The 115,343-nt window shown below is 71.6% G+C and carries 103 protein-coding genes and 1 tRNA gene; 57 read left to right on the top strand and 47 right to left on the bottom strand.

The genetic code is table 11. The features are described from left to right. Positions 1 to 18 precede the first annotated feature (18 nt). The gene (locus IC607_RS01630) at positions 19 to 759 is read left to right on the top strand and encodes a VTT domain-containing protein (RefSeq protein WP_191785246.1); all 741 of its coding nucleotides are present in this window, start codon (positions 19 to 21) and stop codon (positions 757 to 759) included. After that, positions 756 to 1,529 (top strand): HAD-IIA family hydrolase, encoded by a 774-nt coding sequence (locus tag IC607_RS01635; protein ID WP_191785247.1) that lies wholly within the window; start codon positions 756 to 758, stop codon positions 1,527 to 1,529. Before IC607_RS01630 ends, IC607_RS01635 begins: the two co-directional genes overlap by 4 nt. A gap of 3 nt (positions 1,530 to 1,532) precedes the next feature. Here the strand turns inward: IC607_RS01635 and pyrE are convergent, their stop codons facing one another. After that, a complete protein-coding gene (gene pyrE, locus IC607_RS01640; protein WP_191785248.1) occupies positions 1,533 to 2,108 on the bottom strand; it encodes an orotate phosphoribosyltransferase in 576 nt (191 codons plus the stop codon). Between the two features lie 146 nt (positions 2,109 to 2,254). After that, positions 2,255 to 3,046, bottom strand: coding sequence for an SDR family oxidoreductase (locus IC607_RS01645; RefSeq protein ID WP_191785249.1), 792 nt, complete (start codon positions 3,044 to 3,046; stop codon positions 2,255 to 2,257). Positions 3,047 to 3,159: 113 nt separating this feature from the next. On the opposite strand from IC607_RS01645, the gene IC607_RS01650 reads away from it, so the two are divergent. From IC607_RS01650 to IC607_RS01675, 6 genes are all read left to right on the top strand, one after another. Further along, positions 3,160 to 3,831 carry a DUF6318 family protein gene (locus IC607_RS01650; RefSeq protein WP_191785250.1) on the top strand — a complete coding sequence of 224 codons (672 nt, stop codon included), beginning with the start codon at positions 3,160 to 3,162 and terminating at the stop codon, positions 3,829 to 3,831. 158 nt (positions 3,832 to 3,989) lie between these two features. Beyond that, positions 3,990 to 4,673: a hypothetical protein gene (locus tag IC607_RS01655; RefSeq protein ID WP_191785251.1), complete on the top strand. Its 684-nt coding sequence runs from the start codon at positions 3,990 to 3,992 to the stop codon at positions 4,671 to 4,673. Between the two features lie 33 nt (positions 4,674 to 4,706). Then, complete coding sequence (locus IC607_RS01660) at positions 4,707 to 4,934, top strand: ribbon-helix-helix domain-containing protein (protein WP_191785252.1); 228 nt, start codon at positions 4,707 to 4,709, stop codon at positions 4,932 to 4,934. Further along, a complete protein-coding gene (locus tag IC607_RS01665) occupies positions 4,934 to 5,236 on the top strand; it encodes a type II toxin-antitoxin system PemK/MazF family toxin (RefSeq protein ID WP_191785253.1) in 303 nt (100 codons plus the stop codon). The genes IC607_RS01660 and IC607_RS01665 overlap by 1 nt, the downstream gene beginning before the upstream one ends. 82 nt (positions 5,237 to 5,318) lie before the next feature. Beyond that, entirely contained in the window at positions 5,319 to 7,352 is a 2,034-nt protein-coding gene (gene recQ, locus IC607_RS01670) for a DNA helicase RecQ (protein WP_370525946.1), read from the top strand. Between the two features lie 2 nt (positions 7,353 to 7,354). Beyond that, entirely contained in the window at positions 7,355 to 10,555 is a 3,201-nt protein-coding gene (locus tag IC607_RS01675; protein ID WP_191785255.1) for a DEAD/DEAH box helicase, read from the top strand. 6 nt (positions 10,556 to 10,561) lie between these two features. Here IC607_RS01675 and IC607_RS01680 read toward each other — a convergent pair whose 3' ends face one another. Continuing rightward, complete coding sequence (locus IC607_RS01680) at positions 10,562 to 11,557, bottom strand: aldo/keto reductase (RefSeq protein ID WP_225224409.1); 996 nt, start codon at positions 11,555 to 11,557, stop codon at positions 10,562 to 10,564. A gap of 133 nt (positions 11,558 to 11,690) precedes the next feature. On the opposite strand from IC607_RS01680, the gene IC607_RS01685 reads away from it, so the two are divergent. Next, complete coding sequence (locus tag IC607_RS01685) at positions 11,691 to 12,155, top strand: tRNA (cytidine(34)-2'-O)-methyltransferase (protein WP_191785257.1); 465 nt, start codon at positions 11,691 to 11,693, stop codon at positions 12,153 to 12,155. Here IC607_RS01685 and IC607_RS01690 read toward each other — a convergent pair. From IC607_RS01690 to IC607_RS01700, 3 genes are all read right to left on the bottom strand, one after another. Continuing rightward, positions 12,152 to 13,603 carry a serine hydrolase gene (locus IC607_RS01690; protein WP_191785258.1) on the bottom strand — a complete coding sequence of 484 codons (1,452 nt, stop codon included), beginning with the start codon at positions 13,601 to 13,603 and terminating at the stop codon, positions 12,152 to 12,154. The genes IC607_RS01685 and IC607_RS01690 overlap by 4 nt on opposite strands. 46 nt (positions 13,604 to 13,649) lie before the next feature. Next, positions 13,650 to 15,059, bottom strand: a complete 1,410-nt coding sequence (locus tag IC607_RS01695) for a serine hydrolase (protein ID WP_191785259.1) — start codon at positions 15,057 to 15,059, stop codon at positions 13,650 to 13,652. Positions 15,060 to 15,129: 70 nt separating this feature from the next. Further along, positions 15,130 to 16,143 carry a LacI family DNA-binding transcriptional regulator gene (locus IC607_RS01700; protein WP_191785260.1) on the bottom strand — a complete coding sequence of 338 codons (1,014 nt, stop codon included), beginning with the start codon at positions 16,141 to 16,143 and terminating at the stop codon, positions 15,130 to 15,132. A 107-nt stretch (positions 16,144 to 16,250) separates the two neighbouring features. On the opposite strand from IC607_RS01700, the gene IC607_RS01705 reads away from it, so the two are divergent. Beyond that, on the top strand, positions 16,251 to 17,795 hold the full coding sequence (locus IC607_RS01705; protein WP_191785261.1) for an altronate dehydratase family protein: 1,545 nt from the start codon (positions 16,251 to 16,253) through the stop codon (positions 17,793 to 17,795). A gap of 157 nt (positions 17,796 to 17,952) precedes the next feature. Here the strand turns inward: IC607_RS01705 and uxaC are convergent, their stop codons facing one another. Next, positions 17,953 to 19,425, bottom strand: a complete 1,473-nt coding sequence (gene uxaC, locus IC607_RS01710) for a glucuronate isomerase (protein ID WP_191785262.1) — start codon at positions 19,423 to 19,425, stop codon at positions 17,953 to 17,955. 206 nt (positions 19,426 to 19,631) lie between these two features. On the opposite strand from uxaC, the gene IC607_RS01715 reads away from it, so the two are divergent. The 5 genes from IC607_RS01715 (at position 19,632) to IC607_RS01735 (ending at position 25,332) form a co-directional block, all read left to right on the top strand. Next, positions 19,632 to 20,657, top strand: a complete 1,026-nt coding sequence (locus IC607_RS01715; protein ID WP_191785263.1) for a LacI family DNA-binding transcriptional regulator — start codon at positions 19,632 to 19,634, stop codon at positions 20,655 to 20,657. Further along, the gene (locus IC607_RS01720) at positions 20,654 to 22,138 is read left to right on the top strand and encodes a mannitol dehydrogenase family protein (RefSeq protein WP_191785264.1); all 1,485 of its coding nucleotides are present in this window, start codon (positions 20,654 to 20,656) and stop codon (positions 22,136 to 22,138) included. The genes IC607_RS01715 and IC607_RS01720 overlap by 4 nt, the downstream gene beginning before the upstream one ends. A 127-nt stretch (positions 22,139 to 22,265) precedes the next feature. After that, positions 22,266 to 23,429: a Gfo/Idh/MocA family protein gene (locus tag IC607_RS01725; protein ID WP_370525947.1), complete on the top strand. Its 1,164-nt coding sequence runs from the start codon at positions 22,266 to 22,268 to the stop codon at positions 23,427 to 23,429. Further along, entirely contained in the window at positions 23,426 to 24,325 is a 900-nt protein-coding gene (locus IC607_RS01730; protein ID WP_191785265.1) for a sugar phosphate isomerase/epimerase family protein, read from the top strand. Before IC607_RS01725 ends, IC607_RS01730 begins: the two co-directional genes overlap by 4 nt. Positions 24,326 to 24,420: 95 nt before the next feature. Continuing rightward, positions 24,421 to 25,332 (top strand): AEC family transporter, encoded by a 912-nt coding sequence (locus tag IC607_RS01735; RefSeq protein WP_191785266.1) that lies wholly within the window; start codon positions 24,421 to 24,423, stop codon positions 25,330 to 25,332. Between the two features lie 4 nt (positions 25,333 to 25,336). Here the strand turns inward: IC607_RS01735 and IC607_RS01740 are convergent, their stop codons facing one another. Genes IC607_RS01740 through IC607_RS01750 form a run of 3 tightly spaced genes read right to left on the bottom strand, consistent with a single transcriptional unit; the run spans position 25,337 to position 28,925 of the window. Further along, on the bottom strand, positions 25,337 to 25,777 hold the full coding sequence (locus tag IC607_RS01740; RefSeq protein WP_191785267.1) for a hypothetical protein: 441 nt from the start codon (positions 25,775 to 25,777) through the stop codon (positions 25,337 to 25,339). A gap of 53 nt (positions 25,778 to 25,830) precedes the next feature. Continuing rightward, on the bottom strand, positions 25,831 to 26,979 hold the full coding sequence (locus IC607_RS01745; protein WP_191785268.1) for a Gfo/Idh/MocA family protein: 1,149 nt from the start codon (positions 26,977 to 26,979) through the stop codon (positions 25,831 to 25,833). Beyond that, positions 26,970 to 28,925: a DUF6807 family protein gene (locus tag IC607_RS01750; RefSeq protein ID WP_191785269.1), complete on the bottom strand. Its 1,956-nt coding sequence runs from the start codon at positions 28,923 to 28,925 to the stop codon at positions 26,970 to 26,972. The genes IC607_RS01745 and IC607_RS01750 overlap by 10 nt, the downstream gene beginning before the upstream one ends. Before the next feature lie 200 nt (positions 28,926 to 29,125). Between IC607_RS01750 and IC607_RS01755 the strand changes: the two genes are divergently transcribed. The 3 genes from IC607_RS01755 (at position 29,126) to IC607_RS01765 (ending at position 32,450) form a co-directional block, all read left to right on the top strand. After that, positions 29,126 to 30,103: a carbohydrate ABC transporter permease gene (locus tag IC607_RS01755; RefSeq protein WP_191785270.1), complete on the top strand. Its 978-nt coding sequence runs from the start codon at positions 29,126 to 29,128 to the stop codon at positions 30,101 to 30,103. A gap of 7 nt (positions 30,104 to 30,110) precedes the next feature. Next, on the top strand, positions 30,111 to 31,031 hold the full coding sequence (locus tag IC607_RS01760; protein ID WP_191785271.1) for a carbohydrate ABC transporter permease: 921 nt from the start codon (positions 30,111 to 30,113) through the stop codon (positions 31,029 to 31,031). Between the two features lie 99 nt (positions 31,032 to 31,130). Continuing rightward, on the top strand, positions 31,131 to 32,450 hold the full coding sequence (locus IC607_RS01765) for an ABC transporter substrate-binding protein (protein ID WP_191785272.1): 1,320 nt from the start codon (positions 31,131 to 31,133) through the stop codon (positions 32,448 to 32,450). Positions 32,451 to 32,524: 74 nt separating this feature from the next. On the opposite strand, the gene IC607_RS01770 is transcribed toward IC607_RS01765, so the two are convergent. The 7 genes from IC607_RS01770 to IC607_RS01800 form a co-directional block, all read right to left on the bottom strand. Then, positions 32,525 to 33,628 (bottom strand): sugar kinase, encoded by a 1,104-nt coding sequence (locus IC607_RS01770; RefSeq protein ID WP_191785273.1) that lies wholly within the window; start codon positions 33,626 to 33,628, stop codon positions 32,525 to 32,527. 1 nt (position 33,629) lies between these two features. Further along, positions 33,630 to 34,289, bottom strand: coding sequence for a bifunctional 4-hydroxy-2-oxoglutarate aldolase/2-dehydro-3-deoxy-phosphogluconate aldolase (locus IC607_RS01775; RefSeq protein ID WP_191785274.1), 660 nt, complete (start codon positions 34,287 to 34,289; stop codon positions 33,630 to 33,632). A 205-nt stretch (positions 34,290 to 34,494) separates the two neighbouring features. Then, entirely contained in the window at positions 34,495 to 35,268 is a 774-nt protein-coding gene (locus IC607_RS01780) for an IclR family transcriptional regulator (RefSeq protein ID WP_191785275.1), read from the bottom strand. Between the two features lie 199 nt (positions 35,269 to 35,467). Then, on the bottom strand, positions 35,468 to 37,546 hold the full coding sequence (locus IC607_RS01785; RefSeq protein WP_191785276.1) for an FAD-binding protein: 2,079 nt from the start codon (positions 37,544 to 37,546) through the stop codon (positions 35,468 to 35,470). Continuing rightward, entirely contained in the window at positions 37,546 to 38,373 is an 828-nt protein-coding gene (locus IC607_RS01790) for a 3-ketoacyl-ACP reductase (protein ID WP_370525948.1), read from the bottom strand. Before IC607_RS01790 ends, IC607_RS01785 begins: the two co-directional genes overlap by 1 nt. Continuing rightward, on the bottom strand, positions 38,370 to 39,806 hold the full coding sequence (locus IC607_RS01795; protein WP_370526013.1) for a Gfo/Idh/MocA family protein: 1,437 nt from the start codon (positions 39,804 to 39,806) through the stop codon (positions 38,370 to 38,372). Before IC607_RS01795 ends, IC607_RS01790 begins: the two co-directional genes overlap by 4 nt. A 132-nt stretch (positions 39,807 to 39,938) precedes the next feature. Then, positions 39,939 to 41,117 (bottom strand): LacI family DNA-binding transcriptional regulator, encoded by a 1,179-nt coding sequence (locus IC607_RS01800; RefSeq protein WP_225224286.1) that lies wholly within the window; start codon positions 41,115 to 41,117, stop codon positions 39,939 to 39,941. A 412-nt stretch (positions 41,118 to 41,529) separates the two neighbouring features. Between IC607_RS01800 and IC607_RS01805 the strand changes: the two genes are divergently transcribed. From IC607_RS01805 to IC607_RS01815, 3 genes are all read left to right on the top strand, one after another. Continuing rightward, positions 41,530 to 44,310, top strand: a complete 2,781-nt coding sequence (locus IC607_RS01805) for a discoidin domain-containing protein (RefSeq protein WP_370525949.1) — start codon at positions 41,530 to 41,532, stop codon at positions 44,308 to 44,310. Between the two features lie 294 nt (positions 44,311 to 44,604). Further along, entirely contained in the window at positions 44,605 to 45,993 is a 1,389-nt protein-coding gene (locus tag IC607_RS01810; protein ID WP_191785278.1) for a DUF1996 domain-containing protein, read from the top strand. 101 nt (positions 45,994 to 46,094) lie between these two features. Continuing rightward, positions 46,095 to 48,800 (top strand): discoidin domain-containing protein, encoded by a 2,706-nt coding sequence (locus tag IC607_RS01815; RefSeq protein ID WP_191785279.1) that lies wholly within the window; start codon positions 46,095 to 46,097, stop codon positions 48,798 to 48,800. Between the two features lie 59 nt (positions 48,801 to 48,859). On the opposite strand, the gene IC607_RS17750 is transcribed toward IC607_RS01815, so the two are convergent. Beyond that, on the bottom strand, positions 48,860 to 49,789 hold the full coding sequence (locus IC607_RS17750) for a GGDEF domain-containing protein (protein ID WP_191785280.1): 930 nt from the start codon (positions 49,787 to 49,789) through the stop codon (positions 48,860 to 48,862). A gap of 160 nt (positions 49,790 to 49,949) precedes the next feature. On the opposite strand from IC607_RS17750, the gene IC607_RS01825 reads away from it, so the two are divergent. From IC607_RS01825 to IC607_RS01850, 6 genes are all read left to right on the top strand, one after another. After that, entirely contained in the window at positions 49,950 to 50,513 is a 564-nt protein-coding gene (locus tag IC607_RS01825; RefSeq protein ID WP_191785281.1) for an RNA polymerase sigma factor, read from the top strand. Between the two features lies 1 nt (position 50,514). Next, complete coding sequence (locus IC607_RS01830; protein WP_191785282.1) at positions 50,515 to 51,336, top strand: zf-HC2 domain-containing protein; 822 nt, start codon at positions 50,515 to 50,517, stop codon at positions 51,334 to 51,336. Then, positions 51,333 to 52,220, top strand: a complete 888-nt coding sequence (locus IC607_RS01835) for an ATP-binding cassette domain-containing protein (protein WP_191785283.1) — start codon at positions 51,333 to 51,335, stop codon at positions 52,218 to 52,220. The genes IC607_RS01830 and IC607_RS01835 overlap by 4 nt, the downstream gene beginning before the upstream one ends. Beyond that, a complete protein-coding gene (locus tag IC607_RS01840) occupies positions 52,217 to 53,095 on the top strand; it encodes a hypothetical protein (protein ID WP_191785284.1) in 879 nt (292 codons plus the stop codon). The genes IC607_RS01835 and IC607_RS01840 overlap by 4 nt, the downstream gene beginning before the upstream one ends. Then, positions 53,092 to 53,712: a hypothetical protein gene (locus IC607_RS01845; protein WP_191785285.1), complete on the top strand. Its 621-nt coding sequence runs from the start codon at positions 53,092 to 53,094 to the stop codon at positions 53,710 to 53,712. The genes IC607_RS01840 and IC607_RS01845 overlap by 4 nt, the downstream gene beginning before the upstream one ends. A 116-nt stretch (positions 53,713 to 53,828) precedes the next feature. After that, positions 53,829 to 55,001, top strand: a complete 1,173-nt coding sequence (locus tag IC607_RS01850) for a hypothetical protein (protein WP_191785286.1) — start codon at positions 53,829 to 53,831, stop codon at positions 54,999 to 55,001. Between the two features lie 128 nt (positions 55,002 to 55,129). On the opposite strand, the gene IC607_RS01855 is transcribed toward IC607_RS01850, so the two are convergent. Then, the gene (locus tag IC607_RS01855; protein ID WP_191785287.1) at positions 55,130 to 56,131 is read right to left on the bottom strand and encodes a LacI family DNA-binding transcriptional regulator; all 1,002 of its coding nucleotides are present in this window, start codon (positions 56,129 to 56,131) and stop codon (positions 55,130 to 55,132) included. 213 nt (positions 56,132 to 56,344) lie between these two features. On the opposite strand from IC607_RS01855, the gene manD reads away from it, so the two are divergent. The 3 genes from manD (at position 56,345) to IC607_RS01870 (ending at position 58,654) form a co-directional block, all read left to right on the top strand. Then, the gene (gene manD / locus IC607_RS01860) at positions 56,345 to 57,628 is read left to right on the top strand and encodes a D-mannonate dehydratase ManD (RefSeq protein WP_370525950.1); all 1,284 of its coding nucleotides are present in this window, start codon (positions 56,345 to 56,347) and stop codon (positions 57,626 to 57,628) included. Continuing rightward, the gene (locus IC607_RS01865) at positions 57,618 to 58,133 is read left to right on the top strand and encodes a hypothetical protein (protein ID WP_191785289.1); all 516 of its coding nucleotides are present in this window, start codon (positions 57,618 to 57,620) and stop codon (positions 58,131 to 58,133) included. Before manD ends, IC607_RS01865 begins: the two co-directional genes overlap by 11 nt. A 272-nt stretch (positions 58,134 to 58,405) precedes the next feature. After that, complete coding sequence (locus IC607_RS01870; protein WP_191785290.1) at positions 58,406 to 58,654, top strand: hypothetical protein; 249 nt, start codon at positions 58,406 to 58,408, stop codon at positions 58,652 to 58,654. A 147-nt stretch (positions 58,655 to 58,801) separates the two neighbouring features. On the opposite strand, the gene IC607_RS01875 is transcribed toward IC607_RS01870, so the two are convergent. After that, positions 58,802 to 59,290, bottom strand: a complete 489-nt coding sequence (locus tag IC607_RS01875) for a MarR family winged helix-turn-helix transcriptional regulator (protein WP_191785291.1) — start codon at positions 59,288 to 59,290, stop codon at positions 58,802 to 58,804. 57 nt (positions 59,291 to 59,347) lie between these two features. On the opposite strand from IC607_RS01875, the gene IC607_RS01880 reads away from it, so the two are divergent. Beyond that, the gene (locus IC607_RS01880) at positions 59,348 to 59,557 is read left to right on the top strand and encodes a hypothetical protein (RefSeq protein WP_191785292.1); all 210 of its coding nucleotides are present in this window, start codon (positions 59,348 to 59,350) and stop codon (positions 59,555 to 59,557) included. Between the two features lie 13 nt (positions 59,558 to 59,570). Here IC607_RS01880 and IC607_RS01885 read toward each other — a convergent pair whose 3' ends face one another. The 4 genes from IC607_RS01885 to IC607_RS01900 form a co-directional block, all read right to left on the bottom strand. Then, complete coding sequence (locus IC607_RS01885) at positions 59,571 to 61,703, bottom strand: pectinesterase family protein (RefSeq protein WP_370525951.1); 2,133 nt, start codon at positions 61,701 to 61,703, stop codon at positions 59,571 to 59,573. Positions 61,704 to 61,712: 9 nt separating this feature from the next. After that, positions 61,713 to 62,405 carry a cellulose-binding domain-containing protein gene (locus IC607_RS17240; protein WP_225224287.1) on the bottom strand — a complete coding sequence of 231 codons (693 nt, stop codon included), beginning with the start codon at positions 62,403 to 62,405 and terminating at the stop codon, positions 61,713 to 61,715. A 271-nt stretch (positions 62,406 to 62,676) separates the two neighbouring features. Beyond that, complete coding sequence (locus tag IC607_RS01895; protein ID WP_191785293.1) at positions 62,677 to 63,696, bottom strand: PD40 domain-containing protein; 1,020 nt, start codon at positions 63,694 to 63,696, stop codon at positions 62,677 to 62,679. A gap of 276 nt (positions 63,697 to 63,972) precedes the next feature. Next, positions 63,973 to 66,558, bottom strand: a complete 2,586-nt coding sequence (locus tag IC607_RS01900; RefSeq protein ID WP_191785294.1) for an ATP-dependent Clp protease ATP-binding subunit — start codon at positions 66,556 to 66,558, stop codon at positions 63,973 to 63,975. 177 nt (positions 66,559 to 66,735) lie between these two features. Here IC607_RS01900 and IC607_RS01905 point away from each other — a divergent pair, with 177 nt between their 5' ends. Then, complete coding sequence (locus IC607_RS01905) at positions 66,736 to 67,386, top strand: hypothetical protein (protein WP_191785295.1); 651 nt, start codon at positions 66,736 to 66,738, stop codon at positions 67,384 to 67,386. Positions 67,387 to 67,399: 13 nt separating this feature from the next. Here IC607_RS01905 and IC607_RS01910 read toward each other — a convergent pair whose 3' ends face one another. After that, positions 67,400 to 68,041 carry a helix-turn-helix domain-containing protein gene (locus IC607_RS01910; protein WP_370525952.1) on the bottom strand — a complete coding sequence of 214 codons (642 nt, stop codon included), beginning with the start codon at positions 68,039 to 68,041 and terminating at the stop codon, positions 67,400 to 67,402. A 176-nt stretch (positions 68,042 to 68,217) separates the two neighbouring features. Between IC607_RS01910 and IC607_RS01915 the strand changes: the two genes are divergently transcribed. The 9 genes from IC607_RS01915 (at position 68,218) to IC607_RS01955 (ending at position 78,648) form a co-directional block, all read left to right on the top strand. Beyond that, on the top strand, positions 68,218 to 69,891 hold the full coding sequence (locus IC607_RS01915) for an NCS1 family nucleobase:cation symporter-1 (RefSeq protein WP_191785296.1): 1,674 nt from the start codon (positions 68,218 to 68,220) through the stop codon (positions 69,889 to 69,891). A gap of 4 nt (positions 69,892 to 69,895) precedes the next feature. Continuing rightward, positions 69,896 to 70,672: an aspartate/glutamate racemase family protein gene (locus tag IC607_RS01920; protein ID WP_191785297.1), complete on the top strand. Its 777-nt coding sequence runs from the start codon at positions 69,896 to 69,898 to the stop codon at positions 70,670 to 70,672. After that, positions 70,669 to 72,009, top strand: coding sequence for an allantoinase AllB (gene allB / locus IC607_RS01925; protein ID WP_191785298.1), 1,341 nt, complete (start codon positions 70,669 to 70,671; stop codon positions 72,007 to 72,009). The genes IC607_RS01920 and allB overlap by 4 nt, the downstream gene beginning before the upstream one ends. Then, positions 72,002 to 72,721: a YoaK family protein gene (locus IC607_RS01930; RefSeq protein ID WP_370525953.1), complete on the top strand. Its 720-nt coding sequence runs from the start codon at positions 72,002 to 72,004 to the stop codon at positions 72,719 to 72,721. The genes allB and IC607_RS01930 overlap by 8 nt, the downstream gene beginning before the upstream one ends. Beyond that, positions 72,718 to 73,818, top strand: a complete 1,101-nt coding sequence (locus tag IC607_RS01935) for an acetamidase/formamidase family protein (protein WP_191785299.1) — start codon at positions 72,718 to 72,720, stop codon at positions 73,816 to 73,818. Before IC607_RS01930 ends, IC607_RS01935 begins: the two co-directional genes overlap by 4 nt. Continuing rightward, a complete protein-coding gene (locus IC607_RS01940; protein ID WP_191785300.1) occupies positions 73,815 to 75,335 on the top strand; it encodes an amidase in 1,521 nt (506 codons plus the stop codon). Before IC607_RS01935 ends, IC607_RS01940 begins: the two co-directional genes overlap by 4 nt. Positions 75,336 to 75,358: 23 nt before the next feature. Further along, positions 75,359 to 76,582 (top strand): alanine--glyoxylate aminotransferase family protein, encoded by a 1,224-nt coding sequence (locus IC607_RS01945; protein WP_225224289.1) that lies wholly within the window; start codon positions 75,359 to 75,361, stop codon positions 76,580 to 76,582. Positions 76,583 to 76,584: 2 nt separating this feature from the next. Next, a complete protein-coding gene (locus IC607_RS01950) occupies positions 76,585 to 77,841 on the top strand; it encodes an allantoate amidohydrolase (protein WP_370525954.1) in 1,257 nt (418 codons plus the stop codon). Between the two features lie 120 nt (positions 77,842 to 77,961). Beyond that, complete coding sequence (locus IC607_RS01955) at positions 77,962 to 78,648, top strand: vancomycin high temperature exclusion protein (RefSeq protein WP_191785301.1); 687 nt, start codon at positions 77,962 to 77,964, stop codon at positions 78,646 to 78,648. Between the two features lie 3 nt (positions 78,649 to 78,651). Here IC607_RS01955 and IC607_RS01960 read toward each other — a convergent pair whose 3' ends face one another. After that, positions 78,652 to 79,275 (bottom strand): DedA family protein, encoded by a 624-nt coding sequence (locus IC607_RS01960; protein ID WP_191785302.1) that lies wholly within the window; start codon positions 79,273 to 79,275, stop codon positions 78,652 to 78,654. 61 nt (positions 79,276 to 79,336) lie between these two features. Here IC607_RS01960 and IC607_RS01965 point away from each other — a divergent pair, with 61 nt between their 5' ends. Further along, positions 79,337 to 80,146: an HAD family hydrolase gene (locus IC607_RS01965; protein ID WP_370525955.1), complete on the top strand. Its 810-nt coding sequence runs from the start codon at positions 79,337 to 79,339 to the stop codon at positions 80,144 to 80,146. A 6-nt stretch (positions 80,147 to 80,152) separates the two neighbouring features. Here the strand turns inward: IC607_RS01965 and IC607_RS01970 are convergent, their stop codons facing one another. Continuing rightward, a complete protein-coding gene (locus tag IC607_RS01970; protein ID WP_225224290.1) occupies positions 80,153 to 81,067 on the bottom strand; it encodes a LysR family transcriptional regulator in 915 nt (304 codons plus the stop codon). Between the two features lie 73 nt (positions 81,068 to 81,140). Here IC607_RS01970 and IC607_RS01975 point away from each other — a divergent pair, with 73 nt between their 5' ends. After that, positions 81,141 to 82,205 (top strand): aminotransferase class V-fold PLP-dependent enzyme, encoded by a 1,065-nt coding sequence (locus IC607_RS01975; RefSeq protein ID WP_191785303.1) that lies wholly within the window; start codon positions 81,141 to 81,143, stop codon positions 82,203 to 82,205. 102 nt (positions 82,206 to 82,307) lie between these two features. On the opposite strand, the gene IC607_RS01980 is transcribed toward IC607_RS01975, so the two are convergent. Both IC607_RS01980 and IC607_RS01985 read right to left on the bottom strand, forming a co-directional pair. Further along, on the bottom strand, positions 82,308 to 82,592 hold the full coding sequence (locus IC607_RS01980; protein ID WP_191785304.1) for a hypothetical protein: 285 nt from the start codon (positions 82,590 to 82,592) through the stop codon (positions 82,308 to 82,310). A 17-nt stretch (positions 82,593 to 82,609) separates the two neighbouring features. After that, a complete protein-coding gene (locus IC607_RS01985) occupies positions 82,610 to 84,322 on the bottom strand; it encodes a sodium:solute symporter family protein (RefSeq protein ID WP_370525956.1) in 1,713 nt (570 codons plus the stop codon). Between the two features lie 176 nt (positions 84,323 to 84,498). On the opposite strand from IC607_RS01985, the gene IC607_RS01990 reads away from it, so the two are divergent. After that, a complete protein-coding gene (locus IC607_RS01990; protein WP_191785306.1) occupies positions 84,499 to 85,053 on the top strand; it encodes an alpha/beta family hydrolase in 555 nt (184 codons plus the stop codon). A gap of 149 nt (positions 85,054 to 85,202) precedes the next feature. Next, a complete protein-coding gene (locus IC607_RS01995) occupies positions 85,203 to 87,332 on the top strand; it encodes an MMPL family transporter (protein ID WP_191785307.1) in 2,130 nt (709 codons plus the stop codon). A gap of 99 nt (positions 87,333 to 87,431) precedes the next feature. Here IC607_RS01995 and IC607_RS02000 read toward each other — a convergent pair whose 3' ends face one another. The 9 genes from IC607_RS02000 to IC607_RS02040 form a co-directional block, all read right to left on the bottom strand. Beyond that, the gene (locus tag IC607_RS02000; protein ID WP_191785308.1) at positions 87,432 to 87,983 is read right to left on the bottom strand and encodes an O-acetyl-ADP-ribose deacetylase; all 552 of its coding nucleotides are present in this window, start codon (positions 87,981 to 87,983) and stop codon (positions 87,432 to 87,434) included. A gap of 631 nt (positions 87,984 to 88,614) precedes the next feature. Then, positions 88,615 to 89,049 carry a D-aminoacyl-tRNA deacylase gene (gene dtd / locus IC607_RS02005; RefSeq protein WP_191785309.1) on the bottom strand — a complete coding sequence of 145 codons (435 nt, stop codon included), beginning with the start codon at positions 89,047 to 89,049 and terminating at the stop codon, positions 88,615 to 88,617. Then, positions 89,046 to 89,993, bottom strand: coding sequence for an asparaginase (locus IC607_RS02010; RefSeq protein WP_191785310.1), 948 nt, complete (start codon positions 89,991 to 89,993; stop codon positions 89,046 to 89,048). The genes dtd and IC607_RS02010 overlap by 4 nt, the downstream gene beginning before the upstream one ends. A 7-nt stretch (positions 89,994 to 90,000) precedes the next feature. Beyond that, positions 90,001 to 90,336: a DUF2516 family protein gene (locus IC607_RS02015; RefSeq protein ID WP_191785311.1), complete on the bottom strand. Its 336-nt coding sequence runs from the start codon at positions 90,334 to 90,336 to the stop codon at positions 90,001 to 90,003. 28 nt (positions 90,337 to 90,364) lie between these two features. Then, positions 90,365 to 90,784 (bottom strand): type II toxin-antitoxin system VapC family toxin, encoded by a 420-nt coding sequence (locus tag IC607_RS02020; RefSeq protein WP_191785312.1) that lies wholly within the window; start codon positions 90,782 to 90,784, stop codon positions 90,365 to 90,367. Position 90,785: 1 nt separating this feature from the next. Next, the gene (locus IC607_RS02025) at positions 90,786 to 91,043 is read right to left on the bottom strand and encodes a type II toxin-antitoxin system Phd/YefM family antitoxin (protein ID WP_191785313.1); all 258 of its coding nucleotides are present in this window, start codon (positions 91,041 to 91,043) and stop codon (positions 90,786 to 90,788) included. A 30-nt stretch (positions 91,044 to 91,073) separates the two neighbouring features. Next, positions 91,074 to 92,186, bottom strand: coding sequence for an FUSC family protein (locus IC607_RS02030; protein WP_191785314.1), 1,113 nt, complete (start codon positions 92,184 to 92,186; stop codon positions 91,074 to 91,076). Continuing rightward, positions 92,183 to 93,337 (bottom strand): folate-binding protein YgfZ, encoded by a 1,155-nt coding sequence (locus IC607_RS02035; protein ID WP_191785315.1) that lies wholly within the window; start codon positions 93,335 to 93,337, stop codon positions 92,183 to 92,185. Before IC607_RS02035 ends, IC607_RS02030 begins: the two co-directional genes overlap by 4 nt. Then, positions 93,334 to 93,906, bottom strand: coding sequence for an FABP family protein (locus IC607_RS02040; protein ID WP_191785316.1), 573 nt, complete (start codon positions 93,904 to 93,906; stop codon positions 93,334 to 93,336). The genes IC607_RS02035 and IC607_RS02040 overlap by 4 nt, the downstream gene beginning before the upstream one ends. Positions 93,907 to 94,098: 192 nt before the next feature. Here IC607_RS02040 and IC607_RS02045 point away from each other — a divergent pair, with 192 nt between their 5' ends. Both IC607_RS02045 and IC607_RS02050 read left to right on the top strand, forming a co-directional pair. Next, positions 94,099 to 94,458, top strand: a complete 360-nt coding sequence (locus IC607_RS02045; RefSeq protein WP_191785317.1) for a DsrE family protein — start codon at positions 94,099 to 94,101, stop codon at positions 94,456 to 94,458. 157 nt (positions 94,459 to 94,615) lie between these two features. Next, positions 94,616 to 96,154, top strand: a complete 1,539-nt coding sequence (locus IC607_RS02050; protein WP_191785318.1) for an HNH endonuclease signature motif containing protein — start codon at positions 94,616 to 94,618, stop codon at positions 96,152 to 96,154. 55 nt (positions 96,155 to 96,209) lie between these two features. On the opposite strand, the gene IC607_RS02055 is transcribed toward IC607_RS02050, so the two are convergent. The 3 genes from IC607_RS02055 to IC607_RS02065 are packed head-to-tail and all read right to left on the bottom strand — an operon-like array spanning position 96,210 to position 97,965. Further along, positions 96,210 to 96,647, bottom strand: coding sequence for a DUF4395 domain-containing protein (locus IC607_RS02055; protein WP_191785319.1), 438 nt, complete (start codon positions 96,645 to 96,647; stop codon positions 96,210 to 96,212). Beyond that, entirely contained in the window at positions 96,644 to 97,207 is a 564-nt protein-coding gene (locus IC607_RS02060; protein WP_191785320.1) for a thioredoxin family protein, read from the bottom strand. The genes IC607_RS02055 and IC607_RS02060 overlap by 4 nt, the downstream gene beginning before the upstream one ends. Before the next feature lie 23 nt (positions 97,208 to 97,230). Next, positions 97,231 to 97,965, bottom strand: a complete 735-nt coding sequence (locus IC607_RS02065; RefSeq protein ID WP_191785321.1) for a hypothetical protein — start codon at positions 97,963 to 97,965, stop codon at positions 97,231 to 97,233. A gap of 230 nt (positions 97,966 to 98,195) precedes the next feature. Between IC607_RS02065 and IC607_RS02070 the strand changes: the two genes are divergently transcribed. From IC607_RS02070 to IC607_RS02080, 3 genes are all read left to right on the top strand, one after another. Then, positions 98,196 to 98,918 (top strand): response regulator transcription factor, encoded by a 723-nt coding sequence (locus tag IC607_RS02070; RefSeq protein ID WP_191785322.1) that lies wholly within the window; start codon positions 98,196 to 98,198, stop codon positions 98,916 to 98,918. Between the two features lie 75 nt (positions 98,919 to 98,993). Continuing rightward, complete coding sequence (nhaA, locus tag IC607_RS02075; RefSeq protein ID WP_191785323.1) at positions 98,994 to 100,244, top strand: Na+/H+ antiporter NhaA; 1,251 nt, start codon at positions 98,994 to 98,996, stop codon at positions 100,242 to 100,244. Positions 100,245 to 100,284: 40 nt separating this feature from the next. Continuing rightward, positions 100,285 to 101,220, top strand: coding sequence for an alpha/beta fold hydrolase (locus IC607_RS02080; protein WP_191785324.1), 936 nt, complete (start codon positions 100,285 to 100,287; stop codon positions 101,218 to 101,220). Positions 101,221 to 101,224: 4 nt separating this feature from the next. Here IC607_RS02080 and nth read toward each other — a convergent pair whose 3' ends face one another. Continuing rightward, positions 101,225 to 101,956, bottom strand: coding sequence for an endonuclease III (gene nth, locus IC607_RS02085; protein WP_191785870.1), 732 nt, complete (start codon positions 101,954 to 101,956; stop codon positions 101,225 to 101,227). A gap of 98 nt (positions 101,957 to 102,054) precedes the next feature. Here nth and IC607_RS02090 point away from each other — a divergent pair, with 98 nt between their 5' ends. After that, a complete protein-coding gene (locus IC607_RS02090; protein WP_191785325.1) occupies positions 102,055 to 102,462 on the top strand; it encodes a hypothetical protein in 408 nt (135 codons plus the stop codon). 143 nt (positions 102,463 to 102,605) lie between these two features. Continuing rightward, on the top strand, positions 102,606 to 103,283 hold the full coding sequence (locus tag IC607_RS02095; protein WP_191785326.1) for a Crp/Fnr family transcriptional regulator: 678 nt from the start codon (positions 102,606 to 102,608) through the stop codon (positions 103,281 to 103,283). 8 nt (positions 103,284 to 103,291) lie between these two features. Here IC607_RS02095 and IC607_RS02100 read toward each other — a convergent pair whose 3' ends face one another. From IC607_RS02100 to IC607_RS02110, 3 genes are read right to left on the bottom strand one after another with little or no spacing between them, the layout of a single operon-like run. Continuing rightward, entirely contained in the window at positions 103,292 to 103,777 is a 486-nt protein-coding gene (locus tag IC607_RS02100) for a RidA family protein (RefSeq protein ID WP_191785327.1), read from the bottom strand. Next, complete coding sequence (locus tag IC607_RS02105) at positions 103,777 to 103,938, bottom strand: hypothetical protein (protein ID WP_191785328.1); 162 nt, start codon at positions 103,936 to 103,938, stop codon at positions 103,777 to 103,779. Before IC607_RS02105 ends, IC607_RS02100 begins: the two co-directional genes overlap by 1 nt. Positions 103,939 to 103,986: 48 nt before the next feature. Next, entirely contained in the window at positions 103,987 to 104,286 is a 300-nt protein-coding gene (locus tag IC607_RS02110; RefSeq protein ID WP_191785329.1) for a WhiB family transcriptional regulator, read from the bottom strand. A gap of 238 nt (positions 104,287 to 104,524) precedes the next feature. On the opposite strand from IC607_RS02110, the gene IC607_RS02115 reads away from it, so the two are divergent. From IC607_RS02115 to IC607_RS02135, 5 genes are all read left to right on the top strand, one after another. Beyond that, on the top strand, positions 104,525 to 106,996 hold the full coding sequence (locus IC607_RS02115; RefSeq protein WP_191785330.1) for a transglycosylase domain-containing protein: 2,472 nt from the start codon (positions 104,525 to 104,527) through the stop codon (positions 106,994 to 106,996). Continuing rightward, positions 106,993 to 107,946, top strand: coding sequence for a metallophosphoesterase (locus IC607_RS02120; RefSeq protein ID WP_191785331.1), 954 nt, complete (start codon positions 106,993 to 106,995; stop codon positions 107,944 to 107,946). Before IC607_RS02115 ends, IC607_RS02120 begins: the two co-directional genes overlap by 4 nt. Before the next feature lie 52 nt (positions 107,947 to 107,998). After that, positions 107,999 to 108,072, top strand: a tRNA-Pro gene (locus IC607_RS02125). Positions 108,073 to 108,676: 604 nt separating this feature from the next. Further along, complete coding sequence (locus IC607_RS17755) at positions 108,677 to 109,102, top strand: DUF2690 domain-containing protein (protein ID WP_225224433.1); 426 nt, start codon at positions 108,677 to 108,679, stop codon at positions 109,100 to 109,102. A 751-nt stretch (positions 109,103 to 109,853) separates the two neighbouring features. Further along, complete coding sequence (locus tag IC607_RS02135; RefSeq protein ID WP_191785333.1) at positions 109,854 to 113,684, top strand: GDSL-type esterase/lipase family protein; 3,831 nt, start codon at positions 109,854 to 109,856, stop codon at positions 113,682 to 113,684. Between the two features lie 230 nt (positions 113,685 to 113,914). Here IC607_RS02135 and IC607_RS02140 read toward each other — a convergent pair whose 3' ends face one another. Together IC607_RS02140 and IC607_RS02145 are read right to left on the bottom strand one after the other, a co-directional pair. Next, entirely contained in the window at positions 113,915 to 114,463 is a 549-nt protein-coding gene (locus IC607_RS02140; protein WP_191785334.1) for a GrpB family protein, read from the bottom strand. 27 nt (positions 114,464 to 114,490) lie between these two features. Beyond that, positions 114,491 to 114,826: a hypothetical protein gene (locus tag IC607_RS02145; RefSeq protein WP_191785335.1), complete on the bottom strand. Its 336-nt coding sequence runs from the start codon at positions 114,824 to 114,826 to the stop codon at positions 114,491 to 114,493. Positions 114,827 to 115,343: the final 517 nt, after the last annotated feature.

Genomic DNA, 115,343 nt, shown 5'->3' on the forward strand with positions numbered 1-115,343 from the left:
GGCCCGTAGGCTGACGCCATGCTCTCGACGACACTTGCCGCCGGGCCGGTCCACGCCCTGGGACCCGACTTCCTCAACGCCGATCACCTGATCAGCTCGTTCGGGACGTGGGCGCTCGTCGGCATCGCGGTCGTGGTGTTCATCGAGACCGGCCTGCTGTTCCCGTTCCTGCCCGGCGACTCGCTGCTGTTCACCGCGGGCGCCCTGGTGGCGCAGGGGACGCTGAACCTCAACATCTGGTGGCTGACGCTCATCATGTTCGTCGCCGCCTTCGCCGGCGACCAGTGCGCGTTCCTCATCGGCCGCAAGCTCGGTCCGAAGGTCTTCAACAAGCCCGACTCACGCTTCTTCAAGAAGAAGTACATCGACGACACGTACGCCTACTTCGACAAGTACGGCGGCCGGACCATCGTCATCGCCCGCTTCGTGCCGATCATCCGCACGTACGCGCCCGTCGCCGCCGGCGTGGGCGGGATGCGCTACCGGCACTTCGTCGGCTTCAACGCGATCGGCGCGCTGCTGTGGGGCGTCGGGGTGACGTGGCTCGGCTACGCGCTGGGCAACATCGGCTTCATCAAGGACAACATCGAGCTGCTGCTGGTCGCGGTGGTCGCGGTCTCCGTGATCCCGATCGGCGTCGAGCTGCTGCGGGCCCGTCGCAAGGCGAAGGCGGGCGAGTCGCTCGAGGAGCCGCGCGACGAGCGGTACGACGAGCCCGCCGAACGAGCCGAGGTCGAGAGGAAGGCGTTCGACGCATGACCCGCGAGATCCGCTCCTGGCTGTCCGACATGGACGGCGTCCTGGTCCACGAGGGCACCGCGCTGCCGGGCGCGGCCGACTTCGTGCGCGCGCTGCGGGAGGCCGAGCGCCCGTTCCTGGTGCTGACCAACAACTCGATCTTCACGCCGCGCGACCTGCGCGCGCGGCTCGCGGCGTCGGGCATCGACCTGCCCGAGGAGGCCATCTGGACCTCCGCGATGGCGACCGCCCAGTTCCTCACGGACCAGATGCCGGGCGGTTCCGCCTACGTCATCGGGGAGGCCGGGCTGACGACCGCCCTGTACGAGGCCGGCTACACGCTGACGGCCGCGCAGCCGGACTTCGTCGTCCTCGGCGAGACCCGCACCTACTCGTTCGAGGCGATCACGCAGGCCATCCGCCTGATCCAGGCGGGTGCGCGCTTCATCTGCACGAACCCCGACGTGACCGGGCCGTCCGCGGACGGCGACCTGCCCGCGACGGGCGCGGTCGCGGCGATGATCCGCGCCGCGACCGGGCGCGACCCCTACTTCGTCGGGAAGCCCAACCCGATGATGATCCGCTCCGCCCTCAACCGAATCGACGCGCACTCCGAGACGACCGCGATGGTCGGCGACCGGATGGACACCGACGTCGTCGCCGGGATCGAGGCCGGCCTGCGGACGTTCCTGGTGCTGTCCGGCTCGACCCGCGCGGTCGACATCGAACGCTTCCCGTTCCGCCCCAGCGAGGTGCTGGACTCGGTCGCGGACCTGGTGTCGCGGGTCTAGTCCTCAGTCGAGCCCGAGGTCGGCCAGGCTGAACAGGTAGTGGTACGGCACGCCGAGGGCCTCGATCTTGGCCTGGGCACCCGTGGCGCGGTCGACGATCACCGCGACACCCAGCACCTCGGCGCCGGCCTCGCGCGCAGCCTCGACGGCGGCGATCGGCGAACCACCCGTCGTCGACGTGTCCTCGAGCACCACGACCTTGCGCCCCGCGATGTCCGGGCCCTCGATGCGGCGCTGCATGCCGTGCGCCTTGGCCTCCTTGCGGACGACGAACGCGTCGAGGTCCTGCCCGCGGCTGGCAGCGGCGTGCAGCAGGGACGTGGCGACCGGGTCGGCGCCGAGGGTCAGGCCGCCGACCGCGTCGATCTCGGCGGTCCCCAGCCCGACCTCCTCGAGCCGGTCCAGCAGCAGGTGCCCGATCAGCGGCGCCGCGCGGTGGTGCAGCGTGACGCGGCGCAGGTCCACGTAGTAGTCGGCCTCACGGCCCGACGAGAGCGTGACCTTGCCGTGCACCACGGCGAGATCCTTGATGAGGGCGAGCAACTGCTCGCGGGGCGTCGGGGAGAGCGTCTCGGTCACGGGGTCAGGCTACCGGCGCCGACCGACACGCGAAGGCCTCGCCCACGGCGTCCCACGGACTCCACCCGTGAACCAGTCGATCGCACCTGCATCAGCAGGTTGCGAGGGAATGCATCATCACCGACCCGACTGATCCCCGGGCGGCGTCACTCAGCCGCGACGGGCCCGTCGGGCCGTTCCAGCGCCTTGCGATAGCGCCCGACGGCCCGCACCGCCGAGCGCGGCGCGAGGCGCGCCAGCGCCGAGACGGCCCGGTACCGCACGCTGGGCGTCGAGATGACGACGCCGCGGCGGACGTCGGCCAGCGCAGTCGCCACCACACTCTCCGCGTTCAGCCACGCGAACTCCGGGTATGCGCTGGTGTCGATGTCGCCGCGCTCGTGGAACTCGGTGTGCACGAAGCCCGGGCACAGCGCGGTCGCGGTCACGCCGGTGTCCTTGAGCTCGACCGCGAGCCCCTCCGTGAAGCTGCGCACCCACGCCTTGTGCGCGCAGTACGTGCCCGACGCGAGCAGCGCCGCGACCGACGCGACGTTGAGGATCGCACCACGCCCGCGCGCAACCATCGACTCCGCCGCCGCCTGCGACAGAACCATCACCGCCCGCACCATGACGTCGAGCGCGGCCTCCTCCGCGGCAAGGTCTCCCCCGACGAACCGCTGATTCAGCCCCAGCCCCGCGTTGTTCACCAGCAGGCCGACGGGGTCGTCGTCCTGCCGCAGGCGCTGCGCGACGCGCTCCACGTCCTCGCGCTTGCTCAGGTCGGCGACGAGCACCTCCGCATGAACCCCTGCCGCCGCCTCGAGCTGCCCGGCGAGGCGCATCAGCCGCTCCTCGTCACGCGCCACCAGCACCAGGTCGTGCTTGGCCGTGGCCAGCTGCCACGCGAACTCCAGTCCCAGGCCGGCGCTCGCGCCGGTGACGAGTGCTGTCCCCATGCCGGCCAGCCTATGCGCGCCGCCTGCCTGCAGCCGGGCCGCCGGTCGCGGGTTGTCCACAGATTCGTGAGATCCCCCTCCGCGGACCGCCCGTTTTGGGTAGGTTCACGGCCATGCGTAGGGGAACTCTGGCGGTACTCGCCACCGCAACAGCGGCGGCATGGGCGCTCTCCGGCTGCACCGACGACGCCGAGCCGAAGCCACTCCCGAGTCTCTCGGGCGTCGCGAGCGCTTCGCCTGTCCCGTCGGCCAGCTCGAGCAACGACGTGACCGAATCGCCGTCGCCAACGACCGCTGCGCCATCGAGCAACGCCTCCGAACCTGAACCGTCCGAGGGCCTGCAAGAGCTATCAAAGCCGACGCTCCCCAAGGACTTGAGCGACGAAGGAAAAGACGGAGCAATAGCTGCGGCGGAGTATTTTCTTAGCTTGTATCCTTACGCACTCTCGTCCACCTCGAAGAGCGAGTTTGCAAGCATGTCCGACCCTTCCTGCGAGTTTTGCTCGTCCGTAATCGCAGACGTTGAGGCCAGAAAGAAGGCCAAGACTCACGAAATCGGCGGCTCGATGACCTTCCGGAACTCCACGGTGGCCGCGTCATCGGAAGGCTCGTACCTGGTGCTCCTCACAGCGCGCCAGCAACCATCGCAGACTGTCACCGCGAGCGGAGCGGTTGTTAAGGACTTCCCGCGAACGACCGACAACGACGCAACGATCGTTGTCCACCGAGCGAGGAACAGGTGGTTCGTTCGAGAAGTCAGCGTCGACAACATTCGTGACGCATGAGAGTTGGCTACGCAGTGGTCGCCGCATTCTGTGCGACACTAGTCTGCTCACCCGCGAGTGCGGATGAATTTGGAGGAAGGGCCCAAGGAAATTCCGTCGAGACCTACGGGAAAGACGCCGAGAGCAATATGCAGAGGGCGCTCTCGGTCCCTCCAGAAATGCGCCTTGAGGATTACCGCCGCGCCCCTGGCTGCGAAATGGCACGCGGCAATGCCGATCAACGCCAATACGCCACGTCGCTCAACGGCGACTGCCCTGACGGGACAGAGGCGGTCACCCAGTGTGAAGACGGTCCTGCACTCGCGCCGCTCTGGCATCGTACGCGCGCGACGCCATCGTCGGAGTGGTCCGCCTGGGCCCTCGCCGCATGGTCGTCGTGCCCCGAGGATCTGTTCGCGCTCACCATCGACGACTTCAAGCGGCTACCGCTCGAGAAGCCAGCGCTGACCGTGCAACCCGACCGTGGCTGGGTGCTGGTGAACAAGGAGACGATCGTCTATACGGAGGACGTCACGCAGAAGCTGGACACCGAGGTGCTGGGCCAGAAGATCGAGGTGGAGGCCGAACCAGCGTCGTGGACGTGGTCGTGGGGCGACCGCTCGAAGAGCCTGACGACGAAGAAGGCCGGCAAGCCGTACCCGAACCAGCAGCTCTGGCACGTCTACGAGAAGCTCGGCACTGGCCAGGTCACGGTGGCAGCAACCTGGGAAGGGCGCTGGCGCCTGGCCGGCCACACCACTTGGCACGACGTCATCGGCACCGCCGAGACCACCGCCACCTCCGACCCGTTCGAGATCCGCGAGCTCCGCTCACGCCTCGTCGCGCCCGGCACCGACGGATAGCACAAACGAATCCCGACCCCATACCATCGTGGGATGAGCACGCAGATCACCGTCCGACTCCCCGACGACCTCGTGTCGATGGTCGACACGCTCGTCAGCAGCGGGCGTGCTCGCAGCCGTGCATCGGTCGTCGAGCGCGCACTCGAGAGGGAGCTTCGACGCGAGCTCGCGGCGCGCGACGTCGCGATCCTGCAGGGCCGCATGCCCGACGACGGCATGGACGCGCTGGCCGCCTGGGCTCAAAGCAGGTCGATCGACTGATGCGCCCGATTCACGTCGCCGCGCTCGACAAGTCGCGTCCCGTCGTCGTGCTGACGCGCGAGACCGTCCGACCGCACCTGAAGAACGTGACCGTCGCACCGGTGACGAGCACGATCCGCGGACTGTCGACCGAGGTCTTCGTCAGCCCCGCCAACGGGCTCGACCACGACGGCGTGATCAGCCTCGACAACATCACGACTATTCCGGTCGATGCTCTGGGGCGGCAGATCGGGTTCCTGCTGCCGGACCAGGAGTCGGCGCTGGCTCGCGGCATCGCCATCGCGTTCGACCTCGAAGGCTGAGCAGGGGACCGCGGCGCAGCCGCCTCTGGTTGTCCCCAGGCGCCGCAGCACGATGTCGGTGTCGGCTCGTAGGGTTGGGCGCGTGCAGCTGACAGACGGTCCCGACGAGGCGTTCGACTGGGGTCCCCCGGAGGAGCCCCCGTTCGACCCTGAGTACGACGCCGCGCCACCGGACGCGTGGGAGTCGTCGGCCGGTGGCGCGCGGCAGGCGGCGCCGACGAGCACGTTCGACCGCGCGCGCGAGACCGCCGCAGGCGCCGGCCTGCCCGCGCAGCGGCCCGCACCGAAGCCCTCGGTTGCCGACGACGGCGAGCACCCTGCCCCCGTCGACGTCCTCAAGAACGTCTGGGGCTACGACGCGTTCCGCGGCGACCAGGCTGAGATCGTCGACACGATCGTCAGCGGCGGCGACGCGCTCGTCCTCATGCCCACGGGCGGCGGCAAGTCGCTGTGCTACCAGGTTCCCGCGCTGGTCAGGAGCGGTACCGGCGTGGTCATCTCACCCCTCATCGCGCTGATGCAGGACCAGGTCGACGCGCTGTCGGCACTCGGCGTCCGGGCCGGGTTCCTCAACTCGACGCAGGACTATGCCCAGCGGCGCGCGGTCGAGGACGCGTACGCGGCCGGCGAGCTGGACCTGCTGTACCTGGCGCCCGAGCGCCTCAGGAGCCGCGAGACCGCTGACTTCCTCGACAGCGGCACGATCGCGCTCTTCGCGATCGACGAGGCCCACTGCGTGAGCCAGTGGGGCCACGACTTCCGCCCCGACTATCTGCAGCTGAGCATGCTGCACGAGCGCTGGCCGGACGTGCCGCGCATCGCGCTGACGGCGACAGCCACCGACGCAACGCATCAGGAGATCGCCCAGCGCCTTCAGCTGCAAGACGCCAAGCACTTCGTCGCCAGCTTCGACCGCCCCAACATCCAGTACCGCATCGCCCCCAAGGACAACCCGCGGCAGCAGCTCCTGACGCTGATCCGGGAAGAGCACGACGGCGACGCCGGGATCGTGTACTGCCTGAGCCGCAACTCGGTGGAGCAGACGGCGGACTTCCTCGTCGGGCAGGGCATCACCGCCCTGCCGTACCACGCGGGGCTGGACCGTCAGGTCCGCGCGCGGAACCAGGCACGGTTCCTCCGGGAGGACGGTGTCGTCATGGTCGCGACGATCGCGTTCGGGATGGGCATCGACAAGCCCGACGTCCGCTTCGTCGCGCACCTGGACCTGCCGAAGTCGGTCGAGGGCTACTACCAGGAGACCGGCCGCGCGGGCCGCGACGGGCTTCCGTCCACCGCGTGGCTCGCCTACGGCCTGCCCGACGTCGTCCAGCAGCGCCGCATGATCGACACGTCCGAGGGCGACGCCGCCCACAAGCGGCGGCTCACGCAGCACCTCGACGCGATGCTGGCACTGTGCGAGACGGTCACGTGCCGCCGCCAGCAGCTGCTCAACTACTTCGGCCAGGCCAGCGAGCCGTGCGGCAACTGCGACACCTGCCTGACGCCGCCGGACGCGTGGGACGGGACGACCGCGGCGCAGAAGCTGCTCTCGACCGTGGTCCGGCTCGAGCAGCGCGGCCAGCGCTACGGAGCCGGCCATCTGGTCGACATCCTGCGCGGGAAGGTGACCCCGCGGGTCAGCCAGCTGGGCCACCAGGACCTGTCGACGTTCGGCATCGGCGAGGACCTCTCGGACGCCGAGTGGAGGGGTGTGGTCCGCCAGCTGCTCGCTGCGGAGCTGCTGGGCGTCGACTCCGACGGGTACGGCACGCTGCGGCTCACGCCCGAGTCGTCGGCCGTGCTGCGTGGCGAACGCCAGGTGATGCTGCGCCGGGAGCAGGCACGGCCGGCGAGGGAGCGCAACACCCGCACGGCGAAGCCCCAGGCCGACCTCGACGACAACGCCGCCGACCTGTTCGAGAAGCTGCGCGCGTGGCGCGCGACGGCCGCCAAGGAGCAGGGCGTCCCCGCGTACGTCGTGTTCCACGACGCCACGCTGCGCGACATCGCCGTGAACCGCCCAGGTTCGCTCGACGAGCTGGGCAGCATCAGCGGGATCGGCGCCACCAAGCTGGACCGCTACGGCCCGGGCGTCCTCGCGGCCCTGGCGGGCTGAGCATGCACGACGCGCAGATCCGCCAGGTCGTCGGCGGCGGCGCGTACGCGCGAGGGCTGGAGTACGCGCGACGAGGCATGGTCATCTCTTCGACCTGGAGCGCTGACGGGCGGATGCTCACGGGCATCGTGCGTGGGTCGGGCCGTAGTCCGTACCGCGTGTTCGTCGAGCTCGCGGCCAGCGGGAACGTCATCGACACCTCTTGCACGTGCCCCGTCGGCGACTACTGCAAGCACGTCGCCGCGCTGCTGCTGTCCGACGCCGAGCACGGCGTAACCAGCCAGCCGGCGTGGGAGCTGCAGCTCGCGGGTGCCCTCGGCTCGCCGTTGGCGATCAAGCCCGCGCCTGACCTGGGCATGGAGCTCGAGGTCCTGCTCGACGACTACGCCGAGAAGCCCGTCCGCCTCCGTGCCCGGCCCGTGTACCGCGCGGCCAGCGGCAAGTGGGCCCGCAAGGTCTCCTGGGAGATGCTGACCCGCGGCTACGCCGAGCACTACGACGCGCGCCAGGTCGCGGCGCTGGCGGCGGTGCATCGGCTCACGGGCTCGACGAGCGGCTACTACTCGCCGTCGTCGGCGTGGATCTGGCTCGACACGGCCGGGTCGGGCCTGTGGACCGCCCTCACCGACGCGCGCCGGGCCGGTGTCGCCGTCCTCGCCGCGGGCACGGACACCGACGTCACGCTGCACGACGAGCAGGCTCACGCCTCCCTCGACCTGCACGCGGGGTCAGACGGCGCGATCGAGGGGCGCCCGCTCGTCGTGCTCGACGGCCGCGCACTGACCGAGTACACGCTGCTCGGCGAACCCGACGCGACCGGCATCTTCTGGTGGGACGGCGACGGGCCGCGCGCGTCTCCCCTGCACCTGGCCCGGTTCGACACCGCGCTCTCCAGCGGCGCCGCGGCGCTCGTCGGCCCCGGCCACCCCCTGCTCGTCCCGGCCGACGACGCCCCGCGCTTCCTGCACCGCTACTACCCGCGCCTGACGGCGCTGCTGGAGGTCACGTCCCGCGACGGCAGCGTCGACGCCCCCGCGCTGCCCACCCCGACGCTGGTCCTGACGCTCGATCCGGGGCCGGAACACGCGGTGACGTCGCGCTGGACCTGGGAGTACCGGTCCGACGACGGGCGCGTCGTGGAGCAGCGAGGTGTGCGTGACCTGCGCCTCGACCCGCAGGCGTACCGCGCTCCGGCAGACGAGGCGCGCATCCAGTCGGCCGCCGCCCAGGTCGCCGGCCTGCTCGTCGACAATGCCGGCAACCTGCTGGACCGGACGGTGGGCGGCTGGCAGACCGTCGACCTGGTCGCCGACGTCCTGCCCGCGCTGCGCGAGCTGCCCGACGTCGAGGTCCGCGTCGACGGTGAGCTGCCCGACTACCGCGAGGCGGAGCACGAACCGCAGGTCACGGTCACGCCCGGCCCGTCGACGGACCGCACCGACTGGTTCGACCTGGCGGTCACGGTCGAGGTCGACGGCCGCGACGTCATGATCGCGACGCTCGTCGCAGCCCTCGCCGCAGGGCAGACGCGACTGCTGCTGCCCGACGGGCTGTGGGTGCGGATCGACACCCCGGCGCTCGAGGCGCTGCGGGCGCTGATCGAGGAGTCGCGCGGCCTCGCGGACCGGCGCGGCATCGGCGTCGGGCGGCTGCAGGTCAACGCGTGGGACGAGCTCGAGGCGTTGGGCGTCGTCGTGACGCAGGCCGACGAGTGGCGACGCGCCGTCTCGGAGGTGCGCCTGCTCGAGGAGCCGCCCCAGAACGGCGACGTGCCCGCCGCGGTCGGTGCCGAGCTGCGGCCCTACCAGCGCGCGGGCTACGCGTGGCTCGCCCACCTGCACGGCTCGGGACTGGGCGGGATCCTGGCCGACGACATGGGCCTGGGCAAGACGCTGCAGGTCCTGACCCTGGCCGCGCGGGTCCACGCACTCGACACGCGCACGGCCCGCGAGCAGCCGCCGTTGCTCGTCGTCGCGCCGACGTCCGTCGTCGGCGCCTGGGCGGGCGAGGCCGCCAAGTTCGTGCCCGGCCTGCGCGTCGTGACCATCGACCGCACGGCCGCCAAGCGCGGGACGGCGCTCGCGGACCTGGCCGCCGACGCTGACGTGGTCGTCACGTCCTACGCCCTGTTCCGGATCGAGCACGACGACTACACCGCACTGCCGTGGTCCGTCCTGGTGCTCGACGAGGCGCAGACCGTCAAGAACCACACGTCACGCACCTACGCCTGCGCCCGCACGCTCGACGTGCCGATGAAGCTGGCGATCACCGGAACGCCGCTCGAGAACACGGTCATGGAGCTGTGGGCGATCCTCGGGATCGTCGCGCCCGGCCTGCTCCCGCCGCTGCAGAAGTTCACCGAGCAGTACCGCTACCCGATCGAGCGCAACCACGACGCATCACGGCTCGCACAGCTGCGCCGTCGCATCCGCCCGCTGGTCCTGCGTCGCACCAAGGAGTCCGTGGCCGACGACCTGCCGCCGCGGATCGAGCAGGTCGTCGACATCGACCTGGCTCCCGCCCACCGCGTCGTCTACGACCGCCACCTGCAGCGCGAGCGTCAGAAGGTGCTGGGTCTGCTGGCCGAGATGGAGGGCAACCGGTTCGAGATCTTCCGGTCGCTGACGCTGCTGCGCCGCCTGGCGCTCGACCCGTCGCTCGTCGACCCCGACCACGCCCGCGTGCCCGCATCCAAGCTCGACGTGCTGGAGACGATGCTCGACGAGATCGTCACGGACGGTCACCGCGTGCTCGTGTTCTCCCAGTTCACGGGCGTCCTGGACCGGGTGCGGACCCGGCTCGACGGCCGCTCGGTCGCCTACTCCTACCTGGACGGCACGACGACACGCCGGGCTGCCGTCATCGACGACTTCCGCACCGGCACCAACCCGGTGTTCCTCATCAGCCTCAAGGCCGGCGGCGTCGGCCTGACCCTCACCGAGGCCGACTACGTCATCGTCCTCGACCCCTGGTGGAACCCGGCCGTCGAGGCGCAGGCCGTCGACCGCGCCCACCGCATCGGTCAGAAGAAGAACGTCATGGTCTACCGCCTGGTCGCCACGGGCACCATCGAGGAGAAGGTCATGGCCCTCAAGGCCAGCAAGTCCCGGCTCTTCGACGCGATCATGGGCGGAGGCGAGCTGTCCAACGCCCGCCTGACGGCCGACGACATCCGAGCCCTCCTGGGCGCCGAACCCGCCTGACCCCGGTCACCCCTGGTGGTGCGTGCCGTCCACGGCGTAGGGCTCGATGGCGGCGATCTCGTCGTCGGTCAGCGCGGGGGCGGACAGGGCGGCGACGTTCGTCTCGAGCTGCTTCACGGACGACGCCCCGATCAGCGCCGACGTCACGCGCGAGTCGCGCAGCACCCACGACAACGCGAGCTGCGCGAGCGACTGGCCGCGGGCCTCGGCGATGGTGTTCAGCGCCCGGGCCCGCGACAGGTACGTCTCGGAGATCGACGACGCAGACAGGAACCGCCCCTCGGCGGCGCGGGACCCCTCCGGCACCGACCCGGACAGGTACCGGTCGGAGAGGAGCCCCTGCTGCAGCGGCGAGAACACGATGGTCCCGACGCCCAGGTCGCCGACGGCGGACAGGAGCGACTCCGACTCCCCCTCGGCGACGTTCTCGACGTGCCGGTTGAACATCGAGTACGACGGCTGGTGGATGAGCAGCGGCGTCCCGAGGTCAGCCAGGATCGCCGCGGCCGCCCGGGTCTGGGACGCCGAGTAGTTGGAGATGCCCACGTACAGCGCCCGACCGCTGGTCACGGCGGTGTGCAGAGCGCCCATCGTCTCCTCGAGCGGCGTCTCGGGGTCCATGCGGTGGTGGTAGAAGACGTCGACGTAGTCGAGCCCGAGCCGCGCCAGCGACGCGTCGAGCGACGAGAGCAGGTACTTGCGCGACCCGCCGTCACCGTAGGGGCCGTCCCACATGCCGTAGCCGGCCTTCGTCGAGATGATCAGCTCGTCGCGGTAGGGCCGCAGCTCGGAGGCCAGCAGCGCACCGAAGTTCGACTCTGCTGAGCCGGCCGGCGGGCCGTAGTTGTTGGCCAGGTCGAAGTGGGTCACGCCCAGGTCGAACGCGCGACGGACCACGGCGCGCTGGGTGTCGAGCCCGTTGGCGCCGCCGAAGTTGTGCCACAGCCCGAGCGAGACCCCGGGCAGCCGGAGCCCGGATCGGCCGACGCGGCGGTAGTCCATCGTGGCGTAACGGTCGTCGGCAGCGAGGTAGGGCACGGGTCCTCCGGGAAGCTCAAGTGGGTACGTCCCACCGTAACCGCCCGCACCGACACCACCGTCCCGCCAGGTCGCCGGAGCCAGGGATGATGGACCCGTGCTGCACATCGTCTTCTTCGAGCCCCGCATCCCCGGCAACACGGGCAGCGCGATCCGTCTGTCCGCAGGGACGGGCGCCGCGCTGCACCTGGTCGAACCGCTGGGCTTCGACCTGTCCGAGGCAAAGCTCAAGCGCGCGGGCCTGGACTACCACGACCTCGCACACGTCGAGGTCCACCCGGACTGGGCCGCGCTCAAGACCCGCCTCGACGGCCGGCGCGTGTTCGCGTTCACCACGCAGGGCACGCGCGCGTACACGGACGTGGCGTACGCCGACGAGGACGTGCTGCTGTTCGGCCCCGAGCCGACCGGCCTGCCCCCGGAGGTCCTCGCCGACCCGTGGCTCACCGACCAGCTCCGCATCCCCATGGTCCCGGGCCGCCGCTCGATGAACCTCACCAACGCCGCGGCGGTCGCGGCCTACGAGGCGTGGCGTCAGCTGGGGTTCCCGGGTTCCGTCTAGGGCTCGAGGCGTCCGACGAGCGCGATCTCCCGATCGCCGAACCTCACGTTGACGTCCCCGTCGATGGTCACCGAAGCCCCCTCGACACGCACGCGCACCGTGAACCCGTGCGGCTCGCCGAGCACTCTCACAGTCAGGTCGTAACCGCCCACGGTCCACGCACCGGCCGCCACGACCTCCCGGTCGAACGGCTTGCCGACGCGCACCACTCCCGCCCGCCACGTGGATCGGCCCACGGCGATGTGCACGGTCGCATCGTCCAGCTCGACGACGAGGTCGTCAGCGTCCGCCCCGGCCGTCAGCACCACTACCCGCACGCCCCAGCGGTTCGGCTCGACCTCGACCCGCCGGCCGTCGATCGTCGCGCAGGTCGCTTCGGCGCCCGACGAAGCCTCCACGCGGCTCGACGCATCCGGCGCACGCACCGGCTTCGGCAGCGGCACCGCGAGGCGGGCGATCCGGGCGAGCAGAGCCCCGTGCGCCGCGTCGTCGGGCGGCAGCGACTCCCCCACCGCGGGCGCGAGGTGCTCCCACAGAGCGGGCAGCTCCCCGTTCACGACCATCGCGCCGGTCGTCGCGACGACGAGGTCGAGGTCCGGCACGACGATGCAGTACTGCCCGAACGCGCCGTACGCGCGGTAGTCGCCGTGGCTGCCGCGCCAGAACTGGTACCCGTACCCGGTCGACCAGGCGCTCTCCTCGCGCACCCCGATCGGCACGTGCCGCGCGGTCGCCTCCGCGGCCCAGCCGACGGGCAGCACCTGCCGCCCCGCCCAGACACCGTCCTGCAGGTAGAGCTGCCCGAAGATCGCGAGGTCCTCGGTGGTCATCGACATCCCGGACCCGCCGTCGTCGATGCCCTGCACCGACTGCTCGGACGTCGCACCCTCGATGCCCAGCGGTTCCAGCAGGCGAGGACGCAGGTAGTCCAGGACACGCAGGCCGCTGACGCGCTGCACCACCGACGACAGCAGGTAGGTGGCCGCGGTGTTGTACGCGAAGTGGGTACCGGGCTCGTGCTCGACGGGCTCGGCGAGGATCGCGCGCGCCCAGTCGGGCTGCCGGTAGGCGCGTTCGCTCGCCCCCTCGGGGTGGCCGGTCGTCATGGTCAGCAGGTGCCGCAGCCGCATCCGCCGCAGGTTCGCGGAGGGGTCGACCGGAGCCTCGTCCCGGAGGTGGTCCAGCACGAGGTCGTCGAGATCCAGCAGGCCCTCGGCGCGCGCGAAGCCGACGGCCGTCGCCGTCACGCTCTTGCTCACCGAGTAGACCAGGTGCGGCCGGTCCGACGAGTACGGCGCCGCCCATCCCTCTGCGATCACGTGCCCGTGCCGCACCACCATGAACGAGTGCAGCTCCCCGTCGATCGCGTCGAGCATCGCGGCGACGGCGGCCGACGACACGCCTTGCGCCTCGGGCGCCGACCGCGGCAGACGACGGGCACCAGGCATGCCGGCCATCATGGCATGCGCTTTCCGCGCCGCCCGAGCAACGGGATTACAGCGAGCCGACGAGTCGGATGTGCCGCTCGGCGAAGGCCGCGTTGATCTCCCCCTCGACGGTCACCGCCGCACCGTCCACGTCGATGCGCAGGGTCACGCCGTGGGGCTGGGCCGGCAGCTGGACCCGGAGCTCGTACGACGTGGGCGTCAGCCACGCCCCGGCGGCGAGCAGCTCCACGTCGACCGCCTCGCCCAGCCGCATGACGCCCGACCGCCACCCGCCGTGCCCCACGTCGAAGCGGGCCTGACCGCCGTCCCACCGGAGCTCGATCGTGTCGGCGTCGTCGCCCGAGGCCCACGACGCGGACCGCACGGTCCACGGGTTAGCCTCGAACTCCACGGTCCGACCGGCGAGCACGTCGGACGCGGCACCAGCGACGGGGATCGGCAGCGCCCACGAGTCCAGCCGGGCCAGAAGCGCGGCATGCGCGGCGTCGTCGGGCGCTCGCACCTCCCCCACTCCCGGTAGCAGGTGCTCCCACACGAGCGCGAGCTCGCGGTGCATGTCCATGATCGCGCTGGTCGTCACGACGACCAGGTCCAGCCCCGGCACGACCACGCAGTACTGCCCGAACGCGCCGTCGCCGCGGTACGACCCGTGCCGCCCACGCCAGAACTGGTACCCGTACCCCTGCGCCCAGTCGCTGTCAGGATCGTCGCCGTTGGGCACCTGTCGCGCGGTCGCCTCGGCGGCCCAACCGACCGGCAGCACCTGGGTGCCGGACCACACCCCGTCCTGCAGGTAGAGCTGACCGAACACCGCGATGTCCTCGGTCGTCACCGACATCCCGAACCCGCCGGTGTCGATGCCCTGCGGCGACCGTTCGAAGGTCGCACCCTCGATCCCCAGCGGCTCGAGCAGGCGGGGGCGCAGGTAGTCGAGCACGCGCTGCCCGGTGACCCGCTGCACGATCGCAGACAGCACGTACGTCGCTGCGGTGTTGTAGACGAAGTGGGTGCCGGGCTCGTGCTCAACGGGCAGCGCGAGGAACGCCCGGGCCCAGTCGTCCCGCGAGAACGAGCGGTCGCTCGCGTCCTCGTCGTGCCCCGTGGTCATGGTGAGCAGGTGCCGCAGCCGCATGCGGCGCAGGTTCGCATCGGGTGACGCGGGCGCGAGGTCGGACAGATGCTCCAGCACCAGGTCGTCGACGTCCAGCAGGCCCTCGGCCTGCGCGAAGCCGACCGCTGTGGACGTGAAGCTCTTGCTCAGCGAGTACAACAGGTGGACGCGGTCCGACGAGTACGGCGCGGCCCACCCCTCCGCGATCACCTGACCGTGCCGCACGACCATGAGCGAGTGCAGCTCGCCCAGCTCCGTGATCGCGTCGAGCACGGCGAGCACGGCGGACGACGAGACGCCCTGCTGCTCGGGGGTGGATCGGGGCAGACGACGGGCTCCGGGCATGTCCGTCATCGTGGCACGGACCGCCGACACGACCACACGAAACCCATCGCGGGAATCGACGGGTCGGACCTCAGACGCCCGGCGTCGACTCCCGCAGCACGACCTCGGTCTCGATCCGCACGCCCGACCCGTCCCCGGCCGAGCCCAGCGCCAGCTCGGTCGCCGCGACCCCCAACTGCTCGAGCGGGATGCAGACCGTGGTCAGCCCGGGCACCACGTCACGCAGCGTGGTGATGTCGTCGAACCCCGCGAGCGCGACGTCGTCGGGCACCGACAACCCGGCGGCGCGCACGGCCGCGAGCGCCCCCAGCGCCATGACGTCGTTGACCGCGAACACGAGCTGCGGCCGCGGACCGGAGGCGAACACGGACGCCATCGCCTGCTCGCCACCCTCGTGCGTGAACTCGCCGTGCACCACGCGCACCTCGGGAACGCCCAGCGACCGCAGCCCGTCGACGAACCCGTCGCGCCGCTCGCGCGCCGTGAGGTGGTCCTCCGGACCGCCGAGCACGACGACGTCGCGGTAGCCCCGCTCGTGCAGCGCGACGGCCAGCGCCCTCGCGCCGGAGGCGTTGCCCACCTCGACGGTCGCGACGTCGGCGAGCGGTTGCCCGATGACGGCCACGCCTCCGCCCGCCTCCCGGTACTCCGTGACCGCGGCGGCCAGGGCGGCGTTCGCCTCGGGGTCGTCGTGCCGGCCGCCGGCGATGACGATGGCGCGCGCCCGCTGGCTCTGCAGCAGCTCGACGATCGTCACCTCGCGGGCGGTGTCGTGCTCCGTGCTGGCGAGGATCACCTGCAGGCCGGCGCCCTGTGCGGTGCGCGTGACACCGCGGGCGATCGACGAGAAGTACGGGTCGGCGATGTCGTGGACCAGCAGGCCGATGGAGTTGGTACGCCCCCTGGCCATCGCCTGCGCGTTGATGTCGGGGCGGTAGCGCAGGCGCTCGGCGGCCTCGACCACGCGGTCGCGCAGGTCCGGACGGACCACGCGGTTGGCGCTGCCGTTGATGGCGCGCGAGGCGGTTGCGAGCGAGACCCCCGCCTCGCGGGCCACGTCGCTGAGCGTCACCGGTCCGGTCATGCTCCGAAGGCTAGGGCAGGCGATGCGCTTCGACGGGCATCCTGGCGGGAAAGCCATCACCGCATCGCCGGGAAAGCGGTATCCTGACCGCGGAAAGGAACGACGACGTGACGAGCTCCCCCGATCGCCTCACCGACTGCGTGCTGGTGCTGCGGCCCGACGACCACGTGGGCGTGGCCACGACGGACCTGCAGTCGGGCACCACGCTCGCGCTCGACGACGGCGGCGCGCTCGTCGTCCGCCAGAGCGTCCCGCGCGGCCACAAGCTGGCAGTCCGCCCCGCGGCCTGCGGCGACCAGGTCCGCAAGTACGGCCAGAGCATTGGCCGGGCGACCCTCGACATCGCCGTCGGCGACCACGTCCACACCCACAACCTGGGCATGGACGACGCCGAACGCGCGTACGAGTTCGGGACCGCCCGCGTGACGCTGCCGCCGCCCGCTCAGGAACGCACCTTCCAGGGCTACCGCCGCAGCGACGGCCGGTGGGGCACCCGCAACTACGTGGGCATCGTGACGTCGGTGAACTGCTCGGCGTCGACCGCAAGGCTCATCGCCGACCAGTTCCGCGGCGCGGTGCTCGACGAGTTCCCCCACGTCGACGGCGTCGTCGCCCTCACCCACGACACCGGGTGCGGGCTCGTCCCGACGAGCGAGGGTGCGCAGATCACTCGTCGGACGCTGCGCGGCTACGCCGACCACCCCAACATGGCCGCGCTGCTGGTGCTGGGGCTGGGCTGCGAGATGCTGCCCGCGCAGAGCCTGCTCGACGGCCTGGAGCTGCCCGCCGACAAGCCGGTGCGCACCCTCGTCATCCAGGAGAACGGCGGCATCCGCGCCACGGTCCGGGCCGGCGTCGAGGCGATCCGGGACATGCTCCCGTCGATCGATGCGCTGCGTCGCGAGACGGCGCCCGCCTCGGCCCTCGTGCTGGGGCTCAACTGCGGCGGCTCCGACGGCTACTCGGGCATCACCGCCAACCCCGCGCTGGGCCACGCCTCCGACCTGCTCGTCGCCCAGGGCGGCACGAGCATCCTCGCCGAGACGCCCGAGGTGTTCGGCGCCGAGCACCTGCTGCTTCGTCGGGCCGTGTCCCGTGAGGTGGGCGAACGGCTGCTCACGCGCATCGACTGGTGGAAGCAGTACACCGCCGCCGGCGGCGGCACGCTGGACAACAACCCGTCGCCCGGCAACAAGGCGGGCGGCCTGACGACGATCCTCGAGAAGTCGCTGGGCGCCGTGGCCAAGGGCGGCACCGCGGAGCTGACCGCGGTGCACGAGTACGCCGAGCCGGTCACCGAACGCGGCTTCACCTTCATGGACACGCCCGGCTACGACCCGGTGTCCGTCACCGGCATCGTCGCGGGCGGCTCGACCGTCGTCGTCTTCACCACCGGCCGCGGCTCCGTGCTGGGCTGCAAGCCGACGCCGTCGATCAAGGTCGCCACCAACACCGCGACCTACCTGCGCATGCGCGAGGACATGGACCTCAACGCGGGCCGCATCGTCGACGGCACCGCGACCGTCGAGTCCGTCGGCGAGGAGCTGTTCGAGAAGATCCTCAGCGTCGCCTCGGGCGAGCAGACGGTCAGCGAGGAGCTGGACCTGGGCGCCGACGAGTTCGTCCCCTGGCAGCTGGGCGCAGTCACCTGACGCCCACCCGCGCTCACCCCGGGGCACCACCGGCGCCCCACGCGCGCGAGACAGACCTTTGCGGGTGAGAAAGACCTCTCCAGGGGTCTGTCTCACCCGCAAAGGTCTGTCTCGGCGGGGGCAGCAGGGCCGGGCCGGGGACTGCGGGGCCGCGGTGTCAGGGGCGGGCGTACGACTGCTGCGGGAGGCGGTACGCCAGGTCGACGGCCGTCTCCAGGGCCTCGTCGAGGTCCAGGCGGTGCTCGGCGACGAGCCGCGCGAGGTACCCCGCGTCGATGCGCCTCGCCAGGTCGTGGCGCGCGGGGATGGAGCAGTACGCGCGCGTGTCGTCGACGAAGCCGGTGGTGTTGGCGAAGCCGGCCGTGTCGGTGACGGCCTCACGGAACCGGCGCATGCCGTCCGGGGTGTCGAGGAACCACCAGGGAGCGCCGAGCCGGACGGCCGGGTAGACGCCCGCGATGGGCGCGAGCTCGCGGCTGAACGTGTCCTCGTCGACCGTGAACAGCACCATTCGCAGGCCGGGGTGGTGACCGAACGCCTCGAGCAGCGGGCGCAGGCCGTGCACGTAGTCGGTGGGCACGGGGATGTCGTACCCGACGTCGGGCCCGCGGACCGCGTGGACCGAGGCGTCGTGGTCACGCAGCACGCCCGGGTGCAGCTGCATGACGAGCCCGTCCTCGCTGGCCATGCGCGCGGTCTCGAACAGCATGTGGGCGCTGAAGGCCGCGGCGTCGGCCGGCGTGGCCTGGCCGCGCAGGGCGGCGACGACGATGCGGTCCGCCTCGGCGTCGGAGAGCGGGGTCGTGTCGGCGGACAGGTGGCCGTGGTCGCTCGCGCGGGCGCCGGCGGCGACGAAGGCCGCCCGACGAGCCTCGACGGCGGTGACCAGGTCGCGGTACCCGCCGACGGACACTCCGGCACGCGCCTCCAGCCGAGCGATGTCGTCGAGCCACGTCGGCCGGTCCACGTGGAAGACGGCGTCGGGCCGGAACGTCGGCACCACACGCTCGCCCCAACCGTCGGCGGCGAGGCGGGCGTGGTCGGCCAGGCTCGCGTCGGCGGCGTCCGTCGTCGACAGGACCTCGATGCCGAACCGCTCGAAGAGCGCGCGCGGTCGGAAGGCATCCTCCGCGAGCCGCGCCGACAGCTCGTCGAACAGACGGTCGGCACTGTCCGCGCTCGGTCGCTCGGTCAGGCCGAAGACCTCGACGAGCACGTGCTCCATCCAGTACCGGGTGGGCGTGCCGCGGAACAGCGACCAGTGGGCTGCGAACGTCCGCCAGATCGCGCGCGGGTCGGTCTCGACCGGACCGCCGTCGCGACGCGGCACGCCCAGCGCGTCGTGGGGGACGCCCTGCGAGACGAGCATGCGGACCAGGTAGTGGTCGGGGACGACGAGCAGCGAGGCCGGGTCGGCGAACGGCTCGTCGTCGGCCAGCAGCGCGGCGTCGACGTGCCCGTGCATCGCGACGATCGGCAGGTCACGCGTCTCGGCGTAGATGTCCCGTGCCAGCGGGCGCAGCACGGGGTCGGCCGGGAGGGCGCGATCGGGGTGCAACGTCCAGGGCTCCGCGGAACTGCCGGGGGTCGATCGTCGGGGTGCCTGCCCGGATACCGCCTGGTCGAACATGACCCTCCTGTCGCGCACACCCTCGTGCCTCGTCGTGCCCCGTCCGAGGTTCGGACCGATGAATCACAGTGCAAACGCATTCATTACCGATGGCGGCATGTCTGCGCAGGAAAGTACGGTACCTGGCAACCGCTTGCCTTGGCTAGCCTGCGCATGATGAAATCGCGTTCACGGCGTTCGCAACAACAGCCGACGAGGAGGTCGAGATGGTCGCCACGCTGCGCGACGTCGCCCGCGCCGCCGGGGTCTCCCCCGCCACCGCGTCCCGCGCGCTGTCCGCGCCGGAGCTCGTCGCCCCCGCTCGTCGAGCGCTCGTCGAGAAGGCCGCGCAGGACCTCGGCTACCGGCCCAACCTCGCCGCCCGCGGCCTGACCACGGGCCGCACCGGCAACCTGTGCCTGGTGGTGCCAGACCTCGGCAACCCGTTCTTCGCGGGGGTCGCCAAGGGCGTGCAGCGCCGGGCGCGCGAGCTCGGCCACGCGGTGTTCGTCGCGGACTCCGACGAGGACGCGCGCCTCGAGGCCGACCTCGTCGAGCGGCTGAGCGCGCAGGCCGACGGCACGCTCGTCTGCTCTCCGCGCATGTCCGACGAGCGCCTCGCGGAGCTCACGGCGGACCGGCACGTCGTGCTGGTGAACCGCCGCCTGCCCGGCCGCCCGTCGGTCGTCGTCGACAACACCGACGGCATGCGCCAGGCCGTCCGTCACCTGCACGCGCTGGGCCACCGCCGCATCGGTTACGCCGGCGGACCGGAGGGCTCGTGGTCGGACGCCCGACGGCGCGACGGCCTGAAGGTCGCCGCGCACGGGCTGCACCGCCTCGAGGTCGTCGACCTGGGGCACTTCGCCCCGACCGTCGTCGGCGGCACCGCCGCGGGCGACCTCGTGGCCGCAGCCTCCATCACCGCCGTCATCGCGCACAACGACCTGGTCGCCCTCGGCATCACCGAGCGGCTGCGCGTGCGCGGCCGCAGCGTCCCGGCAGACGTGTCCGTGATCGGGTACGACGACACCGTCGGGACGCTCGGCCACCCCGCGCTCACGACGGTGGCGATCCGGCTCGCACGCCTGGGCAGCGTGGCCGTGGACCTGCTGCTCGACGGCCGCGCGTCGACGGGTCGTGCCGCCGCGACGGGCGCCGACGAGGACGACATCTCCCTGCCCGTCGAGCTGGTGGTCCGCGGGACCACGGGCCCGGCGCCCACCCCACCGACCGACGGAGTCTCCCGATGAACCGGCTCAGCCTGGCGACCCTGCCCGCAGCCCGCGCGGGCGTCGCGGGACCCCGCGTGGTGCCCTCCTCCATCGGTGTCGTGCACCTGGGGCTGGGGGCGTTCCACCGCGCGCACCAGGCCGTGCTGACGGAGGACGCAGCGGCCGCGGCCGACGACGACCGGTGGGGCATCCTCGGCGTCACGCAGCGCTCGGCGCGCGTCGTCGACCAGCTCGCTCCGCAGGACGGCCTGTACGGCGTGCTGACCAAGGGCGCGGAGGCAACCTCCTTGCGCGTGATCGGCGCGCTGCGCGGCGTCGCGTTCCCGGGCACCTCGTCACCGGCGGTCCTGGCGCGCCTGGCAGCGCCGACGACGCACGTCGTGACGCTCACCGTGACCGAGAAGGGCTACCGGCGCACGGCCGACGGGGGGCCCGACCTGAGCGACCCCGACCTGGCCGCCGACCTGCTGGCGCTCCGCGACGAGCTCGGCGGAACGACCCCGTCGGCCCCGGCACGCTCCCCCATCGGCCTGCTCGTGCGGGGGCTCGCGCTGCGTCAGCGCAACGACGCCGGGCCGGTCACCGTGGTCTGCTGCGACAACCTGAGCGACAACGGCCGGGTGCTGTCCGAGCTCGTCGGCCGCGTCGTCGAGGTGGGTGGCTCCGCGTCGCTGCGCACGTGGGTGGAGCAGAACGTACGGTTCCCCTCGACGATGGTGGACCGGATCGTGCCCGCGACGACGGCTGCGCACCGGGCCGAGGCGGCCGAGCTGCTGGGGCTCGAGGATGCCGGCCTCGTCGTCGGCGAACCCTTCACGCAGTGGGTGATCGAGGACGACTTCGCCGGCCCGCGCCCCGCCTGGCACCTGGCCGGCGCGACGATGACGCACGACGTCGCCCCCTACGAGCGCGCCAAGCTGCGCGTGCTCAACGCGAGCCACTCGACGCTCGCGTACCTGGGCGCGCTGCGCGGGTACGCGACGATCGCGGAGGCCGTGTCCGACCCGGACCTGGCGGCAGTCTCCCGCGCGCTGGTCGACGACGACGTGCTGCCGACCCTGACGCCGCCGGACGGCACCGACCTGGGCGCGTACCGCGACGAGGTGCTGCACCGGTTCGCCAACCCGGCCACCGGCCACACGACCGTGCAGGTGGCGATGGACGGGTCGGTCAAGCTCCCGCAGCGCCTGCTGGGCACGGTCCGCGACCGGATCGCCGCGGGCGCGGTGCCGGATGCGGCCGCCACGGCCATCGCCGCCTGGGCCGCGTACGTGCACGCGACGACGCACGGCGCGCTGCTGGTCGACGGCCGCGAGGTGCGCCTCGACGACCCGATGGCCGCCCGCCTGGCGGAAGCCGCCGACGGGACGCTCGACGGCGTCGCCGGGCGGTTGCTGTCGCTGCGCGAGATCTTCGGCGACGACCTGAGCCAGGACGACGCGTTCCGCACCGCGGTCACCCAGGCGTTCCGCGAGCTCGTCACCCCGGTCCACGCGTAGGACGAGCCGAGTTCACCGCGACCGTTGACGACGGGCCGCATCGCCACGCTAGACTGGAAAGCGTATTCCCGGTGCCGACACCGACGCCGCGCCCCGGGCCGCCCGCACGCCACCCCGGAGGCTGTCCATGACCACCCGCACGCTGCGCATCGCGATGAACGGCATCACCGGCCGCATGGGCTACCGCCAGCACCTGGTCCGGTCGATCCTGCCCATCCGCGACCAGGGCGGGATCCTGCTCCCGGACGGGACACGCCTGCAGGTGGAGCCCATCCTGATCGGGCGCAACGCGGACAAGGTCGCGGACGTCGCGGCGCGGCACGGCGTCGAGCACTGGTCGACGGACCTCGACGGCGCGATCGACGACCCGAGCGTGGACGTCGTGTTCGACGCGTCCATGACGAGCCTGCGCGCGCAGACGCTGACCAAGGCGATGAAGGCCGGCAAGCACGTCTACACGGAGAAGCCGACGGCCGAGACGCTGGACGAGGCGATCGACCTGGCCAGGCTCGGGGCATCGTCGGGCATCACGGCCGGGGTGGTCCACGACAAGCTCTACCTCCCCGGCCTGGTCAAGCTGCGGCGCCTGGTCGACGAGGGCTTCTTCGGGCGGATCCTGTCGCTGCGCGGCGAGTTCGGCTACTGGGTGTTCGAGGGTGAGCACCAGGAGGCGCAGCGGCCGTCGTGGAACTACCGCAAGGAGGACGGCGGCGGCATGACGACCGACATGTTCTGCCACTGGAACTACGTGCTGGAGGGCATCCTGGGGGCCGTCAGGACGGTCACCGCGACCACCGTCACGCACATCCCGACCCGCTGGGACGAGCAGGGTCGCGAGTACGCCGCCACGGCCGACGACGCCGCCTACGGGATCTTCGACGTCGAGACCCCGTCCGGCGACCCGGTGGTCGCGCAGATCAACTCGTCCTGGGCCGTGCGGGTCTACCGCGACGAGCTGGTCGAGTTCCAGATCGACGGCACGCACGGCTCGGCCGTCGCCGGCCTGCGCAGGTGCGTCGCGCAGCAGCGCGCCCACACGCCCAAGCCCGTCTGGAACCCGGACCTGCCCGTGACCGAGCCGTTCCGCGACCAGTGGCTCGAGGTCCCCGCCAACGCCGAGCTCGACAACGGGTTCAAGCTGCAGTGGGAGGAGTTCCTGACCGACGTCCACGCCGGGCGCCCGCATCGCTTCGACCTGCTCTCGGCCGCCCGCGGCGTGCAGCTCGCGGAGCTGGGGCTGCGCTCGTCGGCCGAGGGGCGCCGGCTCGACGTGCCGGTGATCGAGCTGTGACGCTCGAACGGCTGTCGCTCAACACCGCGACGACGAAGGCGTGGGACCTGCGCGAGGCCGTCGAGGGCGCGGCCCGCGCGGGACTGCCCGCGGTCGGGCTGTGGCGCGACCGCGTCCAGGAGGTGGGTGCGGACAAAGCCGCGCGCATCGTCGCGGACGCCGGGCTGCGCGTCTCGTCGCTGTGCCGCGGGGGCTTCCTCACGGCGGCCGACGACGTCGCCGCGCGAGCCGCGCTCGACGACAACCGGCGCGCCGTCGTCGAGGCGGCGACCGTCGGGACCAGTGAGCTCGTGATGGTCGTCGGCGGGCTGCCCGCGTGCCCGGCGCCCGGCCTCGCGGCCGCACCCGCGGCGACCCTGCCGGATCCGGCGCGTGACCTCGTCGCCGCCCGCCAGCGCGTCGTCGACCGCATCGGTGAGCTCGTGCCCTTCGCCGCCGAGCACGGTGTGCGGCTCGTGCTCGAGGCGCTGCACCCGATGTTCGCCGCCGACCGGGCGGTCCTCTCGACGCTCGGTCAGGCGCTCGACATCGCCGAGGCGTTCGACGCGGCCACCGTCGGCGTCGTCGTGGACACCTACCACGTGTGGTGGGACCCGGACCTGCAGCGACAGATCGCGCGCGCGGGGGCCGGGGGCCGCATCGCCGGCTACCAGGTCTGCGACTGGATCCTGCCGCTGGCCGCCGACGCGCTGCTGTCCCGCGGGCACGTCGGCGACGGGTACATCGACTTCCCGACGATCACGCGGTGGGTCGCCGACGCCGGGTACACCGGCGACGTCGAGGTGGAGATCTTCAACCAGGCCGTCTGGGACACCCCGGGCGACGAGACCGTCGCGACGCTCGCCGACCGGTACGCGAGCCACGTCCTGCCGCACCTGGGCGATCGCGCATCATGACCGCATGACGACGCGTCGGCCGACCGCATGACGGCGGCGCCCGAATGACCGCGGTGCCCGCATGACGGCGGTGCTCGCATGACGGCGGTGCTCGCATGACCGCCGTGCTCGAGGCGATCGGCACGATGGCGGTCATCGTGCTGGCCGGGTGGTTCCTGGGTGCGCGCGGCACGCTCGGCGAGCACGCGGCGTCGGCGCTCGCGCGCGTCGTCTTCGTCGTCGCGACCCCTGCGCTGCTGCTGACGACCGTCGCGCACGCGGACCTGCACCAGCTCGTGTCGCGGTCCGCGGCGACGAGCTGGCTCAGCACGGCCGTCGTCGCGGGCGTCGCCGCACTGTTCTTCGCTCGCCGCCACCCGGCGGGAGAGGCGACGATCGCGACCCTCGCCGCGTCCTACGTCAACGCGGGCAACATCGGCCTGCCGCTGGCCGTCTACCTGCTGGGTGATGCGGTCGCCGTCGTGCCGCCGCTGCTCTTCCAGCTGCTGGTCCTGGCGCCCGTCGCGTTCACGATCCTCGAGTCGGCGGAGTCGCGGACCACGGCGCTGGGCCCCGTGCTGGGGCGCACGCTGCGCAACCCGATCATCGTCGCGACGCTGACCGGGTTGCTGCTCGCGGCGCTCCCGTGGTCGCTGCCCGACGTGGCCTTCGAGCCGCTGCGCGTCGTCGGTGCCGCCGCGGCACCGCTCGCGCTGCTGACGTTCGGGCTCTCCCTGGCCGGACCCCGCACGCCGCGGGGCGTGGTCCCGCGCGCCGACCTCGCGGTCGTCGTCGTCCTGCGCAACCTCGTGCACCCGGCGCTGGCCTGGGGCATCGGCACGCTGCTGGGCCTGCCGCCGCACGCGCTGCTGGCCGTCACGACGATGGCCGCGCTACCCACCGCGCAGAACGTGCTGGTCTACGCGATCCGCTACCGCACGTCCCCGGAGCTGGCCCGCGACGCCGGCGTCGTGACGACGATCGTCTGCGTCCCGGTCCTGCTGGTGGTCGCCGCGCTGCTGTCGTGAGGTCCTAGCGGACCACGTCGATCGTCGCCGGTTCGGCGTGGTCGACGACGATCGTCGCCGGACCCGGGAGCGCGTCGGCGGGGACGGTGACCACCGTCGTCAGCTCGCCGCTCGCGTCGGCGTCGCCCGTGGCCAGCGTCGCGGTCCGGTTCTCCTGCTGCCAGGTGACCGCGAGCCCGGTGCGCGGGGTCCAGGTGACGGGGCTGCGGCCGGTGTCGGGGCACTCGTCGTCGCCGCTGACGTCGAACTGGTCGTGGCTGACGACCGTGAGCGTGTCGCCGGGGTGCGCCGTCGTCGCCGAGACCTCCGTGGCGGGCACCGCGCACGCCGCCGAGCCGCTCACCCCGCTGTCACTGCTCGCCCCGCTGTCACTGCTCTCCCCGCTGTCGCACCCCGCCAACGAGACGACCACGAGCACGCACGCCAGGAGCAGTCGTGTGCCCATCACCGCACCTCCCACCGCCAGGCGACCAGTAGAGCAGGTCGCGCGATCGGGTGTCAGGCCCAGGGCGCGCCCAGCTGGGTGAACGTGCGCTGCTCGCGCCCGGCCCGCTCGCACCAGGCCTCGACGTCGGCGACCACCGGCCAGGCCTCGTCACCCGTCCCGCGCCGGTCGAGCCACTCGTCGGCGATCGGCGCCGGGTCGGGAGCGGTGCGCACGGCGTCCAGCACGCGCATGAAGCCGCCGGTCGAGGCGACGTCGGCGCACAGGGCGTCGGCGCGCCCGGCACGCACGTCGAGCAGGTTGGTCAGCAGGTCGCCGCGCGTCGAGCCGATGCGCCGACGACCGCGACGGCCGTCCACCTCGATGTCGTCGGTCTCGTAGAAGAGGGTCGCCGTGCCGTGCGAGCCGTACAGCACCACGCGCGCGGGCGACCGCCCCGGCGCGCACACCGTCAGGCCGGCGCCGACGCGCAGGCCGGTGTCCGTCGTGACGACCACGCTGGACGTGTCGTCGGCCTCGATCGGGTGTGCGCGGTGCAGGTCGACGACGACGTCCGCGACCTGCTCGGCACGTGACGCGTCCGCCAGCAGCAGGGCCGTGGCCACCGCGTGCGCGAGCGGGTTGGTGACGACGCCGTCGACCACCGCCACGCCGTCGAGCGTGCGCCGGCCCGCCCACCGTGCGCGACCGTAGTACGCGGCCGTGCGCACCCAGGTGCCGACCGCGCCGATGCCCTCGAGCGTCCCGATCTCCCCGTCCGCGACGATCCGGTCCAGCACGCGCAGCGCATGCGACGCGTAGGTCTGGAAGCCCACCTGGCACAGCCGCGCGGTCTGCGCGACGACGTCCAGCAGCTCGGCGTGCTCGGCCATCGACGTGACCGTCGGCTTCTCGAGCAGCACGTCGGACCCCGCCCGCATCGCGGCGGACGCGAGCGCCAGGTGCGTGTGGATCGGGGTCGCCAGCACGACGACGTCGGGTGCGCGGTCGGCCAGGAGCTGGTCGAGGTCGGCGTACCAGCGCACGCCGTCCGGGACGTCCGGGTGGCCGTCCACGGGCCGCGGGTCGACGACGGCCGCGATCCGGACGCTGCCGTCGAGCTGCTGCTCGGCCAGGCGACGCAGGTGGCTGGCGCCGTGGCCGTGCACGCCGACGACGGCCACCGACGGGGCCAAGTTCGCGGTCGTGGCCCTCACGCCCATGCCTGCCCCGCCAGCTCCGCGCACTCGTCCTCGGTCAGCGCACGGTCGACGACGACGGCCGCGACCCCGACGCTCAGCGCGTCCCCCGCCGCGATGCCGAGCGGCGCGTCCCACGCGAGCGCGGGCCCGGCGCCGACGTACTCACGCACGCGGACGAACCACGGCCGCACGTCGGTCGGCTGCACCAGGAGCAGGGTCGTCGTCGCCTGCTCGCGGCGCTGCACCAGTGCGAGCCACGGCGACGAGCTGCCGTGCACGGCGTCCTCGCCCACGAGCCCCTCACCCAGCACGGTCGTCGCGTCCGCCGACGGCAGCCGCCAGAAGATCCCGCCGTAGCCGGCGCCGGGGCGGCCGTTGGTGGCCGGGCTCTCGATCCGCACCGCGCCGTGCCGCGCGTCGAGCACGGACGTCCAGCGCATGGCCCAGCCGCTCGCGTCGTCGAGCGGGGACGCGGCGATGCGACGCTCCTCGCGCAGCTGCGGGCGGCCGTGCTCGTCGCGCCAGACCAGCCGGTCGACCAGCGTCGTGCCGTCGTCTCCGAACCGCACGCCCAGGCTGTCCTGGCGGCCGTGGTTGGGCAGCAGCGTCGGGCCCTCGTCGCGCAGGAACGTGCGACCGCCCCAGTGCGACGTCCCGTTCACCGACGCCACGGCCATCGAGACGCCGTAGTGGTGCCGGTGGTCCACGGGGCTCGTCTGGGTGAGCGCGACCCCGCACGCGCTGCGCACCGGGTGCAGGAACGGCCGCGGCGAGTGCACCGACGCGAGCGACGTGCCCGTGTCGTAGTGCGCGAGCGGGATCCGGACGTCGTCGTCGGGCCCGACGCGGACGACGCCCGTGAGGGTCGCGGCGTCCCCTTCCGCCCAGGTCGTCGTCAGCACGGACGTGGTGCTGTCGCTGCGGAGTCTCACGTGGTCGGCCTCCAGTCGGGCGCCCGGCGGGACCGGTCCGGTGCTCGCCCGCACGGCGAGGACCGGGCGGATGGCCGCCGGAGAGGGGTCGGGATGGTCACCGGCGACGAGCGCCGCCAGGTGCTGCCAGGCCAGCCGGCCCAGCTCGCGCTGGGGGACGGCTGCGGTGGTCATGGACGGGACCGCGAAGCGGGCGAACTCGATGTCGTCGAACCCGGTCACGGAGATCTCGGCCGGGACGGCGACGCCCAGCTCGTTGAGGCGCGCCAGCAGGCCGAACGCGACGAGGTCGTTGTAGGCGACGACGGCGGTGGCGCGCGACGCGAGGACGTCCTCGGCGGCCGCATAGCCGGACTCGACCGACGGTCCTGCCGCGCGCTCGCTCAGCCGGACGCCGTCCAGGCGCGCGGCGGCGGCGCGCAGCGCGCCCAGGCGGGTCAGGTGGGAGGCCGACGACGGCGGGCCGGCCAGGTAGAGCAGGTGGCGGTGGCCGAGCCCGACGAGGTGCTCGACGATGTCCTCGACGCCGGCGGCGTAGTCGATCGTGAGGGTCGACGTGATGCCGTCCTGCTCGCGGTTGACGACGACGACGGGTCCCACCTGCTGCAGGAGCGTGCGCAGGGTGGCCTCGGGCATCCGCGGGGACACCAGCACCAGCGCGTCGCACCGCGTGCGGGCGTCGAGCGCCACCTGCTGCTCGTCGACCTCGGACTCGCTGGTGTCCGCGACCAGCACGCGGTACCCCGCCTCCCCCGCCGCGCCGGCCACGCCGCGGAGCACCTGCTGGAACATGGGGTTCGCGAGGTCGGGAACCACCACGGCCACCGTGTTGGTGCGGCCCAGCGACAGGCTGCGGGCGACGTTGCTGGGGCGGTACTGGAGTCGCTCGGCCACCTCACGGACGCGTTGCGCGAGGTCGGGGTCGACCGTCACGCGACCGTTCATCACGCGCGACACGGTCGCGCGGGACACGCCGGCGGCGTTGGCCACCTCGGCGATCGTGGGCGCGGTGCGGGCCCACACGTTCTGCGTCATTGCAGCCTCCTGCGGTACGTCGTCGGGTCCTTCGCGGACGAGGGAACCCGAGACGGATCGCGTCTCGAACGGCGGACGTCACGGTCCGGATACGGCCGAACATACACGATGGGAAACCGGTTCCCAAGAGCCTGACCCGGTGCTACGGTACCGGCGAGGGAACCGGTTTCCCACGAACGAGCACAACGAGGTGATCGCAGATGTCAGTGGTGTCAGAGCTGCGCCGGACCGCCCGGTCCGGCCGTGGCGGACCGCCCGGCAAGGGCACGAGCACGCCGGACGGGGCGGGCGGCGCGGTACGCAGGTCCCGTGGCGACGGCAAGATGGCCGCCATCTTCCTGGCGCCCTGGTTCCTGGGCCTGGGGCTCATCACGATCGGCCCCATGGTCGCCTCCGCGTACCTGTCGTTCACCGACTACAACCTGCTGCAGCCGGCCAAGTGGATCGGCTTCGGCAACTTCACTCGGATGTGGGAGGACGACCGCCTCCACCAGTCGCTCAAGGTCACGTTCACCTACGTCGTCACGGCCGTCCCGCTCCAGCTGATCGCCGCCCTCGGCCTCGCGATGCTGCTGGACCGCGGCATGCGCGGCCTGGCGTTCTACCGCTCCGTGTTCTACCTGCCCTCGCTGCTGGGCGGGTCGGTGGCCGTCGCCATCCTGTGGCGGCAGGTGTTCGGCGTGGACGGTCTGGTCAACGCCTTCCTCGGCTTCTTCGGCGTGCAGGGCCAGGGTTGGGTCTCCGACCCCGACACGGCGCTGGGCACCATCGTGCTGCTCCACGTGTGGACCTTCGGCGCTCCCATGATCATCTTCCTGGCGGGCCTGCGGCAGATCCCGGAGATGTACTACGAGGCCGCGTCGATCGACGGCGCCGGCAAGATCCGCCAGTTCCGCTCCGTCACGCTCCCCCTCCTGACGCCCATCATCTTCTTCAACCTGGTGCTGCAGATCATCGGGGCGTTCCAGAGCTTCACGCAGGCCTTCGTCGTCTCCGGAGGCTCCGGTGGCCCGACGGACTCGACCCTCTTCTACACGCTGTACCTCTACCAGAAGGGCTTCGGCTCCCTGGAGATGGGGTACGCGTCCGCCATGGCGTGGCTGCTGGTGCTCATCGTCGCCGCGATGACCGCCATCAACTTCCTCGCCTCCAAGTACTGGGTGTTCTACAGTGACTGACCTTCAGATGCGCCCCGACCCCGCCGCCGGGATCCATGACTCCCGGCCCGACTCGTCGGCCCGCGCCATGGCCACCGCCCACCGCCGCCGTTCCCCCTGGCCGGCCCGCACGCGCTCGGTGCTCAAGCACCTGGGCCTCATCGCCCTCGCGCTCATCATGCTCTACCCCCTGCTCTGGCTGGTGGCGAGCTCGATCAAGCCGAACGACGAGATCTTCCGCGACCTGTCGCTGATCCCGCAGAACATCGACCTCAGCAACTACTCCAACGGCTGGACCGCCCTGTCGGAGCCGTTCGGCCGGTACCTGCTGAACTCGGCCGTGATCGTGCTCGGCTCGCTGATCGGCAACCTCGTCAGCTGCTCGATGGCCGCCTACGCGTTCGCCCGGCTGGAGTTCCGCGGCCGCAAGCTGTGGTTCTCGATCATGCTCATGTCGATCATGCTGCCGATCCACGTGATCATCGTCCCGCAGTACGTGCTCTTCTCGAAGCTCGAGTGGATCAACACGTTCCTGCCGCTGATCGTGCCGAAGCTGCTGGCCACGGACGCGTTCTTCATCTTCCTCATGGTCCAGTTCTTCCGCGGCATCCCGCGCGAGCTGGACGAGGCCGCCCGGCTGGACGGGTGCGGTCACATCCGCATCTACCTGCGGATCATGCTGCCGCTGTCCGGCCCGGCGCTGGCGACCACGGCCATCTTCACCTTCATCTGGACGTGGAACGACTTCTTCAGCCAGCTCATCTTCCTGACCAAACCGAACATGTACACCGCTCCCGTCGCGCTGCGCACGTTCCTCGACTCCACGGGCCAGAGCTCGTGGGGACCGATGTTCGCGATGTCGCTCGTGACGCTGATCCCCGTGTTCCTCGTCTTCCTCTTCGGCCAGAAGTACCTGGTCAAGGGGATCGCCACGACCGGCATCAAGTAGCACCCGTCACCCGGCCCAGCCCGGGTGACGGCAGCACGAACCCGGGACCGATCCTCCCGGGGTGACCAGCACAGAGTCGTCTCGTCACGAAGGAGAACCATGAACCGCCGTTTGATCCGATCGACCAGCTTCCGGGTCGCCGCCCTCGCAGCCGTCGGCGCGCTCGCACTCACCGCCTGCGGGTCGTCGGACGACGACGCCAGCGGTGGCTCCACGTCGGGCGGTGACGAGAAGGTCACCATCCGGTTCTCCTGGTGGGGGTCCGACACGCGCCACACCCTGACGCAGGACGTCATCAAGGACTTCGAGGCCCTGCACCCCAACATCACCGTGACGCCCGACTACACGGACTGGGACTCGTACTTCGACAAGCTCAGCACGTCGGTGGCCGGGGGCGACGCACCGGACGTCATCACGCAGGAGGAGCGCTTCCTGTCCGACTACGCCAACCGCGGCGTCCTGGCCGACCTCAACGACCTGGGCCTCGACACCTCGAAGATCGACAAGTCCGTGCTCCAGAGCGGCACGATCGACGGCAAGCTCTACGGCATCGCGACGGGCATCAACGCGTACACCATCGTCGCGGACCCGGACGCGTTCAAGGCCGCCGGCGTCGAGATGCCCGACGACAAGACGTGGTCGTGGGACGACTACGTGAGCCTGGCCAACGAGATCAGCAAGAAGTCGGACGGCAAGATCGTCGGCGCCCAGGACTACGGCTCCAACGAGGCCGGCTTCTCCATCTACGCCCGTCAGCGCGGCCAGTCCCTGTACAAGGAGGACGGCTCTGTCGGCTACGACGACGCGACGCTCGCCGCGTGGTGGCAGAACTCGATCGACATGCAGAAGGCCGGCGGTCAGCCGACTGCGGCCCAGAGCGTCGAGCTCGGCAACGCCGGGCCCGAGCAGTCGCTCATCGGGACCGGCAAGGGCGCGATGGCGTGGTATTGGACCAACCAGCTCACGGCCATCACCAACGCCGCGGGTCACCCGCTGCAGCTGCTCCGCGTCCCCGGCGAGACCGGCAACCAGCGCTCCGGCATGTACTTCAAGCCCGCCATGTTCTACTCCGTCTCCGCGAAGTCGAAGCACCCCAAGGAGTCGCAGATGCTGGTCGACTACCTGGTCAACTCGACGGAGGCCGGCAAGAAGATCCTGTCCGACCGTGGCCTGCCCGCCAACACCGACGTCCGCGCGGCGGTCACCGACAGCTTCAACGACACCGACAAGCAGGCGGCGCAGTTCCTCGCCGACCTGGGCAGCGACATCGTCGACGGCCCCCCGGTCCCGCCGAACGGTGCCGGTGACGTCGCCGACATCATCAAGCGCGTGAACGAGGAGGTGCTCTTCGAGAAGAAGTCTCCCGCCGAGGGCGCCGCGGAGTTCACCGAGCAGGTCACCGCAGCAACCACCAAGTGACCCTGCGCTCCTGAGCACGACGAGAAGAGGGCCCCCCGCCACCGGCGGGGGGGCCCTCTTCTCGTGCGTCGGGGTCAGCGGTCGACGCGGGCGCCGCCTCCGCCGGCCAGCTTGAGGACCTCAGCCTTGGTGACCATGGTCGTGTCGCCGGGCGTGGTCATGGCGAGCGCACCGTGCGCGGCCCCGTAGTTCACCGCGACGCCCAGGTCCTCCCCCTCGAGCAGGCCGAAGACGAGGCCCGACGCGAACGAGTCGCCCCCGCCCACGCGGTCCAGGATCTCCAGGCGCTCGCGGTGCGTGGCCTGCACCAGGCCGGACGTCCGCGACCAGGCCAGCGCGCCCCAGTCGTTGACCGTGGCGGAGTGGACCGTGCGCAGCGTCGTCGCGATCACGGCGAAGTTGGGGTAGGCCTGCGACACGCGTTCGATCATGGCGCCGAACGCGTCGACCTCGAGGCTCGAGAGGTTCTCGTCGACGCCCTCGACCTCGAAGCCGAGCGACGCCGTGAAGTCCTCCTCGTTGCCGATCATGACGTCGACGAAGGGCGCGATCTGGCGGTTCACCTCCTGCGCGCGGGCCTGCCCGCCGATCGACTTCCACAGGCTGGGCCGGTAGTTGAGGTCGTAGGAGACGACGGTCCCGTGCCGCTTGGCGGCCTGGACCGCGGCCAGCACGGTGTCCGCCGACGTCTCCGAGAGGGCCGCGAAGATGCCACCGGTGTGCAGCCAGCGCACCCCGAGCTCGCCGAACAGGTGGTCCCAGTCGACGTCGCCGGGGGCGAGCTGAGACGCGGCGGTGTTGCCGCGGTCGCTCACGCCGACCGCGCCGCGCACCCCGAAACCGCGCTCGGTGAAGTTCAGGCCGTTGCGGACTGTGCGGCCGATGCCGTCGTAGGGCACCCACCGCACGAACGACGTGTCCACGCCGCCGGTCAGCATGCAGTCCTCGACGAGCCGGCCGATCTCGTTGTCGGCGAGCGCGGTGACGATCGCGGCGCGCAGCCCGAAAGCGCGGCGCAGGCCACGGGCCACGTTGTACTCGCCGCCGCCTTCCCACACCCGCAGGTTCCGGGTGGTGCGGATGCGGCCCTCGCCCGGGTCCAGGCGGAGCATCACCTCACCCAGGGAGACGATGTCGTAGCGGGTGTCCGCCGCGGGACGGATGCTCAGGTCGGTCATGTCAGGCTCCCTGCAAGGCTTCGGATCGGGGGCGGAGCTCGTCGGCCAGCGCGACGGCGTCCGCGACGAGGTCGCGCACGAGCGTGAGGTCGCCGGCGGCGACGAGGTCGCGGGGCACCATCCAGGAACCGCCGACGGCCGCGACGGACGGCAGCGCGAGGTACTCACCCAGGTTCGTGGGACCCACACCGCCGGTCGGGACGAACGTCAGGCCGACGAAGGGCGCCGCCAGCGCCGCGATGGCCTTCGGGCCGCCCGACGTCCCTGCCGGGAAGAACTTGACCGTGCTCACGCCCAGCTCCAGGGCGGCCTGCACCTCGGTCGCCGTGACCGCGCCGGGCAGCGCGAGCACACCGTGCTCGGCGCACCGCTCGATCACGGCCCGGCTGGTCCCGGGTGAGACCACGTACGAGGCGCCGGCGGCGACGGCCTCATCGACCTGCCGCGGGGTGAGGACCGTGCCGGCGCCGACGAGGACGTCGCCGCGGTCGGCCATCGCACGAATGGCGTCGGGCGCGGCCGCGGTGCGGAACGTCACCTCCGCGACGGGCAGGCCGCCGTCGACGAGGGCCTGGGCGAGGGCGTCGGCGTGCGCCGCGTCGTCGATCACGACGACGGGCACGAGCCGATGACCGGTGAGGCGGGTCAGGATGTCGTTCACTGAGAGAGCTCCATTGCGCTGTCCGAAACAAGGTAACCGCTGAACGAAACGAGTCTACCGTGCGTGACGTCGCCCGACCACGGCCGCTACGGGCCACCCGGCCGATCGATCCACGGATAGAGTCGACGACGAGGCCGGCCGGTGAGCGTCGGCGAGCGGGAGCACCTCGAACCGCGGGCGCCCGCCACGGCGCTGGGCGGGCGGGTCAGGCGGAGGCGGTCTCCGGGAGGTGGAGGCCCGGTGGGAGGAACGTCGGGAGCACGACCCGCATGCGGGTGTGCAGGTCGTCGACCCGCTGTGGTCCGAACCTCTCGACCGGGACCGTGACGCTGACCGCGGCGACCGAGGCCCCGCCGCGGAGCACCGGGACCGCGACGCACGCGATGCCGGGTTCGTTCTCCTGGTCCTCGATCGCCCGGCCCGTCGCGCGCGCGAGCGCCACCTGCTCGCGGACCCGGTCGTCGACGGCGTCGCCGTAGCCGGCCAGCGCGTCCGTACCCGTCGCCCGGTACGCGAGCATCGCGCGACCGAGCGCCGTGGTCAGCGCGGAGCTTCGTCGCCCCACCTCCGACCACACGCGCACGGGGCGGTCCGGCTCCACCTTGTCCAGGTACAGGACCTGGCTGCCGGTGAGCACGCCCAGGTGCACCAGCTCGTCGACGTCCCGCGAGAGCGCGACGAGCGCCGGGTGCAGCAGGACCTGCAGATTCTCGACCGACAGGTACGCCTCCCCGAGCGCGACGGCTTCGCCGCCGAGCGAGTACGCGCCCGTGCGCGGGTCCTGCGTCACGAACTCGCGGAACCGCAGCGCCGCGAGGGTGCGGTGCACGGTCGTCTTGTGGATGCCGAGCCGCATCGCCAGGTCCGCGAGCACGAGGCCTCGCGGACCGGCCGCGGCGAGCGCACCGAGCACCTGCAACGCCCGGTCGACGCTCTCGATCGGCGACGTGGCGGAGGGGGCGGGCGACTCTGCGCTCATGCTCGCCATCGTGGCACGAGTCCAGGGCTGCCCCGACCGCGGGCGCGCGCCGGCCCCTCACCGAACGCGCGTCCGCCGGCGCGAGCGCGCGCCGCACGCCACCCGCCCTCGGTGCGGCAGGCACGCGGTCGCGGAGAGAGGCACGCGGGCGGGTGGGTCGAGCGCGTGGCGGGGGAGGGGCGGCTAGGTGGGGGGCGGGTCAGTGGATGTTGCCGTGCTCGCGGAACTCGCGCCAGACGTTCTCGAAGAAGTCGTCGTCCTCGGGGATGGGCCGACGAGCGCGCCAGCGGAAGACCGGGGTCCCTGCGGGGTCGTCGGGAGACCGCGGCTCGACGGCCGACCATGCCGCGTCGGGCGTCGCGCCTGGCGGGACCCACGCCGCCTCCTGGACCTCCTCGTCGAGCGCGCCGCCGTCCAGGGCGAAGCGGAAGACGTCCGGCAGGTCGAGCTCGTCGTCGGACGCGTCGCCGTGCCCGACGAGCGGAAGCGTCCCGTCGGCGTCGGTGTACAGCACCGAGCCGCGCGACCGTCCGCCGTGCGCGACGTAGTCCGCCATCGCCGACAGGTAGACGTACGCGCTGGTGAGGATGTCGCGGACCAGGAACGTGCGGTTGACCGAGCGGCGGCTGGAGGCGTCGGCGGACACCGTGTCGTCGTACGCGCACAGCCACGTGTGCACCTGCTCGAGCGCCTCGCGGATGGACGCGGCCGACCGCACCGGGCCCGCCTTCTCGCTCATCAGCACCTGGACGGCGGTCAGCAGCTCGCCGGTGTTGTCGGGCGTCCCGCCCGCGGCCCGCGCCGACGCGCGACGCACCAGACCCGCGGCGGCGGCGAGCACCGGGCCTGCGGCGGCGGCGAAGGTGGCCTCGTCGGACGGCGCCTGCGTCCGACGAGCGGCGACGAGCTGCGCGGCCCTCGTCGCCCCCACCTGACCGCTGTTGAGCGCGGCACCGCCCGGCCGGTAGACGCCGTGCGCACCGCCCGCCTCCCCCACCGGGAAGAACCCCGCGACGTTGGACTGCCACCACGCGTCCACCACCAGGCCGCCGTTGTTGTGCTGCGCGCACACGTCCACCTCGAGCATCTGCTGCTCGAGGTCCACGTACGGGTTCTTACCCAGGTAGAACTGGTAGGCGGGCTCGTTCATGGCGCGCAGACGCTCGATGGGCGTGCCGAACAGGACGCCCGCGCGCTCCAGGTAGTCGTGGGCCTCGGGGCTCAGGGCGGACGCGTCGAGCTCGTCGCGGACAGGGTTGCGGCGGAAGTCGAGGAACACCCGACGACCGCGTAGCACGGTCTCGCGGTAGACGAGCAGGTCGATGAGGCTCGAGCCGTCGCGCGCCTTGCGGATGTCGAACGGCCACTGGTAGCCCTTGAGGAACACCATCGACAGCAGGCGCCCGTAGTCGTCGATCGCCTCGGTGAGGAACTCCCGCTCGTCGTTCCCGTCGGCGTCCGTGGACACGAACCGCGGGATGACCTGCATGTACGTGCCCGACACGTTCCAGCGCGGGTGCGTGGAGGCGAGGCCGAACTGCCACTCCGTGAGGTTCTTGCCGTGGACACCCGCGCGGTAGGCAGCCCCCGACGCGCCCCACTGGCCGTGGGGGAACACGCGCGTCGCGTACATCCCCGCAGGGCCGCCCGTCGCGTAGACGAGGTTGGTGCAGCGGAACAGCAGCCATGGGCTGAGCGCGCCGTCGTGCGGCACGTCCGTGCGCAGGACCAGCAGCCCGACGACCTCGCCGTCCCGCACCACGACGTCGACCACCCGGCACTCGTCGAAGATGCGGGTGCCGTTGCGGTGGACCTTCTTCTCGAGCTGCTCGACCATGCTGCGGCTCGTGTAGGGACCCACGGACGTGGCCCGACGACGAGGGTCGTGGTCGGTCTTGTAGCCGATGAACTCGCCGAACCGGTTCTGCGGGAACGGCACGCCCAGGTCGCACAGGCGCAGGAACCCGCGGGCGGACAGCGCGGCCTCGGCCAGGGCGTTGTCGCCGTCCATCGCACCGCCGGAGAACAGCGTCTGCGCCATCTCGTGCACCGAGTCGCCGTCGCCACCGGACAGCGTGAGCTTGTAGTACGTCTGCTTGTCGGAGCCCGCGTTGCGGCTGGACCCGGCGTTGACCTTGTCGGCCACCATGACGACGTCGTCCTGGCCCAGCTCCCACAGGCGGTCCGCAGCACAGAACCCCGCGGAGCCGGTCCCGACCACCACGGTGTTGGCGGTGACGACGGGGACCTCGCGCCCGTCGATCGTCCACGTCTGCATCACAGCACCGGGATGTGCATGGCGCCGTCGACGTGGAAGACCTCGCCCGTCGAGTACGGCGTCTGACCGGACGCGAGGATCGAGACGGCGCCCGCCACGTCGGACGGCCGGCCCCAGCGGGCGACCGGGACCGCGCCGCTCGCGAAGAGCGCGTCGTACTTCTCGGTCACGCCCGCGGTCATGTCGCTGGCGATCACGCCGGGTCGCACCTCGTAGACGACGATGCCCTCGGGGGCCAGGCGCACCGCGAAGAGCTGGGTCGCCATCGCGACGCCCGCCTTGGAGATGCAGTAGTCGCCGCGGTTGGTGGAGACCGTGGTGGCCGAGATGGAGGAGACGTTGACGACGGTGGCGACGGGCCGGTCGACCGGGACGTCGGCCGCGCCGCGCAGCGCGATCACGCGGTTGGCGAAGGTCTGCGTGAGGAAGTAGGGACCGCGCAGGTTGATGCCGAGGACCCGGTCGAAGCTGTCGGTGCCCGCCTCGAGGAGGTCGGCGCGGACGGTCGGCGCGACGCCCGCGTTGTTGACCAGCACGTCGAGCCGCCCCCAGGCGTCGACCGCGTCGTCGACGAAGAGGCGATGGTCCGCCGCCTCGGCGACGGAACCACGCACGTACCGGACGCGGTCGTCGGCGCCGGCCAGCTCGCGGAGCTCCGCCAGCACGTCGACCGGCTTCTCGCGTGTCGCCAGGATCGAGACGGCGAACCCGTCCTGGACCAGCCGTCGGCTGATCCCCAGACCGATCCCCCGGTTGCCCCCGGTGACCAGCGCAACTGCCGGCACCGCCGCCGTGTCCGCCGTCGGGCGGCTCTCCGGAGCGTTCACAGCTCCACGCCCAGGTCCAGGTCGGCGATCGTCACGGGCTGGCCCGTGAGCAGGGAGCGGTTGGCCGCGATGCCCACCGCGACGGCTCGCACGCCGTCCAGGTAGCCCGCCGGCCGGCCGAGCGGGTCGTCGGAGATTCGCAAGTGACCGCGGAACACGTCCTTGAGCAGGATGGCGTCGCCACCGCCGTGGCCTCCGATCCCGGCGGGGATCGGGTACTCGGTGGCCGCCTCCCAGTGCCGCTGCACCAGGAGATGGTCGCCCTCGGGGCGCAGGACCGAGGTGCCGTACGCGCCAGGGTTCGCCGACGGGTCCAGCACCGGCCGTCCCTCCGGGCTCAGCACGATCGCCCCGCGTTCCACCACCGACAGCTCTGCGCGACCGGCGGTCCCGTTCACCGTGACGCGGTACCCCTCCCACGGGCTGTGCGCGTTGAGCGAGTAGGTGAGCATCGCGCCGCCGCGGTAGTCCACGACGAGGGCCATGTTGTCCTCGATCGTGATGCCCGGCCCGAAGACGTCCTGGTCGCGGATGTAGCCGTCGTGCTGCTCGGAGTCGAGGTACAGGGCCTTGAGGCGCGGGTCGTCGTTGAGGTCGAGCGCGAACGGGTCGCCCGTCGCCCCGGTCCCACGCGCCGGGCGGTCGCCGAGCCCGCGCTCGTCGGCGTTCTTGTCGCCGTAGAACCGCAGGGCGCCGGACGCGTAGACGCGCGCGGGGACGTCGTCCAGCCACCAGTTGACCAGGTCGAAGTGGTGGCTCGACTTGTGCACCAGCAGCCCGCCCGAGCTCTGCTTGTCGCGGTGCCAGCGGCGGAAGTAGTCGGCGCCGTGCACGGTGTCGAGCGCCCACTCGAAGTGCACGCTCGTCACCTCGCCGATCGCGCCCGAGCGGATCACCTCGCGCAGCGACGAGTTCCGCGGCGCGTAGCGGTAGTTGAAGGTCATCGTGAGGTCGCGGCCGGTCTCGGCGACGGCGCCGGTGATGCGGCGGCACCCCTCGACCGTGGTGGTCAGCGGCTTCTCGACGACCACGTCCGCGCCGGCCGCCAGCGCGCGCGCGACCAGGTCGGCATGGGTGTGGTCCGGTGCGGTCACGACGACGACGTCGACGTGCTGCTCGGCGACCATCTGCTCGAGCTCGTCCGGCGCGTAGCGCGGCAGGTCGGCGGCGCCGGCCTCGCCCCCCACCAGCGCGTCGTAGTAGTCGATCCGGCCCGGGTTGGGGTCGAGCCAGGCGACGAGGGTCGCGACGTCCGCGTGCTCCCCGGTGATCGCGCCGACGTACATGCCGGCCCGGTGCCCCGTGCCGACGACCGCCACCCGGCGCTGCCCGCCGTGCGGTGCGGGCGCGAAGTCCGGGACGACGCCCGCTCCCGCCTCGGTGGCACGGTGGGAAGCGGGGCGGGGGGCGGTCGGGTTCTGGTCGTTCACGATGTCCTCGGGGTCACGCGGGCGTCGTCGTCCGCTACGGAAAGCGTGTTCCCGCATACCTTACGGCGGCCCCCGACCGGAAATCCAGCGCTCGGCCGCGATCCGGCCATCGCCGGCCGGCGGGCCCCCCGCCGCTCAGGCGGAGTCGCGGACCACCAGGGTCGGCGTGAAGATCACGGACGTCAGGCGCCGCTCGGGCTCGAGCCGCGCGTCGAGGACGACGTCGAGCAGGATGCGCGCCATCTCCCCCGCCATCTCCTCGATGGGCTGGCGCACCGACGTCAGCGAGGGGCGCGACACAGCGCCCAGCTGGCTGTCGTCGAACCCGATCACGCGCACGTCCGGAACCGACAGGCCTTGGCGGTACAGCGACTCGACGGCCCCCATCGCCATGAGGTCGTTGGAGGCGAACACCGCATCGACCGGACCGCCCGCCAGCAGCTGGTCCATGGCGGACCGGCCGCTCTCGAACGTGAAGTTGCCCTCGGCGAAGCGGACGAACGGATGGCCCAGGCGGGCCATGGCGTCGCGGAAGCCGTCCAGGCGGTCCTGCGCCGCGGGCACGTCCAACGGTCCCGAGATCGCGGCGACCCGCGTGCACCCCCGTGCCACCAGGTGCTCCGCCGCGAGCGCGGCACCGTCCCGGTTGGCGACGTCGACGAAGCTGATGGGCAGGCGCGAGGCGGGCCGCGCGAACATCACGGCCGGCAGCCCGTTCTCGACGAGCAGCGCCGGGAGCGGGTCGTCGGCGTGCGTCGAGACGAGCAGCGCGCCGTCGGCGTTGCCGTTGCGCAGCGCGGACAGGACCCGCGCCCGGTCCGCGTCCGTCTCGGCGATCATGACGAGCGGGTCCACGTCCCGCGGCCGCAACGCCCGGACCACACCGCCCATCACACGCCCGAAGAACGGGTCCGCGAAGTCGATCTCGCCGCCCTTGCCGCCGGCCTCGGCGCCGGAGATGACGACCGCGACGGTCCCCGTCCGGCGCGTGACGAGCGACCGGGCGGCCAGGTTGGGGACGTAGCCCGTCTCGGCGAGCGCGGCGCGGACCACCTCCTGGATGGCCGGCGCGACCCGGCGCTTGCCGTTGACGACGCGGGACACGGTCGCCCGCGAGACGCCGGCGACGCGGGCGACGTCCTCGAGCGTGGGCGCGGTGACCAGGTCGGGCCCGAGGGCCGGGCCACCGCCCGGCGTGCCGCCCGCGACCGCGTCGGGCGTCCCGCCCGGCAGGCCCGGGGTCAGCCCGGCCGCATCGGCGTCGAGCAGCATGGGGCCTGCGCCGCCGGCGTGGTCGTCCGAGTCCTCCCGCATGACGGGATGCTACCAGTCGGGAGAGCGCGATCCCGCCTGTTGCCCGTCAATGACGCCTCACGGGCGTCACGCGACGCCGAAATTCGTCCGACATGAGGCGCGAGCGGGTGAAATCGGGTATAACTACCGGACGGGAAGGCGCAGAACCCCCTCGGATCCCCCAAGCCACCAGCTTGACCACCCGAGACCTTCGCAGCAGCGATAGAGCGCTCTCCCACATCGCTCACCGGCGATCGCACCACCGGGACACCCCAGAGCACCACCAGCAGCCCAGCGCAGCAGCACCGTTCGGCATCACAGCACGCGCGCTCCACAGCAGGTCAACGACGAACTGCAGGCACGCGGGCCACCACCGGCGGCGACCGACAGGCCGCCACCGCACGGCCCTCGTGCACGCCCAAGGGAGAACTCCGTGTCCATCAGGACGTCCATCACGCACCACCGCACCGGGCCGCGCGCCCGGCGCGGCTCCGCCCCCGCACCAGGCCCACGCAGTGCCCGCGGAACTGCCCGCGGAACTGCCCGCGGAACTGCCCGCCGCCTCGCCGCCCTCCTCGCGACCGGCGCCCTCGCCGCGGTCGCGCTGACCGTCCCGTCCGTCGGCGCGCAGGCCGCGACCGTCAACCTCTCCGAGGGCAAGGCGGCCACGGCGTCGAGCATCGAGAACGCCGACTACCTCAAGGCCGCGAACGCGGTGGACGGCAAGGCCGACACCCGCTGGGCCAGCACCGCGTCCGACACCGAGTGGATCCAGGTCGACCTGGGTGCCACGTCGAGCGTCGAGCACGTCGACCTGAGCTGGGAGTCCGCGTACGGCTCGGGCTACAAGCTGCAGATCAGCGACTCGGCGACGAGCGGCTTCAAGGACATCTACTCGACCACCACGGGCAAGGGCGGCAAGGAGTCGCTGACCGTGTCCGGCAGCGGCCGCTACCTGCGCCTGCAGGGCGTCAAGCGCGCCACCGGCTACGGCTACTCGCTGTGGGAGCTGCAGGTGTTCGGCACGGCAGGCGGTACGCCGACGACGACGCCGACGACCCCGTCGGGCACCTGCGGCACCACCAACGTGGCGCAGGGGAAGACCGCGACGTCGTCGACGTCCGAGGGTGTCGGCTACGCACCGGGTCTGGCCGTGGACGGCAAGGCCGACACGCGCTTCGCCACCACAGCCGCCGACAACCAGACGTGGACGGTCGACCTCGGCTCGTCCCAGGCGGTCTGCAAGGTCGCGCTGAGCTGGGAGGCCGCGTACGGCAAGGCGTACCAGGTCCAGGTCTCGGACAGCGCGACGTCAGGCTTCACGACGATCGCGTCGGTGACCGCCGGCAAGGGCGGCGACGAGACGATCACGGCCGCCGGCACGGGCCGCTACCTGCGCCTCAACCTCCAGACGCGCGCCACCGGCTACGGCTTCTCGCTGTGGGAGGTCAAGGTCTACTCGTCGGGCGGTTCGACGACGACGCCGACGCCCACCCCGACGCCCACGCCCACCCAGACCACGCCCCCGACGGGCGGTGACCTCACCAACCCGAACGTCCCCGACGGACCGGCCGACGGCAAGGTGAAGATCGCGGGCTCGCAGGGCAACTGGGCCCTGCAGGTCAACGGCAAGCAGTGGGTCGTCAAGGGCATGACCTGGGGCCCGGCCGTCGCCGACTTCCCCAACCACGTCGCCAACCTCAAGGCGATGGGCGTCAACACCATCCGCACGTGGGGCACCGACGCGGGCAGCAAGTCACTGTTCGACCAGGCGGCAGCCAACGGCATCCGGGTCATCGCGGGCTTCTGGCTGGCCCCCGGCGGCGGCCCCGGCTCGGGCGGCTGCCCGGACTACGTCAACGACGCGACCTACAAGTCCAACTCGATGAACGACATCCTCACCCAGGTCCGCGCCTACAAGGACAACCCCGGCGTCCTGATGTGGGACGTCGGCAACGAGTCGCTGCTGGGCCTCGGCTCCTGCGGCACCACCGGCGGCGGCGTCGAGCAGAACCGCAACGCCTACGCCAAGTTCGTCAACGACGTCGCCGTGCAGATCCACGCGATCGACCCCAACCACCCGGTGACGTCGACCGACGCGTGGACCGGCGCCTGGCCGTACCTCAAGGCGAACGCCCCGGCGCTCGACCTGTACGGCCTGAACAGCTACGGCGCGGTCTGCGCGACCAAGCAGACGTGGATCGACGGCGGCTACACCAAGCCGTACATCCTCACCGAGGGCGGCCCGGAGGGGTCGTGGGAGGCGAAGCCCGACGTCAACGGCATCGCCAACCAGGGCACCGACCAGGACAACGCCGACGGCTACGTGAAGTCCTGGAACTGCCTCGCGGCGCACCGCGGCGTGGCGCTCGGCGCGACGATGTTCCACTACGGCACCGAGGGCGACTTCGGCGGCATCTGGTTCAACGTCCTCCCCGGCGGCAACAAGCGCCTGAGCTACTACGCGATCGCCAAGATGTACGGCGGCTCGGCCGGCCAGGCGGGCGTCAACACCCCGCCGACGTTCCAGTCGATGTCCATCGACAGCTCGACGAACATCGTCGCGGGATCGACCGTGACCATGCGGGCCGCCGTGAGCGACCCCCAGGGTGACGCGATCACCTACCGCGTGTTCCTCAACAGCCAGCCGATCAACAACGCGGGCGGTCTGCTCGAGGTGCCGTTCACCAAGAACGGCAACGTGTACACGTTCACCGCGCCGCAGATGCTGGGCGTGTGGAAGGCGTACATCTTCGCCGAGGACGGCAAGGGCAACGTCGGCGTCCAGACGGTCTCGTTCCGCGTCGCACCGCCGGCGGTCAACGGGACCAACATCGCCAAGGGCAGGACCGCCACGGCGTCGTCGTTCGACCAGTACAACGGCAACTGGTCACCCGGGCAGGCCGTCGACGGCGACTACACCACCCGCTGGTCGAGCAACTGGTCCGACAACGAGTGGATCCAGGTGGACCTGGGCGCCAAGAAGACGTTCTCCACCATCCAGCTGGTCTGGGAGGCGGCGTACGCCAAGGGGTACCAGGTGCAGACGTCCGACGACGGGGCGACCTGGTCGACGATCAAGACGGTGACCGACGGCGACGGGAACGTCGACACGCTCAGCGTGACCGGCAACGCCCGCTACGTCCGCATCCAGGGCGTGACCCGCGGCACCGCGTACGGCTACTCGCTGTACGAGCTGGGGATCTACGCCTGATCCCCTGACACAGACCGGTCCGGGCGGGGTCGTGGGCTGCGGCCCCGCCCGGACCGACCTCCCCCGGAGGTCGCAGGACACGCAGCCCGACGACGGCACGGCGCCTCGGGCGTCACGCCACACCTCGGAGGACGACGGCGTCGTCGTCCTCCCCGGTCCCGGCCGCACGCGGCCGCTCCTCAGCCCAGCGCGGGCAGCCCGGCACGGGCCGCCCCGCGCACCCGTCGGCGCCACCACCGACGGGCAGCGACGACGCACGCGCGACGCACGTGCGCACCTGAAGGAGTCCTCCGCATGACCACCCACACCTCCGTGCGGCCCAGGCGCCGCGCCCGAGCGTGGCTCGCGGCCTGTCTGGCCGGGGCGATGCTGACGGCGGGCGGGATCGCCGTGGCGAGCACGGCCACCGCCGCACCCACCAACATCGCGGTCGGCAAGACCGCGAGCGCCTCGTCGGCCGAGAACCCGGACATGGTCGGGTCCAAGGCCGTCGACGGGAACACCTCGACCCGCTGGAGCAGCACGTTCTCCGACGCCCAGTGGTTGCAGGTGGACCTGGGGTCGACGGCGACCGTCAGCAGCGTCGTCCTGAACTGGGAGGCCGCGTACGGCAAGGCGTTCACCGTGCAGCTCTCCGACGACGCGAGCACGTGGCGCACCGTCGCGACGGTCACCAACGGCACGGGCGGCAACCAGACCGTGGCCGCATCGGGCACCGGGCGCTACGTCCGGCTCAACCTCACGGCCCGCGGCACCGGCTACGGCTACTCGATCTGGGAGCTGCAGGTGCTCGGCACCGGCGGCACCACCCCGCCCGCGCACACGCCCAAGCCGCTGCCCCCGGCCCCGCCGGGCGCGGACACCACGGTGACGCACCACGAGTTCCAGGCCAACTGCACCCCGGACCACACGGCGAACGACGACCCGATCGTCTTCCCCGGCCAGCCGGGCAAGTCGCACAACCACACGTTCATGGGCAACAAGTCGACGAACGCGTACACGACCGCCGACTCGCTGGGCGGCACCACGACCACCAGCTGCACGGTTCCCCAGGACCGCTCCGGCTACTGGTTCCCGACGCTCCTGCGCGGCGGCAACCAGGTGGTGGCCAGCAACCTGCAGACCATCTACTACAAGTCGGGGATCCTCGACTACAAGTTGGTCCAGCCGTTCCCGGCCGGGCTGCGCTTCCTCGTCGGGAGCATGATGGCGACGCAGGACGAGTTCAAGAACGCGCCCGGCGCGGTCGAGGGCTTCGAGTGCGGCGACAGCACCAAGAACTGGGACATCCCGACGGCCACCTGCCCCGCCGGCTCCAACCTCAACGTCCGCTACCAGGCCCCGAGCTGCTGGAACGGCAAGGACCTGGACTCGGCCGACCACAAGAGCCACATGGCGTACCCGGTCAACGGCGAGTGCCCGCCGTCGCACCCGGTGCCCGTCCCGATGATCGAGATGAAGCTGTCCTGGCCGGTGGACGGGAACCTGTCGAACGTCTCCTTCGCGAGCGGTCGTGGGTACTCGTTCCACTACGACTTCTTCAACGGCTGGGACCCGACCGTGCTGCAGGCGCTCGTCGAGCACTGCATCAACGGCGGCCTGCAGTGCAACCCGCAGGGCTACGACCTGTACAAGCCGTGGGCCGGTGGCGTGCTGGACAACAGCTTCCACCTGATCGGCTGACGGTCGCCTGACCCGCGCGGCCCGGTCAGAGCTCATCGAGCGGCCGGGCCGCGCACCTCCCCGGCGGACGCCGACGTCCGCCCCCACCCCGAAGGACTTCCATGCACACGCACTCCCCGTCCCGCGGACGGCGCTCGCTGGCGCTCGTCTCCGCCGGGCTGTCCGCCGCGCTCGTCGCGGCCGGCGTCATCACGTCGATCGCCTCGTCCGCGAGCGCGGCCGACATCAACCTCTCCCAGGGCAAGTCCGCCACGGCCTCCAGCTCGGAGAACACCGGCTACCTGGCACCGTCGCAAGCCGTCGACGGCGACGGCACCACCCGCTGGGCCAGCCAGGCGACCGACAACCAGTGGCTCCAGGTGGACCTCGGCTCGGTGAAGACCATCTCGAGCGTCAAGCTCCAGTGGGAGGCCGCCTACGCCAAGGCGTTCCAGATCCAGGTATCGACGAACGGCACGACGTGGACCACCGTCGCGACCGTCACCAACGGCACCGGCGGCACGCAGACCGTGGCGGCCTCCGGCAGCGGTCGGTACGTCCGCATGCAGGGCACCGCCCGCGCCACCGGGTACGGGTACTCGCTGTACGAGTTCCAGGTGTTCGGCCCGGACGGTACGACGACGGCCACGCCGACGACCCCCGCTCCGACGACGCCGGCCGGCACGTGCGGCACCACGAACGTCGCCCTCGCCAAGCCTGCCTCGGCCTCGTCGGTCCAGGCCGGCTCCGACTACGTCGCCGCCAACGCGTTCGACGGCAAGGACTCGACGCGCTGGTCGAGCGCGTCGACCGACGCCGAGTGGCTGCAGGTCGACCTCGGCTCCTCGCAGGTCCTGTGCAAGGTGGAGCTGGACTGGGAGGGTGCGTACGGCAAGGCGTACGACGTGCAGGCGTCCGACAACGGGACGACCTGGACGACGATCGGCTCGGTGACCGCCGGCACCGGCGGCAAGGCGTCGGTCGCGGTCTCCGGCAAGGGCCGGTACGTGCGCATCGCCGGCGTCCAGCGGGGCACCGGGTACGGCTACTCGCTGTGGGAGGTCCGCTTGTTCGCAGGCAGCGGTTCGACGACGACGCCGACGCCCACCCCGACGCAGACGCAGACCCCCACCCCGACGCCGACGACCACGCCGACGGGCCCGGCCGTCCCCGCGGCGGACCCGTCGAACCCGGACTTCGGGCCGAACGTCCACGTCTTCAAGCCCACGGACAACCAGTCCGCGATCCAGACCACGGTCAACGACGTGTTCAGCCGGCAGGAGACCAACCAGTTCGGCACCGAGCGCGACCAGTTCCTGTTCCTGCCTGGCACCTACAACCTGCAGGCCAACATCGGGTTCTACACCGCGATCAGCGGCGCCGGCCAGAACCCCGACGACGTGCAGATCAACGGTGGCGTGTGGGTCGACGCGCAGTGGTTCGGCGGGAACGCGACGCAGAACTTCTGGCGCTCGGCGGAGAACTTCGCCGTCACGCCGTCGACCGGCCAGGACCGCTGGGCCGTCGCGCAGGCCGCCCCGTTCCGTCGGGTGCACGTCAAGGGAGACCTGGCGCTGAACTCGTCGGCGTACGGCTGGGCGTCGGGCGGCTACATCGCCGACTCCAAGATCGACGGCAAGACGTCGGCCTGGACGCAGCAGCAGTGGTACACCCGCGACTCGACGCTGACGAACGGGTGGGAGGGGACGCTGTGGAACATGGTGTTCTCCGGCGTGCAGAACGCCCCGGCGACGACGTTCCCGGAGCCGGCCGTGACGACGCTGCCGACCACGGGTGCCGTGCGGGAGAAGCCGTACCTGTACTGGAAGGACGGCAAGTGGGCGGTGTTCGTGCCGTCGCTGCGATCGGGAACGACGGGTGTCACCTGGCCGAACACGCCGGGCTCGTCGATCGGGCTCGACAAGTTCTACCTGGCCCACCCCGGTGACAGCGCCGCGAGGATCAACCAGGCTCTGGCTCAGGGCCTGAACCTCATCTTCACGCCCGGCGTCTACCACACGGACCAGACCATCAACGTGACCCGACCCGACACCGTGGTGCTGGGGCTCGGCCTCGCGACGATCATCCCGGACAACGGCGTCGACGGCATGAAGACCGCCGACGTGGACGGCATCAAGATCGCCGGCCTGCTGTTCGACCAGGGCACGACGAAGTCGAACACCATCCTCACGATCGGCACGGCGGGCTCGCGCACGTCGCACGCGGGCGACCCGCAGTCCATCCAGGACGTGTTCATCCGCGTGGGCGGCGTCGTGGCCGGCAAGACGACGAACGCCATCGTCGTCAACGCCGACAACACCATCATCGACCACATCTGGTCGTGGCGGGCCGACCACGGTGCCGGCGCCGGCTGGACCGACAACGTCGCCGACTACGGCCTGATCGTCAACGGCAACAACGTCAACGGGTACGGCCTGTTCGTCGAGCACTACCAGAAGTACAACCTGCTCTGGAACGGCGAGAACGGGCGCACGATCTTCTTCCAGAACGAGCTCCCGTACGACCCGCCGTCCGTGGCCGCCTGGTCGCACGACGGCATCCGCGGCTACGCGGCGTACAAGGTGGCAGCGAACGTGAAGAACCACGAGGCCTGGGGTCTCGGGTCCTACTGCGTGTTCACCACCGACTCGACGATCACCGTCGACAACGGCTTCGAGGTGCCCGTCACCCCCGGCGTGAAGATGCACTCGCTGTCGACCGTCTCGCTCGGTGGCAAGGGCACGTACGCCCACGTCATCAACGGCACCGGGCCGCAGGCCTCCGGCACGGAGACCAAGCCCGCGACGGTCACCAGCTACGGCGGCTGATCCGTCACTGATGCTCGTCGGCCCGGTCCCCGCTGTGGAGGGACCGGGCCGACGAGCGTTCAGACGCCGACGAGGGTCAGGGTCCGGTGGACCTCCTGCAGGAGCAGCTCGGCGTCCGCCCACCCCGGGCGCGAGACCGCCGTCGAGGTGCGCACGCTCGGCCACGGCAGCGAGTGCGCGGGGGCGTCGACCGCGGCCGCGACGCGACGGCGCAGCACCTCGCCGTACTCCCGCGCGCTCTCGTCGGAGGTCGCGGGAAGCAGGGCGACCGTCAGCAGCTCGTCGTCGCCGGAGCGGCCGACGACGCAGCCCTGCGGGACCGCCGCCGTGACGCGCCGCCCCAGCTCGCGCAGCACCGCGTCACCCGCGCCCAACCCGTGCGCGGCGTTGACGGCGGCGAAACCGTTCACGTCCAGCAGCACGACGACGAGGCGCCGCTGCGACCCGGCCAGCGACGCGGCCCAGGTGGTCAGCGTGTGGACGATGCTGTGCCGGTTGACCAGCCCCGTGACGGCGTCGCGCGTGCCCTGCTCCGCCAGCGCCCCGGCGAGGGATCGCACCAGCGCCGCGGTCTCCAGGCTCGCCCACACGTCGGACGCCACCACGACGTCGTCGAACCGGCGCTCCTCCGGGCGAGCCATCGCCCGCAGCGCGGCCTCGAGGACCGAGACGTCGGGCGCCAGCACCAGGGGCTCCCAGTCCGCGATCTCGTGGACGGGTCGCCGCGTCAGCACCGCGCGCCCGTAGCCGAGCCGGCCGGACATGGTCAGCGCGAACCGGGACCGCGTGAGCAGACCGGGGCGGCCCGGGTCGTCCCGCGAGACGACCCCGACGCACGTCACGGACTCGTCGCGGAACATGCGCTCGACGTCGGTCACGGGCAGGTCCGCCTCGATCGACGGCAACGGGCGCGCCAGCTCTGCGACGCTGACGGAGGCGGGGACGGCGCCGGAGCGCAGGTCACGGATCAGGTGGGGGACGTCGGTCACCGGGGAAGCATCGTCGCTGGTCAGATGGTCCGTGAGGCCGTTCACCCAACCTTTGCCGGATCGCTGGCCGCCGTTCCGCCAGCCGCCTCCGCCCCGGCGGCACCGAAAGAAGTGCCCCGAACCCGGAACCAGAACGGCAGCACGCTGCGACAGTCAGGGTATGAGGACCGAACCCGACGACGACGCGGCGGTGCTGCACGCCGTGGCGGCCGGCGACGAGCGCGCGCTCGGGGTCCTCGTCGCGCGGCACACGCCGTGGCTCCGGGTCCGGCTCCTGCGCCGCTACGCCGACGCCGAGGTGGTCGACGACGTCCTGCAGGACACGTTCGTCGCCGTCTGGCGGGGCGCCTCCGGCTGGCGCGGCGACGGCGAGGTCGCGGCATGGCTGTGGAGCATCGCGGTCCGCCGGCTCGTGTCGCGGCTGCGGCACCACAAGGCGCCCACGCCCGTCGGCACCGAGCAGCTCGACACCCGGCTCGCCAGTGCGGAGGACCTGGTCCTGCAGTCGGTCACGCACGGCGACCTGGGCGCGGCACTGCTCGCCCTGTCTCCCGAGCTGCGCACGGTCCTGCAGGCCACCGTGCTGGACGGGCTGAGCACCCGGGAGGCAGCGCGCCTGCTCCATCTGCCGGTCGGCACGGTCAAGAGCCGCGCCAGCCGGGCCCGGGAGGCGCTGCGCCGCAGCCTCGTCGCGCTCCCGACCACCGACGCGCGAGGAGCGTGAGATGACCAGCACCACGGAGCACGAGAACGCGGAGCTGCTGGCGCGCTACGTCGAGGGCCACACCGACGCCGCCGTGTCGGCGTCGGTCGAGGCGCACCTGCTGGGGTGCCCGTCCTGCCGGGCCGTCGTCGCCGGTCTGGTCGGGCCGGTCGTCGACCCGGTCTGGAGCCGCGTGCGGGCCGAGATCGCCGCCCCGCGGCACTCGGTGCTGATCCGCGCACTGCAGCGGTGCGGGCTGCGGGCCGGCGACGCCGCTCTCCTGGACGCCTCCCGCTCGCTGCACGGACCGTGGGCGCTCGCGTCGTTCCTCCTCACGGCGTCCGCGGCGCTCGCGTCCTGGTCGGGTTCGGTGCACGGGCTGATCGCCTACCTCACCATCGCGCCGCTGGTGCCGGTCCTCGGCGTCGTCGCAGCGTTCGCGCTGCCCGGCTTCCTGGCCGACCTCACGGCGACCGCCCCCTACTCGATGCTCCGGCTCGCGCTGCTGCGCACGGTCGCCGTCGTCGTCGCGACCGTCCCGGTGAGCGTCGTGGTCGGCGCCGTGATCCCGGGCGTCGGACTGCTCGCCCTGGCCTGGCTGACACCCGCGCTGGTCCTGTGCCTGCTGGCGCTCGTCGTCATGACCTGGTGGCCGCCACGTGCCGCGGCGATCGGCGTGATCGTCCTCTGGCTGACGGTCGTGGTGCTGTGCGCCGGCGCCGACGACGTCACCACGGTGCTCGGCGCGCCCGCCCAGCTCGTCTACCTGGTCGCCGCCGCAGCCGCGGCCGTCCTGCTCGTCGCCCGTGTCCGCTCGTCGCACGCTCCCGGAGGTACCGCATGAACGCGCCACCGATCGTCACCACCCGAGGCCTGACCAAGCGCTACGGCCGGACCGTGGCGCTCGACGCGGTCGACCTCGACCTGGGCCTCGGCGTCACGGGGCTGCTCGGACCGAACGGGGCCGGCAAGTCCACGCTCATCCGCCTGCTGACGACGGCGATGCTCCCCGACGCCGGTTCGGTGACCGTCCTCGGCTACCATGCGACGGGTGGCGCCGAGGCCAGGACCGCCGTGCGGCGCGCGCTCGGCTACGTGCCGCAGGAGGTCGCGATCCCGCGGTCCATGACGTGCGCGTCGTTCGTCGACTACGTCGCGGTCCTCAAGGAGTGGACCGACGCTCACGCCCGACGAGCGGAGGTGCTGCGCGTGCTCGACCTCGTCGGCCTGGGTGACCGGACCAGCGCGAAGGTACGCACGCTGTCCGGCGGCCAGCGTCGCCGCCTCGCGCTCGCGCAGGCCTTCCTCGGGTCGCCGTCGTTCCTGGTGCTCGACGAGCCGACGACGGGCCTCGACCCCGAGCAGCGGGGCGGCCTGCGCGCCCTGGTCTCGCAGCGCGCCTCGACCGCCGCGGTGCTCGTCGCGACCCACCAGACCGAGGACGTCGCCGCCTTGTGTGACCGCGTCGTGGTGCTCGCGGGCGGGCGCGTCCGGTACGAGGGAACGGTCGCGGACTTCGTCGCGACGTGCCGCGACTCGGTCTGGCTCGCCGGCACCGCGGCCCCGGGGGCCGTGCAGTCGTGGCGGACCGCCGGCGGTGACATGCGGTCGATCGGCGGACGCCGACCGGTGGACGCGAGGTCGGCGGAGCCGACCGTCGAGGACGCCTACCTGCTCATGCTCGGCGCGACGTCGCGCGACGGGGTCGTGGACGGAGTGAGCGCATGACCGCCGCGACGCTCGAGGCGCCCGTGCTGCGCCCGGCCGTGCTCCGCCCGCTGGTGGTGCGCGAGATGCGCCGCTACGCCAGCCGCCCGCTCTTCCTCGTCGGCGCTCTGCTGGTGGTCGTCAGCTGTCTCGGCGGACCTGACGCCGTCAGCTCGAGCCTCATGAACGTGGTCGTCCCCGCAGCGGCGATCGGCCTGCTGGGGGTCGTCGTCATGGCCTCCCTCACCCGCCGGAGCGGCCAGCTCCGCGAGAGCGCCGGCGTGCCGCCGGTGCCCGAGCGCGCGCAGACCGTGGCCCTGGCGTGGTCGGCCGCCGTGCCCTTCGCCGTCGGCCTGGCGTGGTTCGCCTGGGCGTCCCTGACCTATCACCAGCAGCCACCCACCGCTGCGGGCTACCCGTTCGGCGACGCGCCGACGGGCTGGGCGCCGGCCGTGCTGTTCGGCTGCGGCGCGATGTCGACCCTGGGCGGGCCGCTGCTCGGCCTGCTGCTGGGTCGGTGGTGGCCCAGGCGGAGCGTCGCGATCGTGGTCTCGGTCGTGCTGGTCGCCGCCGCGATCGTGATGCAGGGGCTTGTCGCCCCGCTGCGCGGCGTGCGGACGTTCATGCCGTTCACGTACTGGGGCGGACCGTTCGGGGTCGAGGGCGACGACATGCGCGCCCTGATGTTCCCCGGATCGCCGCAGTGGTGGGTCGTCTACCTGGCCGGGCTGTGCGGGCTGTGCGTCGTCGGCGCGCTGTGGCACGACCCGGGCGCCCGCTCGCGGCGCCTGCGGCTGGTCGCGCTGTCGCTCGTCGTGCTCACGGTGGTCGCCTGCCTGCTGTCCGCGCTGACCGGCCTCGACCACACCCTGGTCAACCCCGTACCGACGCGATGAGGACCTACGCGGCGGCCGCCGTCCCGTGGCACGTCGTCGCGACCGGCTGCGTGCTGGTGCCCGGGCTGCTGGCCCTCGTCGCGTGGAGACCGTCGGTGGTGTGGCCGCTGCAGGGGGCGGCGCTCGGCGTGGTCGGCGGTGCGGTCGCGTGGTCGATGGACGAGCCGCTCGCCGCGCTCGTCGACACCCTGCCGCGCGCGCTGCCCTGGCGGACGGTCGCGCGGTGCTGCGTCGTGCCGCTCGTCCTCGTCGCGTGGGCGGTGCCGCTGGTCGCTGCGCGCGACCGGCTGCCCGCGCATCTCCCACTCTTCCTGCTGCAGGGTGCGGGCGTGGCTCTGGTCGCGCTCGCCGTGACCGTCGCCCTGCGCCGACGCGGTGCACCGAGCCCGGGCCGGCGGGTCGCTTCGATCGCGGTTCCCGCGGCCCTGGCGCTCGCCCTGATCCGGCCCGCCCCGCGCCGGCTCGCCCTGTTCCCGGTCTGGCCGACCGACGCGTGGGCGACGAGCGCTGCGCTGTGGTCGATCGCCGCCGCGGCGGCCTCGCTCGTCCTCGCAGGAGCCCTGCTTCGCGAGCACTGTCCACGCCGGGTCCCGATCAGAAAACCGCCCCACCTGTGACGGGAGTGAACGCGAGGGACTCGATCGCGTCCCACGAGGCACCTCCCGTCCCAGGTGCGGCGGGGTGCTGCCGTCAGCCGGGCGGTATCACCGTCGACCGCCGGTACTCCTGGACCGTGGGGGACGACGAGTGGAAGGCGGTCGTGGTGGAGAAGCGGACCGGGTTCAGACCCGACGTGCACGGGTTCGCGTTCCCGAACGCGTTCGTCGACGTGTTCGCGACGCTGCCGAACGGCACGAAGATCACCACGCGGGGGCGGTGCGGCGGCATGGCGTACCTGTCGCTGGACCTGTTCCACGCTGGCGCGCCCGCCCCGCGGTGGGGACCGGGCCTGTGGGCGCCGCAGCGCGTGCCGCCCGACGACAACTGGCTCGCCGACGCCATCCGCGCGCGGCTCTTCGACTCGTTCCGGGTGCTGTCGGCCGCGTCGTTCCTGACGTGGTCGGTCCTGGCAGACGGCTCGATGGGCCCCCTCAAGGGCGTCCGGCGGCGGACTGCCGAGGACGAGCTGCCGCAGGTGGTCAAGGCGATCGACGACGGTCGGCCCGTGCCGCTCGGCCTGGTCGTGGCGCGCAGCATCGGTGCCGTCGGCACGAACCACCAGGTGGTCGCGCACGGCTACGTCCGGGAGGGCGACGTGACGTCCGTGCTGATCACGGACTCGAACAGCCCGGGGCGCGAGGTGCGGCTGACGCCGGGCGAGGCCGGCTGGGTCGCCTCGAACGGGCCGACGTGGCGCGGGTTCTTCGTCCAGGACTACCGCGCCGAGAAGCCCGTGGTGCTGACGTCCAGCCCCGCCGACCCGGCGCGCACCGTCCGACGCGGTGACGTCGTCGCGCTCTCCCACGCCCGGACCGGGGCGACCCTGCACGCCGACGGTCGGCGCGTGGCCGGTGTCCACGCCACGGCGAGCGACGCCGAGCGCTGGGAGCTCGGCGCGCCCGGCCCTCCGCAGCAGACGACGCCCGACGGATGGGTCGACGAGGACCTGGTCGCGCTGCGCCACGTGCGCAGCGGCTCCTACCTGGCCAGCCGCGCCGGGGCGCGCTCGCCCGTGACGGGGCAGCAGCTCGTCGAGCTGGGCGACCAGCCCGACGCCTGGCGCCTCGAGGTGGACGGCGGCGGCCCCTGGTGCGCGGGCGCGCGGGTCCGGCTGGTCCACGCGGCGACGGGAGCGGCGCTGCACTCGCACCTACGCTCGTCGGCGGCGACGGGCGGCCGCCAGGAGGTCACGGGCTTCGCGGCGCGCGACACGAACGACTGGTGGACGGTCCTCGAGGTCCGCTGACGCCACCTACTCCGCCGAACCTGCGATCGCAGACGCCATCCGGCCGGATGACGGTCATGATCGCAGGTTCGACGTCGGTGGCAGGGCGGATGGCGGTGAGGATCGCAGGTTCGGCGGCACCGCGGCCGTCAGGCCTGCGCCGGGCCTGTCGAGTCGCGGACCACCAGGTGGGTGGGGAGCTCGACCGACGCCGCGACGCGCGGGTGAAGCCGATCCAGCGCCGCGAGCAGCAGGTCGGCGGCATGGTGGCCGGCGCGTTCGGTCGGCACGGCGACGGTGGTCAGCGCGGGCCGGACCAGGTCGGCACCGAACACGTCGTCGCAGCCCACGACGCTGAGGCGACCGGGCACGTCGACTCCGCGCGCGGCCAGCCGGTCGAGGACCCCGAAGGCGAGCAGGTCGTTGAAGACGAGCACGCCCGTGACACCGGATGCGAGCACCGCGTCGGCGACCGCCGGACCGGCCTCGCGCTTGGGCGCGTAAGGACCGAGCCCGACGAGCTCCACGCCGAGTCGCCCGGCCGCGAGCGCGAGCGCCTCACGCCGGTGACCGTCCGACCACGACGTCCGCGGGCCGCCCGCGTACGCGATCCGGCTGTGCCCCAACGAGACCAGGTGCTCCAGCGCCTGGACCTCGCCGTTGGGGGTGTCCATCGCGACGCTCGCGAACTCCGCGCCGGGGACTGTCCGGTTGATCGTCACGAGCGGGACGTCCTGCGACCAGCGGGCGATGTCGTCGTCGCCCATCCGCGAGGCCGCGAGGATGACGCCGTCGACTGTCCCGCGGATGCTGCGCAGGGTGCGCTCCTCGGCCTCCACGGACTCCTCGGTGTCGACGAGGACGTGCACGTACCCGCCCTCGCGCAGCCGGGACTGGGTGCCGCGCATGATGCCGAAGAAGAACGGGTTCATGATGTCCGGCACGACGAGCGCGACGGTCTGGGTGCGGCCGGAGCTCAGCGCCCGCCCGGCGGCGCTGGCCGAGTACCCGAGGTCGCGCGCGGCGGCCAGGACGCGCTCGGCGGTCACCGCGTTGACGCGTCCCGGCATGCACAGCGCGCGGGACGCGGTGGAGACGGCAACGCCGCTGCGCTCCGCGACGTCGCGGAGCGTCGGTGCTCGCTCGGGCATGAGGCTCCTGCCTGCTCATCTCGCCGGTCCACCCGACGGGATCGAGAGCCATCCTGCCTTCCCAGGCCACGCTTCGGCAACAACTGGCAAACGATTGCCGCGGATGAGGAACGCGGGTTAGGGTCGTCCCGACGACGAATGCGCGGCACGGATGCCGCGCGCAGGTGGCCGACGACGAGCACCGCCGGACGGCCGTCGACGAAGGAGCAGAGCGTGAGCAGCGCCGACCAGACCGGCTCGACGACCACCCCGACGAGCAGCGCCGGCGGCACCGCCATCGCCCGCGCCGAGGTGCTCGTCACGAGCCCGGACCGCAACTTCGTCACGCTGCGCCTGACCACCGCGGACGGCGTCGTCGGCCTGGGCGACGCGACCCTCAACGGCCGCGAGCTGTCGGTGGTCAGCTACCTGCAGGACCACGTGGTCCCGCTGCTGATCGGCCGCGACGCGCACCGCATCGAGGACACGTGGCAGTTCCTGTACCGCTCGGCGTACTGGCGCCGCGGGCCGGTGACCATGGCCGCGATCGCCGCGGTCGACGTCGCCCTGTGGGACATCAAGGCGAAGCTCGCGGGCATGCCGCTGTACCAGCTGCTGGGCGGCGCCAGCAGGAACGGCCTCCTCGCCTACGGCCACGCGAGCGGCCGCGACCTGCCGGAGCTGTTCGACTCCATCCGCAAGCACCGCGAGCAGGGCTTTCGCGCCATCCGCGTGCAGACGTCCGTGCCGGGCATCGACTCCGTCTACGGGGTCGCCGCGCAGCCGTCGACCGGCGGCCGCTACGACTACGAGCCCGCCCAGCGCACCGCGCTCCCGGCCGAGGAGGACTGGGACACCCGCGCGTACCTGCGCCACATCCCCACGGTCTTCGAGGCGGTCCGCAGCGAGTTCGGCCCGGAGCTCCCCCTGCTCCACGACGGCCACCACCGCATGACCCCCATCCAGGCCGCGCGGCTCGGCAAGGACCTGGAGCCGTACGACCTGTTCTGGCTCGAGGACTGCACGCCGGCGGAGAACCAGGAGGCCCTGCGCCTGGTCCGCCAGCACACCACCACGCCGCTCGCGATCGGCGAGGTCTTCAACACCGTGTGGGACTACCAGACGCTGGTCCGCGAGCAGCTCATCGACTACGTCCGCGGCGCGGTCACCCACACGGGCGGCATCACCGCGCTGCGGCGCATCTTCGACTTCGCCGCGCAGTACCAGATCAAGAGCGGCATCCACGGTCCCACCGACATCTCGCCGGTCGGCATGGCCGCCGCGCTGCACCTGGACCTCGCCATCCACAACTTCGGCATCCAGGAGTACATGCAGCACGGGGCCCGGACCGACGAGACGTTCCGGTCCACCTTCACGTTCGTCGACGGCTTCCTGCACCCCGGCGACGAGCCAGGGCTGGGCGTCTTGTACGACGACGACGTCGCCGCGCGCTACCCGTACCAGCAGGCCTACCTGCCGTTCAACCGGCTCAAGGACGGGACCGTCCATGACTGGTGACGCCCACCCGATGTGGCTGCCCGACGAGGTGTGGCGTCCGCTCGGCTCGCGGCGCGTACTGCTGGCAGCGGACCTCGACGACGCCGTCGTCCGGACGGTCCACGCCGAGCTGTCCAACGCGACGTCGCGCTGGGGCGGCTCGCTGACGGTCGCGGACGAGCGGACGTCCGTCGACGAGCACGACGTCGTGCTGGCCGTCGTCACCCACGCGGCCGGGCGCGGGACGATCGCTGCCCGCGACGAGCACCCGTGCGCTGCCCCGTGGGCCCCGGCCGTCCGCACGGCGCTGGGTGACCGGATGACGATCGACGCCGGCGCGCCCCTGCAGGACGGCATGTTCGGCATCGGTCGCCCGACGGGCGTCACGACCGTGCTGGCCGCCCCCGGCGCCGCCCTGCTCCACGGTCTGCGCACCCTGGTCCGACAGGGCGAAGTGGCGTTCGTCGGCACCGACGACCTGCTCTGGGACCTTCCCGCCCAGCCGGTCCGGAGACTCGACCACTGAGACGACGTGGGCGTCCACGACGCATGGGCCCGGTGGAGCGCGGGTACGCGGGCGGCTCGAGCCCTGACGGCGCCGCGACGACGGCCCACGGCGCCGAGATCTGGCGAGCGTGCACGCGCTAGGGCTGCTACGACTCGGACCACGTCCGCGCGGTCGTCGAGCGCCCCGCGGGCGCGGACCAGGTCTTGCTGCACGGGTCGGTCTCCACCACCGACGGCCTGCCTGAGGAGGAGTGGTACCCCGCCTCGACCGAGACCGGATGCGCGGGAACCGTGGACGTGCTGTCCGACCCCACCTCACCTGGCGACAGCGTGATGGCGGCGGGTGACATTCATGCGTCGGTCGACGGGGACGCGAAGAACACCGTCATCCAAGATGGCGCCATCACGTTCGTCGGCGCCCTCGTCGCCCTCGTGCCAGGAATCGGGCTCGCGGTGCTGATGGATGACCGTCCCTGGCGGCGCCGACCGGGCGGCTCGCACGAGGCCGTGGTCAACGGCCGCGTTCACCGCTGGCGGTGAAGCGGTCGCGGAAGCCGGCGACGACGGGAAGCGCCTTGCGGAGCAGGACAAGGGGTCCGACGCGGCCAGGACGATGACTCAGTCCGACGCAAAAAACGCCAGGTCGGCCGCGGCGACCACGACTCGAACTGCCTCGAAGGAGACCGACTACTCGCTGCGGTCAGCCGGCGAACGGCCCCGTCGTGGGCCGGCTGCGGCGTGGGTCGCAGCTGCCAGGAGATCGTCGACCGCCGCACGGATGCGGTCCGCGTCGGTGACCGTCATCCCCAGGCCGTCGAGCATCGCGGCCGGGATGCCGACCGCCTGCTCGCGCAGCTCGCGGCCGCGCTCGGTCAGGGAGATGGCGAGCACGCGCTCGTCTCCCCCCGCCCGACGACGCTCGACCAGCCCCATCGCCTCGAGCCGCTTGACGATCGGCGACGCGGTGGGCGGCTCCAGGTGCAGGTGGGACGCGAGCTCCTTGAGCGAGAGGTCACCGTGCTGCCAGAGGGCGAGCATCGCCATGTACTGGGGGTGGGTCAGGCCGAGCGGTTCCAGCAGAGGACGGTAGAACCCGACGAGCGCCCGCGCCGCGGCCGAGACGGCCAGGCACAGCTGCGCCTCGACGGCCAGCGGGTCGACGAGCTCCTCGGGCATACGGGCATCGTAGGCGTCCACGCTATAGTTAGTGCCCTCACGAATAGAGGTCTCACCATGAGCATCGGCGACGCCTTCGACGCGTTCAACGAGCGCGTCACGCTCTTCCTGCTGCGGTTCGTCGGGCCGCCCCAGGTCGGCCCGTCGCGCGCGGCCGACTCCGCCGCGCGCACGGACGCCGCCGGGCGGGCCTACGACACCGAGCTGCGCGGGCAGTTCGTGCGTGTGACCGGCCCCGACGGGCGTCCGTACCTCGTCGAGCGCTGAGCCCGACGCGGGCCTATCCGATCGGGTTCCACCCGTCCGCGCCCGCCAGGTAGCGCGCCGGCGTGTAGCTCGCGGCGTCCGCGTCGGACAGCTGCGGGCGGTTGCCGTTGGCCGTGGCCCCGGCGCCCGTGTTCTTGTACTCGCGGAATCGCGCCTTGGACCACACGTTCCCGGACATGTCGATCCACGGTTGAGCGGTCGCCATGGTCGCCGACATCGACGTCTCGCGGTACAGCACCTGCGCGTCCTGACCCCACGGCCGGCCGAGCTGCGTGGTGTTGTTGGTCGCCCCGGTGATCGTCGAGCGGTAGATCAGGAAGCCGTACGGTTTGGCCGCATCGGTCTTCGCCGCCGTGATCGGACCACCGGTACTCCGGCGCTGGTAGATCGACGCCCGGTCCAGCACGGCGGTGCCGCCCCCGAAGATGAAGTCCACGGTCCCCTCGACGTACGAGTCGACGATGTAGGACCGCCCCGAGTTGAGGAGCAGGGTGTCCTGGTTGCCGAGGAACCGGACGTTGCGGAACGTCGCCCGGTCCGCGTCCACGTTCACGGCCACGGCCTGCGAGCCCTCGCCGTAGTCGTTGGACAGCGTCAGGTTCTCCACGACGAGGTCCTTCGCCTTGACGAAGAACGTCGCGGACCCCGACGTGCCGTAGCCGCCGGCGCTCGACCGGTTGTTCACGACGACCGTCTGCTGCGGCGTGCTGCCCGTGCCGCGCAGCGTGACGAACGGCTTGTTCACCGTGACGATCTCGCGGTAGGTCCCGGGCTTGACGGTGATCACCTGGCGGGTGGTGTTCGTCGACGGGATCGCGTCGACGGCGGCCTGCACGGTCTTGTACGTGCCCGTGCCGTCCCCCGCGACGGTCGTCGTGGTCGGTGTCGTCGTCCCGCCGCCGGAACCGGCAGCGGTGAAGCCGCTCCACTGCACCTTCGCAGCGTCGTCGCACGCCTCCTGCACGATGGGCGCACCCGAGGCCGTCGACCCGTCCTTCACGGCCAGGCACAGTCCCGACGAGGCGTTGCGCACCTGCCACTTGCCGGACTGCGACGACGCGACGGCGGTCCAGGTCTGGTTGGCCTGTGCGGCACAGCCCCACTGCTGGAGCGCGGTGCCCGTGGCGGACGATCCGCCCGCGACGTCGACGCACTGCTGGGAAGCGCCGTTCACCAGCCGGAAGCCGGCGCCCTGCGTCGTGACCGTCCAGGTCTGCCGGGCCGCACCGGTCTCGCACGTGGCCGACGTCAGCGGCGTGCCGTTGGCCGTCGTGCCACCCGGGACCTCCAGGCACTTGCCCGACGCGCCGGAGCGCAGGACGACCGCACCGGTCGCGACGCCACCGCTGGATCCACCCGTGCCGGTGCCAGGGTCCGTCGTCGCGCCGTCGATGCCGATGTTCGCCTGCGGCCCGGTGTACTTGGCCAGCAGCGCTGGCACGTCGGCCGCCTTGTCGAGCGTGTAGGAGTAGAACGACGACGGCGTGAATGCGCTGCCGTTGGTGGTCTGGTCACCGGTCGAGCTCACGACGATGCTGCCGGACTGGCGCAGCTGCGCCGCCGTCGACTCGATCGCGTACGGGTTGTTGATGTGGTCGAAGTAGCTGTTCTCCAGCACCATCTTGGTGGCGCCGCGCGAGAGGTTGCCGTAGCTGGTGATGTCCTCCAGCCAGTTGTTGTACAGGTGCGCGTACTGCACGTTGTCCGTGGACGGGTTGCGCTGGTTCGTGTCGTGGATCCAGTTGTGGTGGATGGTCATGCGCGCGGTGACGTTGTCCGTCCAGCCGATACCGAACGCCTTGTTGGTGTTCCCCAGCTCGTTCCACGACACGGTCAGGTTGGTGGTGTCGAGACGGCTGTCGATGAGGCCGTCGTTGGTGCTCAGGATGCGGTTGTGGTCGATCCAGACGTTCGACGCGGTGTCCATCTGGATGCCGTCGTAGTCGTAGGCCTTGTCGTCCGGGTCGTCGTCGGCCATCTTCGTGTCGCCGAGCGTGAGGTTGCGGATGATGACGTTCTTGGTGCCCGGGTTCAGGTGCAGCCCGCCGTGGACGAGCTTGCCGCTGCTGCCGACGCCGATGATCGTCTTGTCCGACGTCACGGGGATCTCGTAGCCGTACGGCGAGACCGTGATGGCCGCCGCCACGCGGACCACCTACTTCCCGCTCGCCGCGGCGTACTTCTTGAGGTCGTCCAGCGTGGTGACGGTGACCGTCGTGCCGCCCGCACCGCCCGTCGTGCCCTGCGCGAAGCCGTCGGAGGTGTTCGACCAGGCCCGGCCGGTCGAGGGGACGGTGCCCGTGGGGGACGGTGTGGGGGTCGGCGTACTCGTGGTCGTCGGCTTGGGCGTGCTCGTCGCGGTCGGGGTGGGGGTGGTGGTCGTCGAACCGGTGCACGTGACACCGTCGAGCGTGATGGCGCTCGGCACCCGGTTCGCGGACGTCCAGGCGCCGTTGAACCCGAAAGACACCGAGCCGCCCATCGGCAGCGACGCGTTCCAGCCGGCCGGCTTCACGCTCACGGCCGCGCCCTGCTGGCTGAACGTGCCGTTCCAGCCGGACGTCACCGTCTGGCCGTCGGGGAACTGCCAGCCGACGGTCCACGTCGACTTGGCGTCCCCGAGGTTCTTGACGACGACGTCGGCGCCGAATCCTCCGGCCCACTGGTTGGTGACCGTGTAGGTGGCCGAGCAGCCGGTCGCAGCCTGCGCGGGGGCGGCCACCACCCCGAGACTGAGAACGGTCACAGACCCGGCGAGAAGTGCGAGTGCGCGGGCGCCGCGACCGGGACGCCCCTGACGGGGCCGGACTGCGGCGACGCTGCCGCTGTGCATCCTGAGATCACTCATGGCGGAAAGGTATGCGCTTGCCGTAACGCCCTGACAGGCGACGAAACGTTTCAGTCAACTCGTGCGAGCACTGCCGAGAGCCCCGGTCCGCGGTCGACCAGGCTCTCGTCGTGACGTGGACTCAACCGACCTGGGGAAGAGTCCCCGTGCCGACGACGCCGCCGGGCGGGCGCAAGACACCGAGCCGCACGGGCAGTTCGAGCGCGTGACCGGCCCCGACGGCCGCCCATACCTCGTTGAGCGCTGACCTGAGCGCCCCGGCCAGAGCGCCTCACTCGACCCAGTCGAACGACCGCTTGAAGGTGTCGCTGTCGTCCACGACGACCGGCGCGCCACCGGCCGCCGGGACGACGTAGACGACGTTGGGCGGGTGCGCGAACTCGTCGTTGCCGGGGTCGAGGCCGAAGACGATCCGGTTCCCGTCGGGGGACCAGTCCGGCGCGATCGCGAACCCGCCCTCGTCGTCCTGGTACACGACCGTCAGATCGCTGCCGTCGGGTGCGACGGTCCAGATCGGACCGACCGCGGAGAGCCGCTCCGCAGCGAAGAGGATGCGGGTGCCGTCCGGGGACCAGCGCGCCCACACCGTCGGCGGCGCCTCCGGTGTCGAGATCTGGTGCGCGTCGCTCCCGTCGACGTTCACCACCCACAGGCTCCCGCCCGTGTAGGGGTCCGGATCGGAGTTGACGGACCGATAGAAGACGAGCTGGTCGCCGTCCGGCGAGTAGTCGAGGGGGACGTCGTCGAAGGTGCCGGGTCGCGTGGTCACCCGGACCACGCCGCCCCCGTCCGCCACGCGCGCCGTGTAGATGCCGGTGCGCGACGGGTCATCGTCGTCCCACGCCTCGTACGCGATGCGGGTGCCGTCGGGTGACCACGCCAACGGCACCATGTTCAACGACGGGTCGGTCCGGGGCAGCGGCACGAGCTCGGCCGCATCGTCGGTCACGTCGAGCGTCGCGCCGGTCAACGGCGACACGAAGTCGCCCGGGAGCGTCAGGATGCGGCCGCCGTCCGGCGACACACGCACCACGCAGCAGGCAGCACCGGACGGGGTGAGCTCGCGCGTGTTTCCGCCGTCGGTCACCAGCACGGTCTGGACGTCGCCCGCCGTCGTGTGCGTGAAGTAGAGGTGGCCGTCCACCTCGCTGGCGGCGCCGGTCCGGGATGGCACCACCGCCGTCGCGAACGCCGAGCCTGCCACCGCACGGTCGTGGTCCGCCGAGCAACCGGCGCCCAGCGCCGCCCAGCACCCGAGGGCGAGGGTCACGCCGACGGAACGTGTGCGCATCATCCCGAACCCCATCGATCCGAACCCCGTCGATCGCTCCGGCGCCACGCTGCCATGTCGCCGCTCGCTCGTCGCGCGCGGTGGGCCACTCAGCGGTCCACGGGCGCGATCACCGGATGATCCCGCCCACGCGGGCAGTGCTGCACTGCCTGCGTCCCTCGGTCACTTCTCGCGTGAATCGGTCGGCGACGAGCGGCCATCCGGCTCCGCGTTCCGGCCACGCGGACGCGCGCGAGCCCCGGTCCGCGCTGGACCGGGGCTCGCGGGGTTGTGGACTCAGCCGACCTGGGGCAGGGTCCCCGTGCCGCCGTCACCGGCCGCCGAGATCGGCGGTGCGGCCGGCAGGTCGGTGCCCGAGCCGGGTGTGCCGGACGTGACGCCGGCCCCGACGGGCTCCTTGTGCATGTCGACCTTGGTCACGCCCTTGAACGTGAACTCCCCGAGCAGACCCTCGCCCTCGGCGTCGACCAGCACGAGCTGGCCGGGCTTGAGCTCGCCGAACAGGATCTTCTCGGACAGCGCGTCCTCGATGTCCCGCTGGATGGCGCGGCGCAGCGGCCGGGCACCCAGGACCGGGTCGTAACCCTTCTCCGAGAGCAGCTTCTTGGCCGCGGGCGTGATCTCGATGGCCATGTCCTTGTCGCGCAAACGCTTGTCGAGCTTGGCGATCATCAGGTCGACGATCGCGAAGATCTCCGGCTGCGAGAGCTGCGGGAACACGACCACGTCGTCGACGCGGTTGAGGAACTCGGGACGGAAGTGCGTCTTGAGCTCGTCGTTGACCTTGGCCTTCATGCGCTCGTACGACGTCGACAGGTCGCCGCCGGCCTGGAAGCCGGTCATGACGCCCTTGGCGATGTCCCGCGTGCCGAGGTTGGTGGTCATGATGATCACGGTGTTCTTGAAGTCGATCACGCGACCCTGGCTGTCGGTCAGGCGACCGTCCTCGAGGATCTGCAGGAGCGAGTTGAAGATGTCCGCGTGGGCCTTCTCGACCTCGTCGAACAGGACCACGGAGAACGGCTTGCGCCGCACCTTCTCCGTGAGCTGACCGCCCTCGTCGTACCCGACGTAGCCGGGGGGCGAGCCGAACAGCCGCGAGACGGTGTGCTTCTCCGAGAACTCGGACATGTCGAGCTGGATCAGCGCGTCCTCGTCGCCGAACAGGAACTCCGCGAGCGCCTTGGCGAGCTCGGTCTTCCCGACACCCGTGGGGCCGGCGAAGATGAACGAGCCACCGGGACGCTTCGGGTCCTTGAGCCCGGCGCGCGTACGGCGGATGGCCTGCGAGAGCGCCTTGATGGCGGCGTCCTGGCCGACGACCCGCTTGTGCAGGTTCTCCTCCATGTGGAGCAGACGGCTGGACTCCTCCTCGGTGAGCTTGAACACCGGGATGCCCGTGGCGTTCGCCAGCACCTCGGCGATGAGCTCCTCGTCGACCTCCGCGACGGCGTCGAGGTCGCCGGACTTCCAGGCCTTCTCCTTCTCCAGCCGCTTGAGGCCGAGCTGCTTCTCGGCGTCACGCAGGCGGGCGGCCTTCTCGAAGTCCTGCTCGTCGATCGCCGACTCCTTGTCGCGGCGCGTCTCGGCGATCTGCTCGTCGAGCTCGCGCAGCTCCGGCGGAGCCGTCATGCGACGGATGCGCAGGCGGGCGCCGGCCTCGTCGACCAGGTCGATCGCCTTGTCCGGCAGGTAGCGGTCGTTGACGTACCGGTCGGCCAGCGTGGCGGCGGCGACCAGGGCGGAGTCCGTGATGGACACGCGGTGGTGCGCCTCGTAGCGGTCGCGCAGGCCCTTGAGGATCTCGATCGCGTGCTGCAGGTTCGGCTCGGCCACCTGGATCGGCTGGAAACGGCGCTCCAGGGCCGGGTCCTTCTCGACGTACTTGCGGTACTCGTCGAGCGTGGTGGCACCGATGGTCTGCAGCTCGCCGCGGGCGAGCATCGGCTTGAGGATCGACGCGGCGTCGATCGCACCCTCGGCGGCACCCGCACCCACCAGGGTGTGGATCTCGTCGATGAACAAGATGATGTCGCCGCGCGTGCGGATCTCCTTGAGGACCTTCTTCAGGCGCTCCTCGAAGTCACCGCGGTAGCGGCTGCCGGCCACCAGGGCGCCCAGGTCCAGCGTGTACAGCTGCTTGTCCTTGAGCGTCTCGGGCACGTCGCCGCGCACGATGTCCTGCGCGAGCCCCTCGACGACGGCGGTCTTGCCGACGCCGGGCTCCCCGATCAGGACCGGGTTGTTCTTGGTGCGGCGGGACAGCACCTGCATGACCCGCTCGATCTCCTTCTCGCGCATGATGACCGGGTCGAGCTTGCCGTCCCGGGCCGCCTGCGTGAGGTTGCGACCGAACTGGTCGAGCACGGCGCTGCCCGACGGCTGACCCTCCTGCGGGCCACCGGCGGCCACGGGCTCCTTGCCCTGGTAGCCGGAGACGAGCTGGATGACCTGCTGGCGCACGCGGTTGAGGTCGGCGCCCAGCTTGTTCAGGACCTGGGCGGCGACGCCCTCACCCTCGCGGATCAGGCCGAGCAGGATGTGCTCGGTCCCGATGTAGTTGTGGCCGAGCTGCAGCGCCTCGCGCAGCGACAGCTCCAGCACCTTCTTGGCGCGCGGCGTGAAGGGGATGTGCCCCGACGGCGCCTGCTGGCCCTCGCCGATGATCTCCTGCACCTGCGCGCGCACGGCCTCCAGGGAGATGCCGAGCGACTCGAGCGCCTTGGCCGCGACGCCCTCACCCTCGTGGATCAGACCCAGGAGGATGTGCTCGGTCCCGATGTAGTTGTGGTTGAGCATCCGTGCCTCTTCTTGGGCAAGGACGACCACGCGACGGGCTCGGTCCGTGAATCTCTCGAACATGTGCACTCCTCACGAGCTGCGTGCCTACCGGTTCCGCGCCGGGCGCTGCGGGGTCGATAGGACGGCGTTGTTCGATGCTAACGGCGCCATACCCCCGCAACTGCCCGTGTTCGCCGCAGGCGTGATCCGGCCTCGCCGACATCACCTCCCGCCCCTGTTCTGCCGATACTTCTCAGCGTGAGACCTCTCGTGCGCCAGGGCGCCGCCCACCAGCGGCGGGGGACCGTGGCGTCCATGCCGCTCGCAGCACTCGCCCTGGCGTGCGGGCTGGCGGTCGCGGGCTGCACCGCGGACTCCTCGTCCTCGCGCCCCCGACCGTCGCGATCGGCCGTCAGCAGCTCGACCGCCCCAGCCGTCACACCTGTCGACCACCTGGACGGTGCGACCAGGGCGGTTGTGAGCGGCGTCGGGATCGACGTCCCGGCCGGCTGGCACACGGACTCACCGGCGGGCGGGGCCGCCGAGGTGCTCCGGCTCTTTCCGGCTGGAGCCGCCGACCCGGTCGTCGTCCTGACCGTCGGCAGGAAGACGGGCATCGATGAGGTCGGCGTCGACGGAGCGCTCGACGGTCTCACGCGCGCATGGGGCGGTACCGCTCACGAGCTCCGTCGATCCGGCGTCACGTGGCCTGCCGCTCTCGACCCAGAAGCGGTGACGTTCACCTACGAGGACCTGCGCGGCGCCGACTCGACGTGGCAAGCGATGGCGGTCGCCGGGCACGACGAGGAGAAGACCACCCTGGCTCTGGTTCTCCTGGTGGCGCCCAGCGGCGAGCTGGAGACCTCAGCGGCGCTCGAGGTCGCCGGGACGATCCGCTTCGACGGCTGAGAGCCAGGCCTGCTCACCCGGCGGGGTGGACGATCACCCACGTCGCGACCGTGACGCCGTCGGACTGGTTGCTCAGGCGGTGCGGGGTGCTGCAGGCGTAGGAGACGGTGTCGCCGGCGCGGACGACGACGCGCTCGTCCGGGAAGTCGATGGTCAGCTCGCCGGCGGTCACGGTGCCGATCTCGTAGCCGACGTGCGTGACGAGCTCGGTCTGGCCGCCGCCCGTGGACCCGGGCGGGTAGGTGGACTCGAAGAAGTCGACGTCACGGGACAGACCGGGCGACAGGCGGCGGAAGACGACGCCGCCCTCGAGCCGCACGACGTCCGCCTCGACCGCGCGGCGCACGACGTAGCCGCCGTCCTGCAGCGCTGCGGGCGCGTCCGTCGAGGCGCCGCCGAACACGTCGACGAGGCTCGCGTCGAGCGCCGTGACGAGGGCGAAGAGCCGGTTGACGGAAGGCCGCAGCACGCCGCGCTCGATCTGGGAGACGGCGCTGGCCGAGATACCGAGCCGCGCACCGACCTCGCGCAGCGTCAGGCCCCGCTCTTCGCGCAGCTCGCGCAGTCGCGCCCCCAGCTGCTCCGCGTCGAACGCGTCGAGCAGCCGCCCGGCCTCGTCGTCGAGCGCACCGTGCGCGTCCGGCGTCGTCGTCACGTCGTCCTCCTGCCCGCTCTCGGCGCCTGCAGCCTCGTCGCCACAGGTCGTTTCACGCCTGAAGTCCAAAGTTCACAAACCGGAAACCGCCGCAGGGTTGTGAAGTCATAGATTCACACCCGTTCAGCCATCGCTTCACCACGTCAGCGTACCCACCGCCCAGCGTGAGGATCCCCATGAACCCCGACTACTCGGCCGACGAGCCCGCCGGCACCACCGCCACCTTCCCCGAGCCGCCCGCGAGCGGCGGCGCCGGTCCGGCGGACAGCGAGCTCCCCCACGACATCCTCGAGGCGGCGGGCCTGCCCCCGGGCGCCGGCCTCATCAAGCCGCACTACGACCCGCGCCTCACCAACGAGGACCTCGCGCCGCTGAAGAAGCAGACCTGGTCGTCGTACAACATCTTCGCGTTCTGGATGTCCGACGTGCACAGCGTCGGCGGCTACGTGACGGCTGGCTCGCTCTTCGCGCTCGGCATCGCCAGCTGGCAGGTGCTCGTCTCGCTCGTCGTCGGCATCGTCATCGTGCAGTTCTTCTGCAATCTCGTCGCGAAGCCCAGCCAGAAGACGGCCGTCCCCTACCCCGTCATGAACCGGGCCGTCTTCGGCGTCCTGGGCGCCAACATCCCCGCCGTCATCCGCGGTCTGATCGCGGTGGCCTGGTACGGCGTGCAGACGTTCCTGGCCGGCGAGGCACTCAACATCATCTTCCTCAAGTTCATCCCGAGCTCCGCGAACCTGCTCGAGCACTCGTTCCTGGGGCTGTCCGCCCTCGGCTGGGTCTCCTACGCGATCCTCTGGGTGGCGCAGGCCGCGCTGTTCTGGACCGGCATGGACACCATCCGCAAGTTCATCGACTGGGCCGGCCCGGCCGTCTACGTCGTGATGATCGCCCTGGCGATCTACCTGGTCTCCAAGGCCGGCTGGAGCAACATCTCCCTCAACCTCTCGACCGGGCCCGCCATGACCTTCGGCGCCTCCATCCCCGTCATGCTCGGCGCGATCGCCCTGGTGGTGTCCTACTTCTCCGGACCCATGCTCAACTTCGGCGACTTCGCCCGGTACGGCGCGAGCTTCAAGAAGGTGAAGAAGGGCAACTTCCTGGGTCTGCCCGTCAACTTCCTGTTCTTCTCGCTGCTCACCGTCATCTGCGCGTCGGCCACCGTCCCGGTGTTCGGCGAGCTCATCACCGACCCGATCAAGACCGTCCAGGCCATCGACACCCCGTTCGCGGTGCTGCTGGGCGGCCTGACGTTCGTCACGGCGACCGTCGGCATCAACATCGTCGCCAACTTCATCTCCCCCGCGTTCGACTTCTCCAACGTCTCCCCGCAGCGCATCAGCTGGCGGATGGGCGGCATGATCGCCGCCGTCGGCTCCGTCGTCCTGATGCCGTGGAAGTGGTACGCGAACGACGACGCCATCCACTACACGCTCGGCGTGCTGGGCGCGCTCATCGGCCCACTGTTCGGCATCCTCATCGCCGGCTACTACGTGGTGGGCAAGCAGCGCGTGCGGGTCGACGACATGTTCTCGATGTCCACGAAGGGCAAGTACTGGTTCACGGGCGGGTACAACCGCAACGGCGTCGCCACGGTGATCGTCGCGGGGCTCGTGTCCGTCGCCTGCGCGGTGCTGCCCAAGACGTTCGCCGACATGGGGGCGTTCGACGTCACCGAGATCTCGCAGTACAGCTGGTTCATCGGCTGCGCGCTCGGGTTCGCCATCTTCACGTTCCTCGAGCGCCGCAACCCGCAGATCCCGCTGCTCGACGCCGACGACCCGCACGTCTCCGACGGCACCGTCGAGGCCCGCACGGGCACCGCGGTGGTAGGCGAGGAAGTGGCCTGACCCGATGCGCATCCGGGTCATCAACCCCAACACCACCCGGGCGATGACCGACCTCATCGGTCGGTCCGCCCGGGTGGTGGCGTCACCGGGCGTCCTGGTGGACGCCGTCCAGCCGACGATGGGACCGGCCTCCATCGAGAGCCACTACGAGGAGGCGCTGGCCGTCCCCGGCATCCTCGAACAGGTGGCGCTCGGCGAGGCCGAGGGCGTCGACGGATACGTCGTCGCCTGCTTCGGCGACCCGGGCCTGGACGCGGCGCGTGAGCTGGCGTCCGGGCCGGTGCTCGGGATCGCCGAGGCGGCGATGCACGCCGCGTCGCTCGTCGCGCGGCGCTTCGGGATCGTCACGACGCTGGACCGCACGCGCGGGCGGGCGCATGAGCTCGTCGCGCGGTACGGCTTCGCGGACGCCTGCGTCGAGGTCCGGGCGTGCGAGATCCCCGTGCTGGACCTGGAGCACGACCCGGACGTGCTCGCGCGCGTGGTCGCCGAGTCGCGCGCGGTGGTCGAGCAGGGCGCCGAAGCCGTCGTGCTGGGGTGCGCGGGCATGACGGCGCTGTGCCGGTCGGTGTCCGACGAGGTCGGCGTGCCCGTCGTCGACGGTGTGACCGCCGCCGTGCTGCTGGCGCAGTCGCTGGTCGCCATGGGCTTGCGCCCGTCGGCGCGCGGCGAGTACGCACCCCCGCCCGCCAAGCCCATGACCGGCCTGCTCGCAGGTTTCGAGATCATGTCCGCCACGAAACACGACGCGCCATTTGGCGTTGTACGTTCGCCCGCATGACAGTGGTGCGCGCGGCACGCGTATGGATCGGCGGGGCGTTCGGCCCCGCCCAGGTGCGGGTCGACGAGGGGGTCGTGGTCGCGGTCGCCGCGTACGACGCACCGCTGTGGCCCGACGACGAGGTCATCACGCTCGCCGACGACGAGGTCCTGCTCCCCGGGCTCGTCGACTCGCACGTGCACGTCAACGAGCCCGGCCGCACGCACTGGGAGGGCTTCGCGTCGGCCACGCGGGCCGCGGCGGTCGCGGGCGTCACGACGATCGTCGACATGCCGCTCAACTCGATCCCGCCCACGACGACGCCCGACGCGCTGGCCGCCAAGCTGGCCGCGACGCAGGGCAAGCTCAGCGTGGACGTCGCCTTCTGGGGCGGCGCCGTGCCGGAGAACCTGGGCGCCCTGGGGCCGCTGCACGCCGCCGGCGTGCGGGGCTTCAAGGCGTTCCTGGCGCCGTCGGGGGTCGACGAGTTCGGCCACCTGGACGCCGAGCAGCTGCGCGCCGCGCTCGCGGAGGTCGCCGCGCTGGGCTCCGTGCTCATCGTGCACGCCGAGGACCCGTCGCACCTGCACGGTTCCGGCCCGCTGGGGTCGCGGTACGACGACTTCGTCGCGAGCCGCCCGCCCGTCAGCGAGCGCGAGGCCGTCGCGCGCGTCATCGACGGCGTCCGCGAGACCGGCGCCCGCGCGCACATCCTGCACGTGTCCGCCGCCGACAGCCTGGACCTGGTGCGCGCAGCCCGCGCCGAAGGGCTGCCACTGACCGTCGAGACGTGCCCGCACTATCTGACGCTGAGCGCCGACGACGTGCCCGCGGGGGCCACCCAGTACAAGTGCTGCCCGCCCATCCGCGACTCCGCCAACCAGGACCTGCTGTGGGAGGCGGTGCTCGACGGGACCGTCGACGCGGTCGTGTCCGACCACTCCCCCGCCACCGAGGACGTCAAGAACGTCGACGACGACTTCGGGCTCTCGTGGGGCGGCATCGCCGGTCTGCAGCTCGGGTTCTCGGCGACGTGGACCGCGGCACGGGCCAGGGGAATCACGCTGGACGCGCTGCTCCCGCTCTTCACGACCGGCCCGGCCCGCGTCGCAGGCTTGTCCGCCGGCGTCATCGAGCCCGGCGCCCCCGCGCACCTCGTGGCGTTCGCGCCCGACGACGAGCACGTGGTGGACCGCCACCGCCTGGAGCACCGCAACCCCGTCTCGCCGTACCACGGGGCCCGGCTGCGCGGCGTGGCCCGCACGGTGTGGCTGCACGGCGAGGCCGTCGTCGTCGACGGCGCGGTCGCCCACCCCGGCACCGGCCGGGCTCTCCTGCCGGAGGTGGCCAGTGTCTGAGACCCCGAGTCGCGCGTCCATCGCCACCTGGGACCCCGGGCAGCGCCACCTGGTGCTGATGCTCGCTCTCACCTTCACCACGGGCATCGTCGACGCCGTCGGCTACCTGGGCCTGGACCGCGTCTTCACCGCCAACATGACCGGCAACGTCGTCATCCTGGGGATGGCGATCGCCGGCGGCGACGGGCTGCCGATCCTGGGCCCGACGCTCGCGCTCGCCGGGTTCCTGGCGGGCGCCGCGATCGGCGGCCGCGTCCTGCGCACCGCCCCACCCGACTGGTCGAACCGGACCAGCGGCACGTTCATGGCGACAGGTGTCCTGGCCACCGCACTGGGGATCGCGGCCGTGATCGTTCCACCGCACGCCGGTGAGGCGTGGGCGCTGGTGGTCACCGTGCTGCTGGCCGTGGCGATGGGCCTGCAGGCCGCGACCGCACGTCGGCTCGCCGTCAAGGACGTGACGACGGTCGTCGTGACGTCGACGTTGACGGGTCTGGCCGCCGACTCGCGGCTGGCCGGCGGCGACGGGTCCAACTGGGCGCGCCGGGCGCTCGCGGTGGCGCTGATCCTCGTGGGAGCCGGCGTCGGGGCGCTCCTGCTCCGTGCGGGCGGCCAGCGAGGCGTCGGGGTCGGGATGCTGGTGGCGGGCGTGCTCGCGATCGCGGTCTCCGCGCTCGGGCACCGCCACCGCGACGAGCGGAGGGACGCATGACCGTGGTCCCGACCCTGCACCAGGGGATGCACGTGCGGCCCGACGAGACCTACCTGGCCTCCACGCCCGACACAGTCCTGTGGGGACGCCTCCCGTGCGCGGCCGACGAGCCCGTCCTGCGCATCGCGTCCGGCACCCACGTCACGATCGACACCGTCAGCCACGAGGGTCTGCTGGCCGACCAGGGCAGCGACCCGCTCGCATTCTTCGGCGGTCACGGCGTCGCGCCCGACGACGTCCTCGACGACGCGATCGCGATCGCGCGCGAGCTGACCCGTGACCCCGCGGACGGCCCGCACGTCGTCACGGGACCCATCCACGTCGAGGGCGCGGCGCCCGGCGACCTGCTGGCGATCACGGTCCTGTCGACCACCCCGCGCGTCCCGTACGGCGTCATCTCCAACCGCCACGGCCGCGGTGCGCTGCCCGACGAGCTGCCGCGCGGCGGCGAGACGGTCAGTGTCTTCACGCCCGTGGCCGAGGGGCCGGACGGCCTCGTCGGAACCCTGCCCGTCGTCGAGGGCGGCGACCGCCTCGTCGAGTTCCCGCTCGCACCGTTCCTGGGGATCATGGGCGTCGCGGTGGCGGGCGACGAGCGTCCCCACTCGGTGCCGCCCGGCGCGCACGGCGGCAACATCGACATCAACCTGCTCCAGGTGGGAGCCACGCTCTACCTGCCGGTCCAGGTGCCGGGTGCCCTGGCGTACGTCGGCGATCCGCACTTCGCCCAGGGCGACGGCGAGGTCGCACTGACCGCCCTCGAGGCGTCGCTGCGGGTCACGCTGAGGTTCGACGTGGTCTCGCGCAACCGAGCGCTCGCGGAGCTCGGCGACCTGACCGGCCCCCTGGTCCGCACCGACGACTACCTGATCCCCACCGGGATGGACCCGGACCTCGACGAGGCGATGCGCTGCTGCGTGCGCGCCGCGATCGCGCTGATCCGAGCCCGCTGGGGGCTCGACGAGCATCTGGCCTACGCGTACCTGTCGGCCGCGACCGACTTCGACATCAGCCAGGTCGTCGACCAGGTCTGCGGTGTGCACGCGCGCATCCGGGTCGCGGACTTCGACGGGGTGCCGCGGGAGGCTCGGCGATGATCCCTCCCGACCTGCAGGCGGCGTTCGAGGCGTACGAGCGCGCGATCGGCGAGAACGACCTGGCGATCCTCGACGACTCGTTCGCGCCCGGCCCGGACACGCTGCGCGGCGACGCCGCCGGCCTGCTCGTCGGGCACGACGCGATCAGCTCCTTCCGGGGGGCGCGCGGCGGCGTGGCCCCCCGCGTGCTGGACCGCGTGGAGTCGCGGCGCCTGGCCGACGACTGCTGGCTGCTGGTCGCCACGTCGCGCTACGTCGGCGGCGGGACGGGCCTGCAGACGCAGGTGTGGCAGCGTGCCGACGACCGGTGGCGGATCGTCGCCGCGCACGTCACCGGCCGCACGCCGTCGTTCGACCGGACGCTGTGGCGGACGGTCGGGGACCCGCTCTACCAGGGCGCGTTCGAGGGGCCGCTCGCTGGTCTGCGCGTGGCCGTGAAGGACCTGTTCGCGGTCAAGGGCTATCGGATCGGCGCAGGCAACCCGACGTGGCTGCGCGACGCCCGGCCCGAGCGGGCCCACGCCCCGGCGGTCCGGGACCTCCTCTACGGCGGCGCGTCCGTGCGCGGCATCGCGCGAACCGACGAGTTCGCGTACTCGATCGCCGGCACCAACGCGCACTACGGCACCCCGCCCAACGGCGCGGTCCCGCACGGGCTGCCCGGGGGGTCGTCGAGCGGACCCGCGAGCGCGGTGGCGACCGGCCAGGCGGACGTCGCGCTGGCCAGCGACACCGCCGGTTCCATCCGCGTGCCCGCGTCGTACCAGGGTCTGTGGGGGCTGCGGACCACGCACGGGCTCGTGCCACGGCAGGGGATGCTGCCGCTCGCGCCGTCCTTCGACACGGTCGGCTGGCTGACGCGTGACGGCGCGACGCTGGAGGCGGTCGCGGCGTGGTGTCTCGACGCTCCCGACGACCAGCCGGTGCCGCTGGGTGGCCGTCTGCTGGTCCCGAGCGAGGCGCTGGACGCGTGCCAGCCGGCGACCCGCGCGGCGTTCGAGGAGTGGGCCGCGCTGCGCGACGTTCAGCCGGTGTCCGTCGGCGCGCTCGACGACTGGTTCGAGGCGTTCCGCACCGTCCAGGGCGCCGAGGCGTGGCGCGCGAACGGCACCTGGCTCGAGGCGCACCCCGACGCCCTGGGCGCCGACGTGGCCGCGCGGTTCGCGCTCGCCCGCGCGGTGACCGACGAGCAGGAGGCTGCCGCCCGCGAGCGCTGCCGCGCCCTGGCGACCACCGTGCGCACCCTCGCCGGCGACGCCGTCCTCGTCCTGCCCACCACTCCCGGGCCCGCACCGTCGCGCACAGCGAGCGCCGACGAGCTCGACGACGTCCGCGCCGCGACGCTGCGGATGACGGCGCTCGCCGGCATCGGCGGCCTGCCCGCCCTGTCCGTACCAGCCCTGTACGTCGAGTCCCCCCTCGGCGCGGCGCCGGTCGGCGTCTGCCTCGTCGGCCCGCGCGGGGCCGACCTCACGCTGGTCCGCCTGGGCCGACGCCTGGCCGGTGAGATCGCATGACCCCAGAACCGCCGAGGAGCACCATGCCGTCGTCCATCGACCTGCCCGTCGACCCGCCCGCCCGCCTGCTCATGGGCCCGGGCCCGGTCAACGCCGACCCGCGCGTGCTGCGCGCCCTGTCGACGCCGCTCGTCGGCCAGTACGACCCGGCGATGACGGGCTACATGACCGAGACGATGGCGCTGTACCGAGAGGTCTTCGCGACGAGCAACGAGGCGACGGTGCTCGTCGACGGCACGTCCCGCGCGGGCATCGAGGCGGCGATCGTCTCGCTCGTCCGGCCGGGGCAGCGCGTGCTCGTGCCAGTGTTCGGCCGGTTCGGGCACCTGCTGGCGGAGATCGCGCTGCGCGCGCAGGCCGACGTGCACACCATCGAGGTGCCGTGGGGGCAGGTGTTCACGCCCGCCGCGATCGAGGAGGCGATCGTCCGCGTGAAGCCGCACCTGCTGGCGATCGTCCAGGGCGACACGTCGACCACCATGAACCAGCCGCTCGACGAGCTGGGCGCGATCTGCGAGCGCCACGGCGTCCTGCTCTACACGGACGCCACGGCGTCGTTGGGCGGTAACGCGTTCGAGATGGACGCGTGGGGCCTGGACGCGGCGACCGCCGGGCTGCAGAAGTGCCTGTCGGGGCCGTCGGGCAGCGCACCCATCAGCCTGTCGGAGCGCGCCGTCGAGGTGATCCGCAGCCGCACGCGTATCGAGGCGGGCATCCGCGAGGAGTCCGACGAGGACACGGGCGAGCCCATCGCGTCCAACTACTTCGACCTCGGCATGATCCTCGACTACTGGGGGCCGCGGCGGCTCAACCACCACACCGAGGCGACGAGCATGCTCTACGCGGCGCGCGAGTGCGCGCGCGTGATCGTGGCGGAGGGGCGTCAGGCGGTCATCGACCGTCACGCCCGCGCGGGCGCCGCGATGCTGGCGGGTGTGCAGGGCCTGGGTCTCACGGTCTTCGGCGACGTCGCGCACAAGATGAACAACGTGGTGGCCGTCGAGATCCCGGCGGGCGTGGACGGCGACGGTGCGCGCGGTGCCATGCTGCGCGACTTCGGCATCGAGATCGGCACGTCGTTCGGGCCCCTGCACGGCCGCGTGTGGCGGATCGGGACCATGGGCGTCAACGCACGGTTCGACACCGTCCTGACCACGCTCGCCGCGCTCGAGCAGGTGCTGCGCCGCGCCGGCGTGCGCGTCCCTGCAGGTGGCGGCGTCGACGCGGCCTACGAGTCGTGGGGCTGAGCGTGCAGCCCGACCCCGCCGCCCTGCACGCCGCCGCCGTGCGGATCATGGCGCGCTGCGACGAGCTGGCCCGGTACTCGTCGCTGGCCACCGGCATCGAGCGCGTCTACCTGTCCCCCGAGCACGCGCGCGTGAACCGCGTCGCGGCCCGCTGGATGCGCGAGGTGGGCCTGGACACCTGGCAGGACGAGGCCGGCAACCAGTGCGGCCACCTGCCGGGCCGTGACCCCGACGCGCCGTCGCTGCTGCTCGGCTCGCACCTGGACACCGTCCGCGACGCGGGCCGGTTCGACGGGATCCTGGGCGTGCTCATGGCGATCGAGGTGGTGCGCGCGCTGGGGCCGCGCTGGCGGACCGCGCCGATCGGGCTGGACGTCGTCGCGTTCTGGGACGAGGAGGGCGCACGCTTCGGCACCGCGCTGCTCGGCTCGTCCGCGATGGCGGGGCTGTGGAAGCCGGAGTGGTGGGACCTGACCGACGAGCACGGCACGACGCTGCGCACCGCCTTCCACGAGTTCGGGCTGGACCCGGGCCGCATCGGCGCCGCGGCACGACCGGCGCACACGCTCGCCGGCTACCTCGAGGCGCACATCGAGCAGGGCCCGGACCTGGACCGTGGCAACGCGCCGCTCGGCGTCGTGACGTCCATCGCGAGCGCCCGCCGCTTCGCCGTGACCATCGAGGGCGAGGCCCGGCACGCCGGCGGCACCCGGTACGAGGACCGCCGCGACGCGCTGCTCGGCGCCAGCGAGGTGGCCCTCGCGGTCGAGCGCCTGTGCCGCGCGCAGCACCACATCGTCGGGACCGTCGGGCGCCTGGAGACCTTCCCGGGTGCCGTCAACGTGGTCCCGGGCGAGGCCCGGCTCACCGTGGACCTGCGCGGCGAGCACGACGACCACCGCGACCGCGTCTGGCGCGACATCTCCACCGAGCTCGACCAGATCGCGGGCCGCCGCGGCCTGCGCTGGTCCGCGACCGAGCTGCACGAGGCCCCCGCCGTCTGGTGCGACGGGCTGCTCCAGGACGTCGTCCGCGCCGGCATCGAGGACACGGGCGCGCGCGACGTCCCGACGATGTTCAGCCGCGCGGGCCACGACGCGATGGCGATCGGCGCGGTCACGGGCGTCGGCATGCTGTTCCTGCGCAACCCCGACGGCATCTCCCACCACCCGGCGGAGTCGGTCAGCCTGGCGGACGTGGAAACAGGCCTCACCGCCCTGACGGCAACGGTGGAGCACCTGGCCCGCGAGGCAGCCTGACGCTCGCGTGCTGCGAAACACGCGCATAGCGCGAGGAACGCAGCACACGGACGCGGATCTCCACAGAACGTCCCCGCGGGATCGGCACCGCCGCCCGGGCGTCGGCCCTAGCCTTCGAGCATGTCCGACGATGCGACGGCGGGCCGCCCTCGGCGGCGACGGGTGCGACTTCTCGTCGGCGCGCTCGTCGTCGTGCTGCTGCTGGCGCTGCCGCTGCTCGTCGTGCAGGGCGTGGGGCGCGCTCACGAACGCGCGCTCGCCGACGTCCCCGACCACACGGTCGCGCTGGTGCTGGGCGCCGGGCTGCACCCGGACGGCACACCGTCGACGTACCTGGCCCGCCGCCTCGATGCCGCGAAGACCCTGTACGACCAGGGCACGGTCAAGGCGATCCTGGTCAGCGGCGACAACTCGACGGTCACGCACGACGAGCCGACGGCCATGCGCGACTACCTCGTCGAGCACGGCGTCCCGTCGGACGCGATCGTGCTGGACTACGCCGGCTTCGACACCCACGACTCGTGCGTGCGGGCGCACAAGATCTTCGGCGTCGACGACGCGGTGGTCATCAGCCAGACCTACCACGTGCCGCGGGCGGCGTTCTCGTGCACGGCGGCGGGGATCAACACGACAGGCGTGGCCGTCTCGGCGTCGAGCGTCACACCGACGCAGGCCGTGCTGTGGCGGGTCCGCGAGATCCCCGCGTCGTACAAAGCCGCGTGGGACGCGCTCGTCGGGCGCGACCCCGTGCACCTGGGCAAGCAGGAGACGGGCGTCCGCGACGCGCTCGCCGGTGCGGGCGAGTAAGGGTCAGACGTCAGCTTCGCGCGCTCGCTCGCGGCGGCGTCGGATCCACCAGACGGCCAGGGCGACGAGCGCGATGACGCCGACCAGGATCGGTGCCCCGCGGCCCAGCCAGTGCTCGACCTTCTCGTACGACGCCCCCGCCAGGTACCCGACGAGCACCACGACGGTTCCCCAGACGATCCCGCCGACCGCGTTGAACGGCAGGAACACCCGGTACGGCATGCGCGCGACACCGGCGAGCGCCGGCATCACGGCCCGGAAGAAGGCGACCCAGCGGCCCAGCAGCACCGCCCAGCCGCCTCGTCGGGCGAGGAAGTCCTGGGCGTCGCCCACCCGGTCCGCATGGTTGGCGAGGAACTTCGCCTCCAGGACCCGCGGCCCCAGGTGCTTGCCGACCTCGTAGCCCACGGAGTCGCCGATGATCGCGGCGAGGATCACGACGACGAGCACCGCCGTCAGCGACACGTGCCCGCGGTTGGCGGCGACGCCGCCCAGGATCGCGAGCGTCTCACCGGGCAGCACGAAGCCGACGAACAGCGCGTCCTCGGCGAACACCACCGCGCCGACCACCAGCAGGACGGTCCACGACGGCGCGTCCAGCACGCGCTCGAGGACGTCGCTCAGCATGGGTTCAGTGTGCGGGATCACCGGGGCCGGATCCCAACGGGGCGGCTGAGACGATGGTCTCGTGACCCCCGTTCTCGATCCGCCCGACCTCGGCCGCCCGGACCTCCGCCTGATCGCCGTCGACATGGACGGTTCCCTGCTCGACGACGCCAAGCGCCTGGACCCGTCGTTCTGGCCGCTGCTCGACGAGCTGCACGCGCGTGGCATCGTCGTCTGCCCGGCCAGCGGCCGGCAGTACGCGACATTGCGCGAGCAGTTCGGCCGCGACGACCTGGTGTACATCGCGGAGAACGGCTCGTACGTGGTGCACGAGGGGCGCGAGCTGAGCTCGGAACCGCTGGACCTCGGTGTGGCACACGCCGTGATCGACACGATGCGCGGGGCCGACGGCGATGCCGGCGTGGTCCTGTGCGGCAAGCGCTCGGCGTACGTCGAGCGGACCGACCGCCCGTTCCTCGACCAGGTAGAGCCGTACTACAAGCGGCTCGAGGTCGTCGACGACATCCGTGCCGTGCAGGACGACGTGCTGAAGGTGGCGGTCTACGACTTCGAGTCGTCCGAGCGCACGGCCCGGGTCCTCGCCGCGTTCGACGGCGCGCTCGTGTCCGGCCCGCACTGGCTCGACGTGATGAGCGCGACCGCCGACAAGGGCGTCGCCCTGGCGCACGTGCAGGACGCGCTGGGCATCACGCGCGAGCAGACGATGGCGTTCGGCGACTACCACAACGACCTCGGCATGCTCCGCGCGGCGGGGTGCTCGGTCGCCATGGACAACGCGCACCCGGACGTCCGGGCGGCCGCCCGCTTCGTCGCCCCGTCCAACAACGCCAACGGCGTGGTCCGCACCATCCGCGCGGCCCTGGGTCTCTGACCGGGGTCAGACAGCCGCAGCCAGCGCGGCGAGCGTGGCTGCCACGGCCGGGACGCGCAGGAGGTCCGGCGGCGTGACGGCGTGGACCGTGCGGTGGGAGGTGCCGGCGGCGCGGCGGACGACGACGCCCGGCTGCCGCTCGGCGATGGGCCTCACCAGGTCGGGCAGCAGCGCGACACCGAGGCCGGCCGCGACGAGCGCCAGCACCGCGACGTAGTCGTCGGTCGCGTACGCGATCTGCGGCTCGAACCCGCAGGCGTCGGCCGACGACAGCAGGTGGCCGCGGCAGCGCGGGCAGCCGGCGATCCACGGCTCGTCGGCCAGGTCGGCGAGCGAGAGGTCGTCACGTGCGGCGGCCGGGTGGGACGCCGGCAGCGCCACGAGCGTCGGCTCGTCGAGCAGGTGCCGCGTGACGAGCCCGGCCAGGTCGTCCTCGCCGCGCCCCAGCCCGACGCCCGGGTAGTCGAAGGCCAGCGCCACGTCGCACTCGCCGGAGCGCAGCTTGCGCAGCGCCTCGGGCGGCTCGGCCTCGTCGAGCGTCACGCTGAGCCCGGGGTGGGAGGCGCGCAGGGCGACGAGCGCGCGCGGCACCAGCGTGGCCGACGACGACGGGAACGCGACGAGCCGCACGCGCCCGGACCGCAGCCCGGTGAGCGCCTGCACCTCGGCGGTCGCCGCGCGCAGGGCCGCGCCGACGGTCGCGCCGTGGCGGGCCAGCGCCTCGCCGGCCTCGGTCAGCCGCACCGACCGGCCGGACCGGTCCAGCAACGCGGTGCCGAGCCGTCGCTCGAGCCGTCGCACGTGCTGGCTGACGGCGGGCTGCCCGACGCCGAGCGCCTCCGCGGCGCCCGTGATGGTGCCGGTGTCCGCGATCGCTCGCAGCATCCGGAGCGAGCCGACGTCCAGGTCCATGGCATCCATCATCACACCTTGTGATGCCTCCTAGCCGGATTCCGCCCTTGTGTGATGAGAAGGTGCGGCCGACGATCGGAGCATGCTCCAGCACGCCCGCCCCGTCCCGCGCATCGCCCCCCTCGCCGACGCGTTCGCGCCCGCGCCCGGCTACCTCGACGCCGCGACGGTCGGGCTGCCCGCCCGCGCGACCGCGGCCGCGATGCACGCCGCGCTCGACGACTGGCAGGCCGGCAACCCGGACCTGGCCGGCTACGACGCGGCGGTCGCCTCCGCGCGCGAGTCCTACGCGCGACTCGTCGGCGTCGGAGTCACCGACGTCGCGATCGGCTCGCAGACCTCCGTGCTCGTCGGCCTCGTCGCGGCGGCCCTGCCGGACGGCGCCGAGGTGCTGACCGTCGACGGCGACTTCAGCTCGGTCGTCTACCCGTTCCTGGCGCACGCCCACCGCGGCGTCACGGTCCGCCACGTCCCGGTGGAGGCGCTGCCCGACGAGATCCGCGCCGGCACCGCCGTCGTCGCGTTCTCGCTGGTCCAGTCCCGCGACGGGCGGGTCGCCGACGCCGACGCGATCACGGCCGCGGCCCGCCGCACCGGCGCGCTCACGCTGTGCGACACGACGCAGGCCGGTTGGCTCCCGATCGACGCGGGGCGGTTCGACGTCACCGTCTGCTCGGCCTACAAGTGGCTGTCCGCACCGCGCGGCGTCGCGTTCCTCACGGCCCGCGCGCCCGTCGTCGACCTGCTGCCGGCGCTGGCCGCCGGCTGGTACGCGGGCGACGACGTGTGGGGGTCCTGCTACGGCCCGCACATGCGGCTCGCGACGGGCGCTCGTCGGCTGGACGTCTCCCCCGCCTGGCTGTGCTGGGTGGGCGCGGCCCCGGCGCTCGAGCTGTGGGCGGGCGCGGACCTAGGAGCGGTCCGCGACCACACCGTCCGCCTGGCCGACGACCTGCGTACCGGGCTCGGCCTCGCACCGGCCGGCAGCGCGATCGTCTCCCTGCCAGACCCCGACGGCCGCGTCGCCGAGCGACTGCGCGCCGCTGACCTCCGCGTCGCCGGGCGCGCGGGCGGCGTCCGCCTGGCCTTCCACGTCTGGAACGACGCCGACGACGTGGCCCGGGCACGCGCGGCGCTCGGGGCGTAGCCGGCCTCGACCCCACGCCCGCGCCTCCGGAGAACAGCGACGTCCGGGTGTGCGGTCGGTGGAACCGATCGCACACCCGGACGTCGTTCGTGCCGGGTCCAGCTACTCGATGTGGGCGTCGGCCGCGTCGTCGTCGCCCTCCGGCACCAGGAGCGGCCGCAGGCGGACCCAGGTGAGGAAGAACGCAGATACCACGAGCAGCACGATCCCCGTGAACAGGTTGGTGCTCGACCCGTCGCCCCCCTTGAGGTCCGAGTCGCTCGCGAAGATCCCCATCAGGACGAGGATCACGCCGTAGATGCCCAAGAGGGCGCCGATGATCGTGCGGATGTCGAAGGCGCGGATGGCGCGCTTCTCCTTCGCGGCTTGCTTGTCGGTGTCGGCCATGACGGTCTCCTGTCTGGTCAGTGGAAGACGATGTTGAGGATGATGACCATGACCAGGGAGATCCCGGCCAGCAGCACCGGACGCTGGTACCACGGCAGGTTCTTCTCGTTCGGGTCGGTGCGGTCCTCCTTCGGGGTCAGCGAGTAGACCAGCCCCTTCAGCTCCGACTCGACCCGCGGTTGCGTGAACATCGTGACGATCACGCTGACCACGATGTCGACGAAGAACGCGGCGCCGGCGGCAACGAAGCTGGCTCCCTGACCCTTCAGGTCGATCGCCCCGACGCTGAGCGGTCCGAGCGCATCCTGGCTGAGGACAGCCACCCCGATGGCCGCGATGGTCCCGGATGCCAGACCCGCCCAACCGGCCGTGGCGGTCATCCGCTTCCAGAACATGCCGAGGATGAACGTCGCGAACAGCGGCGCGTTGAAGAACCCGAACAGCGTCTGCAGGTAGTCCATGAGGTTGCTGTAGCCGGAGGCAAGCAGCGCGGTGAAGATCGCGATGATCGTGGCAGCGATGGTCGCGATGCGACCGACCCGCGTGTAGTAGCCGTCGGGGCGGTCCTTCTTCACGTACTGCTGCCACAGGTCGTAGCTGAACACCGTGTTGAACGCGGAGATGTTCGCCGCCATGCCGGCCATGAACGCGGCCATCAGGCCGGCGATCGCCACACCCAGCATGCCGTTGGGCAGCAGGTCGCGGATGAGGATCAGCAGAGCGTCGTTGTACTGGATGTTCCCGTCGCCCTTGCCCTCGTTGAGGGCCAGGATCTCCGGGGCCAGCACGCTCGCGATGATGCCCGGGATGATGATGATGAACGGGATGAACATCTTCGGGAACGACCCGATGATGGGCGCGCGACGGGCCGCGGACATCGAGTTCGACGCCATCGCGCGCTGGACCTCGACGAAGTTCGTCGTCCAGTAGCCGAACGAGAGCACGAAGCCCAGACCGAGCACGATGCCGATGACCGAGGCGGCCGGGGACTCGAAGCCCGTGAGGTTCTGGCCGGGCCAGGACGAGAGCATGTTCTCGACCGGACCGTTGTTGACCTTGTCCACCAGGCCGTCGATGCCGCCCACCCGGTGCAGGCCGACGAGGGTCAGGGGCAGCAGCGCAGCGACGATGACGAAGAACTGCAGCACCTCGTTGTAGATCGCGGCCGAGAGGCCACCCAGCGCCGTGTACGTCACCACGACAGCAGCCGCGGCGATCAGCGAGACCCACAGGGGCCAGCCGAGCAGCACGTTGACGATCGTCGCGAGCAGGTAGAGGTTCACACCGGCGATCAGCAGCTGCGCGAGCGCGAAGCTCAGCGCGTTGACCAGGTGGGCCCCGGTGCCGAACCGTCGCCGCATGAACTCGGGGACCGAGCGCACCTTGGAGCCGTAGTAGAACGGCATCATCACGACGCCGAGGAACAGCATCGCCGGGATGGCGCCGATCCAGTAGTAGTGCATGGTCGCCATGCCGATCTGGGCACCGTTGGCGCTCATGCCCATGATCTCGACGGCGCCGAGGTTCGCGGAGATGAAGGCCAGGCCGGTGACCCAGGCGGGCAGCGAGCGACCCGACAGGAAGAAGTCCAGGCTGGTCGAGACCTGGCGTCGGGCCAGCAGGCCGATCCCGATCACGAAGACGAAGTAGATGGCGACGAGCGTGTAGTCGACGAAGTTCGCGTCGAGCCTCAGCACGTTGTTGGTGGCTTCAAGGACCATCAGTGGCATCCCCGGTGCGTCGATGACTGCGCCGCGGCTGCGACGCCGACGGTCACGTTAGGACCGGTGGGACGATTCCGCGCGTCGAACGCTTTCCACCCTGTCAGCCGCCGATACCTGCGCGATGCAGAGATCCGCGGGATCGTGCGGATGTGCGGCGTCGCGGAACAGGTACGTTGTGATCCATGCGACATGTCGCGGGCCTTCTCCTGACGCCCGGTGCGGGCGGTTCGCGGGAGAGCGCAGCACTCGTCGCCGTGGAGCGGGCGCTCGACCTGCCGGTCCGCCGCATCGACTTCCCCAACCGCCTGCGCGGCAGCCGCGCACCCGACCGTCCGCCGGCGGCGATCGCCCACCTGCGCGAGCAGGCGGACGCCTTCGCGGAGTCACTCGGGGTCGAGCCGGACCGCGTCGCCCTGGGCGGCCGGTCGTTCGGTGGACGCATGGCGTCCATGGCGGTCGCGCAGGGTCAGCCGGCCGCCGGGCTCGTCCTGCTCTCCTACCCGCTGCACCCGCCGGGCAGGCCGGACCGGCTGCGCGTCGAGCACCTGCCGAACGTCGCCGTGCCCGTCCTGGCCGTCTCCGGCACGGCGGACCCGTTCGGCACGCCCGACGAGCTGGCGACCCACCTCGCGGCAATCGCAGGCCGCCTGACCTGCACCTTCGTCGCCGGCACGCACACCCCGAAGGACGACGACGAGGTGGCCCGGACGGTCGCGGGGTGGCTCACCGCGCTCTGACCGACACCTGAGTCGTATCTGGGTGGGATCGGGGTGCACCTCAGGGGGAAGTCGGGGAAGTCCCCGATGGTGACCCGGGCACCCGGAACGGGAGCCTGAGAACGTCACGGCACACCACGCCAACCACGTCGTCATCAGGGGAAACAACCATGTCCAAGGTCGCGGGATGGATCACCCACCGCTACGCCAAGTTCGTCGTCGTCGCCTTCTGGCTCGTCGTCGTCGCCCTGCTCGGCCCGCTGGCCGGCAAGCTCTCCGGAGCGCAGGACAACGACGCCGCGAGCTGGCTCCCGGGCGAGGCCGAGTCCACCCAGGTGGTCGAGGCCGCGTCCACGTTCGTCTCCGAGAACACCATCCCCGCTGTCATCGTCTACGAGAACACGGACGGCCTGACTCCCGACGACCTCGCGGCGATCCAGGCGGACGTGCAGCAGTTCGCAGGTCTCGACACGCTCGATGGCAAGGTCGTCGGGCCGATCCCGTCGAAGGACGGGCAGGCCGCACAGGTCGTCGTCCCGCTGAACCTGGGCTCCGACGGCTGGGACCTGGCCGCGGACGCGGTCGACGACCTCAAGGCGACTGCCAAGGACGGGCTGCCCGCCGGCACGGACGTCTACGTCACCGGCCCCGCAGGCCAGGCGGCCGACTCGTCCGAGGCGTTCTCCGGCATCGACTCCACTCTGCTGTACGCGGCGGCGGGCGTCGTCATCGTCATCCTGCTGCTCACCTACCGCAGCCCGGTCCTGTGGGTCCTGCCCCTGGTCTCCGCCGGCGTCGCGCTGACCGTCGCGCAGGCGGTCATCTACCTGCTGACCGACGCCGTCGACCTGACCGTGAACGCGCAGAGCGCAGGCATCCTCACGGTCCTCGTGTTCGGCGCCGGGACCGACTACGCCCTGCTGCTGACGGCCCGCTACCGCGAGGAGCTGCGCCGGCACAGCGACCGGCACGCCGCGATGGCCGTCGCGCTGCACCGGGCCGCGCCGGCGATCCTGGCCTCGGGTGCCACGGTGGCCCTCGGCATGCTCGCCCTGCTGTTCGCGTCGATGAACTCGACCGCGGGCCTCGGGCCGGTGGCGGCCATCGGCATCGTCGTCGCGCTGGCCGTCATGCTCACGCTGCTGCCCGCGCTGCTGGTGCTCGTCGGGCGGTGGGTGTTCTGGCCGCGCGTCCCGCACGTCGGCGACCGCGAGCCCACCGAGACGGGCTTCTGGGCGCGCGTCGGTGGCCGCATCGAGCGGCACCCCCGGCGCACGTGGATCGGGACCGCGGCGATCCTGCTGGTCGCGGCCGTCGGCGTCGTGCAGCTCAACCCCACCACGCTCACCACCGAGCAGCAGTTCACCACCGAGCAGCCGTCCGTCGTCGGCGAGCAGGTGCTGGCGGCGCACTTCCCCGCCGGGGCGGGCACGCCCGTCGTCGTCGTCGCGAACGCGGACCAGGCCGATGCGGTGAAGACCGCGTTCGCAGGCACGGAGGGCATCGACGCCGCGAGCGTGACCGACCCGGTCGTGAAGGACGGGACGGCCTACATGGAGGGCACGCTGACCTCCGAGCCGGACAGCGACGAGGCCTACGACACGGTCGACCGGGTCCGCGACTCGGTGCACGCGGTGCCGGACGCGGACGCGCTCGTCGGCGGCACCACCGCCGTCAACCTGGACGTCGAACGCGCCGCGACCCGCGACACCGTGGTGATCATGCCGATCATCCTGCTGGTCGTGTTCCTGATCCTGGTGCTGCTGCTGCGGGCGGTCCTCGCGCCGCTGGTGCTGATCGGGACGGTGGTGCTGTCGTTCGCAGCGGCGATGGGCGTCTCGGCTCTCGTCTTCCGGCACGTGTTCGACTACGCCGGGGTGGACGTCGGCTTCCCGCTGTTCGTGTTCGTCTTCCTGGTGGCGCTGGGGATCGACTACAACATCTTCCTCATGACCCGCGTGCGGGAGGAGGCGCTGCGGATCGGTCACCACCGCGGCTCGCTGCTGGGGCTCGCCGCGACGGGCGGCGTGATCACGTCGGCGGGGCTCGTGCTCGCCGGGACGTTCGCGGTGCTCGGGACGCTGCCGCTGGTCGCGTTCGCGGAGATCGGGTTCGCGGTGGCGTTCGGCGTGCTGCTCGACACGCTCGTCGTGCGATCCGTGCTGGTGACCGCGCTCAACCTCGACATCGGCAAGCGCATGTGGTGGCCGTCGGCCCTGTCCCGCCGTCCGGACTCGTCCGACGCGCCGGCCCCCGGCGGACCGGAGGCGCAGCCGGCGGCCCTGGAGCCGGTCGGCTGAGCGGTCCCGCCGCTCGATGGACGGGGCGGTGAACGGCACGCCGGGTCTCACGCGGCGTGCCGTTCACCGCCGGGTCCACCGCCCGACGAACGCTCGAGCTCAGGCGTCCAGCGCCGCCTCGAAAGCCGTCAACGCGTCCGACGAGAAGAGCACGAACCGCACCAGCTCGATGCCCGTGGGGTGCGGGTGCTCGGGTTCCCACGAGTCGTCGGCACCGTTCTGCCAGGCGCGCGCGGCGGCGACGGCGATGCGCGCGACCTCGTCGACGTCCCACCCGTAGACGCCGGCGCTGACCGCGGGGAACGCGACGCTCGTCGCGCCGACACTCACCGCCACCTCGAGCGAGCGCACGAAGCACGACGCGAGCATGGCCGTCGACCGCTCCCCCGCGTGCCAGTTGGGCCCGACGGTGTGGACGACCCACCGCGCGGGAAGGTCGAAGCCCGGTGTCGCGACCGCGTCCCCGACGGCCAGCCCGTCGACGTGTGTCGTGCGCCGCAGCTCTCGGCACGCCTCGAGGAGGCCCGGCCCGGCAGCCCGATGGATCGCGCCGTCCACCCCACCGCCGCCGAGCAGCCCGGAGTTGGCGGCGTTGACGATCGCGTCGACGTCCTGCGTCGTGATGTCACCCTGCACGGCTTCGATCCGCATGGACCCATCATGTCCAGCACCGGTGGCGGGCGTCGAGACGTACGAAGCCCCGCGGTCGCTTACACCGCGGGGCTCTCGTTGCGACAACGGTAGCGAGCGCGCGCGCCCGGACGGGTGAACGACACGAGAGTTATCCACTAATTTGGTCCACAGGGGTGTGTTCAGACCGTTTTCATGCAGGTGAACCTGTGCATCACGGTGTGGACGAGGCGGTGGACAAAGTTGGTCCTGCGAACCTCTTGCGGGCCCGTTCCGGGCAGGACTAGAACTTCCTCATCGACCTCGACGGATCGAGAACCACCGGCCCGTCGGCCCCTCTCGGGGAGCCGGCAGACCGACGGAGACAGGCCCGTCGCGGCCGGGCCGACCGGAGAACGGGCGACCATCCTGGGCGGGGCAACCTGCTCGGACCGCGGGCGACGCCGCGGGGGTTGCTACGGACCGGGAGGTCGATCGCAGTGGTCCCGCCCACGGCGGTCCGGCTCGCCGGACCCGTCGGGTGCCGGGGCTCAGCCGCACCGTCGACGCGGCGCCTGCTGCCGGCCCCTGCCGGCGGCAACCAGGCCTGCGACCAGACGAAGGCCCCTCGGACGCTTACTCCGAGGGGCCTTCGCCGCGTGTGCGCTCGGGCTCAGTCCGGGACCGACTCCAGCAGGATCGTGACGGGGCCGTCGTTGACGAGCTCGACGGCCATGTCCGCACCGAACACGCCGGTCTCGACGTGGAGGCCCCGCTCGCGCAGCGCGGCGACGACGGCCGCGACGAGCGGCTCGGCCACCGGACCGGGCGCGGCCGCGTTCCAGGTCGGACGCCTGCCCTTGCGGGTGTCGCCGTAGAGCGTGAACTGGCTGACGACGAGGATCGGCGCACCCGCGTCGACGGCCGACTGCTCGTCGCGCAGGATGCGCAGCTCGGCGACCTTGCGGGCGATCACCTCGACCTGGGCGGCCCCGTCACCGGGTGTCACGCCGACGAGCACCAGCAGGCCGGGCGCATCGATCGACCCGACGACGATCCCGCCGACCGTCACCGCCGCGCGCGTGACGCGCTGGACGACCGCCCTCATGCGGCAGGGCCGAAGGTCGCCTCGACCGACCCCACGGGCAGCCCGTGACCGAGCACGGGCGTCGCACCGAGCGACCCGGCGTCCACCCCCGCGACGGCCAGCGCCGCGGCGAGGACGGCCGGGCGCGGGCGGGAGGACCCGTCGAGCACCTTGAACGCGACCGCTCCCCCGTCGGGCAGGCCGGCGGCGTAGACACCGTCGGCGCCGTCCTTCGCGACGAGGCCGGGCACGGCTGCCATGAACTGGGTCGCCTCGCGCCCGGAGCCGGCGACGTGCCACGGGTGCGCGCTCATCGCGGTCGCGACGCGAGTCCCGACCTCGTCGGTGCGCAGGCCGCCGAACGAGCGCGCGAGCCCGACGAGCGTCGTCGAGAACAGCGGCGCACCGCACCCGTCGACGGTGAGGTGCTCGACCGCGACCCCGGTCCGGTCCGCGACGGCGCCCGCAAGCGCGACCTGCAGCGGGTGCTCCACGTGCAGGTAGTCGTCGGTCGACCAGCCGGCGGCGACGCACGTCGCGAGCATGCCGGCGTGCTTGCCGGAACAGTTCTGCGTGAGCGGCTCGGGGCCGTGCCCGGCCGCCCGGCGCTCGAACGCGGCATCCGCCTCGAGCGGCCAGTCGGGTGTGTTGCGCAGCGCATCGACGCCCAGGCCCGCCGACGCGAGGATTCCCTCCACGACCGACAGGTGGCCGGGCTCCGCGTTGTGGCTGGCACAGACGAGCGCGAGGCGCTCGCCGTCCTCGTCGAGCCCCGCGCTGAGCATGCCCACGGCCTGCAGCGGCTTGAGCGACGAGCGCGCCCAGATGACGACGTCCGGGTCACCGAGCGCGAGCCGGACGCTGCCGTCGGGCGCCAGGACCACCAGGTGCCCGAGGTGGACGGACTCGACCAGGTCCCCGCGCACCACCCGCGCGAGCGGGACCGCGGCGGAGTCGACGCTCACGCGGCCCTCACCAGCCCCCGTAGGGTCCGGACGACGGGGGGCGCCGACGCGAGTACGGGGCGACCGCGGGCTTGACGTCGACGAGGTAGACGACGGCGGCGACGGCGCACAGGAGCGCGAGGAAGAACGGGAACAGAGGCAGTCCGGTCGGGAACGGCACGGCTGCGAACGAGACAGCCGTCGCGACGCCCAGGATGGCACCCCACTTGCCCTTGGTGAGTTTGCCGGCCGAGGTGTATGCGGACGCCGGACGGCGCAGCAGATCGATCAACGCCCACGCCGACAGCACGAAGATGGCGAACATGAAGACGAAGAAGATGACGACCTGCAAGGTGGCGACCACACGCAGAGCCTACGAGAGATCGGCGCCGTTACGGGAGGACCCGCAGGCCCTCCGCACGCGCCGCGGCCACGAGGTGCTCGTCCCACGCGGCGACGACGAGGTCCGGTGAGCGCAGGATCAGGGCGGACGCGAGGTGGAGCGCGTCGGCGGCACGCAGGGGGTGGGTCCCGACGAGCGTCGCGGCGGACGCGGTGATGACGTCGTGCAGCTCGACGACGTGCAGCCCCGGCCACAGCCGCTCCCACGCCGCGATCGCGGTCCGCGCCTGCGCGGGCTCCAACGCGCCGGAGCGCGCGCCCGCGGCGAGGACCGCCCGCACCTCGGCGTCGGCCAGGCGGGAGGTCGCGACGAGGTCCGCACCGTCCCACAGCGCCGCGACCAGGTCGGAGCCCGGTTCCGCGACGCACAGCTTCACCAGCGCGCTGGTGTCCAGGTAGACGATCGCCACGTCAGCGCCGCAACCGGCGGACGAGCCCCGACACGGGTCGCGTGACCCGACCCTGCTCGCCCGCGGCCGGTGCGCGCTCGGCGGACGGCGAGCTGAGCAGCCCGTCGCGCTCGAGGCGCGTCAACAGGTCCGCCGACTCGATGCCGGACAACCGCGCGACGGGGATGCCTCGCTCGGTGATGACGACGTCCTGGCCGGACCGAGCAGCCTCGATCCACCCCTTGAGCTCCGCGCGCAACGCGCTGACAGCGACCTCCATGCGGTCGACCGTACCGAACCCCGGACCCGGTCAGATCTCCGGCAGCGGTTCGCGCGCGTCGCGCCGTGACGCGCCCGCGGCCTCGAGCAGGTCGACGACGAGGGAGCGGTGCAGCAGCACCAGCGACTGCACCTGCCAGTCGTCGGGCTCGACGACGAACGGGTCCAGCCCGCGCGCCATCGTCGTGAGCAGCTCGCGCGCCCGTTGCGGGTCGCGCCCGGCGCCGAAGGCCGCGGCCAGCTCGTCGACCGCCCGTGCCGTCCCGTCCACGCGGGCGGCGACGCCGGTGACGTCGTGCACGGCCTCGGTCTCCAGGAGCGCCAGCGCACGCCGGACGAACACCCGCGTGTTGCGGACCGCGCGGTCCATGAGGATCGCCGAGTCCGCGCTGGCCGCGAGCTCGCCGCGATGCTTGCGGCCGGCTGGCGAGACGCGTGCCAGCTCGTGCGCGTTGGTGGCCACCGACTTCCACTCGTCGAGCAGGGGCTGCGTCGCACGCGCCCGACGCAGCGCGTCCTCGACGTCGTCGAGCGACCGCTCGGACAGCCCGCGCGCGAACAGGTGCAGTACGCCGGCGGACTCCGCGGCGCATCGTCGGGCCAGGTCACGGGGGTGGCGGCGCGGGTCGTTGGGGGTCAGGAGCGCAACGGCGAGGGCTATCGCACCTCCGATCGCCGCGTCGACCCATCGGCCGAACGGGCCGCCGCTGGTGGCGGGGAGCGCGACGATGACGATCGACTGGACGCCCGCCTGCGTGGTGAGCATGACGCCCCGGTCGACGAACCGGGCGAGCAGGGCGGCGACGAACAGGACCAGCGAGATCTGCCACAGCCCGTGGCCGATCAGGTGTGCGACGAAGTCGCCCAGCCCGACGCCGATGGCGACACCGACGGCCAGCTCCGCGACCTTGCGGACGGAACGGTCCATCGAGAAGCCCAGCGCGATCCACGCGCAGACCGGCGCGAAGAACGGGATGGGGTGCCCGACGACGTAGTGGGCGATCCCGTACGCGATACCGCCGGCGACCGCGGCCTGCAGGATCGGGAACCAGGCCGCCTGGACCCGGGCCCAGCCCTGGCTCACGCGCGCCTCGCCGAGCACGCGCAGGTCGCGCCCGGTGAGTCGTGCGGAGCTGTCGGTCACGGTCCGAGCATGGGGTGCTGGCCGAGCCCGCGCATCAGGGGGCCGCGCGATCCGGGTCGGTCCTGCGTCACGCCCTCACCGGGCACGACGGTCTCCTGGGCTGCCGCGACGACGTCGGCCTCCCCATCGACCACGAGCGCCGCGTCCTCCGCCAGCGAGCGTTTGACCACCGCGAGCGCGACGGGGCCGATCTCGTGGTGCCGCGCGACGCTCGTCACCTGCCCGACGACCCGGCCGGGCTCACCGTCGACGACCTCACGGACCTCGGCGCCGGGGACCGGCAGCAGATGCCCGGACCCGTCGAGGTGGAGCATGACGAGCCGGCGCGGGGGCCGGCCCAGGTTGTGCACGCGGGCCACCGTCTCCTGGCCCCGGTAGCAGCCCTTGTGCAGGTGGACGGCGGTGCGCAGCCAGTCGAGCTCGTGCGGGATGGTGCGGTGGTCGACCTCGTGGCCGGCGCGGGGCCGCCAGGCCTCGACGCGCAGCGCCTCGCTGGCCCAGGTGCCGGCCACCCTCCAGCCGGTGGCCTCGCGCGCGGCGATCTGCTCGACGAGCTCGTCGCGCGGAACCAGGACGAGCCGCCAGGGACGGTCGGCACCCGGGTGCTCGTCGTCGGGCGGACCGTAACGCGTCCCGCCGGCGGCAACGGTCGGCCACGGGTCGCGCCACGTCACGTTCTCGTCGGCGCCGCCCTCCGCGTCGACCGGCTCGCCGATCGCGGCCCACTGCTGGGTCACGTCGGCCACCTCGACCCGCAGCGCGAACCGCATCCGGTCCAGCCAGGCCGCGAGCGCGGGTGCGGTCTCGGTGATCAGCCAGGTGGTGGTGCCGTCGTCGACGACGCCCGCCGCGTGCTCGACGTGCCCCTGCGGGCTGAGCACCAACAGCTCGGTGGACGTCCGCGGGGCCAGACCCGTGAGCTCCTGGGACGTGATCGAGTGCAGCCAGGTCAGCCGGTCGGGTCCGGTGACCGTGACGACGCCCAGGTGCGACTGGTCGACGACCGCTCCCCCGCGGGCCAGCGCACGCTGCTCGGCCGTCGGGTCGCCGTAGTGCCAGGCGACACCCTCGTCGGGCCCGACGCCCCCGACCGCACCCCGGCGCCGCAGCAGCGGGCTGGGCGCGCGGGTGTCCGCAGCGGTGTCGGTCACTCGTCGACCTGTGCCTCGACGCGGGCCAGCTTGGCCGACGCGTACGACTGCATCGGGTTGCCGAACGCGGCCATGTCGTGCGCCCACATCAGGTCGCCGTGGACCAGGCCGAACAGGCGCTTGCTGGCGCTGACGTCGGCTCCGGACGGGACGCGGGCGATGAGGTCGCTGGCCAGGTCGATGCGGCCGTTGCCGACCTCGCCGACGAGCACCGACACGTGGCCGGACGGGTCGGCGAGCAGCACCTCGACCGGGAACTTCGCCTCGTCCAGGCCGTCGGGCCGCTCCGGCGGGACGCGCCAGTAGCCGGACTCGGTGGACCAGACCGGTCCGTCGCCCTCGTTCTGCGGGTCGTCGATCGCGGCGGCGTCGTCGGGCGCCACGACCAGACGGATGGTCGACGTGTAGGCCAGGTACGGCCCGCCGTCGTGGGAGAACTCGACCTCCTGCGTGAAGGCCGTCTCCTCGATGCCCGGGTAGCCGACCACGCCCTCGCCGCTCCACCGGCCCACGAGCCATGCGAGCGGGTACACCTCGGGCGCGAGGCCGTCGGGGATGGCGAACGTCATGCGGGTGCCTCCACGGGTTCGAGCAGGCTCAGCGCGCAGGGTGTGTCAGCGCTGGCCCTTGAGCAGCTTGTAGACGACCAGGCAGGAGATCCACCCGATGGTCAGGGTCGCCGCGACGAGCAGGCCGATGAAGAAGACCTCGAGTCCAGTCATGCACCGATCCTAACGACGACGCACCCCTAGGCTGTTCCGGTGCGCGCACTCGTGATCAAGACCACGTCCGGGCTGGACCGACCGGAGGCCTGCAACCAGGCGTTCACCGTCGCCGCGGCCGCCGTCGCCGCGGGTGCGGACGTGTCGCTGTGGCTCACCGGCGAGGCCGCGTGGTTCGGGGTGCCGGGGCGGGCTGCCGAGCTCACGCTCGAGCACGCGACGCCTCTGGCGGACCTGTTGGACGTGGTGCTGGAGGGCGGGCGGGTCACCGTCTGCACGCAGTGCGCCGCCCGACGAGGCATCGCGCCCGACGACGTGCTGCCGGGCGTCCGCATCGCCGGAGCCGCCGTGTTCGTCGAGGAGTCGCTGGCCGACGACGCCCAGGCGCTCGTGTACTGAGGCCGCTCCTCCTGCGGTTGCCCACATCGCGCCCGCGGGGCGGGCCGACGGCACCGTCCCCCATGTGGACAAGTCTGGCATTTCACTCGGACCGCTCGTACACTTGTTCGAGTCGAGGTGGTTCGGCAAGACGCCTACGTGGAGGGGGTGCATGGCGATGACGGATGCTCCTGGCGGCTTCGTGACGTCGAGCCGACGCACCGTGGACGCCGCCTCCCGGCGGACCACGCTCCAGGCTCCGAACGGGCCGGCCGCGCTCGTCCCCGAGTGGCCGGACCGTGCGCTGCCGACGTTCCCGGTGCCCGCATCGGCGGCCGAGATCGCCGGTCGGCTCGCACAGATCGAGGTCGCGGACGTGGGTGCGTTCGACCTCGTCGAAATGGCGGCGGGCTGGGCACAGGTGATCGCGATCGCGACGGCGTACCAGGCGCAGGCCGTCGGGGAGATGCTCGCGCGCGACACGGGCCTGGGCGACGGGGTCGACGACGAGCTCGCGTGCGCCCTGGTCATGACGGGGCGCTCCGCCCAGATCATCACCTCGCGTGCCGCCGGGATCGGCGAGCACCCGCTGCTCGGCGACGCGCTGCGGGCCGGGACCCTCGACGCACGCAAGGTCGACGTGATCCTGGAGGAGACGGTCGTCCTGGATGACGCGGACACGCGAGCGGAGGTCGTCGCCCTGGCCGCCGAGGCGGGTGCGGGTCTGACCGCTCCGCAACTGGTCCGCCACATCCGCCGCCTGGTGCTGACGGTCGATCCCGCGAGCAGCAAGGAGCGCGCCAAGCGTGCTCGACGTGAGAGGTCCGTCGAGCTGAAGTGGATCAACGACTCGATGGCGTCGATCTCGGCGTTGCTTCCCGCGGCCGACGCGGTCGCGGCCTTCACGGCGATCGATGCCCTCGCAGGCCACGTCGGTGGTGGCTCGTGCGGAGTCGCCGGGGCCAACGGCACAGGGTGGTCGAACGGCGGAGCAGACGCAGACGGAACGGCTGGCGCGGACAGCGCGAGATGGGTCCGCGACGACCGGACGATCGACCAACGTCGGGCTGACGCTTTCGCGGCGGTGTTCAACGGCATCCTCGACTCGGGGCGGACGCCCGACGGGACACCCGTCCCGACCCGGCACGGCAAGCGCACGTCGCTGCAGGTCACGGTCGGCGCCGGAACGCTGCTCGGTCTCGACGACCTGCCCGGCGAGCTCGCCGGGTACGGCCCGATCCCCGCCGACCTGGCCCGCGAGCTCGCCCAGGACGCTACGTGGCGCCGCATCCTCACCGACCCGTCCGACGACACGTTCGTCGAGCGCGGGAGGGTCACGTACCGGCCCGGCGCGGACTTGTCGGGCACGGTGCTTGCCCGCGACGTGACCTGCGCCTTCCCGGGCTGCCAGCAGCCCGCCCGGCGCTGCGAGATCGACCACGTGGAGCCGTTCGACCCCGACCGGCCGGCCGAGCACCAGACCACGGCGCGGAACCTGCAGGCCCTGTGCAAGCACCACCATCAGCTCAAGACCCGCAAGCGATGGAACGCAAGCCGCGACCCGGTCACGGGCAACGCAGTCTGGACCAGCCCAGCAGGCATCACCTACGCCCGGTCCCCGATCCCGATCCACCTCTCGCCGGCGCAGCTCCAGCACGTCGGTCCCCCGCGCCCGGTCCCACCGCGCCCGGACACCGACGACCCGCCACCCTTCTGACGAAGATCCTTCTCCCGTGGCTTCGTCGGAGCGGCAGCAGCTCTCGCGCCGCCACTCAGGCGGACCGGGAGCGCAGGCGCAGGCCCAGCAGGTACATCTCGCAGCCGAGGCACAGGCCGAAGGCGGCGTTGAGGAACGCGGCGACCAGGGCGATCGCTGCCGACACGGGGACGGCCGCGGACACCCCGAACAGGGCGAGCACCAGGCCGACACCCGTGACCACGAAGCCGACGAGCTGCGCGAACCGCGGCGGGCGGGCGTCCTCGAGCTCGGTCGGCGCCGCGAGACGCGGGCGGACGAGCGCGCGGAACACCGCGGCCTGCCAGGTCCCCTGGACGCCACGGGCGACACCGAGGGCGAACGACACGGCGACGACGGCCAGCAGGACCACCGCGGCCGTACCGGTCCCCAGCAGCAGGACGACGACGAGCAGCACCGCGGTCAGCGCCGCTCCGAACCGCGGTCCGCGCGGGTCGATCTGAGTGTCCGTCACGAGCTCTCCTCGGGGGTTCGAAGGTGGTCCAGCGCCCCGACCGCCTGGGCGCGGCTGGTGGCGCCGGACATGCGGCCGACCACGACGCCGGCCGGGTCGAGCAGCAGGACGGTGGGGGTCCGCAGCACGTCGAACTGTCGCACCAGGTCCAGGTGCTCGGCGACGTCGAGGTCGACGTGGGTCACCCCGTCACGCTCGTCCGCGAGCGCGGTCAGGACCGCGTGGGTGCGACGGCAAGGGGTGCAGACCTCGCTGGAGAGCTGCAGGAACGTCGCCGTCGCGCCGAGCGGGACGCCGAGCTGGTCAGGCGTCACGAAGGAATCGACGCGGCTCGCGACCGCCGGTCCGGACGACCCTGCGTGAGCCGACGAGGTCCGCGGCGCCGAGGACTCGGACGACGTCGTGCCCGACAAGACAGGGAGCCCCGCCACATCGAGCCGCGCTGCGCGGTCCAGGACCGAGCGCTCGACGGGCGTGAACCGCCCGTTGCGGGAGCGCCACCAGAGTCCGAGCACGGTCGCGACCGCCAGGACGGCGAGGACCAAAACCAGACGGAGCACGTCGGGATTCTAGCCGACGAGCTCTAGCCGACGAGCACGCGCCCGACGACGTAGACGAGGATGCCGGTCACCGTGACGGGCAGCGACACGGCGGCGATGGCAGGAAGGCGCCGCTCGAGCGTGGGGAGCCGGTCGAAGAGCACGTGCAGCGTGGAGACGAGGATGCCGACGGCTGCCCCGAGCAGCAGGCCGGCGACGACGTCGACGTCGGGCAGCGCAGCAGTGGCGGCAGCACCCGCACCCGCTGCCGCCGCGGTGGTCACCACGGCGCCGAGCCATGCAGCGAGCGGGAGTGCGACGACCGCCGAACCAACCGCGAGGGCCAGCGCACCCGCGACGACCAGAGGCTCTCCCCCAGGCGTCCGTCCGATCGCGACCCAGCCCGCGACGGCGACCGCGACGAGGGTCCCGGTGACCGTTCCCGCGACGGACTCGACGAGGCGTGGCCGGCCGTCCCGGCGGACCAGCTCGTTGAGGAACGCCAGCAGGATCGAGCCGGCGAACACGAGCGGCAGGTCGCGGAGGTAGGGCTGGTCGGGGGTCGCCTGCACGGCGACGACGGCCCCGAGGCCGCCGAGCCCGATCACGACGGACGAACCGACGGGGAACGGGAGCCCCGCGAGCGGGGGCCAGCCGACGGCGACCGCGACGACGAGCAGGGCGGAGGCGATCGTGACCGGCATCCCGCCGACGTATCCGGCGACGGCGACGAGGGCGGCCAGGACCGCCGTGACGACCGCACGGGTAGCGAGCTGCACCGGCGCCTACCGCCCGTCCACCGACGAGCGCCGGGGGTCGACGACACGGCCGACGGCGCGCGCGGACAACGAGGAACAGCGGGGATTCACGCCAGCGATTGTCGCAGATGACGTCCGGATGACGTCCGGATGACCGGCACGCAATGGATGGCGTCGTCGTGTGTCGGCCACATAGCGGTACCGTGTGCCCACTCGCACGACCCCCAACCGCCCTGCGTGGAGGTTCCCAGGTGGCAGAACTGCTCCTGCTGACCCCGGTCCCCGGTGGCTCGGCCCAGGTGCTGCCCGCGCTCGGGCTGCTGTCGCACCGGATCCGGGTCCTTCCCGTCGAGCCCTCGGCCCTCGTGGACGCGCCCGACGCGGACATCGTCGTGCTCGACGCGCGGCGGGACCTCGTCACGGCCCGCACCACGTGCCGGCTGCTGCGCGCGACCGGCCTGACGGTCCCGTTGGTCCTGGTGCTGACCGAGGGCGGCCTGACGGTCGTCACGGCCGAGTGGGGCGTCGACGACATCGTGCTCGAGTCGGCCGGCCCGGCGGAGGTCGAGACGCGGTTCCGGCTCGTCATGGAGCGTGCGGCCACGTCGTCGTACGACGACTCCCCGCAGGAGATCAGCTCCGGCGAGCTGACGATCGACGCGGGCGGCTACACGGCCCGCCTGCGCGGCCGACCGCTCGACCTGACCTACAAGGAGTTCGAGCTCCTCAAGTACCTGGTGCAGCACCCGGGCCGCGTGTTCACGCGCGCCCAGCTGCTCCAGGAGGTCTGGGGCTACGACTACTACGGGGGCACCCGGACGGTCGACGTCCACGTCCGACGACTGCGCGCCAAGCTCGGGCCCGAGCACGAGCAGCTCATCGGCACGGTCCGCAACGTCGGCTACCGGTTCGACCCGCCCAAGGACCGCCGCGCCGCAGCGGAGACGCGCGACGTGGAGCCCGCGGACGCCTGAGCAGCGGGTACGGTGTGACCCGGTGAGCCGGGAAGCCTGGTCGGCAGTCCCGTCAGCCTGCCCCTGGGAGCCCACGTGCGCCGTCCGATCACCCGCCTGTTCTCCGCCCTCACGCCCGGCGGCGAGCGCAACCTGCTCGACACGCTGCGCCAGGAACGCACGGGCGGCGTCCTGCTGCTGGTCGGCACCGCGGTCGCGCTGCTGTGGGCCAACCTGCTGCCCGACCTGTACGACTCGGTCTCCGAGACGGTGATCGGGCCGCACGCGCTGCACCTCGACCTGAGCATCGCCGCGTGGGCCAGCGACGGGCTCCTGGCGATCTTCTTCTTCGTCATCGGGCTCGAGCTCAAGCGCGAGATCGTGGCCGGCGAGCTGCGCAACCTGTCGACGGCGATCGTGCCGATCGTCGCGGCGGTCGGCGGCATGGTCGCCCCCGCGGCCATCTACACGCTCGTGAACCTGCAGGACGGCGGCGACCTGCGCGGGTGGGCAGTGCCGACGGCCACGGACATCGCGTTCGCGGTCAGCGTTCTCGCCATCGTCGGGCGCAGCCTGCCCAACTCCCTGCGTGCGTTCCTGCTCACGCTGGCCGTGGTCGACGACCTGCTCGCGATCATCGTCATCGCGGTCTTCTTCACCGACGAGGTCTCCTTCGGCCCGTTGCTGGCCGGGCTCGCCGCCGTCGTCGTCTTCTGGTTCGCCGTCCGCCGCGGCGTCCTGACGCCGTGGCTCCTGGTCCCCTTGGGCGTGACCGCCTGGGCGTTCGTGCACGCGTCCGGCGTGCACGCGACGATCGCCGGCGTCCTGCTCGGCCTCGTCGTGCCGGCGACACCCGAGGCCACGCAGAGGGCGCTGAGACTGCCCGAGCTGCCCGACGACTCGATCGCCGAGCGCATGGAGCACCGCTGGCGGCCCATCTCCGCCGGCTTCGCGGTGCCCGTGTTCGCGGTGTTCGCCGCGGGCATCACGTTCTCGGCGGGCGTGCTGAGCGACACGGTCCACGACCCCGTCGCACAGGGCACGGCGCTGGGCCTCGTGCTCGGCAAGCCCATCGGCATCCTCGCCGCCACGCTGCTCGTCGCCGGATTCACGCGGGCGTCCCTGGCGCCCGGTCTGACCTGGGTGGACATCCTCGCGGTCGGCCTGCTGGGCGGGATCGGGTTCACGGTGTCGCTGCTGGTGGGCGAGCTGGCGTTCGGCTCCGGCAGCGCGCACGACGAGCACATCGTGCTGGCCGTCCTGGTCGCGTCGGCCACCGCGGCGCTCGTCGGCGGGCTCGCGCTGTGGCAGCGCGACCGGCATCACGCAGCACTCGTCACGAGCTGACGGCGACCGGCGACGCCGAGAACCGGTAGGTTCACACTCGATGAGCACGGTCGACTCCGCCACGTTGTTGTTCGACGGGCCCTGGCAGCACCGGTTCGTCGCCGCCAACGGCGGCCGCTTCCACGCAGCCGTGGCCGGTCCCGACGACCGCGACGCGCCGCTCGTGGTGCTGCTCCACGGCGTCCCGCAGCTGTGGTGGGCCTGGCGGCACCAGATCCCCGCGCTCGCAGACGCCGGTTACCGCGTGGCGGCGTTGGACGTGCGCGGCAGCGGCGGCTCGGACAAGCCACCGCAGGGGTACGACGTCCCGACGCTCGCGTACGACGTCGCGGGCGTCATCCGTTCGCTGGGCTCGCGCGGTGCGGTCGTCGTCGGGCAGGGCACGGGCGGCGAGATCGCGTGGGCGATGGGCGCGCTGCAGCCCGACGTGACGACGGCCGTCGCCGCGCTCGCCGCGCCGCACCCGCTGGACCTGCGCGCGCACCCGCACAACGCGTACCGCGCCCGCGCGGCCCGCCTGCTCGCCTACCTGCAGCTCCCGTCCGCGCCCGAACGCGCGATGGTCGAGGGTTCGCTGGTCGACCGGATGCTCGACGAGTGGGGCGGGAACGCCTGGTGCGACGAGGGCGCCCGGCGGACGTATCACGACGCGGCCCGCATCCCGTTCGCGGCGCACTCCCAGCTCCAGCAGCTGCGCTGGTTGGTGCGCTCGCAGCCGCGGATGGACGGGCGACGGTACGTCGCGGGGCTCGAGGAAGCGACTCCCCGACCGGCACTGCAGATCCACGGCGGCCTCGACGGGCTGCGCTCAGCCGCCCGAGCACCGCTCTCGTCGGCCACTGCGGCCCGTGTCGCCAGCACGTACCGCTACGAGCTGCTGCCGGACGCCGGCCACTTCCCCGCCGAGCAGGACCCCGCGCGCGTCACCGCGCTGCTGCTGGACTGGCTGGCGACCGTCGCCCCCGTTCCCGCCTGACGGCTCACCCCTTCAGCATCGCCGCGGCCTTGACCGGGTCGCGCTCGCCGATGCCCGCCGACGGGCACAGCGCGGTGATCGGGCACGCACCGCACGCCGGCCGCCGCGCGAAGCACGTACGCCGCCCGTGGAAGATCAGCCGGTGCGACGCCATCGTCCAGTCCTTGCGCGGCAGCAGCTGACACAGGTCCCTCTCGACGACGAGCGGGTCGTCGCTCGTCGTCAGGCCGAGCCGCGCCGACAGCCGCATGACGTGCGTGTCCGTGGTGATGCCGGGGACACCGAACGCGTTGCCGAGCACCACGTTGGCCGTCTTGCGCCCCACGCCGGGCAGCTTCACCAGGTCCTCGAGGCGACCGGGCACCTGCCCGCCGTGCTGCTCGACGAGCGCACGCGACAGTCCCGTGACCGACCGGGCCTTGGCCCGGAAGAAGCCGGTCGGCCGCAGGATCTCCTCGAGGTCGTCGGGCGACGCCGCGGCGAGCGAGGCCGCGTCGGGATAGCGCGCGAACAGCACGGGCGTGGTCAGGTTGACGCGCACGTCCGTGGTCTGGGCGGACAGGACGGTGGCGACCAGCAGCTCGAAGGGGTCGCGGAAGTCGAGCTCGCAGTGCGCGTCCGGGTACCGCTCGGCGAGCGCGCGGTCGATGCGGCGCGCGCGGCGCGTCCGGGCGAGGTCGCTCTCAGTTGCCGGCTCGACTGTCACGAGACGCAGCGTACGTCCGGCCTCCCACATTGCTCCCAAGGGGTGATGCTGCAGGCCATCGGGCGGTCCGGCTCAAGACCTCGCCGGAACTGTCCGAATCGGGATGCAGACCCCAGGAGGCTTCTTCCATGAGTCCACTCGTCGCGCGCAACGTCCGCGACCTGCGTCTCGACCGTCGTGCCCTGCGCGCCGAGCAGGCCCGAGTGGGCTGGTGGCGCCGGTTGGTCAAGGCACGCATGGACCTGGCCGTCGCGGCCGCCGCTCAGCCCCAGCCGCTGGGCGAGGGCATTGCGTTCCACCTGCCGCTGGAGGTCGGTCTCGACGTGCCGCGTCCGAGCCAGCTCGGCGAGGTCCTCGGGGGCGACTCCCACGTGGACAGGCTCACCGACCTGCGGGCGCTGGACGCTCAGCTCGCCCGGTACGAGGCGGGCGTCCAGGAGGCGCTGCGGACGGCGACCGACCGCCTCATCGGCAGCCTGGCGACGGACCCGGCGGCGACCGCGGCGTGGCTGACACAGCCGCTGAGCCGCGGCTGACACCCTTGATGGGGCAGACTGGTCCTCGGACGTCCCGCTGACCAGCGAGAAGTCCGGCAGAGCACCGCCCCGGCCACCGGCCCCGTGCGGTCGGTGAGGACGCCGTCACGCGAGCGCGGACGGCTGGGAAGGTGAGGTTCATCGTGGCAGACGACATCGCGCTGGCCGCCCCGCTGTTCGCCGGGCTCGAGCCGGAGGCCGCGGCGCTGCTCGTCGCGACGATGAAGCCGATCGAGCTGACGCGCGGGGACGTGCTGTTCCACGAGGGCGAGCCGGGCGACCGGCTCTACGTCGTGCGCGACGGCAAGATCAAGCTGGGCCGCCGGTCCAGCGACGGCCGCGAGAACCTGCTCGCCGTGCTCGGTCCGGGCGAGATGTTCGGCGAGCTGTCGCTGTTCGACCCGGGCCCCCGCACCGCCACCGCGAGCGTCGTGGCCGACGCCGTGGTCCTCGAGCTCGGGCACAGCGAGCTCGTCGGCTGGCTGCAGGAGCGGCCCGCCGTCGCGCAGCAGCTGCTGCAGGCGTTGGCCCGCCGCCTGCGCCGCACCAACGAGGCGCTGGCGGACCTGGTGTTCTCCGACGTCCCCGGCCGCGTCGCCAAGGCGCTGCTCGACCTGTCCACCCGGTTCGGAGAGACGGTCGACGAGGGCATCCGCGTGGCTCACGACCTCACGCAGGAGGAGCTCGCGCAGCTCGTCGGGGCGTCGCGCGAGACCGTCAACAAGGCACTGGCCGACTTCGCCGCCCGCGGCTGGGTGCGCCGCGAGGGTCGTGCCGTCGTCCTGCTGGACGTCGACCGCCTGGAGCGCCGCGCCCGCTGACTCGTCGCTCAGGCCGTCTCGACGACGATCTCGACCTCGACCGGCGAGTCCAGCGGGAGGACCGCGACGCCGACCGCCGACCGCGCGTGCACGCCGGCCGCGCCGAGGACGTCGTGCAGCAGGGTGCTGGCGCCGTTGACCACGCCGGGCTGGCCGGTGAACGACGGGTCGCTCGCGACGAAGCCGACGACCTTGACGACGCGCACGATCCGGTCGAGCGCGGCGGCGCCCGACGGGCCGCCCTCGGACTCGATGAGCGCCGCGACGGCCGCGAGGGCGTTCAGGGCGCAGGTGCGGGCCAGCGCCTGGGCCTCGTCGGGCGTGACGTCCGCGCCCACCTTGCCCGTGGTGCCCAGCGAGCCCGCGACGAACGGCAGCTGACCGCTGGTGTGGACGTGCACGCCGGTCCGCACCGCCGGCACGTACGCCGCGACGGGCGCGGCGGCCGCGGGCAGCTCGAGACCGAGGCCGGCGAGCCGCTCGGCCGCGGACATCAGGCCTGCTTCGGGCGCTTGAGGTAGGCGACGAGGCCCGCGTCGGGTCCCTGCACCACCTGGACGAGCTCCCAGCCGTCTGCGCCCCACTGGTCCAGGATCGCCTTGGTGGCGTGGATGATGAGCGGAATGGTCGCGTACTCCCACTGCTGCTGTGCCATGGCGTCACCCTAGTGCCGCGGGCCGCCGGTCCGCTCCGGCCGGTCCGCTCAGGTGGTCACGAGTGCCGGCGATCCCTGCGTCACCAGCTCGGAGCGCCACGACCGCACCTCGGGCCGACGACGCAGCAGAGCGCGGCGCTCCCGCTCGGTCATGCCGCCCCACACACCGAAGTCCATCTTGTTGTCGAGCGCGTCGGCCAGGCACTCGAGGCGCACGGGGCACGTCAGGCACACGGCCCGGGCCTCCCGCTGCGCGTTGCCCTCGACGAACAAGGCCTCGGGGTTGATCGCCCCCTTGCCGCACGCGGCCTCGGCCGTCCAGTGACCGTCGAACTGTCCGTCGACCATGCCGACTTCCTCTCCCCCTGCCCCGGAACACCGGTGCGACGTGGCCGCACGGTCTTCCTCGTAACGTGCTGCACGAGGAAGGTATTGGTCGGACGTTGACCATGGCTAGACCCCGTTCGGGTCATTTCGTCTGCTGGACCCGCGGGCGAAGCGCCGGGCGTGTGCAGGTCCGGTGGAGGTCGATGTTCGTCGGGCGAAACCTGGGAGACGACACAGCACCCCCGACTAACCTGACGGCATGCCGAACCCTGCACGCTCCCGTGGACGCAAGGTCAACGCCGGTCAGGCGTTGGCCCTCCTGCTGTCCTTCGTCCTGGTCGCCGTGGTCGGTGGCGTGCTCGCGGCGGGCCTGATCCTGCCGGGTGCGGCCGTCGCCAAGGGCGTCACCAACATGACGACGGAGACGTTCGACGAGCTGCCGACGGAGCTCGCGGAGAGCTCGCTGCCGCAGAAGTCGACGATCCTGGCGGCCGACGGCAAGACCGTGCTGGCGACGTTCTACGACGAGGATCGTGAGGTCGTCGGCATCGACGACATCGCGCCGATCATGCAGGACGCGGTAATCGCGACCGAGGACAAGCGCTTCTACGAGCACGCCGGCATCGACCCGACGGGCATGCTGCGCGCCGCCGCCAAGGGCGCGCTGAGCGACTCGAAGGAGGGTGCCTCGACCCTGACGCAGCAGTACATCAAGAACGTGCTGATCGAGCAGGCGCTCAACAAGCCGACGGAGGCCGAGCGCAAGGCCGCGCTCGAGGACGCGCGCGGCGCTGACGGCACCGAGGGCGTGGCGCGCAAGCTGCGCGAGGCCAAGCTGGCGATCTCCCTCGAGCAGAAGTGGTCCAAGAAGGAGATCCTCGAGAAGTACCTCAACATCGCCCAGTTCGGCATCAACCTCTACGGCGTCGAGACGGCCGCGCAGAAGTACTTCAGCACGTCGGCCAAGAAGCTGAACTACCTGCAGGCCGCGACCATCGCCGGCATCACGCGCTCGCCCACTGCGTGGGATCCCACGCGCAACCCCAAGGACTCGCAGGATCGCCGCGACACCGTCCTCAAGCTCATGGAGCAGCAGGGATACATCACGACCGCTGAGTACGACAAGGGCATCGCGACGCCGCTCAAGGACACCCTCAAGGTCCAGACCTCAACCCGCGGGTGCATGGCCTCCGCATCCGCCGTCGCCGGCTCGGGCTTCTTCTGCGACTACGTCACCAAGGTGGTCGCAAACGACATGAAGTCGCTCGGCAAGACACGAGCCGACCGGCTTGCCGCGCTCAACCGCGGGGGCCTGACGATCAAGACGACGATCATTCCGAAGGAGCAGAAGGCCGCGGACAAGCAGGTCAAGAAGGGCGTCCCCGTCAAGGACAAGACGGGTATCGGTTCGTCGATCGTGGTCGTGGAGCCCGGCACGGGCAAAATCACCGCGATGGCGGAGAACCGGGTCTACAACAACACGAGTGAGCACGGCAAGCGTGAGACCGCAGTCAACTGGAACGCTGACAACGAGTACGGCAGCGCATCAGGCTTCCCGCCAGGCTCGACCTTCAAGCCGTTCACGCTTCTCCAGTGGCTCAAGGACGGTCACAGTCTGAACGACCGGATCGACGGTCGTCTGCGCAAGGACTACAACACCGACCAGTTCACCGCCTGCGGCGCCAAGCTTCCCTCGAGCAAGTGGAACCTGCACAACTCGGAGGGGCAGGGCGGGTTCATGACCGTTCAAGACGCGACCAAGAACTCCGTCAACAGCGGTTACGCCGAGATGGGTAAGCAGCTCGACCTCTGCGACATCATGAAGGGCGCCAGCGAGCTCGGTGTGCACAAGGCCGGTGGCGCAGCCGGCACTGGCGACTTCGACCCGTTCCCCGCCAACATCATCGGATCACAGTCGGTCGCGCCGCTCACCATGGCCAACGCTTTCGCAGCCTTCGCTTCTGGCGGCATCTACTGCGACCCCATCGCGATCAGCACGGTCACGAACGCGTCCGGCAAGAAGTTCAAGGTGCCGTCCGCCAACTGTCACCGCGAGCTCGAGTCTCGCATCGCCAACGCGATGAACGAGGGCCTGAGCCACGTGTGGGAGGGCACCGCGAAGGGCGTCGCAAAGCCCTCGTTTGCGACCGCGGGCAAGACGGGCACCACGAGCGAGAACGAGGACACCTGGTTCGTCGGCTACACCCCAGCACGTTCCGCCGCCGTATGGGTCGGCTACCCGAACGAGTTCAAGCCGATGAAGGACGTGACGGTGGCCGGCACCTACATCCGCCGCATGTATGGGTCGTCGATCGCCGCCCCCACCTGGTCTCGCTTCATGACCAGCATCCGCAAGGGCGAAGACAACCCCGACTTCACCAAGGCAGGTTCGGACGAGCTGTACGGGAAGAAGGTCTACGTCCCTTACGTCGTTGGCCGCTCGGCGGGCGACGCGAAGGCGATCCTTGAGAGTGCCGGGTTCAAGGTGAGCATCGACACGACCCCCGTGGCGTCCGACAAGCCCGCAGGGACCGTGGCGTCGCAGAGCCCGTCAGGCTCCGCACCCAAGAACACGTACATCTCGCTGCAGATCTCCGACGGCTCGCAGGTCAAGCCGCCGGAGAACCAGGACCAGAACAACCAGGACGGCCAGAACCAGAACCCGAAGCCGGGCCAGAACGACGGCGGCAAGGGGAACGGCAAGGACAAGGGCGGCCCCGGCAAGCGATGACGAGCTCACCGACAGCCCGTGCCGCGGCCGCGGCGGGCGGGCTGGCCCTGGCCGGACTGGGCGCGCTCGCCTGGGCGAGCCTGGTCGAGGTCCGCTGGTACACCCTGCGCGAGGTGACGGTCCCGGTGCTGCCGGCCGGTCAGCCCGACCTGCGGATCCTGCACCTGTCGGACCTGCACCTGATGCCGGACCAGCACCGCAAGGTGGACTGGGTCCGGGACCTGGCCTCGCTGAACCCGCATCTGGTCATCGACACGGGCGACAACTGGTCGCACCGAGAGTCGATGGGGCCGCTGCTGCGCGCCCTGGAACCGCACCTCGCCGGCCCGGGCGCGTTCGTGCTCGGCTCCAACGACTACATCGCGCCGGTCCCCAAGAACCCCGCGCGCTACCTGCTGCCCGACGCCAGGCGTGGGACGCACGCGCAGCACCGGGAGCTGCCGTGGCGCGAGCTGGTGTCACGCATGACGTCGGCCGGCTGGGTCGACCTGACCAACCGGCGCGACGTCGTCGAGATCGACGGGCGCCGCATCGCGCTCGTCGGCACGGACGACGCGCACCTGGACCGCGACGACTACCCGGCCGCCGGGGGGCCCGACGACCCCCGCACGGGGTCCGAGCCGGTGGACCTGCAGCTGGGCGTCACGCACGCCCCCTACCGCCGCGTGCTGCAGGCCATGCACGACGACGGCGTGGACCTGATGATCGCCGGGCACACGCACGGCGGCCAGCTCGCGGTGCCGCTGTACGGGGCCTTGGTCACCAACTGCGACCTCGACACGAGCCGCGCCAAGGGCCTGTCCGGCTGGCCCGGCCCGCGCCCAGACCGCACCGGCGGCGCCGACTCCACCTGGCTGCACGTCAGCGCCGGCCTAGGCACCTCCCCCTACGCACCGGTCCGGTTCGCCTGCCGCCCGGAGGCGACCCTCCTCACCCTGACCGCCGCCTGACGATCTCGATTTCGCGAGTGAGGGTCGCGTCGGCTATCCTTGCAAGGCTCCACGGGGTGTGGCGCAGTTTGGTAGCGCGCTTCGTTCGGGACGAAGAGGTCGTGGGTTCAAATCCCGCCACCCCGACAGTGTGATGTCTCAGTAAATCGCGGACGCTCGGGCCTACGGATCTGCAGGTCCGGGCGTTTGTCGTTGGAGTCTGAGTTTGCCGGTGGGCTAGTGGCCGCGCGCGGCGTTGAGGGTGACGTCGCGCAGGATCTCGCTCGCGGCTCGGGGGCCGCTGCGGTCCCCGGTCGCGTGCGCTCAGACTGAAGCGCAACTCCTACAGGTTCAATTGCGCCCGCGCCCGCCCCGCGACGGACGATCTTCTTCCGACTTGACATCGAGGCACCTGCCGCGAATTGCCCACGGAGGCACGTACGCGCGGGACGATGCCGGGCCCAGCCCCCCACCCGTGGCGGAGTCAGTGGGTCAGAACCCACTACAGCACAACCAGGGCGCGCGCGTGTGGCCAAGATCACAGCATCTTCCGAACCCGACATGTCGGACCTTCGTCTACGGTCACTGCGTACCTCGGGCAACGACGGGGTGCAGCCCATTCCGGAATTCAACCCGGCGAACTTCCAACCAATTCCACAGAAGTTCCGCCAACCTTCACAAAGGAGTTGAGAGAATGCTAACCGCACTTCGAGCACTACGGCGGCCGGGCGCGCTGGCGTTTTGCATCGCAATGGCCCTCGGATTCACGATCGCCGGGCCAACTTCTTCGTCTTACGCGGCAACCTGCACGTACACGGGTTGTAGCGGAAAAGACCCACAATCCTACGGATGCTCGTCAGGCGCTACAACCGTCCGCGAAATGAGCTACCTTCAGGTGCATTTGGAACTACGCTATTCAGCAAAATGCCACGCGTCGTGGATGCGCTACACGAAGACGGAAATCATGTACAACACTGCGGACAACATGGTTTTCGACCGCTACATTAGCGCAGGAAACGTTGGTTGGGTCCATCAGTACTCAATCTATCTCTGGACTGGTGAGCTGTCCGGGTGGAGCAAGATGATCGGATCGGACGCGACACTGAGGGTCGGTGTGTGGAACTCGACCAATTCAAGTGCCGTCGGTGGAAAGACCGCGTCCTACAGCGCGTCCTAACTTCTCGATCTGAGGAGTGGCGCCTGGTTCATCGTAAGGTGGCGTGGTCGCACAATCGTCACGGCACGATTCTCTGAAACAGATTCGTGGTGCGACTGCGGAGGTATTTTCGCGGTCGCACCACGAATTCGTTGGCCAATAATTGGGATAGGCGGCGGCCGGGCTGTTGTCGTCTGCAACGCGAAGGCCCACGTGGCTCTGGCCCCCGCGGCCGTCGTCCGCACCTCTGCCGCCGCCCCGGGACCCCGGTCGCTCGAGCAGCCCACGACAGACTTGCGACGCAGCGGCAACGACGCCAACCAGGCGGCGCAGCCTCCCGCCTGCGGGGCACTTCACCTGTGGACCGCACCCTCGGGCGATGGATCGCATCGGGTGTTCTCAACTCTTCACAATTCGGACTCCTTACTTGTAGGTTGCGGGGGGCCTTCGCCATCTGCCGACGGGGCGGACGGGCCAAGAAGCATCAGGGGGACATATGCCGAATCGGTGCGCGCTCGGAGGGGCCAACGAGTGGGGCAGCCGATCCCTGTGGATCGTCGCGACTCTGGCCGTGTGGTCGTTGCTGCTGACGACTTTCGGTGGAGGGGCGGTTCAGGCGGCTCCCGCGCCCAGTCACTCATCATTGCCAGAGGCTGCGCCGGACCTCGAGCCGCTACGTACGCGTCACAGCAACGGCCCAACTGCGCTACCCGAAGCGCGTCGCGGCGCGGTGCTGGGCAAGTCGTGGAGGAAGTCGAAGGATGTCGCTTGGATGCTCGCGGGTGATGCGAACGGCCTTAACGTGCTGAAGGCTGCAGGCAAGGACGGCTACGCCTGGGAGACCGTCGCGACCCTGTCACAGGAAGGTCTGCAGACCGATCGCTGGATCGGGAACGCATGCGCCACCGCGTCCGGAAGGCGGCTCGTCGTCACGTACGCGCCGCGCGGGTTCACCAACAGCGCGGATCTCAGCGATCGAGGTGCTTTCACATCGGTGGTCGACCTCAGCACGGGCGAAGTCCGTCGCCTACCGGTCCTGAGCAGCCTATCGTCGTTCACTCCGTCCTGCGGCCTGGGCGAGGACGCCCTCTTGACAGTTGCTGGAGGTGAGGAGATCGAAGCGACGCGCCTCGTGAAGGTAGACGCCGTGGCAGCTACGGTGGCGCCCCCGATCGAGGTCGGGGGTCAGGTGACGAGCGCCATCCTGACAAGCGACGGGATCGTGGCTGCCGCGGGCCTGAGCGTCGTCAAAGTGGGAAATGCCGGGAGGCTCGAGCAGCTCACCCCCGCCACCTCAGCGCCCTACGGATTGACCCGCGATTACTCCGGCGGAGTCGTCTACCTGGATCATGAGCGGGGTCGCGCGAGCGTTCACCGACTTGATCGGCGGCGCATCAAGACCGCCGCCCCGGCGAAGGCTCCCAAACCGTTCGCCGTCGGTGCCTTAGACGAGGTCGACATCACCGCAAGTGCGACCGGGAAGGTCCTAGTCACCGGTGAAAGCGAGACCGTCGGGGACGTCCCGGCGACGGTGACCATGACGGAGGCTCCGACCGATTCGGCCGCGACCATATTGGGTGAGGCCACCATTTCGGTCGAGTCCATCGACGTCTCGGGTCTCCCGGTCTCAGACACTCAGCTCGACCCGACCGTTCCGTCGGCGCTCATCGACCTGTCCGTCCGCAGTGTCGCTACGGGCGAGTCGGGGGCGCTCTCCGTGCGCCCCAACTCGATCTCGACCGCTGGGGACCAGAGCGGGCTCGCGGCCGGCGCATCGCCACCGTCCCAAGCGTCTGTTCCAGACGCAACCAGGGTCACGCCCACCGGCGTCGACGCGGGCAAGTCGGCAGACACGACGCGCTCGTCCGCAGCGGCCGCGGCGCAAGGGGAACAGCCTGCAGGAAGTTCGTCGAACCCCATCGAGGCCGAGCGTGCGTGCTCAGTTCCCATGAATGACCCGCGCAACCAGGCCCTGCAGCCAAAGCCGCGTCAGGTCGAGTGGGCAGTCAACCAAGCCGTCAATGGCGCGCTGAACGTCGCACGTCCAGCGAACTACAAGAGCTGGGGCCTTCCCGCGTACACGCCGCAGGGAATGTTTCCGAACATCACCCTCACTGACTCCGCCGGTAAGCCCTCGACCACTGGCGTGCCGTCACAAGTACTACTTGGTCTATTCGCTCAAGAATCGAACCTGTGGATGACACCGGGATACGCAGCCCCGGGTCTGACCGCGAACCCACTTGTCGGGCGGTACTGGGGCCAGGATTCGACCCTGCCCACAGCCGACGAGAAGTGGGCTATTGACTGGAACGCGGCCGATTGCGGCTACGGGATTGGTCAGGTCACCGACGGCATGCGGCGAGAGGCGATGCGCCTCCCGACAGACACGACGGTCCGGACGACAGCTCAGCAGCGTGCCATCGCCCTAGACTTTGCTGCCAACGTGGCCGCTAGTCTGCAGATCCTCGAGACAAAGTGGAACGAGACCGGTGCCGCGGGCGTCACCATCAACGATGGCAACCCGGCCCGCATCGAGAACTGGTACTACGCTCTGTGGGCATACAATTCGGGCTTCCACCCCGAGGCTGCGAAGAATTCCGAAGGCAACAACGGCGCCTGGGGCCTCGGATGGCTTAACAATCCTATCAACCCTAGGTTCATGGCCGGCCGTGGATCCTTCGGCGAGAATCCCAACGACTTCACACACCCGGGAGACTGGCCCTACCAGGAGCGCGTCCTCGGTTTCGCTGCATACCCGCCCAGCCTCTTCGAGTCACCCGGAGTAGAGGTTCCCGCGTTCCGGCCCGCGACGTGGAACGGCACGTCCGACACAGCGCCGAAGAATAGGCGATCGGTACAACCCCCCAGCGACGCGTTCTGCGTTGCTGCAAATCAGTGCAACCCGAGTGACGACAATTACTCGTACGATGGCGTCTGGATCAGATGGGGTGCGTGTGGGCACAAGAATCCATCCGGCCAGTATGACGGCAAGTGCTGGGTGCACTGGAACACGACCTGGAAGACGAATTGCGATCTGGATTGCGGTCGGCCGTTCCTTCGCTTCTCCGTCGGCTACGCATACCAGGCGGACGGCGACTCGTACCCACCCGCCTGCACCCGTGCGGGCCTGCCAGCGAATGCGCTCGTGATCGATGACATCCCCACAGGAACACCCGTGCCAAGGTGCCAAGCCTCAAGCAGTTCGGGCACGTTTACGTTCCTATTCAACGGTCGGCCCGACGGCACGAAGCCATCGAAGTCCGACCTACACCAAATCGGCGGAGGATACGGCGGTCATTTCTGGTTCGCGCACACAAGAAACTCGAATGTGCGCGACAACTCGATGGCCATCAAGGGGACATGGAAGCTCGACCGACCGCTGAACCAGTGGGCGCGGGTGCTGGTGCACCTGCCTTCGCTCGGAGCACATACCCGCCAGGCGACGTACACGATAAACCTGGGATACGGGCAACCGAAGAAGCGGACAATCCTTCAGCGGACGATGAAGAACGGCTGGGTTTCTCTCGGAGTCTTCCAGGTAAACGGCACACCGAGCATCGATTTGAGTACGGTAACTCTCGACGGTGACGCAGAAGACGCGAGCGGAGAGGTCAGAGATCCAAAGAACGAGGATATAGCGTTCGACGCTGTCGCCTTCGAGCCGTTGCCTGCCAAGCCTAAGAACATCGTAGTCGCACTTGGCGACTCTTACTCTTCAGGTGAAGGTGGCACGGTTGCTGGCGCGGCCACATCGTCTTACTACGCGGAGACCGACTTTTTCGGCAACGAGCGCCTGCAGGACAACTGCCACCGCTCTCCTTATACCTGGTCGCGAGTGGCCCAGTTAACGGACTCCGCGACGCCAATCGGGGCTCGCGCCGACGCACTGGACGTGTCGCTCGACTACCACCTGCTTGCCTGCTCCGGCGCGGTGGTCAGGAACGTTCTGCCCAGCGGGACGAAGGACGCGGAGGGTCTACCCAGCGAGGGTCAACACAGCGAACTACCCCAGCTCGACCAGGGGTTCCTCGACGAGAACACCACTCTGGTGACAATGTCGATCGGCGGGAATGACGCTCAGTTCGGCCCGATCGTCACAAAGTGCACTCTCCTTCCACGGTGCGACATAATTGTTCGCAACGAGCCAGCACACATCACGGGCCCGGTCACGGATAGTATCGTGCTGGCGCTCAAAGCAATTCGCACCAAAGCCCCAAATGCGCAAATCATGATCATGGGCTACCCGGAACTCCTGAGTGGACCGGCGGGCGAATGTTCCTTGGGGCTCAGCGCATCCGACCATCGAACTCTCAATTACCTGGCCGACATCCTGCAGGAGCAGATTTCCGTCGCGGCGGATCGTGTGAATGACATCGACCGCGCTGCGCCTGGAGGAAAAACGTTCGTCAACGCCATGAATCCTCAGACCTACTTTTCCGGGAAGGCCATCTGCGGAACTCCGGAGGACGTACACGGAATTTTGCTGAATGGCACGCCTGGAGAGGGTGGCAAAATGCCCTCGCAGCAGTCATTCCACCCCAAGATCGAGGGCTACCAACTGTATGGCCAGGTCTTGACGGACGCGCTCAGGAAGCTTCAATGACCGATTGACATCGAGTGGCTCCGCCGACCCCACTCCGGCATCGGCGGAGCCACTGCATCCACTCGAGGGTCCTAGTTCGGGCACTGGGAGGTCGCGACGGACATCCCACTCCGTCTGGTCCGGAGGTTGCGCACCGCGCTGGTCACTGAGAACGGCGCCCCTTCGGGCGATCAGCGCGACGGCCGATCTTTGCTTCTGCCGGGCGCAGTCCGATTCGGCACCGCGCCCGGTCAGGCGGATCGCGTGCGCGCCCTGCCGATAATGGCGACTACGACTGCGGTCTTCGCATCGGCGTAGGCGTTCATGTCGCTCCAGGCCTGCGCCATCAGCGCCCGCTTGGTGTCCTCGTACAGTCCGCGGTCGTCGGCGTCCCGGCGCAGGTGGTCGCGCAGCAGTAGGTACTCGTCGATCGCGACGTCGCCGCGCTCGTAGACGTGCACGTGGACGTCGCGCTCCGGTGTGCGGACCAGGCGGTGGCCTGGCTCGCGGATGCGCAGCACGTACCCGGCAGCCAGCAGCGGGTCGAGGTAGTCCTCCTCCGCCGTGATGTCCGGCACCGCGACGACGATGTCGACGATCGGCTTGGCCGCCAGACCGGGCACCGACGTCGAGCCGATGTGCTCGATCTCGACGTCCGACGCTGCGAGCGCCGCTGCGATCCGATCGCGGTGCTCCAGGTAGCGATCCACCCAGCCCTCGTCGTACGCGTGCAGGCCGACGACGAGCGGTTCCACTCCCCCGACCAGCTCGAGCGTGGTCACGTCTGGTCTCGCACTCATGCAGCCATGGTCCCAGTCTTCGCCGGCTCAGAGGTCGACGTCCCGATAGCCGGGGGGACGTTCTTCCACGCAGTCGGCGTCGACCATCGTCGACGGCGGAGTAGCACCGGGAGTCACCGTCAGCCGGACGCAGAGCCGCCGATTGGCGTCGTGCACGAAAAGTCCGCCACCGCTCGACGCGGTCGCGAAGAACTCCACGGTGAGCTCCACGCCGGAACTCGTCATGTCGGTCGCGGTGACGAATGCACCGACCTCCGCGATGGCGTCGGTCGCGGTGTCGGCCAGGGCCTGGCCTGCGAGGGTGCTGTGGACCGCAACGGCGAGGTCCACGCGGCTCTGGCCTCCGTAGGCCTTCGTCCGCACGTCTTCCGCCGCCCGGAGACCCAGATCGCTTGAGCAGCCCCCGAGAAGTCCCGACGCAACGGCGACGAGGGCGAGGGCGAGGATGCCTACCGAGCGCGTCCCGAAGACGCAGCCCCGGTGCGGGCTGTCGCGTCGGGTACCTGGTCGCATCTGTCCTCCTTGCCTGAAGTGCTGTGTCGACAATCAGAGTAGCCAGATACCCGATGCGGTCTGGACCCTACGGCTGTGGAGTCGGGATGAGTGAACGACCGAGGTCAAAGACGTAGCCGAGGGTTGCCCACGCGGTCGAGCTCGTGTCGTCTTGGACGCTGTGCTGTCCCCCTGCGGCGAGTGTTCGCGGGCTCCCTGGTCGCCCTGCACTCTGCCTTGCGATCATCGTGACGAGGCCCGTTTGGGTGCGCCCGTGCCTGTGGGAGCGGCGCTCGTCGCGCTCCGCCCCTTCTGAGCTCGGCGCAGACAGCCGGAAGCCCGGCCCCGCGTGGTGCGGGACCGGGCTTCCGGGTGAGTCAGCGGATCA

The organism is Cellulomonas sp. JH27-2 (assembly GCF_014837175.1).
Lineage (GTDB): Bacteria > Actinomycetota > Actinomycetes > Actinomycetales > Cellulomonadaceae > Cellulomonas.

Bases quoted from the DNA above. Each gene is read 5' to 3' on its own strand.
- IC607_RS01995 (WP_191785307.1), top strand. From the start codon at position 85,203: ATGTCCAAGGTCGCGGGATGGATCACCCACCGCTACGCCAAGTTCGTC.
- IC607_RS01720 (WP_191785264.1), top strand. From the start codon at position 20,654: ATGAACCGGCTCAGCCTGGCGACCCTGCCCGCAGCCCGCGCGGGCGTC.
- IC607_RS01990 (WP_191785306.1), top strand. From the start codon at position 84,499: ATGCGACATGTCGCGGGCCTTCTCCTGACGCCCGGTGCGGGCGGTTCG.
- IC607_RS02135 (WP_191785333.1), top strand. From the start codon at position 109,854: ATGCTCGCGGGTGATGCGAACGGCCTTAACGTGCTGAAGGCTGCAGGC.
- dtd (WP_191785309.1), bottom strand. From the start codon at position 89,049: ATGAGGGCGGTCGTCCAGCGCGTCACGCGCGCGGCGGTGACGGTCGGC.
- IC607_RS02110 (WP_191785329.1), bottom strand. From the start codon at position 104,286: ATGGTCGACGGACAGTTCGACGGTCACTGGACGGCCGAGGCCGCGTGC.
- IC607_RS01665 (WP_191785253.1), top strand. From the start codon at position 4,934: ATGCGCCCGATTCACGTCGCCGCGCTCGACAAGTCGCGTCCCGTCGTC.
- IC607_RS01855 (WP_191785287.1), bottom strand. From the start codon at position 56,131: ATGCCCGAGCGAGCACCGACGCTCCGCGACGTCGCGGAGCGCAGCGGC.
- IC607_RS02040 (WP_191785316.1), bottom strand. From the start codon at position 93,906: ATGACGTTCGCCATCCCCGACGGCCTCGCGCCCGAGGTGTACCCGCTC.
- IC607_RS02025 (WP_191785313.1), bottom strand. From the start codon at position 91,043: ATGGAGGTCGCTGTCAGCGCGTTGCGCGCGGAGCTCAAGGGGTGGATC.
- IC607_RS01785 (WP_191785276.1), bottom strand. From the start codon at position 37,546: ATGCAGACGTGGACGATCGACGGGCGCGAGGTCCCCGTCGTCACCGCC.
- IC607_RS01700 (WP_191785260.1), bottom strand. From the start codon at position 16,143: ATGACCGGACCGGTGACGCTCAGCGACGTGGCCCGCGAGGCGGGGGTC.
- IC607_RS01940 (WP_191785300.1), top strand. From the start codon at position 73,815: ATGATCCCTCCCGACCTGCAGGCGGCGTTCGAGGCGTACGAGCGCGCG.
- IC607_RS01650 (WP_191785250.1), top strand. From the start codon at position 3,160: ATGCGTAGGGGAACTCTGGCGGTACTCGCCACCGCAACAGCGGCGGCA.
- IC607_RS01735 (WP_191785266.1), top strand. From the start codon at position 24,421: ATGACCGCCGTGCTCGAGGCGATCGGCACGATGGCGGTCATCGTGCTG.
- IC607_RS01835 (WP_191785283.1), top strand. From the start codon at position 51,333: ATGAACGCGCCACCGATCGTCACCACCCGAGGCCTGACCAAGCGCTAC.
- IC607_RS01895 (WP_191785293.1), bottom strand. From the start codon at position 63,696: ATGCGCACACGTTCCGTCGGCGTGACCCTCGCCCTCGGGTGCTGGGCG.
- IC607_RS01840 (WP_191785284.1), top strand. From the start codon at position 52,217: ATGACCGCCGCGACGCTCGAGGCGCCCGTGCTGCGCCCGGCCGTGCTC.
- IC607_RS01635 (WP_191785247.1), top strand. From the start codon at position 756: ATGACCCGCGAGATCCGCTCCTGGCTGTCCGACATGGACGGCGTCCTG.
- IC607_RS01845 (WP_191785285.1), top strand. From the start codon at position 53,092: ATGAGGACCTACGCGGCGGCCGCCGTCCCGTGGCACGTCGTCGCGACC.
- IC607_RS02120 (WP_191785331.1), top strand. From the start codon at position 106,993: ATGACGAGCTCACCGACAGCCCGTGCCGCGGCCGCGGCGGGCGGGCTG.
- IC607_RS02105 (WP_191785328.1), bottom strand. From the start codon at position 103,938: ATGGCACAGCAGCAGTGGGAGTACGCGACCATTCCGCTCATCATCCAC.
- IC607_RS01915 (WP_191785296.1), top strand. From the start codon at position 68,218: ATGAACCCCGACTACTCGGCCGACGAGCCCGCCGGCACCACCGCCACC.
- nth (WP_191785870.1), bottom strand. From the start codon at position 101,956: ATGTGGGAGGCCGGACGTACGCTGCGTCTCGTGACAGTCGAGCCGGCA.
- IC607_RS01725 (WP_370525947.1), top strand. From the start codon at position 22,266: ATGACCACCCGCACGCTGCGCATCGCGATGAACGGCATCACCGGCCGC.
- IC607_RS01765 (WP_191785272.1), top strand. From the start codon at position 31,131: ATGAACCGCCGTTTGATCCGATCGACCAGCTTCCGGGTCGCCGCCCTC.
- IC607_RS01695 (WP_191785259.1), bottom strand. From the start codon at position 15,059: ATGCCCGGAGCCCGTCGTCTGCCCCGATCCACCCCCGAGCAGCAGGGC.
- IC607_RS01810 (WP_191785278.1), top strand. From the start codon at position 44,605: ATGACCACCCACACCTCCGTGCGGCCCAGGCGCCGCGCCCGAGCGTGG.
- IC607_RS01780 (WP_191785275.1), bottom strand. From the start codon at position 35,268: ATGAGCGCAGAGTCGCCCGCCCCCTCCGCCACGTCGCCGATCGAGAGC.
- IC607_RS01865 (WP_191785289.1), top strand. From the start codon at position 57,618: ATGACTGGTGACGCCCACCCGATGTGGCTGCCCGACGAGGTGTGGCGT.
- IC607_RS01970 (WP_225224290.1), bottom strand. From the start codon at position 81,067: ATGGATGCCATGGACCTGGACGTCGGCTCGCTCCGGATGCTGCGAGCG.
- IC607_RS02080 (WP_191785324.1), top strand. From the start codon at position 100,285: ATGAGCACGGTCGACTCCGCCACGTTGTTGTTCGACGGGCCCTGGCAG.
- IC607_RS01900 (WP_191785294.1), bottom strand. From the start codon at position 66,558: ATGTTCGAGAGATTCACGGACCGAGCCCGTCGCGTGGTCGTCCTTGCC.
- IC607_RS01680 (WP_225224409.1), bottom strand. From the start codon at position 11,557: ATGGACTACCGCCGCGTCGGCCGATCCGGGCTCCGGCTGCCCGGGGTC.
- IC607_RS02050 (WP_191785318.1), top strand. From the start codon at position 94,616: ATGACGGATGCTCCTGGCGGCTTCGTGACGTCGAGCCGACGCACCGTG.
- IC607_RS01630 (WP_191785246.1), top strand. From the start codon at position 19: ATGCTCTCGACGACACTTGCCGCCGGGCCGGTCCACGCCCTGGGACCC.
- IC607_RS01875 (WP_191785291.1), bottom strand. From the start codon at position 59,290: ATGCCCGAGGAGCTCGTCGACCCGCTGGCCGTCGAGGCGCAGCTGTGC.
- allB (WP_191785298.1), top strand. From the start codon at position 70,669: ATGACAGTGGTGCGCGCGGCACGCGTATGGATCGGCGGGGCGTTCGGC.
- IC607_RS01800 (WP_225224286.1), bottom strand. From the start codon at position 41,117: ATGCGGGAGGACTCGGACGACCACGCCGGCGGCGCAGGCCCCATGCTG.
- IC607_RS01740 (WP_191785267.1), bottom strand. From the start codon at position 25,777: ATGGGCACACGACTGCTCCTGGCGTGCGTGCTCGTGGTCGTCTCGTTG.
- IC607_RS01645 (WP_191785249.1), bottom strand. From the start codon at position 3,046: ATGGGGACAGCACTCGTCACCGGCGCGAGCGCCGGCCTGGGACTGGAG.
- IC607_RS01955 (WP_191785301.1), top strand. From the start codon at position 77,962: ATGTCCGACGATGCGACGGCGGGCCGCCCTCGGCGGCGACGGGTGCGA.
- IC607_RS01770 (WP_191785273.1), bottom strand. From the start codon at position 33,628: ATGACCGACCTGAGCATCCGTCCCGCGGCGGACACCCGCTACGACATC.
- IC607_RS01660 (WP_191785252.1), top strand. From the start codon at position 4,707: ATGAGCACGCAGATCACCGTCCGACTCCCCGACGACCTCGTGTCGATG.
- IC607_RS01755 (WP_191785270.1), top strand. From the start codon at position 29,126: ATGTCAGTGGTGTCAGAGCTGCGCCGGACCGCCCGGTCCGGCCGTGGC.
- uxaC (WP_191785262.1), bottom strand. From the start codon at position 19,425: ATGTTCGACCAGGCGGTATCCGGGCAGGCACCCCGACGATCGACCCCC.
- IC607_RS01980 (WP_191785304.1), bottom strand. From the start codon at position 82,592: ATGGCCGACACCGACAAGCAAGCCGCGAAGGAGAAGCGCGCCATCCGC.
- IC607_RS01880 (WP_191785292.1), top strand. From the start codon at position 59,348: ATGAGCATCGGCGACGCCTTCGACGCGTTCAACGAGCGCGTCACGCTC.
- IC607_RS01750 (WP_191785269.1), bottom strand. From the start codon at position 28,925: ATGACGCAGAACGTGTGGGCCCGCACCGCGCCCACGATCGCCGAGGTG.
- IC607_RS01815 (WP_191785279.1), top strand. From the start codon at position 46,095: ATGCACACGCACTCCCCGTCCCGCGGACGGCGCTCGCTGGCGCTCGTC.
- IC607_RS01825 (WP_191785281.1), top strand. From the start codon at position 49,950: ATGAGGACCGAACCCGACGACGACGCGGCGGTGCTGCACGCCGTGGCG.
- IC607_RS01920 (WP_191785297.1), top strand. From the start codon at position 69,896: ATGCGCATCCGGGTCATCAACCCCAACACCACCCGGGCGATGACCGAC.
- IC607_RS01985 (WP_370525956.1), bottom strand. From the start codon at position 84,322: ATGCCACTGATGGTCCTTGAAGCCACCAACAACGTGCTGAGGCTCGAC.
- IC607_RS02100 (WP_191785327.1), bottom strand. From the start codon at position 103,777: ATGTCCGCGGCCGAGCGGCTCGCCGGCCTCGGTCTCGAGCTGCCCGCG.
- IC607_RS17240 (WP_225224287.1), bottom strand. From the start codon at position 62,405: ATGAGTGATCTCAGGATGCACAGCGGCAGCGTCGCCGCAGTCCGGCCC.
- IC607_RS02090 (WP_191785325.1), top strand. From the start codon at position 102,055: ATGAGTCCACTCGTCGCGCGCAACGTCCGCGACCTGCGTCTCGACCGT.
- IC607_RS01760 (WP_191785271.1), top strand. From the start codon at position 30,111: ATGCGCCCCGACCCCGCCGCCGGGATCCATGACTCCCGGCCCGACTCG.
- IC607_RS02000 (WP_191785308.1), bottom strand. From the start codon at position 87,983: ATGCGGATCGAAGCCGTGCAGGGTGACATCACGACGCAGGACGTCGAC.
- IC607_RS01745 (WP_191785268.1), bottom strand. From the start codon at position 26,979: ATGGGCGTGAGGGCCACGACCGCGAACTTGGCCCCGTCGGTGGCCGTC.
- IC607_RS01690 (WP_191785258.1), bottom strand. From the start codon at position 13,603: ATGCCTGGTGCCCGTCGTCTGCCGCGGTCGGCGCCCGAGGCGCAAGGC.
- IC607_RS01675 (WP_191785255.1), top strand. From the start codon at position 7,355: ATGCACGACGCGCAGATCCGCCAGGTCGTCGGCGGCGGCGCGTACGCG.
- IC607_RS01655 (WP_191785251.1), top strand. From the start codon at position 3,990: ATGCGCCTTGAGGATTACCGCCGCGCCCCTGGCTGCGAAATGGCACGC.
- IC607_RS01945 (WP_225224289.1), top strand. From the start codon at position 75,359: ATGCCGTCGTCCATCGACCTGCCCGTCGACCCGCCCGCCCGCCTGCTC.
- IC607_RS01935 (WP_191785299.1), top strand. From the start codon at position 72,718: ATGACCGTGGTCCCGACCCTGCACCAGGGGATGCACGTGCGGCCCGAC.
- IC607_RS01715 (WP_191785263.1), top strand. From the start codon at position 19,632: ATGGTCGCCACGCTGCGCGACGTCGCCCGCGCCGCCGGGGTCTCCCCC.
- IC607_RS02115 (WP_191785330.1), top strand. From the start codon at position 104,525: ATGCCGAACCCTGCACGCTCCCGTGGACGCAAGGTCAACGCCGGTCAG.
- IC607_RS17755 (WP_225224433.1), top strand. From the start codon at position 108,677: ATGGCCCTCGGATTCACGATCGCCGGGCCAACTTCTTCGTCTTACGCG.
- IC607_RS02140 (WP_191785334.1), bottom strand. From the start codon at position 114,463: ATGAGTGCGAGACCAGACGTGACCACGCTCGAGCTGGTCGGGGGAGTG.
- IC607_RS01960 (WP_191785302.1), bottom strand. From the start codon at position 79,275: ATGCTGAGCGACGTCCTCGAGCGCGTGCTGGACGCGCCGTCGTGGACC.
- IC607_RS01830 (WP_191785282.1), top strand. From the start codon at position 50,515: ATGACCAGCACCACGGAGCACGAGAACGCGGAGCTGCTGGCGCGCTAC.
- IC607_RS01975 (WP_191785303.1), top strand. From the start codon at position 81,141: ATGCTCCAGCACGCCCGCCCCGTCCCGCGCATCGCCCCCCTCGCCGAC.